Below are 115,343 nucleotides of genomic sequence, written 5' to 3' on the forward strand. Positions count from 1 at the left end.
CAGCGATTTAACCCGGAGGAAGTAATGCTGGTGGAAAAGTTTGATCCTGAAAGAATTATTACAGCTGTATACCTTGATAGCGATAAAGTTCAATATAATGTGAAGCGCTTCCGCATAGAGACAACTACCTTGAGAAGTAAGTTCCTGTTCATTAAGGAAGGAAAGGGCAATGTGCTGGAAGCTGTATCTACAGAAGAAGAGCCTATACTGATCGTTCAAACTGGTAAAGGTGCACAGGTGCGCAAGGCTAAGTTTAAAATTGCAAAAATGGTTGATGTAATGGGCTGGAAGGCTGTAGGAGCAAAATTGGTAGACTTTAACAAGAATATTATGATGGAATGGGAAAGTTCAAACCTGCCTGCTATTTTACCTGGTCAACCTCAAAAAACTACCTTGTTTTAAAAAGTAAGCTCCCCAATTTTTTCAATCCGGAGAGCCTAATTATTAAACACATTTTAAAAAAGGAAGAAGTTATGGCTTCTTCCTTTTTATTTTAACTGCGGCATTCTTTTCAAAATTACTTGAAAGTCGTACTTCGTATCTTTTTTTGCCATCATAGATCAGCATTAGAGCTGTATTAGGAGGAATTGAGCCAAGGTTATTGGCAAACATGGAAAGTGTATTGGCTTCCAGTAAAGGGTCCAAACCAATAGTCATGTGAACTGAACGGGTGCTTAATCTCAGGTTAGCTCCTAATAATTTGTCATTAAAGAATACAGATATGGAATCTCCATCCACCTCACCATTATCATAAAAATCTATTTGTAAAGAATCTGATTCCACCTCGATCTCTCTTTGAACATCAAGAGCTCTTTCCTTGTATTCCGTATTTACTACAATGTTTTGAATTGGTCTTTGCTGTACTGTAACAGCCACCAATGTATCGGTTGCTGATGGTGTCCATACCTGGTAAGTTTCTTTGAAATTTCTAAGAGCTGTTAATATAGAGTCCTGGTTTCCCGCGTCTTTATTTAATTGAAGATCAAAAATTATATTTTGACAGGTATAGCGGTAAGCATCCCGGGCATAGAACTTTCCATTCAGGTTTGACCCGGCCTTTGCTATCCTATGTGTGGCATGAAAATCCATAATACAATCAACAGCCATGTTGGAATTTGAACCAAAATAAGGTACCGGAACATTGAACAGGGACAATTCCCTGGTCTTTGCATTATAAGCACCATTTAATTTCAAACTCCTGAATGTGTTTCTGAAATAATAATTCATGATAGCCTGCACAGAGGTATTGTTCTGCTTCAGTATCAACTCAACCAGATAGTTATTACCTCCACCATTTTCAGCTGTTGCTGTTCCATACCAATATCCTACAACATTCTGGGCCTGGGAAGATATAGTGAGGCCCAATAAAAAACTAAGAAAGATTTTTTTCATGAAGTGGTGGCTTGTTATAGTTTATTTTATGTATCGCTTGATCTCTCTTTCAGTATCTCTTTGTTTAATGGTGTCTCTTTTGTCATGAAGCTTCTTCCCTTTACCAAGGCCGATATCAACTTTTGCCAGGTTTTTTTCATTAAAGAAAAGGCGAAGCGGTACAATTGTATAACCTTTATCCTTTAGTTTGGACTCCATTTTTTTTAACTCACGGCGGTTCAATAGCAATTTCCGTTCCCGAATTGGGTCATGGTTATTTACAGTACCATGAGAGTACTCAGAAATGTGTAAGGACCTTATATAAAGTTCACCCTTAATAAACAGGCAATAACTGTCATTAAAATTAGCCTTGCCCTCCCTGAGGGATTTCACCTCCGTACCAGTCAGTATAATACCAGCTGTGTATTTATCATCTATAAAATACTCGTAATAGGCAGAGCGATTTTTAATTTCCATCTCTAGTTCTTGAAAAGCGTGAGAACCGTAGCTAGCTTTTGTTTGAGATCTTTCCGGTTCACAATAAAATCCAGGAAGCCATGTTCTAAAATAAATTCACTTCGCTGAAAGCCGGGAGGAAGGTCTTTTTTTATTGTTTCTTTGATAACCCTGGGACCAGCAAAACCTATTAAGGCACCTGGTTCTGCTATATTCAGATCTCCAAGCATGCCAAAGGATGCAGATATCCCACCAAAAGTAGGGTCTGTTAATAAAGAGATATAGGGGAGTTGCGCATCTGAAAGCTGAGAAAGCTTGCCACTGGTCTTGGCTAATTGCATAAGCGAAAAGGCACTTTCCATCATCCTTGCCCCACCACTTTTGCTGATGACCATATATGGCATTCTGTGTTCCAGACAATAATCAACAGCCCTGCTGAATTTTTCACCCATTACACTTCCCAATGAGCCACCAATAAATTCGAAGTCCATACATGCAATCACAATTGGATTACCATTTACCTGGCCTGTAACAACACGCATTGAGTCTTTGAGATCTGTTTTTGACCAGGTTTCTTCTAATCTTTTCTGATAAGGCTTTAGATCACTGAAGTTGAGGAAATCCCTGGAAATTATATTATCAAAAAGCTCTTCATATTGGTTGCCATCAAAAAGGATCTCGTAATATTCATTGCTGCCGATCCTATGATGATAATTGCATTTAGGGCAAACAAATAAGGCTTCCCTCAAATCATTAACTGTGCATATGTAATTGCATTCAGGGCACTTTGTCCATAATCCTTCAGGAGTCTCCTTCCTTTCTGAACTGGGAGTTGTGATACCCTTTTTTAATCGTTTGAACCAGGAAGTTTTGGTTTCCTGTGTTTTGCCTTCTTCGCCTGCAAGGTTGGCGTCAAAATCTTCAAACTGTTGGAGCATTTATTCCAATTTGGTTTAGCGCAAATATAGGTCGTTTAGCTTTTACGTCAGGATAGGAGGTTTGTTCTTTAATTGACTACAATAACTGGGGGGATTACAGCTTAAATAAATCTTTGACCGGAAATCAACAGTTAGGTCATTCCATAGCAATAGGTTATGCAAAAGTTGACTATTGAGTCTATTTGAAGCTTTAATAAGTTATCATGATTTACTATTGCAGGTGAACATCACTGATTTTAGTAGCGATCTGAGGCAGCATGATAAAACAAGGGTAGAAATATTTAGACTGCCGGTAGAGTGTGGTAATGGATGTTTGAAGGATAATGAATTTTCAAAAGCCCCGTTTAAGGGGCTTTTCACTATTTGTGTTTACGTTCTTTGTTATTGCGGGTCTCTTTTTGATTATGAGTTACATCCGAACCCTTAGTATCCTGTTCTTCGTTACTCCTACTATCGAGATCATCCCGCACATCTGGCTTAGGTTTGTGACCTGCCATTTGTTTATTCTGTAAATTGTTTTCAGCCCTGCTTCCTTTCATAAAAATCAATTTCTCTTATAAGTGGAAAAATCATACCAATAGCAAATTAAAATGAGACAATCATATTGTGGGCAGTTTCTTTTCCTGAAACAAGGGCAGCCTCCACAGTGCCTATCTCAAGCCCATCAAATAACGCTTCACCGGCAAAATAAATATTATTGGAAACAGGTTCAATTAAAGTTTGTCTTATGAGAGGACCATTAACAACCTCAAATGCATAACCTCCCAGGTTAAATTCATCCACAGCCCAGTTGTAAATTTCCCAGGCTTTAAGTTGTTGTTCGAGGAAGCTTATGCCGATATCAAAAATCTGGTGGAGAGCTAGTAATGATTTATGTAATAATTCTTCATTCGTATTGTTTTTCAGTGCTTCGGCCTTTGGACCGGCTAGCCATCCAGTTAATTGTGGAATTTCAAGCGGAAAGATTGTCCACCATGTTGGTATCTTTTCCCGCGAGAATAAAAAAGACATATTATCTAAATCATGTTTTCCTGTTAATTCCCTCTTCTTCCAGAAAGCCTCCCGGAATTCCAGGATAATCTTTATTACAGGTCCAAAACCCAGTTGCCTGGCTGCATTCATCTTCTGGATAAGTCCTGGATTGAACCTGATCTTTTCTTGCTGAAGCACCCCCAGGGGAACAGTAATGAGGACCTTGCCGGATTGAAAAAGACCAGATGAAGTGATCACTTCTTGTTTATTCCTGCTCCAGTTTATTTGTTCAACAACACTGGAATAATGAAAACTACAACCTCGGTTTAAAGACTCTTCAGCCAGGAATCTCATTAATTGAATATAACCTCCATTTATTCTATATTGCTCATCATCGGAAGTTGTCAACTCTTCACATAGAGCATAGGTGCTTGCCTTGGAAGGATCAGCGGCATAATAACCTTCGACATAATTTTTGAGTGAAAACCGTAGTTCTTCAAATCTATCTTCTTTGAGATATTCCTGAATAAACCTGGATACCGGGATATCATGTTTCAGCTCTTTACATTTCTTTTCCAGATCTGAATAATCTTCAATAAAATCTTCCTGTAAGGTTAATTCATGACCATTTTTTTGCCATAAATCACCTTTGACATCTGTTGTGGAAATTCCAGCCTTTTTCAGAAGCGTTTTTGTGAGCTCCAACTTGCCATGAATAAATTCAGCTCCTAATTCAACCGGCAGTGAAAACCCGTGATTTGTGATGGTGTGTATTCTTCCCCCGAGTCGGTCCCGGGCTTCAATAACTGCAACCTTTTTTCCAGCTAATGTAAGTTCATATGCAGCCATTAAACCAGAGGCGCCGGCTCCAACAACAATAACATCATAAAGGTTAAAATCCATAGGATTTCCTATTCAAATAGCATGCGAATGTCTATAAAAAGAGTACAGGAAACCCCTTAATTGAAGATTAGGTGGGTTGCAGAATTACTTATTTTCTTTAACCCTGTGGCAAAGTATTTCAATAGAAAAGCTAAAGGCCAGGGCAAAGGCAACAGACTCCCAAATTGATTGTTTGCTCAAAGCAATGATCATCATAACCAGGCAAAACAAACTGGTCATTACAGTAAGGGCATTTTTTTCGGAAAAATACTTTTTCATTCTGAAAGGAAGTTTACACGGTTCGAGGTTAACAAATATAATACAGGCCTGCTTTTTAACCATGGTCACCCTCGACCAAACCGATTATTTCCTCGACAAAAAAATGTTAACTATTAAATTATCTTAAGTTGATCTAAAAATATAGATGAGTGATATCATATTGGCAGGCTCATGTAGAAACAGAACCATCGATTATATTTGCGCACAAATAAACGATTGCTATGAATTTTCAGCTAAGTGAAGAACACCTGATGATACAGCAGGCTGCAAGGGATTTCGCCAGGAATGAATGTTTACCCGGCGTAATCGAACGTGATGAAAAAATGCAGTTTCCCAGAGAACAGATTATGAAACTTGCTGACCTGGGTTTTTTGGGGATGATGGTAAGCCAGGAATATGGAGGAGCGGGTTTGGATACTATAAGTTATGTTTTGGCTATGGAAGAGATCAGTAAGATCGACGCCAGTGTTTCTGTTTGTATGAGTGTAAATAATAGCCTGGTATGCTATGGCCTGGAAGCATTTGGCACCGAAGAACAAAAACAAAAATACCTCACGCCACTTGCCCAGGGTAAAAAAGATGGCGAATTGTATACCGGTGCTTTCTTACTTAGTGAGCCGGAAGCTGGAAGTGATGCCACATCTCAAAGAACTACAGCAGAAGAAAAAGATGATCATTACTTACTAAATGGTACTAAAAACTGGATAACAAATGGAGGTACTGCTTCGGTATACCTGGTCATTGCTCAAACGGATGTAGCCAAAGGTTCAAAGGGAATAAATGTTTTCATAGTGGAAAAAAACTGGCCTGGAGTAGTAGTGGCGGCTAAAGAAAATAAGTTGGGCATTCGTGCCAGCGACACGCATACCATACTGTTTAATGATGTAAAGGTTCCGAAAGAAAATCGTATAGGAGAGGATGGCTTTGGGTTTAAATTTGCCATGAAAACTCTTGCTGGTGGTCGTATTGGCATTGCGTCGCAGGCTTTGGGTATAGCTTCGGGAGCTTATGAACTATCGTTGAAATATTCAAAGGAAAGAAAAGCATTTGGAACTGAAATATCCAATCACCAGGCCATTGCGTTTAAGCTAGCCGACATGGCTACGAGAATTGAAGCTTCCAGGCTATTATGTATGCAGGCAGCTTTTGATAAGGACCAAAAAAAGGATTACACTTTAAGTTCTTCAATGGCTAAAGTTTTTGCTTCGGAAACGGCTATGTGGACTACAGTAGAGGCAGTGCAGATACATGGTGGTTATGGTTTTGTAAAAGAATATCATGTTGAACGGTTAATGCGTGATGCAAAGATCACGCAGATATATGAAGGGACAAGTGAAGTACAACGCATAGTGATCAGCAGGTCCATATTGAAATGAAAAGGATAAAGTCGCAGGAGAATGAGTGTGAATAAAGAAAAATATTTGGCCCTTCAACATGAACTTTCTCCAAGGGGTATTGTTCTTGTTGCAGTTTCAAAAACAAAACCCATTGAAGATATCCTTGGCCTCTATGAATTGGGTCATAGAGATTTTGGTGAGAATTATGTTCAGGAGTTATTGGGGAAACAATCTTCTTTGCCAAATGATATCCGCTGGCATTTTATTGGTCATCTGCAATCTAATAAGGTTAAATATATTGCACCATTTGTGCATCTGATTCATGGTATAGATAGCCTGAAATTATTACGGGAAGTAGAAAAACAAGGCCAAAAACTTGAGCGAAAAATAGATGTATTGTTACAGGTTCATATTGCCAGGGAAGAAACAAAATTTGGATTTGATGCTGCAGATTTGAATGAGCTGGTTCAGTGTCTTCCCGGGTTCAATTATATAAATATTAAAGGTTTGATGGGAATGGCATCATTAATTGATGATAGTTCACAAGTAAAAAGTGAATTCCATGAACTTAAGCAACTTTATAAAAAGTATCAGTTACTCATCCCATCCTTTTCTACATTATCTATGGGAATGAGTGGAGACTATAAAATAGCGATTGAGCAAGGAAGTAATATGGTTCGGATAGGCAGTTTGCTTTTTGGTGAAAGGAGTTTAAAAGAGTGATTTATTGGTTTTTTTAAAACACCTGCAGAGGCTGGCATGCTTTTTTTTAGTTATAGATTAAACCCTTAATCATGAAAAAAGTATATTTTTCTTTAGTAGCAGCATTCTTGAGTGTTTTGGCATTTGCCCAGGATACAAAAAAGGTAGATGTAGATATAAATACAAAAGGCGACGGAGGTAACTGGTATGCATCCCCATGGGTTTGGGTTGTTGGTGCAGCAGTATTTATTCTTCTATTAGTGGCACTTACCCGCGGTAGTGGTCGCAGAGCTGATTAATATCAATTAATTGTATTGAAGTTTTAAAATAAAAGATGTCCCTTAAGGACATCTTTTATTTTGATTACTATTTTTTAAACTTTAAAAGTTACACTTAAAGATTATTTGTCTGAAACGTTCTTCATCCAAAAATGTATCTTTCTGAAATTACTTTTACTGATGCTTAATAAAGTTTCTTCTGTTGTACGGGTCAGATATAAAAGGTAACAGATTATAGCCATCAGCACTAAAAAAAACCACACTGGAAACATAATCTCTGATTTGAATTAATAAATCCAAAGACCGTTCCAAACCCCGGGAACACGAATATTACTTACTCAAATCATTATACAAAAGCAAAAACCTTATTTTAAAGCTATATAATTGAGGGCTATTCATTTTTAACCTTCAAATGAGGAACAGATTTCCACAATTTATTTAAAAGAGCTTCTCATGACCTTTAAAAGACCCTCTGCTGACCATTGTGGTGCTACAATGACCCTGCGAACTGTATATAAAGGTTGTAGGGAATCTCTTTTTGTAGCTAGCTGAAACGCCATTTTATATCCTCTTTTTTCAATTTCAGGAATACCAGCCTTGCTCCAGATGCCAAAAGGATAGGCAAAATAATCAATGGGCTTCCCAATTATTCCTTCCAGTTTCGTTTTTGTTTTCACTAATTGCTGATCCCAATCATTTACTACTTTTTTCTTTCCACCTTCTTCTATGGCGTGTTCATAAGTATACCTGTCAACCCTGCTATGGTCCCAGGTGTGAGATGCTACTACATGTCCTTCATCTGATAATTGTTTGATCTGTTCTTTGGTCATATAATTAGGTCTGCCAATAGAAATGGTCATGATAAAGTAAACGCCTTTGAAACCATATTTGTCCATTTCAGGTTTTGCTATTGAAAATTGCTCTTCATCAGTGTCATCATAAGTGATCATAAATGGTTTTTCGGGTAAGCTTCCGCCAAAAACCAGGTAATTATAAAGCTGGTCTGGAGTGACTGATTTATATCCACTATCTGCTAAAGCCTTCAATTGCAATTTAAATTCTGTAGCGCTTACTTCATATTCATTTTTAAGATCCCTGGTGGAGGCAACATTTCGAATATGGTGATAACAAAGAACTGGAACTTCTTTTTTGGCCATGATCTCTGCTGCTGAGGCCCTGGCTTTTGCAGGTTCAGACACATTCGTACTATCTGTTTTGGTCTTGACTACAGTAGGTTCTTTTTCCGAAACTGTGGTCTGATTGCTGCAACTGAAGAAAGCAAATGAAAAAATTGCAGTTAAAAGGAAGAAAAGGGTTTTCATACAATTCAATAAAGGTGAGTTACAAAAATGGTGGTTAGATGATTTAAAAGAAAAACTATTTTAAGCTTTAACAAAAATATCATACATAAAACGAAGTAATGTGGCAATAACGATAAAAAGGAAAAATATGCGGATGAAACGATTCCCTTTTGCAATTGCAAGGTTGGCACCAATGGCACCACCTGCAGCATTACTAAAGGCCATTGGTAGTGCAATAGCCCAAATAATTTTTCCTTTTATTAGAAATAAGGTTATCGATCCCAGGTTAGTTGCCAGGTTTACTAATTTAGCATGGGCAGAGGAATGCAGAAAATCAAATCCTAACAGGCTTACAAAAGCCAATATTAAAAAGCTGCCTGCTCCAGGACCAATAAAGCCATCATAAAACCCAATAATTATGCTTATCAGGACTGCATAAAATAGTTCTTTTTGGTCAGAGTGTTCCTTAGCCTGGTGTTCACCAAAATTCTTTTTGGTAAAGGTGTAAATAGCTACCAGGATCAATATTACCAGCAAAACTGGCTTCATAAATTGATTGCTTACTATTATAAGCAATTGAGACCCTGCGAAAGAGGAAAAAAAAGCAATGGTGCAAATGATGGAGATCAGCCGCCAGTTCAATTTTACCTTTTTCAGATATTGGACCATTGCAAGGCTGGTGCCGCTAAAAGAAGGAATTTTTAAGGAGGCAATTACGGAAGCAACCGGAAAAGAGGGCAAAATTACAAGGGATGCTGGTGTTTGAATTAAACCTCCTCCACCAACGATTGCATCAACAAATCCTGCGCAGAAAGCAATAACACAAAGTAAGACCAAATGATAGACCTCAATATTCATAATTGCCTGCGAAGATAGGATCAGAGATTTGTGAATACGGAGTTACAATTTCCATTATTACCTATGTTATTATTTGAGCTATACATCAACTATTTATTTTAGAAAGGAGATCATCTAAAAGAAATATCTGTCCCGGAATAATTTTAGATTTTGCCTGTTCTAATCCAAACCATCCCGCCTTATCCACCTCTGGAAAGCTTTGCCATTTACCCGACTTATAAGGCCATTCTATTGTAAAATGGTTGGAACTTATCTTTTCAGCAACTATATCTTCCTCTATTGCCCAGGCGTATACCCATTTGCCACCTTTTTGTTGTATTGGTGACAACTCTATTGGAGTGCCCCTGGGTTCATGGCCGGTTTCTTCTCTAAACTCTCTTATTGCAGCTGACAAGGGCTCTTCCTCTTCAGTAAATTCTCCTTTTGGGATAGACCAGGCACCAACATCTTTATTCTTCCAAAATGGGCCTCCAGGATGCACTAAAAAAAACTCAATCTCAATTCCTTTTTTTCGAAAAAGTAAAATTCCAGCGCTTTTTCTCATCGGAATATATTTTTTTATTAAAAAGGAAAAATGACGGAATGATTATATATCCCATCCAAAAGATATACCCTCCAAAATGGAATTTTGAACCCAGGAGTTTGTGTGTAATTGTGTGATGGAAGTCATAATAGGTGAGAATTGCCCCTATAAATCCCATTAACAATACAAGAAATGAAATCTTGTTAAAGATATTGGTTTTCATTCGTTTATATACTAGACCTAATAACATAAAAAGAATCATGTACACTATTAAAATCATGATAATACTCTTCATGGGATCTCTTAAAAATCTGTATTGTTTATAGAACAGATCAATTCCAACTCTACCTGTAAGGGATGCTTTGGATAACAGGTATCCTGAAAATATGGAGCATAAGAATAATGTAAACAGGATAATTGTATTTTTTTTCAGCATCTAATTGTTTTGAAATATTGTCTAAAAGAGCCCTCCTGGGATATACATTTTGATCTTCATTTGTATAACCACAGGCTTTAGCGAATTGGCATTCCTTTTTTAATAATACTTAAAATTTTAAAAAGTATGCAATTCTTAAATCAATGGTGGGGAATTCAGGAAAATATTTCTCCTTTCGAAATTGCAGAGCGCTCAGCCGTTATGTTCCTTATTGCTTTGATTCTTATCAGGATATCAGGAATGAGACCATTTGGAAAAGGTGATGGAATTGATACTATAATCACTTTCCTAATCGGCGCTATTTTAAGCAGGGGTATTGTAGGTGCAACACCTTTTTTTTCTACAGTTATCTCTGTAATTGTAATACTTTTTATACATAAGATAATGACCAAATTATCTGTTTATAATAAGCAATTTGAGATAACTGTTAAGGGCAAGAGTTATCTATTATACGCCGGGGAAAAATTTATTCCCGCCAACTTAAAAAAGGCCAATGTTTCTATCAATGATGTATACGAAGAGTTGAGAATTCAAACAAACACCTCAACTCTAGATAAAATATCAGAAATTTATATGGAAAGGACCGGTGAATTAAGCTTTATAAAAAAAGACTAAACATCAGCTTACCTCTTCACTAATTGCTTCATTAAGAAGGTTTTCATTTCCGGAAACCCAAACTGGCAAACCCTCATCTACAATTTTCCATTGGTTATCCGCTTTTTGCATTTTGAACATGATCCTATTACCCCTGTCATCCGGCACGTCAACATGAAATAACGTGTTTGAAGTTCCCGGTAACATTCGAAAATTGAATTCTCTTAACCTGTTGGCTGCCTTAATAAGCTTTGTGAAATGTATATTTCTTGTGAAGTTGAAGTTCATGGTGCTATTTGGCTGCTATTTAAGCAATTCCCGTGCAACTTTTCACTAAAATATTCATAAGGTTAATAAATGCTTATTATTCATTATTATAAAGTTTAATATGTAAATATCTTTTGTTATTCCATTTATCTAAGTCATAGCCAACTTTAACTAGAGGGGTAAAATACAAATTGTAAATTTGCCACTCAACCAGATCAGAATTTTAAAGGTTCAGGTAAGAAATACGTATGGCAATTCCCAAATTCCCCTCAGTCAAACAATCTTTTCACGTAGAATTAAAAAAAAGGATCAACGACTACTTCGATACATCCGGAAAATCTTTAACCGGGAACAAACAATTGTATATTAAAGCAGGAATTCTATTTATTGCCTTCCTGGGGCTATATATACACCTGGTATTTTTTACTCCCTCGACACTTTGGGCTGTTTTAGAATGTATTTTATTAGGCCTGGTAGTAGCTGGAATAGGATTTAATATAATGCACGATGGTGCTCATGGAAGTTTTAGTAAATATAAATGGGTTAATAATATTGCTGCTTTTTCATTAAATCTTTTAGGAGGCAGCTCATTTATGTGGAATGTCAAGCATAACGTAATACATCATGCCTATACGAATATAGATGGTGTAGATGATGATATTGACATACAACCGTGGATGAGGATGAGTTCAACTCAACCCAAACTTAAAATGCATAAATACCAGCATTTCTATTTTTGGTTTTTATATTCCATGTTGTATATTTTATGGGTATTTGTCCTTGATTATCAAAAATATTTTAAAAGAAAGATAGGGCATATGCCTTTAAAAAAGATGTCAGCATGGGATCATATCATTTTTTGGGGCTTTAAGGCATTGTATCTTTTCCTGTTTTTCCTTATTCCATTTTATACTGTTGGCGTACTTCCTACAATCATAGGATTTTTAATTTTTTCTGTAGTTGCAGGGTTTATTTTGAGTATTGTATTTCAATTAGCTCATACTGTAGAGCATACACATTTTCCTGTTCCTCATGATGAAAGTGGAAAGTTGGATGATGAATGGGCCATTCATCAATTAAAAACTACAGCGAATTTTGCTCCTAAAAATAAATTGATCAGCTGGCTGGTTGGAGGATTAAATTATCAGATCGAGCATCACTTGTTTCCAAAAATTTCCCATGTTCATTACCCCGCAATAAGGAAAATCATTAAGCAGGCCTGCGATGAGTTTAATGTTCCTTATACTGAATATAAAAAAATGAGTCATGCTGTAATTTCCCATGTGCTTTTTTTAAAACAAATGGGCAGGGCATAACCATTTAAGTGCAAATGATTTGATAGTAACTTAACAAATGATTCTTGTCATACAGGAATGATTCTAGTTACATTCTATTATATTTGCACCGTTATTTGAGCATCGCATTTGGTAAGTGTACAATTAATCTGCTATTTTTTCCGCTGTTAGTTAGACCCTTTACTTTCTTGCCTCGTCTCAATCAATTTTAAATTTTTTAAAAGAAAGTATGAACATTTACGTTTCCAACTTAAGCTTCAACGTGCAGGATGAAGACTTAAAAGAATTTTTCACTGAGTACGGTGAAGTGACTTCAGCAAAAGTAATCACAGACAAGTTTACTGGCAAAAGCCGTGGATTTGGATTTGTTGAAATGTCTGATGATGAAGCTGCTAAAAAAGCAATTGCTGAATTAGACCAGGCAACTGTTGAAGGAAGATCCATTCGTGTAATGGAAGCAAAGCCTAAAGAAGATAAACCTGCCCGCACCGGTGGTGGTGGTTTCCGCGGTAACAACGGCGGCGGTGGTTATAACGGCGGTGGCGGTTATAACAAAAGCAGGTATTAATATATTTGCCTTTGTGAGAATTTAAGCTCTGACCTTGTCAGGGCTTTTTTTATGCCCATATAAATGAGAATCAGGAACTCGACCCCATCGTGTGTTATATTAACAATATATACCCTATAAACACTTGTTAAATAAGCTTTTACCTGCAATTTCTGCTCATTCTTTGCAGTTATTATCCATCACATCTAAAAAATCTAAAAACATTATGCAATCTATTAAGCACCGCCTTTTCGTGGTGGCATTGGTAGGTATGGCCTTTTTTTCATCCTGTAAAAAATCGGATGTTTCTTCAGGCAATTTAACCCCACCAGCGCCAACTACAACCACACCTACTGGAACAACCGCAAATGCTTTGAAGGACTCTGCACTTTTGTATTCAAAGGACATATACTTATGGTATAACCAAATACCGTCTGGTTTTGATGCCAGGAGCTATTCTGATATTGATAAATTAATGACAGCCATTCGTCAATACAGTACCGAGCCTGGTTTTTCGGGGCCAGTCGACAAATGGAGCTTTGGTGTAAAACAGGCAGATTGGGATAATGTTAGTACAGGAGTTTCAACCGGGGATTTTGGTTTAAATGTCTTTTTTATGGCAGAAGGTGATCTCCGGGTCAAAATGGTAGAAAAAGAGTCACCTGCAGGTCTTGCGGGAATCAGGAGAGGATGGCGAATAACCTCAATAAATGGAAATACAAATATTACAACCGGTAATGCAACATTTATTGTTCAGAACATTTACCAGAGTAATAATGCAAAAATTACTTTTCAAAAGCCAGATAATACGACAGTTACAGTGGATCTCACTGCTTCAAATTATAATGATCATCCTGTTATTATTGATACTGTTTATTCTATCAACTCAAAGAAGATTGGCTATTTTGCTTTTAATTCTTTTCTGGGTGATACCACTGATATCTATAATCAGTATTCAAGAATATTTGGAAAATTTGCTGCAGCCAATGTTAATGATGTGATCATCGATCTTCGCTACAACGGTGGCGGCTATGTTTCTGTTCAGGAAAAAATGGCTAACTGGCTGGCACCTCAATCTGCTAATGGTCAGCTGATGATGAAGCAGCAATTTAATGATAAGTATACCCAATATAATAGCGAAGACAAGTTCAATAAACTAGGCAATTTAAATCTTAATCGTGTATTCTTTATTGTAAGCAGCAGTACCGCTTCCGCAAGTGAATTACTTATTAACAATTTAAAACCTTATATGGATGTTTTCCTTGTTGGTCCTAGTAAAACTTACGGAAAACCTGTTGGATTTTTCCCGATTCCGGTAGGGGATTGGTATATTTTTCCGGTTTCATTCAGAACGACGAATAAAAACGGTGAAGGAAATTATTTCAATGGCATTTCTGTAAACAGCCAGGTTGCAGATGGTTTGGATAAGGATTGGGGAGATATTCAGGAAAGCAGTTTACATAGTGCTATAAGTTATATTACCTCAGGAACTTTTAGAAGCCAGGCCGCAGGTGCCCGGAATAACGGGGTCATCTATAGTGAACAACCTGAAGTTAAATCAGGCAACATTTTATTAGATGCGCCTTCATTTAAAGGTACAATTGATACCCGGAAATTTAAATAGTACTTCTTATAGAATTTGAAATCCTGCAATTGCAGGATTTTTTATTTTATCAATACTGTCATGCAAGGCGCTGGATAATTAAAAAAGAATATATAAGCTAAGATTGTGAAATCATTGCAATGCTAAATTGGTTTTACCAATTGATCAATGAAGGCTTTAGATGTGAATTAATGGTTCACTAAATATTTTTAACGTAGCATGTTTTTTGAGTTTGATTGAAAAAGGCTTAAATATGAATTGGATTGATGGGGCCTTACTGCTAATTGTTATTATAGCAATGTGGGCGGGATGGCAAAAAGGTTTTATTCTTGGGACAATTGATCTGTTGGTTTGGATAGGTAGCCTATTAGCTGGTTTTTTTTGTTATAAATATTGTGGTTCATACTTCCAGCATTGGTTTCCAGGATTAGGTGTATGGACACTTCCCCTTGCTTTCCTCATTACAATTATACTGTCAAGGATAATCCTGGCATTTATTTTCAACCGGCTGTTGAAAATCACACCTTATGAAGCACATCATCATGAAGTAAATCATGCAATGGGTTTATTACCAGGCTTTGTTAATGGATTATTATATAGCACCATTGCAGCAGCTATATTATTTGCCATACCTGTTTCAACTAAGCTGAGCACTCAAACTAAGAATAGTGAGTTCGCAGGAAGGTTGGCTACAGGTGTGGAATGGCTTGATAATAAACTAACACCCATATTTAAAGATGCCACCAGGCAAACATTGAATAATTTAACTGTTGAGCCTAGATCAGATGAAACTGTTGACCTGCATTTCACTGTATCAAATGCCCGCGAAAGAACAGATCTGGAAATGGAAATGCTTTCTATGTTAAATAAAGAAAGAACAAAACAAGGTTTACAACCATTGAAAGCAGATCCTGAACTAACAATTGTTGCACGTAAACATTCCCGGGATATGTTTGAGCGTGGATACTTTTCTCATTATACACCAGAGGGTAAAGATCCCTTTGATCGTATGAAAGCAGCAAATGTGCAGTTTGTTTCGGCTGGGGAAAACCTTGCATTGGGGCAAACACTTCCAATTTGTCACCAGGGATTAATGAATTCTCCGGGTCATAGGGCTAATATTCTACGGCCCAACTATAATCGTGTAGGTATTGGTATACTTGATGGTGGTTTTCATGGATTAATGGTTTCACAGGAATTTAGAAATTAATATATGCCGGAATAATTGTACTTATTGATTGTTCCGAATTTTTTATTAGCCTATTACGTACAAGGATCTCATGATAAAATACTTGGTGAGCGGTTCAAGCTCTTTTTTCAATATGCCTTGATAACAGGGTGTATTCCTGGTGTTGACCTGGGATTTCGATATTTTTATAACCCTTTAACCCGAGGCGCCTGGCAAAGGCTTGTTGCACCTTGTATTCACCATGAACAAGGTAAATGGAACTTATCAGTTCAGGCTCCTGGCAACTCATAAATTTAACCAGATCATCAGTGTCGCCATGTGCACTCATACCTTTGATCTGCCCTATTTCACAGAGAACGGCACATGGGTCATTAAATATTTCAACTTCTTTGGTTCCATTAAGTAATTGGCCGCCCAAGGAATTCGTGCTACAATAACCTACAAGTAATACTGCACAATTATCTCTGCTGATGCAACTATTTATATGATGACGTACCCTTCCTGCATCTGCAGTTCCACTTGCAGATATGATCACACAAGGCAAAGTGGAGTCAGTTAATTTTTTACTATCCTCTACATTATCAATATACTTTAATCCTGGAAAATCGAAGGGGTCATCATCTATGGATAGTACTTGTTGCAAGTGATCATTGAATTGATCTGTATATTTTTTTATGACACCCGTTGCTTTAGAACTTAAGGGACTATCTACAAAATAGGGTATATCAGGCAATCTTTTCTCAAGACTTAACTGATTCAAAGCATACAAAACTTCCTGTGTTCTACCTACACTAAATGCGGGGATAATTAGCTGCCCTTGTTTTTCAACACAAATTTTTTTGATCCATTTGTGAATGTTCTCAATAGTATTGAATTTAATATTATGATGCTTATCTCCATAGGTACTTTCCAGAATTATATGGTCAGCTTGCGGAAACTCTGCTGGAGGCTGTAATAAAACAGAACGGTATCTTCCAACATCACCCGTATAAAATAAAGTAGTTTCTCTGCCTTGTTCTTTAACTTTTAAATAAATCCCTGCACTTCCTATTAAGTGACCGGTGTTAGTAAATAATATTTCAATTCCATCACTTAAAATTGCCCAATTATTAAAGTCAACAGTTTCAAATAGATCCAGGGCATTTTGAACATGTTCTGTAGCATAAAGCGGTTCAAACGGTTTTAAGTTCCTGGTTGTCCTTTTTTTGTTTTTGTATTCTACCTCATAGTTTTGAATTTCAGCGCTATCATATAATAGTATTTCCGTAAGATCTTTTGTCGCCGGAGTGCAATAAATTTTGCCATTAAATCCTTCCTTTACTAATTTGGGAATGAGCCCTGAGTGATCAATATGAGCATGAGATAAAAGTAGAAATGCAATTGAAGATGGGTCAAATCCGAATTTTTCATTGAGATCATCAGTTTCTGCACCCATTCCCTGAAACATTCCACAGTCCAAAAGTATTTTAAGCCCATTTTCAAGGGTCACTAAATGACAGGAACCTGTTACAGTGCGGGCAGCACCGAGAAATTTGATCTTCATAAAAATGAAAGAGCGAATATTATACCCATTAGATATTAAATAAATTTCAGAAGAACCTGGGAGCTATTTGTAACCATATTTCTACAGTTTAGACATTTAGTTCATGGTTATAAAGGAAAGGAGTATTTATATGTCTGGATGTGATTGGTTAAAGCTGTTAGCGAATAAGTATTAATAATTGAGGTCTTATGAATGTTATGTGGTATTCAAAGTTAATTGTTCCGAAGGTGACAATAGTAAATGGGTAAAGCGAAAATGGGTTCTGTTTAAAACATCTTGGAGGTTTAATTGAAAAAGAGCCTATACAAAAATGGCTGTACCAGTAATTTGATACAGCCATTTTTTATCAATCGGGTTTATTTATTCAACCTTAGTTATCTTGACAATATTGGTAGGCAAATGTAAATGCACAGGCGTGCTTCCTGTATTTACAACGATATCACCACTTTTCAGGAATGCTCTTTCTTTTAAAATATCAATTTGATCGAAAATAATATCATCCAGGCTTTCTTCTTCGCCGTAATGGAATGCCCTCACACCCCAGCTTAGACTTAACTGGTTCACAAGGGAACGTTCCTTGGTAAATATGAACAATGGCGCCTTTGGCCTGTAACTGCTAAGCATAAATGCAGTATAACCACTCTGAGTCATTCCTATCAAGGCATCTGACTGAACATCCTGGGAAAGTTTACAGGCATTGTAACAAATGGCATCACTCAGGAAAGAAGGAGAGTGGGGTTGGGGAGTTAAAACTTCTTCCAGGTTATACCTGTATTCTGTTCTTTCCACCTCCATAATGATCTTCCGCATTGTTTCAACAACAAGTTTAGGATGTTGGCCTGTGGCGGTTTCTCCGCTTAGCATAACAGCATCAGCACCTTCCAGAACAGCATTTGCCACATCGGTAATCTCACTCCTGTTAGGTTTGCTTCTATCAATCATGCTTTCCATCATTTGTGTGGCCACAATTACAGGTTTTGCCCTGTGAAGTGATTTCCTGATGATGTTTCGTTGAATTAGTGGAATTTGTTCAATCGGCAACTCAACACCTAAGTCTCCGCGGGCAATCATAATAGCATCGCTTTCTACAATGATATCTCTTAAATTGTTGAGGGCTTCGGGTTTTTCAATTTTTGCAATAATCTTGGTCTTGCTCTTCTTTTCATCAAGTTTGTAACGGAGCAAGGTTATATCTCTGACACTTCTGACAAATGAAAGGGCTACCCAGTCTAACTGTTGTTCTATAATAAATTCCAGGTCAATAAGGTCTTTATCTGTAAGTGCAGGAAGGGAAATCTTGGTATCAGGAAGATTTACTCCTTTTTTAGAAGATAGCATTCCACCCATAGTAACTTCCACCTGGACGTCATTATTCTTTAGAATCTTTTTAACCTGCACTTCCAACTTTCCATCGTCGATCAATATTTTATTTCCGACCCTTACGTCAGCATGAAGATTTGGATAGGAAACATAAATCCTTTCTTTATTGCCGACTAATTTTTCATTGGTAAAAGTGAGTATATCTCCAGGCTGAACATCAATACCGCCATTCTCCATTTCGCCAACACGCAGTTTTGGCCCCTGCAGGTCTCCTAATATTGCGATATTGTAAGGTTCTCTGTCATTGATTTGCCGAATGTATTCTATTATTTGTTTTTTATCTTCATGAGACCCATGAGAGAAGTTTAATCGAAAAACATTCACACCACATTTTACCAGGTCTAAAAGCTTGTCATAGGTGTCACATGCTGGTCCTACAGTAGCTACAATTTTTGTCCGGTGGTAGGAGTGTTCCAGTCCAGCGGTCTTATCCATTTGCTTATGAAAATACTTGTCGACGTTTTTGCTCATATGTACTTACCCAAAAAGGTAGTTTAGTCGTTATTGAATAGAATTACTCCGAAAATTGTTCTAGGTTGAAACCATGTTCATTTGCTTAAACAACAGAACTTTATAAATCAAATCTAATCAGCTTGCAAGAATCTTAACGATCTTCATCCATTCATCACTAATTGTACTTTTCTTTTTGTGTACTTTATCCAAAGGAACATAGTTCATTTTATTATTCTGAATACCAACGAATACATTATGCCTGCCTTCGATTAATGATTCAACAGCATGGTACCCCATGCGACTTGCTATCAACCGATCCAGGCAGGTGGGAGCACCACCCCTTTGAATATGCCCTAGGATACAAACCCTGGTTTCTGTTTGGGGTAATCGTTCTTTAACGGCTTTTGCTACTTCATTAGCTCCTCCAAACTCATCACCCTCTGCCACTACAATAAGATTCACTAATTTTTTTCTTCTTTCTTTTTCCTGCAGTGAAGCAATCACATCTTCAATGTCTGTTTTTTGTTCAGGTATTAATATATTTTCAGCTCCTGTAGCTATACCGCTATGTAAAGCTATATAACCAGCATCACGACCCATAACTTCAATGATAAAGAGACGGTCATGGGCATCTGCGGTATCTCTTATCTTATCAATTGCTTCAACAGCAGTGTTCACTGCCGTATCAAATCCAATAGTGAAATCCGTACCGGCAATGTCCTTATCAATGGTGCCGGCTATTCCAATACATGGTATATCAAATTCTTTACTAAACTCAACTGCACCACGAAATGAACCATCACCTCCAATGATCACAAGGCCATCAATGCCTCTTCTCTGTAATATTTCGTATGCTTTTTTTCTTCCTTCTGCTGTGTGGAAAATTTTGCAGCGGGCGGTTTTTAAGATCGTACCACCTCTTTGAATGATATTGGCCACCGATCTTCCTTCCATTTTATAAATATCATCTTCAATAAGGCCCTGGTAGCCTCTCATGATACCATATACTTCCAGTCCGTTGTAGATTCCGGTACGAACAACTGCCCTGATAGCTGCATTCATTCCGGGAGAATCGCCGCCTGAGGTTAATACACCTATACGGCTAACTTTTTTTGCCATTTCTTTATCCTTATTTCAATTGAGATTTTTTATTGATAATCTCTTTCAACAAACCTCAAAAATAAGGTTTTGTCTTTAGTGTGTATATGCTACACATTTTTTTAGCTTTCCAGACTTGATCATTAAGGGACAAATATTCAATTCATCGTCTAAAAAAGGAACTTTACCCTTCCTTTTTATTCGTTTACCGCTTTCCTGATTTTTATCAGCTTTACTAATAATTCTTCCAATAGATCCAACCTTAACATATTTGCCCCATCGCTTTTCGCACATGACGGATCAGGATGTGTTTCGATAAACAACCCATCTGCACCGGCAGCGATAGCTGCACTGGCTATGGTCCCAATGAGTTTTGGGTTACCCCCGGTAACTCCTGATACCTGGTTTGGTTGCTGTAAACTATGCGTGCAATCCATAACTACAGGTACTCCAATTTGTTGCATTAATGGTATATTCCTGTAATCCACTACAAGGTCCTGGTAGCCAAAAGTAGTACCTCGTTCGGTAAGCATTACTTTTTCATTACCGTTAGCCTTAATTTTTTCAACAGCAAATTTCATTGATTCGCCACTTACAAACTGGCCTTTTTTCACATTTACGATTTTGCCTGTGTTTCCGGCAGCAAGTAGTAATTCTGTCTGGCGACATAAAAATGCCGGGATCTGGAGCACATCTACGAATTGTGCTGCTAAACTGGCTTCCCGTTCAGTGTGAATATCTGTAGTTGTGGCTAATCCGTATTTTTTTCCAGCTTTCTGAATGATATCTAATCCAATTTCATCCCCTACGCCTGTAAATGAAGATATGCTGGTACGATTGGCTTTTCTATAAGAAGCTTTCAATATTAATGGAATATTATTCCTTTTACATATTCCAGATACCTTCTCAGCCACTTCGAAAACCAAATCCTCACTTTCAACTACACATGGTCCTGCAATGAGAAAAAAGGAATTCTGATCATATTGTTGTGGAGAAAAGATGTCTGCTAAAAACTTTATCATGGGTGCAAAAATAATCCATAGTTATTGTTCGATGGGTAATTCTTTATCAGATGAGATTTCTAAGTTTCATGTTAATTGTTCACAATTTGGTAACCTATATTTGCTCTCAATTTTGTAGCCATGAAACAGGAAAAGATACTTGTAATAGGTGCATCTGGACAGATAGGTGTAGAACTCACTTTGGCATTAAGAAAAATCTATGGGGCTGCAAATGTTGTGGCCTCTGATCTTCGGGAGCAGAATGAATTATTACAGGGCACCGGACCATATGTGAGCCTGGATGTGATGAATAAAGAAATGCTTCATGTACAGGTAATTCGCCAGGGTATAACCCAGATATACTTACTTGCCGCAATTCTTTCTGCTACCGGGGAAAAGAATCCAAACCTTGCCTGGCATCTGAATATGCAGGGTCTTTTAAATGTTTTGGATATAGCACGTGAGGAAAAATTATCCAAGGTTTACTGGCCTAGTTCAATTGCGGTATTTGGACCTACTTCGCCCAAAAACAATTGTCCGCAACAAACTATAATAGAACCGACCACTGTTTATGGTATTTCCAAATATGCAGGTGAATTTTGGTGCAATTACTTCTTTCATAAATATGGCGTGGATGTCAGAAGTATTCGATACCCAGGTTTGATATCATACAAGTCAGCTCCGGGAGGAGGAACCACAGATTATGCAATTGAAATTTTCCATGAGGCACTTGAAAACAAGCATTACGATTGTTTTTTGGAAAAAGATACTTTTTTGCCTATGATGTATATGCCTGATGCTATCAGGGCAACAATTGAGTTAATGGAAGCAACCAGTGATAAAATAACTACCAGGACATCCTATAATATCTCCGGAATGAGTTTTTCGCCAGAAGAAATAGCGCAAGAGATAAAAAAACATATTCCGGAATTTACCATTGACTATGTACCTGATTACAGGCAGACAATTGCCAATAGCTGGCCGGGCAGTATTGATGATAGCGTTGCGAGAAATGACTGGGGTTGGAAACCGCGATATGATCTTTCTGCAATGACTAGCGATATGCTTGATAATCTAAAATCCTTGTAGTCTGTACAAGTTAGAGGGTAGGCTATTTTATGTGCAGCACATCCTGCATAGTAAATATTCCTTTCTTATCATGGATAAACTCAGCTGCCTGAACAGCTCCCTGGGCAAAACCTTCACGATTATGAGCTGTGTGAATGATCTCAATATCATCAATTTTCGAAGTATACTTTACCTGGTGTGTTCCGGGAGCAGGATCAATCCTTTCACTAATGATGGATAATTCCTCTGGTAGATTTGAAATATTGTTAACCCAGCTTTTCTTAGCTTTAAAATTTTTTAGAACCTGTTCGGCCAACGTCACAGCAGTTCCACTAGGAGAATCTTTTTTTTCAGTATGGTGTATTTCTTTTAAAGTAACATCATAAGCATCACTATGCGAAGCCATCAACTTTGCAAGGTATTTATTAACTTCAAAAAATATATTAACTCCAATACTGAAATTACTGGTGTGGAGAAAAGATCCATTTTTTTCTTTACAATAGGCTTTTATAATTTCTATTTTCTCATTCCATCCGGTTGATCCGCTTACAACAGGTATATCAAAGTCGATACATTTTTTAATATTTTCAAAGGCACTTTCCGGTCCTGTAAATTCAATAGCAACATCGGCCATCTGAAGATTAGATTTGGTAAATTCTTCTGTGTTGTCAATATGAATTTTTACAATAATCTCATGTCCTCTTTCAATAGCGATCTTTTCTATTAATTGGCCCATTTTGCCATATCCAATTAGTGCAATGCGCATAAATTAATTATATGATTTTAGAGATAAGTATGCTTCAACGGAATGCCAGTACAAAGCTAACACCTGTAGTGCCAGCGATCTGGCTATGTCCAAATTTCATGTGGAAACTAAGATCAGGGCTCACATCGAATGATTTTAAATGTGCATCAACAGTTGCATCAACTACATTCAAGCCCCATAAAAGGATAAAAACCAGGGCGGAATAATCAATGTTTCGTCTGTATTCATCCCGGTAAGTTCTCAATGCATTAATATCTAGTGGTACTAATTCAGGTTTAATTTTAAAATAGTTTGTGGAGTCTCCAGGAATTGGTTGGCCAGTTGTGCTGCTCTTAGGTTGGGCCTCATATTTTGCCTTATAGGCAAAACGCAGGTCTCTATAATTTTGTAAATTAAACACAAAGACACTTCCTGATAAGCCCAGGGCTCCATAGATGATAGGAATTTTCCAGTATTTCTTATTATATAATTGCCCCCACCCGGGTATGATGGCTGACCGAATAGCCGCCTTTTTGGGAGAATGAAGTTTTAAAATTGAATCAATGGATGGCTTATTAGCAATTACCGGGCTGTCTAATTTTGGCAATGAGTCAACAAGGATTCTGGGTTTTGTTGAATCAAAAGTTGCTGATTTAACAGAATCAACCTGGGAATAACCCAATACAAATTGCAAGAGAAAAATTGCAATAAAAAAGCACCTTATTGTATAATCCTGGTTACTCAATGCTCACGTTCATTTGATCTAATAATTTATTTAATTCCTCCAGCGAGTAATAATCAAAAGTTATTTGTCCGCTGCCATTTTTGCTGTGTTTCATTTTAACACGCGTGCTGAAATGGGACGCAAGTTTATCCTCAACTTTCTTATAGCCTTCAGGAAGCGAATTGACGGTTGGCTTTTTGCCTTCTTTCTCTTTATATAATGCCCTTACCAGGTTTTCTGTTTGTCTTACTGACAGATCTTTAGATTTAATCTCGTCAAATATGTATAATTGTTTATCGATAGTATCGACATTGATTAAAGCCCTTGCATGACCCATACTGATTTCACCATTACGGACAGCGACCTGGATGTCTGGGGGAAGCTTCAATAGGCGTAAATAATTTGTAACTGTGCTTCTGTCTTTTCCCATTCTTTCAGCTACCTGTTCCTGTGTATGGTCCAGTTCTTCCATCATCCTCTTGTAACTCAGGGCAACTTCCATTGCATTAAGGTCTTCCCGTTGAAGATTTTCCAATAAGGCTAACTCAAGCAATTCCTGGTCGTTTGCAAGACGTATATATGCAGGTATATCTTTTAAACCAGCTATTTTTGCGGCTCTGAGCCTTCTTTCTCCTGAAATGAGTCGATATTTATTACCATGTAATTTTGAAACCGTTACTGGTTGAATGATATCATGAAGTTTTATGGATTGAGCCAATTCCTGTAATGCCTGCTCATCAAAATCCTTTCGGGGCTGTTTGGGATTTGTCTCTATATTCTCTAAAGGCAGCCGCATAATTCCGGTTGCGGCTTCTACTGCTTGTGGTTTTAATTGGCCCGAAGTATTCTTGAGGTCAGAATCAATGCTTTGTAAAAGGGAACGAATTCCCTTACCTAATGCATCTTTATTTTGTTTTGGTGCGCTCATGTATTTGTTTGATATTCAAAGTTAATGTTCAAATCCCTTGACATATTGTCAAAGATATTTCCCCGACTGTTAAGGATATTAAAACCCCTAAAATGGAAATACCTGAATCTGGTAATTGGGTATTCGAGGGTGATTTACAATTTATTTCTTACAATTCAAGTGTTCTTTCTTCCTGGGGAATTTTTGTAAGATTATTTTTTTGAAGAATTTCTTTCGCCAGGTTAAGGTAATTCATTGAACCTTTACTATTTGCATCATACAGAATTACAGGTTTTCCTACACTTGGCGCTTCACTTAGTCGTGCATTTCTATGAATAATGGTACTAAACACGAGTTCTTCAAAATGCCTTCTCACTTCAGCAACCACCTGGTTACATAGCCTAAGCCTGCCGTCGTACATAGTCATCAAAATGCCTTCTATTAATAAAGAGGTATTCAAACGACTTTGAACAATCTTTATAGTGTTTAACAGTTTCCCTAATCCCTCGAGAGCGAAAAATTCACATTGGACTGGAACAATAACTGAATCGGCAGCTGTAAGAGCATTAACCGTAATCAATCCAAGAGAAGGAGAACAATCTATAATTATAAAATCATAATTGCTTTTTATTTCATCGATCATGAATTTTAAAACCATTTCCCTGTTAGGGTAATTGATCATTTCAATTTCGGCGCCTACAAGATCTATATGTGAAGGGATGAGGTCCAGGTAAGGAATATCAGTTTTTAATATAACATCCCTGGCTTCAGCATTATTTACCATGCAATCATATAGACTTTGGGTAACATTTTGAAGATCAAATCCCACTCCTGTAGTGCTATTAGCCTGTGGATCTGCATCAACCAATAAGGTCTTGTATTCAAGAACAGCAAATGAGGCAGCTAAGTTTATGGCGGTAGTGGTTTTTCCCACTCCACCTTTTTGATTGGCAACACCAATAATTCTGGCCATTTATCCAACTTATTTTTATAGTTCAATACTTTCTCCAATGGCAGGAAGAAATAATTTCAACCCTGCATTAGCAAAAGAGCTTTTTACTTTTTCACGATCGATTTTAATAAAACCAAAAGTATCGTAGTGCACCCCAACGATATTTTTGCACTGGATCATTTCGGCTGCAATAATAGCATCTTCATAGCCCATAGTGAAATTGTCTCCTATAGGTAGGATTGCAAAGTCTGGTTTTGCCCATCTTTGCACTAACTGCATGTCCATTGTAAGGGATGTGTCACCACTATAGTAAAACGATTTATTATTTGCTGTTATCAAAAAACCCATAGGATTACCTCCATAGCTACCATCCGGCATAGCTGAAGAATGAATAGCACTTGTACATTTTACCCTGCCAAAATCAAAATTCCACTGGCCTCCTATATTCATCGGATGGGTTTTTTCGATTCCATGACTTGAAAACCAATTAATTACTTCAAAAGAACCTATAACAGTTGCATTTGTATGGTTTGCCAAAGAAATTCCATCAGCTATATGATCAGAATGACCGTGAGAAACAAGTATATAATCGGCCTTTACAGTGTTAATATGTATATGTTTTGCCAGTTCATTAGGAGTTATAAAAGGGTCGAAAAGCAGGTATTTCCCTTCTACCTCTACAGTAAAACAAGATTGGCCATAATAAGTCAATTTCATGAAATAATGCTTTTACCCAATGTTAGCAAAAATACGGGTAAAGATGCCAAAAAGAAGTGATGTGAAAGATAATGCATCTGATTTATAAAACTTTAGTTATTTGCATGTTATAAACCTGGATATGCGAAGCTCACCCTTTTGGATCATTTTTGCCGGCCTGATGCTATTACTTGATTTTTATGTATTCCAGATCATTAGGCTTTTATCAAGTAATTCCGGGACAAAAGCAAAAACCATAATATTTGCATCCTATTGGTCAGTCTCGGTTTTAGCCTTACTTATATTATTTCTTTTACCCTTATTTGATAACATCCCCAAGGCAACAAGAAGTACGCTGTTTGCCGTAATTATTGGAATATTTCTGAGCAAATTAATCGCCTCTGTATTTTTTTTATTAGATGACCTGCGTAGAGGTATACAATGGCTGGCGGCAAAATTACTTTTTAGAAATACTGAAGGAGAAGGTATCCAGGAATCTGGTCGCATTTCTCGTTCCGTTTTCTTAAGCTGGTTTGGTTTGGCATTTGGAGGTACTTTGTTTTCAACCCTTGTTTATGGTTTTTCTAATAAATATAATTATGAAATCAAAAGAATAAGACTGGCATTCCCTAACATTCCCGGATCTTTCAAGGGGCTTAGAATCGTGCAAATCTCAGATATTCATAGTGGTAGCTTTACTGATGTGAAAGCTGTAGAAAAAGGCGTAAAGGAAGTATTGTCCTTACATCCGGACTTAATTCTATTCACCGGGGACCTCGTGAATAATACAGCGGATGAAATGGCGTTGTACAAAACTGTATTTAACCAGTTAAATGCCCCAATGGGTATATATTCTATATTGGGAAACCACGATTATGGTGATTATTATAATTGGCCTGATGCTGAGGCGAAAAGAAAAAACCTGGATGCGTTAAAGGCGGTTCATAAGGAGATGGGTTGGACTCTTCTGCTTGATGAACATGTTTTGTTGGAAAAGGAGGAAGAGAAAATAGCGCTTATTGGAATCCAGAATTGGAGTGCTTTGAAACGATTTCCTAAATATGGCAATTTAAAAAAGGCATACCAGGGCACTGAAAATATCTCCTTTAAGATATTAATGAGCCATGATCCTACACACTGGGATGCTGAAGTTAGGCCCGATTATAGTGATATAGATCTTATGTTATCCGGTCATACTCACGGTATGCAGTTTGGAATAGAAATTCCCTGGTTCAAATGGAGTCCTGTACAATATGTTTATAAACAATGGATGGGCCTATATGTAGCTGGGAATCAAAAGCTGTATGTCAACTCGGGATATGGGTTTATAGGTTATCCTGGAAGGGTCGGTATTTTACCGGAAATCACTTTGATTGAGTTAGCCTGATTCAATAATATGATATTTTTATCGTTACAAATTGTTTTAAACTTATATTACTTATAGATGTCTATCGGATACCATTTACTACTGAAGAACCAAAATTTGCTGTAATGCCCAGAAAGGTTTTAATGCTGATTATTTGTAATTTTTGTTTGGTTAGCCTGGCCTTTAGTCAAAAACCTGCCCGGCAGCCTGAAATTGATACTAGTTTTACAGATTATGATGCATTATTTAATGAATTAGATGTTTTCCTGGATTCATTAACAGTTCCCAGGAGCTTTGCACTTGTCAATTTTGGTCTTAGTTCAGGTTATTTCAACTATGCCTCGAAAGAAAGTTATGTTGCTGAACCTATCAAGAAATTCTTATTAACTCCTTCTGTATCATATTTTTCTAAATCAGGATTAGGAATTACAGGTTCCGTAAGTATTATAAATGATGGTCAGAAAGTAAATCCTTATCAATTTAGTATTACAGGTTCTTACGATTATATACAAAACAGAAAATTCATTACAGGGATTGCATTCACACATTTTATTACAAAAGGCAATTTACCTTTTTACACATCACCCCTGCAAAATGGTGCAAATATCTATTTTACATATAGAGATTTGCCAGTCAAGCCTACTATATCAGTGAATTATGGATGGGGAAGCCGGTCAGCATATACTGAAAGAAGAGAATTGATTAATTCTATACGTTTAAAAAGAAGAGGTTATACCAGGGTCAATACACTGGAAAGTATAAATGATCTTAGTGTCACCGCCTCATTCAGACATGATTTTTACTGGTTAAATGTTCTATCAAAAAATGAATATTTCCGCGTTACTCCGCAGTTAACTTTTATCAGTGGAACCCAAAAGTTTGGTATCAATCAAAGCAGCGACACTTATGGAATAGTAAAAGGTACAGGAGCAAATATTTTATTTAATTCAGAAAACTCCTATCTCGACGATAGCCATTATTTTCAACCATTATCCCTGGCAGGGTTTATCAAAACAGAGTATTCAAAAGGTAAGTTTTTTGTCCAACCCCAGTTCATGGTTGATTATTATTTCCCGGCAAAGGATGGAAATTTAGGAACTGCCTTCTTATTAAATGCAGGGGTAATTTTTTAGTTGTTTGATTTTATTTAACATTCACAGATTTTACATGGCATCAATCTTGGCTTCTAACAATCTTATCAAACAATTGTTATGAAAACTAAATTTTTTGTCCTGTCTGCTTGCATTTTTTTTGCACAGGCTGCTTTTGCACAATTTACAGTTGGTATTAAAGGCGGAACAAACATTACTAAAGTAGAAGGCAAAGCCTTTCGGGATGAATTTCGTTATGGATATCATTTAGGTGGATTTGCAGATATTGGATTGGGTGGGAGGTTAGGTATTCAACCTGAAGTTTTATTCAACCAGTATCAAACCCGTGCTGACAGTAGTTTTAAAAACGTCTATCAAAATGCAACCAATTTTAGTAATTATAAAGATGTAAAGTTGAACTACCTGACAATTCCTATTTTATTAAATTATAAGTTAGGAAATATCTTATCCCTACAGGCAGGTCCGCAATTTGGAATCCTGATATCACAGGACAAAAACTTACTGGAAAATGGTAAGGAAGCGTTTAAATCCGGAGATTTTTCTTTGACTGGAGGAGCCCAGATCAATATTAGCAAACTTCGTCTGACAGGCAGGTATTTTGTTGGATTAAATAATATCAGTGATGTCGGAGATCAAAATAAATGGAATAACCAGGGATACCAGCTTTCACTTGGAATAGCCTTATAAATTCATATAAACTTATTTTCTGAAAATCCCTCTTAAAGAGGGATTTTTCGTTTTAACGACTGTGTCCTAAGAGAATGAAGATGTATAATACTTGAACACCATCAATTCCTTATGTAAATTTGCAGTCTTGCCTGGAAAATCAGGAATTGGTCATAATTAATAAATTATCGCGAGTGAACTTTAATTTGAAGTCGGAAGAAGAGATGGATTTTATTCCCATCATACCTCTTAATGAGACAGATGCTGAAGCAAATGAAAAGATTGACATACCCTCAGAATTGAGTTTATTGCCTTTGCGCAATACGGTCTTGTTTCCAGGTGTTGTTTTACCTATCACAGTTGGCAGGGATAAAAGCATAAAAGCTGTTACTGATGCTTATAAAACGCATAAATTGATAGGAGTTGTAGCTCAAAAAGATAGTAGTGTTGAAGATCCAACAGCTAAAGATCTTGAGAATGTTGGAACAGTAGCTAAGATTGTGAAGCAAATAAAAATGCCTGATGGTGGCACAACAATTATCATCCAGGGAAAAAGCCGATTTGCCATTGATTCAGTTATTATGGAAGAACCCTACTTTAAGGCAAATATTAACCTGATATTTGAAGAGGAACCTCCTAAAGATCCAGATTTTGAAGCCTATGTTTCAAATATCAAAGACCTGGCAACAGAAATAATTCAATTATCTCCAAATATTCCTACAGAAGCATCAGTAATATTAAAAAATATAGAAAACCCATCTTTCCTGATTCACTTTGTTTCAAGTAACCTAACAATTGATATTAGGGAAAAGCAAAAAATATTAGAGCTTAATAATATTAGGGAAAGAGCTGATCTTTTAATGCAGTTTTTACAAAAAGAGCTTCAGTTTGCTGAATTAAAGAATAAGGTTACTAATAAAACCAGGGCCGAAATTGATAAGCAGCAAAGAGAGTATTTTCTGCAGCAACAATTAAAAAGTATAAAAGAAGAATTAGGCGGAGATCCCAACGAAAGAGAAATAAAGGAATTACAAAAGAGGGCAGAGGGTAAAAAATGGCCGGATACTGCAAAGGAAACCTTTAGGAAGGGAATAGAGAAGCTTGAAAGAATGCATCCAAGTACGCCCGATTATTCCGTAGTATATAATCATTTAGATCTGTTGCTGGATCTGCCATGGCTGGATTATACGCAGGATGTTTATGATTTGGATAAAGCAAAAGAAATTCTTGATCATGACCATTATGGTATGCAGAAAATTAAAGAACGTATTTTGGAATACCTGGCCGTATTAAAACTAAAAGGCGATATGAAAAGCCCAATTTTATGTTTTTATGGCCCTCCCGGAATTGGAAAAACATCTCTTGGAAGAAGTATTGCCAACGCTATAGGTAGAAAATATGTAAGACTAAGCCTTGGTGGAATTCATGATGAAAGTGAGATCAGGGGTCATAGAAAGACATATATAGGTGCTATGCCAGGTAGGATTGTTCAAAATATCCGTAAAATTCAGTCATCAAACCCAGTAATGATTCTTGATGAAATCGATAAAGTGGGAAGTGATTTTCGTGGAGACCCCAGCAGTGCTCTTTTAGAAGTTTTAGATCCCGAACAAAATCATTCTTTTTATGATAATTATCTCGAACTTGAATATGATTTGAGTAAGGTATTGTTTATTGCCACAGCAAATAATCTGCAAACGATTCAACCTGCTTTACGTGACAGATTGGAAATAATTGAATTGAGTGGTTATGCAGTTGAAGAAAAGATTGAAATTGCTAAACGACACCTTATACCCAAACAAAAGGAAGCGCATGGACTGAAATCAACCAGGTTTAAGATATCTGACAAGGTACTTGAAAAAATTATCCAGGACTATACAAGGGAAAGTGGGGTTAGGGAATTAGATCGGTTGTTGGCAGCCATCATGAGAAACCTCGCCAGGCAATTAGCCATGAAAGGAAAGGTAAAAGCAACACTTGCTATCGAGGATATTGAAAAGATATTGGGACGCTCGAAGTATAACAATGAGATATATAAATCTGCAAATATTCCGGGAGTTGCCGTAGGACTTGCTTACACCTATGTTGGTGGAGATATTCTATTTATAGAAGCCTCTTTAAGTGATGGTAAACCTGAATTAAGATTGACTGGAAACCTGGGAAATGTGATGAAAGAGAGTGCAGCAACAGCTTTATCCTATTTGAGTGCTAATGCAAGAAAGTTTGGTGTTGACCCTGCAATGATAGAAAAGAAAACGGTGCATATTCATGTTCCTGAAGGAGCTGTACCTAAAGATGGGCCGAGTGCGGGGGTGACTATGTTAACAGCTTTGACCTCAGCATTTACAGGGAAAAAAATCAAACCATTTCTTGGCATGACAGGTGAAATTACATTACGTGGACAAGTCTTGCCAGTAGGAGGAATAAAAGAAAAGGTTCTGGCTGCAAAAAGAGCCGGTTTAAAGGATATTATCCTCTGTTCTCAAAATGAAAAGGATGTGCAGGAGATCAATCCTGAATACATTAAGGGCGTTAGATTTCATTATGTTAAGACCATGAGCCAGGTGATTGACCTGGCGTTACAGGAATAATCATATTTGTTACTTCAATTATAATTGTGCCTTTTTGCGCTTTATAGGATTAATAGTACTTATTTTATTCTGGACGCCAGGAAATTCTCAAACCATTGGGGGGAGAGTTGCTTTTAATTTTTTAAAGCTGTCATCAGATCCCGTGCTTACCGGTGCGGGAAGTATAAATGCATCTTATATAACAAACGAAGTAGGTCTTACGGCTAATAATCCGTCTTTACTAAATCCTGCAGTGAACGCCCAGTTGTTAGTAAGTTTCAGTAGTTTTTTAAAAGGCGTTAAATCTTATAGTGCTACCGGGGCATACTATGATCGCAAAACTAATACAACATTTGGCGGGCATATCAACTTTATAAATTATGGCTCTATTATTCAAACTGATGCTTCTGGGATGTCATATGGGCAATTTCGTCCAATAGATTTTGTGATTCAAGTCGAAGCAGCAAGGGCCTACCTGGAAAACTGGAGTTATGGGGTAAGCCTTAAAATAATAAATTCCATATACAATCAATACAAGGCAAGTGGAATCGCTTTCGATGTTGGGGTGTTATATAGAGATTCACTTCATAATTTTTCAGCTTCTCTGCTCGCAAAAAATATGGGTTTTCAGGTTAAAAATTTTGGCGGAGAAAATGAAGACCTGCCATTCGACATCCAGGTTGGGATAACCAAACGACTGCAAAATGCACCGTTGGGGATATCGCTAACAGGATATCACATAAATAAATTTGACCTAACCTACAATGATACTGTATTTAATATCGAAAATGGAAATCCTGAAAACCACACGACCATAAATAATATTCTAAATCATTTCGTTGTAGCCGGTCATATTTATTTAAGTAAGAATTTGGAAGCAATTGTTGGTTATAACCATTTGCGCCGGATGGAATTAAATATGGGATTATCAGGTAATGGTTTAAACGGATTTTCTACTGGATTAAAAATATCATTTCAAAATTTGCAAGTGTTATATGCGAGGTCCGTATATCAAAGAAATGTAACACTAAACCAAATTGGAATAAATCTTGGAATGAATTCTTTTTTTTCGACGGGAAAATTGTAGAAGTCTAATTTACTAAATGATATATTTCAAACGCTTCAGCATACAAAGTGTTTGATTGTATCCCCCTTACAATAGCTAGTGACTTTTGAAAATCAGGATCCATGTATTTACGATGTGCCTGGGATTTATATTCTTTTAAAGCAGATTGTTTTGCTGAAAGCTGATCTTCACTAATTCTTTCAAAATAAATCGGGGAAAATTTAAAATTATTCCACGGTAATTCATAGCCAAAGATATTGGAGTTTTTAAACGCTCGAAATCCTTCAGAATAAATTACCTGGTGATCCTGGTGAATATCATGCTCTGCCGGCAAATAAACAGTATCAGGCTGAAGTTCTGCATTTATTTTTATAAGCTCTTCTAAGATTTCTTGCCTGTTTACTAATAATTTCCTAACCTGGAAGTCAAAAAATCGAACATCCTTAATACCTAGGAAATTTGTCGCTGCGATGCATTCATTTTGAAGCGTATCCGAAGGAAGATTGTCTGGCAAAGATTGAGAACAGGTAGAAAATGCAATATAAGTTACTTTTCTTCCTTCTATGATAAACTTTGCTATGGAGGCTCCGCATCCAAGTTCACCATCATCTGTATGAGGGGCGAGAATTAGTATGTTATGATTTTGCATTAATTGCCATTAATTTATAAAAAAAGTCGTGTCAGATACCAATTTAAAATTTTGATTAAATCCTGAATTCAGTAAGCATCTGAATTCATTGACGTTAGAAATTTCCTCCTTAAAACAGGAATAGTTTTTATTTGGCAAAAGAATAGCATTGAGGTTCATAAAGTAATACTTCCTGAATTCTTCTTTTGAAGAAAATTCTCTAAAACCATGGTCACCCATCAGTAGAATAATAGGAGGCTTAACTGAGTTTAGCAATATATGATCAACCAGCTTAATTAGTTTATCATTACAATATTGTAAGTATCCAAGATAATTTTGTTTAGAAGACCAGTTTTCTTCCGTAATGGAATTATAATAATTGAAATTTCCTGCACTATCCAGATAATAAGGATAATGTGGCATCATTAAGTGTGTGTATATAAATTTCGGTAGGCTTGAATTTGTGTTGGAAATTTCAAGCGTTTCTTGATATAAATGCTCTGTTTTTTGTACTTCTTTTTCTACGACAAACCTCATAGCCCACTCAAATTTATATTTAGTAATGAGGTTGAAAGCAATATCTCTCTTGATTCTTCCCAATAATGTTTGTGAATTTATGATCCCAGGGCCAACTTCAAAAAATTGCGAATTCTCCAAAGGGGGTATGTTGTCAAAACGGAAAATGGAAAAATTGTAAATTTTGTAATTCAATTCCTTGAAAAAATCTATGACTGGATTTGAATTAATGTTTTTAAAACAATAATTAAGGTCTTTCGGATTCTCCTTTATACTGTTTAAATCTAAGTAATTCATTTTTAATGTAGACGCTAATGAATAGGGGGTAAGGTTGTAATTGCTTTTTGAGTTGGAAACAATATGAAATCCTCTTAATCTGAGCTGATTTAAAAATTTTGAATTGTCAAACATCAGGACATCATTCAAAGAATTTTGCCCCGAATAGCCATCTGCTATAATAAAATAAACATCTGGTTTTTGACCACTCTTAGTTATTTGTTTATACTTGATTTGACTGTTTCCATTTTGTTGTCCTATACTTTTCAATACATAGCCAAGTTCTAAAGCAATGAAAATTGCTAGCAATACATTTAAATAAACTAATATTCTATGAAAACTGTAATTTGTTTTTTTGATTACCTTATATACTATAGCTATAAGAATTATTATGAGTGGGAGAAGAATAGAATACCGGGTTATTATAGCATTTTGAAAGTATGTTTTTAGAAAATCATGAGCCCATCCAAAAAAAAAGAAAATAAACATTAAAAATCCTGTAAATACTGATCCTTTTTCTGAGCTTTTTAATGCTTTTGAAACAACTAATAAAATCAATAAGAACCAAATCCAATATTTCAATAATAAAAGTAAAGCGTCTTTTATCAGGACTACCGACGTATTATTATTAAATCCATGAAATACAAAAAAGAGAGGTAAAAGGATTAAATAGTATTCATATCTAAACGACAGCACCCCTGATTTATATTTCATGTTTACGCATTAAATATATTGTCCTTTTTGTATCAGATATATACTCCTTTTTTAAAATAAAGAAATAGTCTCCAAAAGATCTAAGGAATTTATCTTCACTGTATTCATGATATATGCGGACACCACTATTGAGCATCAACTCAACTTTTTCATCTTCTTTTGGAACAAATTCGATAATCAGGTATTTGCCCATCGCTGATAAGATCTTGGCAATTTTTTCAAATGGAATATTTTTCCCTATCGCAAGATGGTGAACCACAGCCAAAGCCATTACTAAATCAACTTTGATTCTTTCCAAAAATGAACTATGCTCTTCGTTATTTAGACCAATACCAGGAGAAGGATTACTGAAATCAATAATTAGTGGGGTGCAGTTTAAAACATTACTTTTCTTAATCTTCCTGTATAGTTGATTAATTGAATAATGATCGAAATCTACGCTTATTGTGGAAATATTATTTTCGGCAAGGAGTAGTGAAAACTCTCCCTCATTCGCTCCAATATCAATGGCAGAATGTATAGATAAGGAGGAAAGCCAGTTTTGAATTATATTCTTCTTTTCTATCAGGTAATCTTCTCTTTCTCTTGCTTCATTATAATACCCCGACCAAACCCCTGAAGTTGCATTTAGCGAAAAAGATTGGATAGTTTGTTCCAGGCTTTTTAATAAGTTTTCCTGTTTGGTTTTAGAAAAAACTATTTTTTTATCAGATTGGGTGGATGGTTTTAAGGAATAAGCTGCATGTAAATGTAAATGCAGGTAAGTATTTAAATTGAACCTGCTTTTGAAAGGAAGTAATTTTTTTACAAGTGATAGAGGAATGCCTTCCGGATACGATAGCAACAGGTTTTGCAGGGGTATTTGGAGATAATGCATTAACGCCAGCGGAGCCAAATAGTGTTCACAAAATTGCCTGTAAGCCACCCAGGGTTTTGTAGCATCCCATTTTTCAAAAGATAAAGTATCTATAAAGATCATTTTACCATCAAACCATTGAACATTATAACCTGAAGCATCTTTAAGCATCATGTTATATTTCATTGCTTCCTTTGCAGCCTGTAAGGTTAACAATGCAGCTTCCTTAAGCATGTCAAAACTCCATTCATACGGATAGCTTATAAAAGGAATTACAATAGGTTTAAGGGTTGTATAGTAATCTTCTGAACCTGTAAGGTTTTCATTGATTTGCTGGTGGGAAATAAGAATTTTATTCGTAACAAGATCATTATAGAGCCCACAAGATGTGAACTCGTCGAAATCAGCCTGGAAGATTTTGTTAACCTGTCGGTATAATATGCCATTACCAGATCTGAAAATGTAACCGGAAGGATCCCTAAAAGAAGCAGGGTGCAGTTTGACACGGGACATTAAGGTGTTTTCGTTTTCTTTCTAAATAATTTATACCACCAGTGCCTGATATATGTCAGTATGTTTTTAAAGAAAAAAGCGACTCCTAAAACTGCAGCTATTATAGCCTGCACAAGGTAACTTCCGCTGCCGGGATCAATATAAAGTAGGTAAAAAAGCATTAGAAATAACTAAGGTTTGTTTTTGGGCCTAAAGATAATGCCGTTTCATACATAAGACGAATTGTTTGTTCTACATCATTTTTATGTAGCATTTCAACAGTTGTATGCATATAACGCAAAGGAATTGATATTAAAACAGAAGGACAGCCATCATTTGCATAGGCAAAAGAATCAGTATCAGTACCTGTGCTCCTTGATACAGCCCTTAGTTGCACCGGGATATCTGCTTTTTGAGCCACACTTTCTACCAGTTGCAATAATTTATTATGCACAGCGGGTCCATAAGACAGCGATGGTCCCTTTCCGCAACTCGTATCACCTTCTACCATTTTATTGATCATAGGCGTTCCGGTGTCATGGGTTACATCCGTAATAATGGCAATATTGGGTTTGATTCGGCGGGCCATCATTTCTGCACCTCTAAGTCCAATTTCTTCCTGTACTGCATTTACTATATATAATCCGAAAGGAAGTTTCTGCTTGTTCTCCTTTAATAAGCGGGCAACTTCAGCTATCATAAAGCCTCCTATACGATTGTCAAATGCACGTCCTATGAAATAATCATAAGCTAATTCGTCAAAACCATCCTGGTAGGTAACTACCGATCCAACATGAATTCCCAGGTCTTCAATTTCTTTCTTATTCCTGGCTCCACAGTCCAGGAAAAGGTTTTCAACTTTTGGCACTGGTTCTTTATCAGAATTACCGATCCTTGTATGTATTGCAGGCCAACCAAATACAGCCTTAACCGGGCCATTTTTACCATGGATCCAAACTCTTTGTCCTGGTGCAATCTGGTGATCCACACCTCCATTTCGCTTAAGGTACATCAGTCCTTCATTGGTTACATAATTTACAAACCAACTTATTTCATCAACGTGAGCTTCTAATACAACTTTAAATGGATTAGCAGGATTGATCACACCTACAGCGGAACCATATGGATCAGTGATTATATCATCAACATAAGGTTTTATATAGTCAATCCAAAGTTTTTGCCCTGTATATTCAAAACCCACAGGGGAGGGGGTATTAATATAATTCCTAAAAAACTGCAGTGATTTTTCTGTGAGAATAGACTTGCTTTTTTTTACAGTTTTTGCCATGCTTAAAATTTATCGGACAAATTTAACTAAAACCACCAAAGGAGCTGATAACATCATAAAACCATCCAAAACAAAATAATATAGGTAATCCGAGGAAGTATTTTTAGACGGATAATACAGAAAACAAAGTAATAGACCAGGTATAGCTAATGCGCCAATGAGACCAATATCCATTAACGGTATTAAAAGTAACAGTGTTATAAAAAACACAGCCATTGTCCCCCAAAATAGTATATCAATACCTTTTTCATTTAACATGGTGATCAACGATCGGATTTGATCCTTTTTATCTGACTCTCTGTCTCTGTAATCAAATAATATGCAAATGGCATAAATAAAAAAGAATCTGTTAACAACAAACCATATTTGCGCATCTGATAAAACAGGGTTATGAATAACCATTGGCAAAAGCGCTGTAACATGTGTCCAGGAAAAAGCTAGAAAAATAGTTTTTCCTACTGCAATTTTTCTGAGGTGGATAAAAAACGGATGAGGAATTTTAGGTGCAGAATATAGAAAAGTTACGAAGGCTGTTACACCCAGCCAGAACCATTGATGTATCAATAAAATAGAGAAGATTGCGGAACCTATCAAACCAATAAAAAAAAGGCCGAGGTGAAGTTGTTTATTCCTGATATTCCACACTACTTTTTCTGTGGGTCCTCCTATATTTGGAGGCGTAAGATACCAGTGAAAATTATAGCTGCAAACCGTTCCTGAGAATACAAAACCCAGGATGCGAATTGATGGTTGTAGGTCAAACAATAGATCAGTTTGATAAACCATGAATATGGCGCAAAAAGCAATAAACAAACTGCTGAAAACAAAGAAATCAAACGCCTTTTTTAATATGCTTATCAATTATTGCCTGATTACTATAACGCTTGTTTGTGCAGTATCGCTTTTATTTCCGGCCTTATCTCTGACTACAAATTTCAGACTTAAAGTGTCTGGCTCTTTTTCAGGAGGGTTACCTGTGCCAGGAATTGGAATTGCCGGAATGCCTGCTATAAGAGCTGTCTGGCTTGTTTGATAGGGCATAAAAACCTGTATCTCTCCTTCTGTAGTATTTGGAAATGAAGGAATAGGGGTTTTGATCATAGCTGGTATAATGGGTGATTTTTGATTGGTCCTTTCCCTGACTACAATAATTGAATCACTAACATCTCCCTCCTTATCCGTAAACTGCAGAATTACACTCAACGTTCCATTCACAGGGACAACATCCGGGGTAACAGTTTTTATTTTTATCTGGGGTTTTGTTTGAAATTTATCTTTGTTGCAGGCAAGTATTACTGCCGCTAATAAGGTAAAAGCAATTATTCTTTTCATATTTTAACTACAAACCAAATTTACAGTATGGATAGTGAAATACCTAAAATGTGTGATTTAGAAAAAATGGTATTTGCTATAAACAACGAAAAGGCCTTTGAAACTATTGCATTGAATCTATACCGTTATCAATTTAATAACAACCAGGTTTACGGGAGATATTGTACTATACTTGGTAAAACCCCTGATGTTGTTACTAACATATCCCAGATACCGTTTCTGCCCATAGGTCTTTTCAAAAGCCATATAATAACAACCACAGTTTTTGAGCCAGAGCTGGTTTTTCAAAGCAGTGGAACCACGGGACTAAATAGCAGCTACCATTATGTAAAAAAACGAGTCATTTACGAAAATAGTTTTAACCGGTGCTTTGAGTTCTTTTATGGAAAAACTCAACAATATGCTATTCTCGGCTTGTTGCCATCATACCTGGAAAAAGGCAATTCTTCATTAGTTTATATGGTTAATAATCTCATTGAACAAAGCAACTATTTAGAAAGTGGATTTTATTTATATGACCTGGCAAGTCTTTTCCAAACATTGGAGGGGTTAAAAAAAGATAAAAAGAAGGCAATTTTGTTTGGTGTAACCTATGCGCTTTTAGAGTTTGCCGAGAAGTATCCTGGCAACTTTGATAATTTAATTATTATAGAAACCGGGGGTATGAAAGGTAGAGGAAGAGAATTGACTAGAGAGGAATTAAATACAGAACTTCGAAAAGCTTTTAAGGTTGCGAATATCCATTCAGAATATGGAATGACAGAATTGCTTTCCCAGGCTTATTCAATCAACGGCATTTTCCAGTCTCCACCATGGATGAAAATCCTTGTCAGGGATGAAACTGATCCTCTTAGTATAAAAGCATCAGGCAAAATAACTTCCGGTGCGATTAACGTTATTGACCTTGCTAATATTTATTCCTGCTGTTTTATTGCCACGGAGGATATAGGCAGACTTTACGCCAATGGAAATTTTGAAGTAATGGGAAGGATGGATAATACTGATATCAGGGGTTGTAGTTTGCTTACCATATAAGATAGCTTAGAATTTCCCAATTTATTAGCTTTTAGGCTAAATAGGTTGGAAATATTACATTTATAGAAGATTTTAATGTAAAGCAACCAATACCCCCTGATTACCGTATTTACCAGTTAATCTATAGAGTTTGGAACCACTGCTCACCATTATACAAGGTTGTAGCCAAAATAATTCAAGAGACCAGAAATGGCTTTATGAAAAATATTTTGGTTATTGCCTGAAGATTGTATTCCGGTATATCTACCGGTATGACAGGGCTGTGGACATTGTAAATGATGGATTTGTAAAGATATTCAGGAGCTTTTCCCGTTTTCAGTATAAATCCAATGAACATGCAGAAATGATGCTTATGGGATGGATGAGGACCATTATGATCAATACCGCCATTGATGAACTGCGAAAAAACAATTTCTTACCCGAAATAGGAGATATCTCAGAAAGCATATGGATGCATGAAGATAAATCCCAGGGGGCCGACCAGGCGTTATTATATAAAGAATTGATCAAACAAATAAAAAAGTTACCCCCTTCATACAGGACTGTTTTTAATATGTATGTTATTGACGGACTTACACACCAGGAGATTGCCAATAGCCTGGGTATTTCTGTAGGCACATCAAAATCCAACCTTTCCAAAGCAAGAGTTATTTTACAAAAGATAATTAAAAACAACGATGAGCAGATTGAAGCATGCAATATGTAAATGACGATATGGATGATCTGTTTCGAAGGGCTGCTGAGAATTATCCTCTTGACACGAAGAGTGCGGATTGGGATAAGATAGCTGCAGAACTTGAAATAAAACCTGGAAAAACTAAAGATAATGTTTTCAGGGACCGTAGGTTTTTATGGCTATTGCTATTACTTCCTTTAAGCTTTGTGTGCAACCACATTTTTAATGCTGGTTCACCAGTATTGTTAAATACTGATCAAAATGGATCAGTTAATATTTCAAAGAACGAAAAAGGATCCGTTGCTACTGCGAATGATTTAAACAGAGATCAAAAAAATGTAAGTAGGATACATCAGGGAAGTATAAATAGTCCAATAGATAATTACATCGATCAGGTCAGATCAATATCTAATTCCAATTACAGTAATATAAAAACAGATAAATTAAGAACGAACACCATTCATGTTTCCAAGCAGATGGGGATAATCCTGGAAAATAATAAACAATCAAATATAGAAGAGAGTGAAATACAGGCAAAAAATCATGAAGAATTGAAGAAAGCAATCGTAAAAGATAATCAGTCTTTTGTATTAGCTAACATTTATCCTTTGCCTGCTGTGAATTTGCCTTCAATATTTCGTGATCCCATTGTTAAAGAAAAAGAGTCTAAGTTATTGGAAAAGCCAAATGAAAAACATACAAAGATCTATGCAGCAATTATGGGTGGCATTGATGCCACAAGTATCAAGTTTCAAAAGGTGAGCAATGCAGGTTATTCTTTTGGACTGCTGCTTGGGTATAAATTAAATGACAAATGGAGTATTGAGTCTGGTTTGTTTCATGATAAAAAATATTATTACAGTGAGGGGCAATATTTAAATACGGCCAAAATGTATATACTTCCGGGAACAAAAATCAATTCCCTGGATGGAAATTGCAGTATGTGGGAAATACCATTGCAGGCACATTATAATTTTAAAAGTTCAAAGAATAAGGTGTGGTTCTCCACGCTGGGTTTATCTTCTTATTTTATGAAAAAGGAGAATTATGATTATACTTACTCTTACATTGCCACAGGTCAGACTTATGATAAATACAGATCTTATAATAATGCATCAAAGCATTTCTTTTCAGTGATAACATTATCTGCCGGGTTCACAAATCCTATCAATAAAACATTAGATCTGAGGGTAGAACCTTATATAAAAATTCCAGTTAAAGGGGTTGGGGTAGGGTCTATTTCATTACAAAGTGCAGGCATACAGATAGGTGTTACTAAATCAATATTTTAATTATCTACCCACCTGGCGTAGATGTACGCTATCGCTTTCGTAGAATTCCTTATTAATATTTGAGTGATTTACGGGTGTTTAAGTAAATACCATAACCAAAAATTAGGGTGAATTTGCAATTGTACAGGTTGCTTTTGCAGGTTACTTTTGTATCAGATAGCGAAAGTTATCCATCCTAAGAAAACCAATTAAAAATCCAGATCCTGAAAAATTACCCAACTTGTTGGGAACCTTAAAAACCAATATCCAATTCGAAAAGCCCGTTTGAAATCCGATCCTATTGAATCCTTCCAATCCTTTGAAAACCGTATAGGCGTCCGTCCAATGAAAAAACGTATTTTTTAAACCTAAACGCCTAACATATTTATCCCCTCATTTGAGGGGATTTTTATTTACCAGCCTTTTTGTCAAATTATGTGCGGTTTAAAATAATAATCTGTGGCGAACTCTGCTGATTATTAAAAAAATTCTTTTATATACAGAAGAGTATCAACCATTAGTGGGCATCAAAGTTGTATTTGGAGAATCGTTCTTATTAGTGCTAACCTTAAAAAAAGCAATTTATGAAAAAGACGATTCTTTCCTTGATTTTGATTGGCGGTAGTTATATGGTATTTGCACAGAACGAAACCCGGGATACTTCAACCCGGACTCCAACAAATACATATGATTCCTCCAGGACTATGAATAGTGCCAATATGAATAATGGTACTCAAACCCAGGTGACTACTAATCCAGTTGATTCTTCAAACAATAACAGTTCAATGTCAAGTAATAATGCATATAATGCATATGGTGCCACATCAGTAAATATCCCTTATCGGGCACAAATGAACCTCCAAAAGGATTACCCAACAGCTAATAATATAACCTGGACTAAATCCGGAGATTGGTATCAGGGTACTTATTTAAATAATGGTAGATATTCACATATCTATTATGATGACAGGGGTAATACTTATAGTGTTTCAATGCCTGTAACTCAAACTTATGTTCCCGATGATATTATGAACAAGGTAACTACCATGTTTGGCCCAATGGTTTATGATGTTACTACCTTAAAAGGTGACAGCGCTCATCATAATATATATCAAATAAGGACCTTGGAAAATGGCCAGGTGAAAACACAATGGATTGGTGATGATGGAAGTTCGATCATGGACCCATTTCGTTCTGAAACAAGTGCAGATGTAAATACGAGTACAAATCCAAATGTACAAAGCGCAAATATGAATAGCAGTACCACTAAAGATTCAACAGCAAATAAATCCACTATTGACTCTACTTCTTCCATGAGTAACAATAGTGAGAATATGAATTCTTCAGGAAATACAATATCATCAGGTAATGTTTCAGTTACCTCTGATAGCACAGTTACCGGTTCAGGTATGAATAATGGTGAGACTATTAAGGTTAAAACAAAAACACCTGATGGAAAGGTATATAAAACAAAAATTAAGAATGGCGAAGTACAAAAGAAGGACCAGTAATTAAAAGAAATATAATTAGTATTAATAAGACAATGCCCGGATAATTCCGGGCATTTCAATTATAAACATTTTCTGCCTAAACTATATATCCGAAGAGATTATCATCTTTATTCAGTTCTGTGAAATTGATATGAAACTTAGTTAAATTATTCAGGAGGCAATCGTAATCTGCTCTTGATTGTAATTCAATACCAACCAGGGCGGGCCCTGTTTCTTTGTTGTGTTTTTGCATATATTCAAAACGGGTGATATCATCATTAGGCCCTAACACAAAATTTACGAACTCTTTTAAAGCGCCAGGCCTCTGTGCAAAACGAATCAAAAAATAATGTTTTAGTCCTTCATATTGCAGGGAACGCTCCTTGATTTCCTGCATCCTGTCAATATCATTATTGCTTCCGCTGATAATGCAAACCACGTTCTTACCCTTGATTTCACCTGCAAAATCATCCAGGGCAGCAATTGATAAAGCTCCTGCGGGTTCTACCACAATGGCGTCTTCATTATATAATTTTAGGATTGTAGAACATACCTTTCCTTCGGCCACAGTATGCATTGTATGTAAAACTTCTTTGCAGATAGCAAAGGTTATGGTGCCTACCCGTTTCACTGCTGCGCCATCAACAAATCTGTCTATATTTTCCAAGGTAACGGGAAAGCCGTTTTCCAAAGCCTGTTTCATAGATGGTGCACCTTCAGGTTCAACACCGATAAGTTTTGTGCCGGGGGAAAATGTTTTAAAATAACTTCCCACACCGGAACATAACCCACCACCTCCAACAGGCACAAATAAGTATTCTATATCTGCCAATTCATCCAAAATTTCAACTCCTACAGTTCCCTGCCCTTCGATGATCTTATAATCATCAAAGGGAGGAATAAAAGTTAATCCATGTGCTTCTGTAAAAGCTTTGGCCGCTGTGGCACAATCATCGAAAGTATCACCGACTAATTTGATATCAATATAACTCTCACCAAAAAACCTTGTTTGTTGAACTTTTTGTAATGGCGTAATTATAGGCATAAATACCACACCTTTTACACCCAATTTTTTACAACTGTACGCAAAACCTTGTGCATGATTTCCTGCACTGGCACAAACAACACCTTTTTCAAGCTGATCTTGTGGCAATGTGCTTAACATATTATAGGCACCCCTAAGCTTATAAGACCTTACAATTTGAAGATCTTCTCTTTTAAGGTAAATGTTTGCTCCGTACTTTTTAGAAAGGCTTCGACTAAAAGCCAGGGGTGTTTTGACAACGACTGGCTTTAATCTTTCTGAAGCTTCTTTAAAGTCGAAATTTGCTTTTGTTGTTTTAGTTTCAATCACGATATAATGGAGATGAGAATTTTACTTTTTGCAATTTTTTTTCAAAATTATCGCCTGCACTGCCCGGAGCAACTGGCTCCTGGTTTTCAGGCCTGAGGCTTCTTACCGTTTTCCCAGCTTGCCAAATCTCGCTTTCCCGCAATTCTTTTAATTCTTCTTCAAGTTTTTCCCGGTAATCCGTTTTGCTGTTACTTTCAATTGATTTGGCAGCTTCTTTTCCTGTGGCTACGCTTTCATATAGTTCATTAAATACAGGCAAGGTTGCATCACGAAATCTTTTCCACCAATCCAGTGCACCCCGTTGGGCTGTTGTAGAACAATTGGCATACATCCAGTCCATACCGTTTTCTGCAACCAGTGGCATTAATGATTGTGTAAGTTCTTCTACCGTTTCATTGAATGCTTCAGAAGGAGAGTGGCCTTTAGAACGCAATACTTCGTATTGGGCAGCAAAAATTCCCTGGATAGCTCCCATTAAAGTTCCACGCTCTCCTGTCAGGTCGCTGTATACTTCTTTACGGAAATCTGTTTCAAACAAATACCCACTTCCAACTGCAATGCCCAGGGCTATTACTCTTTCAAAAGCACGTCCTGTGGCATCCTGGAAAATGGCATAACTACTATTTAAACCCCTGCCCTGTAAGAACATTCTTCTTAAAGATGTGCCGGAACCTTTTGGAGCGACTAAAAAAACATCAACATCAGGCGGAGGAATAATTCCTGTTTGCTCATTATAGGTAATACCAAAGCCGTGTGAAAAATAAAGCGCCTTTCCAGGAGTTAAATGTTTTTTAACCGTTGGCCATAATTGAATTTGGGCGGCATCACTTAACAAATAACATATAATGGTTCCTTTCTGCAAGGCTTCTTCTATATCAAACAAAGTTTCGCCGGGAACAAAACCATCTTTGACTGCTTTATCCCAGGATTTGGAATTGCGTCGCTGACCAACGATCACATTGATTCCGTTATCTTTTTGGTTCAGCGCCTGGCCAGGGCCTTGAACCCCGTAGCCAATAACAGCAACGGTTTCACTGCTCAATACCTGCCTAGCCTTTGAAAGAGGGAATTCCTCTCTTGTTACAACATTTTCTACGACACCCCCAAAATTTAATTTTGCCATTGTTATACGTTTTAAAGTGTTTGTTAGTTTTTAGCTATTAAATGATACTTATAAATGAGCTTAAAGTATTACCAGTTATACATCAAATACTTCTTCCTGGTGTGCCAGGAATTCATTTTCAACTAGTTCTGGCCCTTCAGCCATTGATTCAAATTCTTTCAACTTCTCATGGAAACCACTGCTGGCTTTTATGATCGCCACCCTGGCACTGCGTACAAATTCTATCAATCCGTAGGGCTCCAGCACTTTCACCAATCCATCCGTTTCTTCTCTATGACCTGTTGTTTCAAAAACCGTATAATCCTTCCTGATCACAACTGCCTTTGCACCGTATTGGCGAAGCAAACGTTCAACTTTTACTTTTTCGGTGATCTCGCTCGTGGGTACCTTATATAATGCCAGTTCCTGCCATACAATTTCATCACTTGTATTATAATAGGCTTTTAATACCTCCACTTGTTTTTCTATCTGCCGGACCAGCTTTCTTACAATTTCTTCCGTTTCATGAATAACAATCGTAAACCTATGGATACCTTCAACTTCTGAAGGGGAAGTATTCAGGCTTTCCACATTGATCTTGCGTCGCGAAAATATTATGGCGATGCGGTTTAATAAACCAATCTGGTTTTCAGTGTATACAGTTATTGTATATTCTTCTTTAGCCATTGTTCTTATTTTAAACGTATATCAGAAACGCTGCTGCCAGCTTCAACCATTGGAAATACATTGTTTTCTTTTCCTACCATTACTTCCAGGAGAAAACTTCCTTTATGCTCAAGCATTTCAGTAAGTGATTGTTTTAAATCTTCTCTTTTAGAGATTGATTTTCCTTCAATGCGATACCCCTTCGCTACCTGGACAAAATCCGGGCTTTGAATATTTACAAAAGAGTACCGCTTGCTGTGAAATAATTCCTGCCATTGGCGAACCATTCCTAAAAATTGGTTATTTAAGATCAGGAGCTTTACATCAATGTTACATTGCATGATGGTACCTAATTCCTGGATGGTCATTTGAAAACCACCATCACCAATGATCGCAACTACAGTTCTACGAGGTGCTCCCAATTTAGCACCAATAGCAGCAGGCAAGGCAAATCCCATTGTTCCCAGTCCTCCTGAAGTAATGTTGCTTTTGCTTTCATTGAACTTTGCGTAACGGCAAGCTACCATTTGATGCTGACCCACATCCGTAACGATAATTGCCTGTCCCGCTGTTAATTCATTTAATGTATCTACCACTTCACCCATTGTCATTTGTTCAGAAGTTGGGTGTAGTTCATCATAGATACATGTATCTATTTCATCCTGTTCCAATTCTTTGAACCGTTGCAACCATTGAGGATACATCTTATGCTCTGTCAATTCTGTAAGCAAGGGTAAAGTTTCCTTGCAATCTCCCCACACCGCAACTGTTGTCTTTACATTTTTATCTATCTCAGCCGGATCAATATCCAGGTGTATTACTTTGGCTTGTTTGGCATACTTATCCAGTCTTCCGGTTACACGGTCGTCGAATCTCATGCCTACGGCAATTAAAACATCACACTCATTCGTCAAAACGTTGGGAGCGTAGTTGCCATGCATTCCCAGCATTCCAACGCCTAAGGGATGATCTGATGGCAAAGCACTTAATCCCATTATGGTCCAGGCAGTGGGTATCCCGGTTTTTTCAATAAAAGCTTTAAATTCTTTCTCAGCCTTTCCAAGTATCACTCCCTGGCCAAAAATGACAAATGGCTTTTTTGCTGAGTTGATAATTGAAGCAGCTTCCTCAATAAATTCTTTTCTCACCAGGGGCTTTGGACGGTAACTTCTTATGAAATTGCATTTTTGATAACCATTAAATTGAAATTTTTGTATTTGAGCATTTTTTGTAATGTCTATCAACACAGGGCCGGGGCGTCCACTCCCGGCTATGAAAAATGCTTTTGCTAAAACCGCAGGTATCTCTGCCGCATCAGTTACCTGGTAGTTCCATTTCGTTACCGGGGTAGTTATGTTGATAATATCTGTTTCCTGGAATGCATCAGTACCCAATAAATGTGCAAAAACTTGTCCTGTTATACACACAATCGGTGTACTATCTATCTGGGCATCTGCCAGGCCTGTAACAAGGTTTGTGGCTCCGGGACCGCTGGTGGCGAAAACTACACCTGTTTTGCCTGATGTCCTGGCATATCCCTGCGCTGCGTGAATTGATCCCTGCTCATGTCTTACCAAAATATGTTTCAACTTATTTTCAAAGTCAAATAAGGCATCGTAGATGGGCATGATGGCTCCGCCGGGATAACCAAAAATAGTATCTACGCCTTCCTCTATAAAGGCTTTAAGAACTGCTTCTGAACCACTGATTTCCTCAGTTTCCGTCAGTAACACATCCTTCTGCTGCTGTTGTAACGTGTTTGGCATATTTATAAAGAATTCCTTTTTGTGCTTTTAATGCTGGTTGTTTCCATTCAGATTTCCTTTGTGCGATCTCACTTTCCGCAATAGCAAGGTTAATGGTATTGGTTGCCACATCAATAACTATCCTGTCATCATCTTTAACTAAAGCAATTGTTCCTCCGTCATATGCTTCTGGAGTAATATGCCCTACCACAAATCCATGCGTTCCTCCGCTGAACCGGCCATCAGTAATAAGTGCCACCGACTTTCCTAATCCAGCACCTATAATAGCAGATGTAGGTTTCAGCATCTCCGGCATACCTGGTCCACCTTTCGGCCCAACATACCGGATAACAACAACATCCCCAGGCTGTATTTTTCCTGAATTGATGCCTTTGATCAATTCGAATTCTCCATCAAATACTCTTGCCGGGCCTTCAAACATTACACCTTCTTTTCCGCTTATTTTGGCAACGCTGCCTCCTTCTGCAAGATTGCCATATAATATCTGTAAATGGCCTGTGGCCTTGATAGGGCTACTGGTAGGATGAATAATCTTTTGCGCATCAAAATCCAGGTTGGCAATCCCTGATAAATTTTCTGCAACGGTCTTTCCTGTTACAGTTAAACAATTACCATGTAGAAATCCTACTTCCAGTAGATATTTCATTACTGAAGGAATGCCACCATGCTGATGAAGATCCTGCATCAGGTATTTCCCACTGGGTTTAAAGTCCGCTAATACCGGCACTTTGTTGCTTATTCTTTGAAAATCATCCTGGCTTAAAGCCACATCCACACTTTTAGCCATGGCTATCAAATGCAAAACAGCATTAGTAGAACCCCCTAGTGCTATCACAGTCGTTATGGCATTTTCAAATGCCTCGAAGGTCATTATATCCTTGGGCTTGATGTCTTTTTCGAGCAAGTTTCTTATGGCTTTGCCTGCCTCGATACATTCATTTCTTTTTTCTTCGCTGGTAGCTGGATTGGAGGAAGAAAATGGAAGGCTCATGCCAAGTGCTTCAATAGCAGCTGCCATTGTATTGGCTGTATACATACCTCCGCATGCTCCGGCTCCAGGGCATGAAGCTTTGATCACGCATTTGAAATCATGTTCTGTTATAGTTCCCGCTATTTTTTGCCCCAGGGCTTCGAAAGCAGAAACAATATTCAGGTCCTGGCCATTATAATGACCAGGTGCAATCGTTCCGCCATATACCATGATTGCAGGCCTGTTCAGGCGACCCATGGCAATGATGCTTCCAGGCATGTTTTTATCACATCCCGGCACTGCAATTACTGCATCATAATACTGTGCGCCGCAGACGGCCTCAATGGAATCTGCGATAATATCCCTGCTCACCAGAGAATACCTCATGCCATCTGTTCCATTGCTCATCCCATCGCTAACCCCAATGGTATTAAATATCAATCCTACAAGCTCGTTATCCCAAACACTTTCCTTAATGACCTTGGCAAGGTCATTAAGGTGCATATTGCAGGTATTTCCATCATATCCCATGCTAACTATGCCTACCTGTGCTTTATTAAGATCATCTTCTGTCAGGCCGATACCATACAGCATAGCTTGGGCTGCCGGTTGCGTTTCGTCCTGTGTCAATACCTTGCTATACTTGTTTAATTCTGTCATGCTGAAACTTCTTCCTGTTTAAAATTTTTAGCTAATACCAGGTCTTTATATGCTTTCTGAATTTTAATTCCTAAACTGTCTTTCCAGTCTTTTTTAAAAGGGATAGAATCCAATGATTCAATGCCTATTACTTCTGCAGCGGTACCACAGAAAAAAGCACTATCAGCACCTTTGAATTCTTCTGGCTTGATTTGTTTTTCAATTGCAGTTATTCCAAGCTCATTACAAATTTCTAAAACTGTAGAACGGGTTATTCCTGGGAGAATACTCCCTAACTGAGGTGTATATAAAACATTATCCTGTTCTAAAAATATATTGGCCCCCGGACCCTCTGCAACAAACCCATCTATATCTAATAAAAGGGCTTCATCAAATCCCAGGTCTTTTGCTTCCTGTGTAGCCAAAATAGAATTTACATAGTGACCGCAAACTTTTGCAGCTACCATGAAGCTTGCAGGAGTGATCCTCCTGTAGGAAGAGGTTTTTAAACGTAATAATTTCTCACCCAGGTAAGCTCCCCATTCCCATGCAGCTATGAGTAAATGTGACCCTTTGGCTTTTGTTAAAGACATATTGGGAGTACAACTAACAAGAGGACGCAGGTAAGCATCTTGCAGGTTATTTTGTTTCAGGACCTCGTAAGAAATGTCAATCAGTTCTTCATTATTATATGGATAGGGGATACGCATGACTTCGCATGAATATTCCATTCTTTCGAAATGCTCTTTGGCCTTGAAAATTTGCACTCCATTTTCTGTTGCATACGACCGGATGCCTTCAAACACCCCATATCCATAATGCAATGTTTGATCATAAACATTTCCCCTTGCTTCCGATGCCTTTATAAAAGAGCCATTATAATAAACTATAGTGTTTTCGTTGTAATACATATTATGATTACGATTTTCTGCATAAAAAAACCCGCCTCAGTAAAGAGGCGGGTTTTTTATTTTTAGTTATTTAATTACAAATAAAATCCACCTCCATGCGTAGCAGAAATAATAATGACCACGACTATAATATTATTTATAGTTGTAGTTAAATTATATGTGCCTTTTATTATCATAAAGGATGTATACTACTAATATACACCCCTTTTTTTAAAGAACTGTACCAAAAAGCTTGTTTTTATAAACCGGTTTGGCATTCTGATTTATAGCGGTGCAAATCGTAGAATTGGAAAGTTAAAAAACACATTTATGGCTTTTAAGCCAATTTTTAACCCATTTCCACAATACAAATGAAGGTGTTGGCTCCTGTAATGCTTGCCAGAAGCGGATTTTGTTGATTACTGATTACGGCAACCAAGGAATTTGAGAAGAAGTCATGAGAAGATTTTGGGTCTTTCGGCTTAACCCATAAAAGCTTGTAAACCTAAAATAAAGAGCAGGCCCAGTATTGAGATGAGGCTTTCCATAAGGGTCCAGGTGCGAAATGTATCTTTTAAACTTAGCCCAAAATATTCCTTGAACATCCAGAATCCCGTATCGTTAACATGTGAACACATTAAGCTGCCTGCCCCTACAGATAAAACCATAAGTTCTGCAGAAATGCCTCCCGTAACAAAAGGTGCTACAATTCCAGATGCACTCAGGGCGGCCACGGTAGCAGATCCAATAGTGATGCGAAATAGTGCAGCGATCAGCCAACCCAGGAACAGGGGTGACAATTGCATTGAATCGGTATAATTCTTCAGTATTATCCCAATATTACTATCCAGTAAAATTTGTTTAAAAGCACCTCCTGCAGCTATTATTAAAAGTATCATGGTGATAGCTTTAACTCCATCAACTGCTGAATTCATAAAACGGTTTATCTCCCATTTTAATAAGATAAATGTTAGACCCAGCGAAAGCAATAGAGCGATAGTAGGCTCCTGGATAAAACCAAGGATCTTTAATGTCATAGAATTAGATGTACACAAAACTCCCAGGGTTCCAAGACTTATAAAAAGCACAGGAGCCAATAGTATAAATATACTCTTGCTCAAAGAGGGCAAGCCGCTGGTTTCTTTCAAACTATATTGAATATTGGGTTGAGCTTTGATCTTACCAGCTTTGATAATCTTTGGAAATATTATACCGGCGATCACCGCACTGGGAATAGAAATAAGCAATCCATATAATAATGTTTGACCAACATTAGCATGAAATATCGTAGCAAGTGTCACTGGGCCTGGATGGGGAGGTAAAAAACCATGGGTTATAGATAATGCGGCCGCCATTGGGATACCCAGCATTAATAAGGGATAGTTTAGGGTTGAAGCTATAGCAAAAACCAGGGGTATCAATATAACAAAACCAGCATTATAAAATAAGGGAATTCCTGCAACCAACCCGGTCAACAAAACAGCCCAGGAAATATATTTTCGTCCAAATAATTTTACCAATGCCAATACTAGTTTTTGTCCCGCACCACTTTCTTCTGCAAGCTTGCCAAGCATAGCACCCAGGGCCAGTATCATTACAGTACCGCCAAGTGTATTGCCTATTCCATTATTGATTGAAACTATTACCTTATTTAAGGGCATTTGAAGCAATAAACCTGTTATTAGGGATACAACTAATAATGCCAACATGGGGTTGACCTTTAGAAGAATCAATGCGATCAAAAGAAGAATTCCTGTCAATACAATTATTATGGCCATCAGTTAGTTTATAGTTTCATAAAGTAAATGCATGGATTCCTGAAGGTTAGGATATATTGTTTTGTAAACTTTATAGTATTTGGAATATTTATCAATATATCCTTTATTCGGTCTAAGCACCCTGCTTTTACGTTTTGTTTCATTGAAATCTTCTATTATTCCCAATGACTTAAAGGCCATAATTGCAGCACCAATCGCCGATGCATCATCAGTTTCGATGATAACAATTGTTTTGCCGGTAACATCAGCCAGTAGTTGCATCCATCCTTCAGATTTAATAAATCCTCCGCTGGCATGAATTTCATTTACTTCACATGTTGCAATTTCAATTGATTCTAAAACATTTTTTAAAGCATAACAAATTCCTTCTATAATGGCTCGAATAAAATGTGCTTTAGTATGAATGTTTCTTATTCCCATAAAAACCCCCGTTGATTCTTCATCCCAAATAGGGGCTCGCTCAGCAAAAATGTAAGGAAGGAAAATAAGACCTTCACTGCCTGCTGGAATTTGTTGTATCATATCAAAAATCCTGGAATAAGGGTCAACATTCTTGTCTTCAATGTCCAGGAAATTTCGTATCAGCCATTCCATTATATTCCCCCCATTGTTGATGGGGCCACCGCATATGAAATATTGGCTATCAAGGATATAATTGAAGATCATGGACCTGATATTCCTAATGGGTATTTTGGATGCAATTCGCACAGCCCCGCTAGTTCCTATGGTGATCGCAGCTATGCCAGTTTTTAGTGCATTACTGCCAAGATTCGCCAGGCATCCATCACTGGCACCAATACAAACCGGGATCGAATCGGTAAGTCCTGTAAGTTGACAGGCTTCTTTTGATATGCCTTGTTTGCAATGGTTAGTGGGTACAGGTGTTGATAATTGTTTGGCAGATATATGCGATATCTGCAAAGAATCTGGATTCCAGTCTAGCGTATCTATATTAAATAAACCGGTAGCAGAAGCGATGGAATGATCAATAATGTATTCGTTAAAAAAACGATACCATAAGTATTCTTTGATCGAAATATACTTATGGGCTTTTGTAAAGATTTCGGCATCATTTTCTCGCCACCAGATAATCTTGCAAAGAGGTGACATGGCATGAATCGGAGTTCCCGTTGACAGGTAAATGGATTGGCCAGTCTTATCATTTCGTAATTTTTGAGCTATCTCGCTGCTACGATTGTCTGACCATACAATTAAATTTGTAATGGGTTGCCCATCTTTATCTACTGCCATAATACCATGCATGGCACTGCTTAGGGAAACACACATGGGAAGTTGCTTCAATTGCAAAATCAGGTTCTTTATACAGGAAAAACAAGCGTTTAGTAAAATATCCGGATCTTGTTCTTCCTTAGAGTCAACACTCTGAATGAGTAGATAGGATTGTTGTGTACTTCCGATGACCTTTCCGTTAGTATCTAAAGCCACAGCTTTAGTACTTCCAGTACCAATATCAATCCCAATTATATAGCCATTCATAAAAAATCACCTGAATAGAAGCAGGAAAATACGTATAATCAGCAACTAATTATGCAGGATTGTTGACAAGCCGGATTATTGAAGTTTCCAAACTTTTATTATTGTATATATCTGTCCGTTTGGGTTGGTTACCTGTGTTTGTGTTTTCATGGTATCCGTTGTCAGGTAAACTATTTTTTCAAATTCAAGAGAAGATCCAATAGGCGCCCAGGCTAAAATGGTGGTACCATTTAAATACCAGGTTCCATCCTTTGTAGAACTGCAATCCATTTTATAAACACCAGAATAATTGCTGTTAAATTGGTAAAGGTTATCTTTTTTGCATTGATTCCAGGTGCTATAAATATCACTTTCCGTGGAACCATTGCCATCCCAATCGTAAGCTTTGTCTGAACTTATACCAGTTATTTTCCAGGTGCCTATAATTTGCGAAACGGAAAAACCCTGGGGCAAAGAATTTGCTTCAGTTTCAATTTTGTAGCAGGAAATATTTATAAAAAGTGAGGTAAAAGCTACAAGCAATAATGATGACCAGGGTTTCATATTCACCGTTAAATTAAAAATTAAATATTGCATATTAAAATCCAGTTGTTTGGAATCTTTTAAAACTATTTTATATTGATTGCCAGGTAGTTGTCCGATAGCACACTTCAAATTATATTTGAACATTGAAAAACAGGAATTAGGTCAATGGTTGAAGAAATACAGCACGACTTCCAATTTTATATAAAAGATATTCGCTTTCATTATGGTGGTGTTAGCTTTAAACATTTTGTCCATTCCATTAACAAGCGGTTAGAATTCACAATCATAAATTATAATATCAGGGAAGAATTTGACGCCATTAAAGACTATTTTATAAATATCTTTAAATCAAAGAAAATCGATGTATCAGCCTTGATCACAAATCTTGATCATGGCAATTATATAATTGAAGCTCATTCACCTCAAATAGAAAGTATTGATGAAACAATATTAAGTTCTATCAAACTCGAATGGACCAGGCAAATCATTTCCAGAAGAATTATTCTCCATTCGCATACTTCTATCATGACTATGGAACAATTTTTTGATGGATTGAATGGCGAAGACCTCAGCTTTCCTGTTTTATATAATAAAGAACAGGAATTATTAGACGACATTTTAACCATTTCTCAAAGCAGGCATTATTACCATATCCGGTATCTTTCCGATAAGCACATGCACCATTTAATGAGATTACGCTTTATTATTAAGCCATTTTCGTTTTTATTCTTATTGGAAGGCATTTCCAGGTATTTTCTTGTATGGGAAACACTGGATACTGAGGAAGCTACCTATGTTTGGCCGCTTCAAAAAAATACTCAAACCTTAAAGCATACACTGACCAATTTGCCAGGTCAGCTTTCGTTAATTAAAACACAGGGAAAACAGGCTTACCAGCAGTCTTCTTCAAATGATTTTATCCGGATAGTACATCAGTATAAGCATCCAGCCAAAGGCTTCATTTTGTGGAAGAATGAGCTTGAAACTCATCTTCACTTTTAGAACAATCATGTATTGTTTTTCTGTATAAAAATATAGTAGCTTTATTAAGCATTCCAGATTTCCTCGAATACCTGTTTATCCTCCCTTATTCTATCCTTTCGAAGATGGTGTCCGTTTACTTTACTGTATAAACTATTCCCTTTACTTGTTCATGGGTAGTTTGTTCAATTTAAGCTTATATCATCAAAACTATAAGGAGGAAATTATGTCAAAATCTTCAAAATGCTTAGGAGCCTTTCTTGCATTAGCTCTGTTTGTTGTGTCTTGTCAAAAGCAGGAATCATCAACTGCCGTATCATCCAAAGAAAATGCTGTATCCCTTCGTAAAAGTTCTTTAATGAAAAAACCAGGGACTACGTTACCTGCTAATACGCATATTTATGCTACGGGACTTAGTAACCCCAGGGGTCTGGAATTTGGACCTGATGGCAATTTATATGTTGCAGAAGGGGGAACCGGTGGTGTTAATTCAACTGTTGGTTCCTGCGAGCAGGTTCCATTTCCGGTTGGTCCTTATCTCGGTAGCCCAACCGGAGCAGGTGTTTCTATGCCTTCCAGTTCAGCTAATGAGATCATCGGCGGTGATGTCGAAGGGGTTTCAGATGTGACTTTTATAGGGAATACATTGTACGCACTGATTGCCGGTGCCGGGTGCTCTCACGGAGTAACTTCAATGCCTAATGGTATTGTAAGAAGAAATAGTGATGGGACATGGACAATGATAGCTGATATTAGTAGCTGGTTAATGGCTCACCCGGTAGCTCACCCTGAAGAAGAAGATTTTGAACCTGATGGAACTCCCTACAGTATGGAAGTTGTCAGGGGTGATTTTTATGTCGTTGAACCTAATCATGGAGACTTTCTAAAGGTTACAACAGGCGGAACAATTACAAGGGTGGCTGACATATCAGCAACACAGGGTCATGTGGTTCCTACAGCATTAGCTTATAAAGGGAACTTCTTTATTGGCAATCTTCATCCTTTCCCGATCGTGGATGGAAGTTCCAATATTTATAAGGTCAATCCGGGTGGAGAAGTCAAAATTTGGGCTACAGGACTTACAACTGTGCTGGGATTGGTGATTGATAAGAGAGACCGAATGTATGTTTTGGAAAATACGGTAGGTTCTCCTTCAGGTTTTCCCACACCAGGCTTAGGACAGGTGGTTAGAATTGATCCTTCAGGCAAGAAAGAAACTATTGTTACAGGTTTAAATTTACCAACTGGCATGACAATGGGGCCAGATGGAAACCTGTATGTCTCCAACTGGGGTTTTAGTCCAGTTGCAATTGGAGGAGGTCAGGTAATTAAAATTGATCTGTAGTCTGCCTTAGTTCAATATTCAGAGCTGGGAATATTAATATATTTCCAGCTCTTTTATTTTTTTGTCTTTAATAAATATCAAAATTACAATTGGCTTAAGAATCTCATCAAATTCATTCAACTAACAGAATCTATAGAATCTAGTAAAGGTATTTTTGTCTTAAAAAGAAATATGTCTATATCTAATTTTATATGTACAACATGTGGTGTTCAGTATGAGGCATCAGAAGAACCACCCATATTTTGTCCCATTTGCAATGATGACAGACAATATATAGGACCTGGAGGTCAGAGCTGGACGACCTTAACACAAATAAACCGTAATCATAAAAATATTATAGACAAAATAAGGCCGGATGTTTATGCAATCTATACCACACCTTCATTCGCCATTAATCAGAGAGCACACCTGGTAAGAACACCCGGAGGAAATATATTGTGGGATTGCATTACTAACCTTGATGCTTCAACAATAGAGATCCTTCAAAATTTAGGGGGAGTAAAGGCAATTGCCATTTCTCATCCCCATTATTATTCAACAATAGTAGAATGGGGGCAGGCTTTTAATGCCAAAATCTATATCCATTCCAATGATTCGAACTGGTTAGGCAGGCGTGCAGAGAACATAGAATCATGGGAGGGCGATTCCAAACTTTTATGGGATGGAATCCAGCTTGTATGTTGCGGCGGTCATTTTGCCGGGGCTTCCGTTTTATATGTACCCCACGGTAAAGGATCTCTTTTTTCTGGGGATACCATACAGGTGGCGCCCAATTTAAATACAGTATCATTTATGTATAGTTATCCCAATATGATACCATTACCTGAAAAATCAATTCTGCAAATCAGGGAAAGCATAAAAGATCTTGAGTATGATGCTGTCTTTGGAGCTTTTGGATTATATATTCGGGAAAATGCAAAAGAGGCAGTAAGTTTTTCGATAGACAGGTATCTGAAAATATTGAAAGGTAATTAACCAGTATTGTATCAGTTTATTGTTTTAGGTTTTAATAGCTTTGCACGCAATTCCTGAGCTTGTACTACTAAACCAAAAGGTATGTGTGCTACTAAAAAAGAAGTGAAGCCTAATCTGGTTCTTTCAGTTTTGCAAAATAAATGCCCCCGTTGCAGGAGAGGAAAAATGTACAAAAGCCGGAATCCATATGACCTTCGCTCATTTATGAAAATGTTCGACCGATGCCAGGTTTGTGGTCAGCCACTTGATATGGAACCTGGGTTTTATTACGGTACGAACATGGTAAGTTATACCCTTGCGGTATTGATTTCAATGCTCAGCTTTATACTATGGTGGATTATATTTGGGTTTTCTTTTCATGACAATCGTTTCTTCTGGTGGATGGGCTTAAATGCTTTTTTACTCATTGGGCTGCAACCCCCATTGATGAGGGCTTCCAGAACCATCTGGCTGGCTTTTTTTGTTCCATATAGTCCAAAATGGGATTCTGGAGATATCATTGAACCCGAACGAGCTAATAAAGAACACATGCATAATTGGTAATTTTTGCAATTACCAGGAATTACCACTATTGTAATATACCCCTCTCGTAAACTATTTATTAGAATAATTCAATTTTCTGGTATACCTGTTAAGTCAGTTTTACCGGATATCCACAATCTTTCTGTGAATAATTAATAGCTCACCTTAAATATATTGTTGAAAACATTTTGTAACTTGTTGTTATCCATAACTTAATTATCATCCGAGTCCTATTCTATAAAATCAATTAATCCAGAGACCTTTTGATTGTTAATCCTTTTTACTGGGATTTTGTCATCGTCACATTCAAAAGATATTGTTTTGAAAGTTAACCTGGACCATGAAGAAGATAAGCTTGGAACAGATGAGTTCTCTGGTAGAAGCGTCAGCGTTTTAATACATAACCATTTCTATATTATTGACGGTCAATGGCATTGGGAACTCAACACTAATAAGGTATTTGCAAGTAATGTTATTTTATCGACACCCATTGAATTTGAAGGGACTAAGAGTATAATATTTCCCGGTGATATTGTTGAACTTCAAAACAAATTAAACAATGAAACAGGGTTTGTTGAACATTTATGTTTTCGGATAATAACTACTTACGGCGAGGTCAAAGTTTTAGAAGGAAATAATCTTACCATTGAGAACAACAGCCATGGAATTGAAGAATTAAAGCTGAAGACAGCAGAGCAATCTTTATCTACATTGCATTTAATCAAAGAGCAGGAAGGTCTTCAATTATTAAGAGAACTATATACTAAAACTGAACGGTATACTGGTACGGCTATTTGGTATTTTAACCAATCAACTAATGAAACCTGGTACTCAGACCAAGTATTCCGCATTTTCGAATTGCCCCCACAAAGTTTAAATGCACACCTAAATACTTTTAACCATTTCATTCATGCGGATGATAAGGAAATCGTGCTGGAATACATTAATAGAGCACTCAAGTCACAATGTCCCATTCATATTGAATTCCGAATTCAAACTACAAAAGGAGAGAAACATATTTTATATATAACCAACTGGTCTCATTCCCAAAAAGGTCAAAATATATTGTGCGGTACTTTCCAGGAAATAACTGATTTAAAAATAAAGGAAAGGGAATTATATGAAATAAATGATCAGATTACGGGTTACAGGCAGCAAATAATTTTTGATGAACTGAATGCATCTATAGGTCACTGGCAGATTAACCTGCTAACCCGCAAGGTTGTAGTGTCAGATAATTTATACAGGATCTATGGATTGAAATCACACCTTGCTTCTCCTGGATTAAATAGTTTTATTAATTACATCCACCATGAAGACCAGGAAATGGTAAGCCAGGCCTATAAAAAACTGCTTTCAGATCAACTTGTTCCAAATATTGATTTTCGAATTACAAGATCAGATGGAAGAATCCGCTATCTGTCTCAAAAAGCCAAATTGTTGACATACAGGAATGAGCCAATCATTGCAGCTACAGTGCAGGATGTGACTGTTCAAAAAATGCTTGAAAAGCGGCTGGCGGAAGTTAGTTTCCGGGAAGAAGTTTTAGCCAATACTCAAAAATTTGAAGAAGAAATAGCAGGTTTAGCAACCTGCACTCTTGATCTTCATTCAGGAACATATTCATGGAGTGAACATTTTTATATTATGCTTGGCATAAAGCCGCATTCTGTTGAATTAAATCTTGAGCTATTGATCAATAGTATTCATCCTGATGATCAAAAATTGTTTCGGTCAGAGTGGGAGCGGGCCTTGGGTCTAAAAAATCATTGTTCTGTTGAATTCAGATTGATAAAAAGGGGTGTGGTTCATTACATAAAATCTGAAATTGGCATTCAATACATTCATGATAAACCATTACTGGTGGCGGCTTTACAGGATGTTTCGTCGGGGCAGGATCTGAAATCAAGATTGCAAAAGCAAGTTCAGATGGCCAACATTTTATCTGAAAACATATTAGATCGCATTATTGTCACAGATCTGAATAACAATATTGTTATTTGGAACAACCAATGTGAATTATCATACAAGATTCAAAAGGAAGCCGCTATTGGTAAAAACTTTTTTGATGTTTTTCCATTATTGAGATCAGAAGACCAGGTAGCCCTGTTTGAGAAAGTATTAAAAGGGGAGAAATTATCCTTTTCTGCCGCAAGGTCAATAATGGAAAATGGATATTTTGACCGAAGCATGTTGCCGGTATGGAATGATGATCAAGATGAAGTCATCGGAATTATGCACATCATTCATGATGTAACTAAAGAGGTGTTGTTAAGGCAAAACTTAAATGAACGGCTTAATTTTATAAGTAATTTATTAGATGCTTCAGTTGATAGGGTCATTGCTCTTGACAGCAACATGAACTATGTTTATTGGAATAAAAAAGCAGAGCAGTATTATGGCTTAAAAAGTGAAGATGTAGTAGGAAAGAATATTCTTGAAACCTTTCCTTCCTTTATCAACGATCCTTCCTATGAACAATTCAGAGAGGCATTAAAAGGTAAGACCGTGCATATTCCTGCACAACCTGGTAGCAAAAAGGAATACTTTGAAACATACCTCATTCCTACACATGATGAATCAGGCGAAGTATCTGGTGTGCTTTGGATGGTGCACGATCTTTTAAAAGAATTTGAACTGCAAAAACGTGCTTTAAAGGAAAATGAAGTACTTGATGCGTTAAATGAAAATTATGTAGAACTGGATGACGAGTATAGGGTTTTATTTGTCAACCATGGCGCATTGAAATATTTTAATGTGGAAAAGCAGGATTTATTAGGTAGATCTATTTTGGAGCTCTATCCTGGATTTGTAAATTCTCCTATTCACCATGCGTTGAAAAAGGCAATGGAAGAAGGTATATCTACAATTGATGAATTCATTTCTCCCATAAAGAATATTTGGCTGAATGTTTCAATTGCCCCCACAATAGATGGAGTTGTGGCCGTATTTTATGAAATAGAGAATATTAAAAAAGCCCAAAAGGTCATACAGGAAACCAATGATCTTTTAGAATCTGTTTTCAATACATCCTCTAACGGCCTGATGTTACTAAAAACCATCCGGGATAATGTAGGCGAGATCAATGATTTTGAATATGTAATGGTCAATCAAATGGCCAAAAATTTACTGGATACTGATGTAACAGGTAAAAGTTTTAAGCAAACTTATAATGAAAAGATACTACCTAATTTATTTGATAAGCTTGAAAACGTACTGGTGACAGGAATTCCCTTTACCGAGGAATATTTTTTCTTCAGAAAAGGGGCCCGGATGTGGCACTGTATCAAAGCCCTGAAATTGGGTGACAGTATTGTTATCAGCCTGGAAGATATTACTGAAAGAAAAAATAATGAACAGGAATTACTTAAACATATTCGCATTCTCCAGCAATCTGAACAACTGGCACACATGGGCAGTTGGGAATATGAATTAGCTACCGGTTCGTTTCATTGGTCAGAGGGTATGTATCAATTGTTTGAATTAGAACCATCAAAGGAGGTCTATCCTGAGATTTACCTGGAATATGTCCAGGGTAAGCATACGTCAAAAGTTGAACAGTTGATCAACTTTATAAAAAATGGCAAGGGATCTTTTGAAGAATTGATACAGGTCACTGTAAGTGGCAATACAAAAACTTTAAAAATTAAGGGCTCTGGAATAAATGATCTTTCTGGCAATACTTATAAGGTATTAGGTGTTGGCATTGATATAACTTCACTTCAGTTAGCAGAAGAAAAGATTCAGGAAAGCCAGGATATTTTATTTCAAACTACATTGGCTGTTCCAGATGCTATCAATATATACGATGTGTCCTCCAGGGAAACAGTTCATCTGAATAATTGTCTTGCAGAATGGACAGGCATTTCCAGGGAGGCTATGGTAGAAATGGGTTATGCCGGAAGATTGAAACTGGTTCATATCGAAGACAGGGAAAAACTGGTTGTTTTCAATAATGATATGCATCATGCTACAGACAATGATATAAGGACCATTGAATACCGGCTCATAACTTCCCGTGGTAAAACTATCTGGATTAGAGACCGTTCAAAAGTCTTCAAAAGAGATCAATATAAAGCACCAACGCATATCTTAAGTATTCTGCAGGATATAACCCAGGAAGTTGAACTAAGAAATCAATTGATGGAGCGAACTCAATATGCTGAAGTGATTATTGACTCAAGTGTTGACCGGATTATGTTGTATGACCAGCAATTTACAATTGTTGCATGGAATAGCAGGTCTGCAGAATTGACTGGTGTTTCGAAGAAAGAGGCCATAGGTAAAAATCTATTTGAGCTATTTCCAAAGGTGAGAAAAGATGAACAATTATTCAAAGCTTTTAACCGCGCTTTAGAAGGTCATTACATTCACCTGCCCAATAATAAGAGCACATATACTGATAAATATTATGAACGTTTTTTTATACCGTTAAAAAATGAAAAAAAACAAACTTATGCTGTATTGAACCTTATGCATGATGTTTCGGACACTTTCCTGCAGAAGGAAAAGCTAAGTGAATTGAACATGACATTGGAGAGAAAGAACAAGGAACTGGAAGAAAAAAATGAAGAGATCACTTCCTTTGCGTTTATTGCAAGCCATGATCTGAAAGAGCCATTGAGAAAATTATATACTTTCAGTGACTGGCTTTTGAACAGGGAATTGGCTAATCTTTCTGACACAGGCAAATCTTATATAAAGAAAATGGCAAATTCCGTTCGCCGTATGGATATGTTGATAGAGGATATTCTTGTATTAACAAAGATCGATGCTGATAAAAAAGCGCTTAAATCCATTGATCTGAATGCCATCCTGGAAAGAGTAACAGGTGATATGAAGGATTATATCTCAAAACATGCAGTTGAGATTTTTGCTGATCCATTACCCATAATTAAAGGAAATGATAATCAATTGTATTATTTGTTTAAAAATCTATTGAGTAATGCGATAAAATTCAATAAAGCTGATCGAAACATCTTAATCAAAATAGGTTCTAAGCAGGTAGGGGGTGATGAAATTGAACACGAAAAGAAATATCCAGATATGCGATATCATTGTATTTCTTTTGAGGATAATGGATTAGGTTTTGACCCCAGGTATTCTAAAAAGATCTTCCAGGTCTTTCAGCGTTTGCATGATCCCCAGGTATATGAAGGAACTGGTATGGGACTGGCAATATGTAAAAAGATCATGGATAACCATAATGGATTTATAACTGCGGATAGTGTTATAAACCAAGGTTCTGAATTCTGTTGTTATTTTCCTGTCAGTTAGTTTCCAACTATCATCAAAGCCAATTGCTTATAGCCACCTGGTGGTGGCTTATTTAGATTTGCCCTTTAGTTACAAGCTGAATGGCAAATTATTTGAGGTCTTTTTTGGGGATTAAAACTGACCTATTATGAAATACATATTATATGCTGCTGCATTGTTATTTGCTTTATTAAGCTGTACAAATAATTCAACCAGGCAGAAAGTTCAAAATGATTCATTATATGAACATTCTAATGCAACTACCACTCCCTCACAGGGGGATAGCGTAACATTTAAGAATGATAATACCGGCACATCAGTAGGAGAAGGAACAACCACCAGTGGCACAACCGCAGGCAGTAGCAGTTCTCATAAAGACTCAGTAAAATAGATTAATGTAATGAATAGTTAGGTTTGAGTTTTACTTCTTATTTGCCATCTCAAAAATCACTATTATCAATTGGTTCAACATTAATTAAAATCTGAATTCAAGTACTATTTACAACCCATATCAAATGATTGACCTACAGAATAACTGCATTTAATAGTTCTGTTTGACTTAAAGAACTACAAACTACACACTACAAACTACAAACTTCCTTAAACAGCATGTTTAAGGAGAAAGAAAGGTACCTGGTAGTCTGGTGGAAAATCTCCCTGAAACCTGATGGTCCAGTCATAATCATCCATGTAGAATTGTAAGTACTCGGTGTCTTCTGCACTCAGGGGTGCTTTCACTGTAATTTCCAGCTTGTTCTTCATCTTCTTTTCCTTCTCCCGCTTTGGCTCTTTCAGCCTTCCTGCCAGCTCCTGTTCAAAGGAAGAGAGTAGAAGCGTAAACTGCTCCTGGGTTAGGGAAATACGCTTTTGCTCAGTAAGGAAGGTATACAGGGCTGTGAATGCCGCTGGCTTATCCATTCCCTGTTTTAAACAGACAATGGCTATGGTCCTTACCTGTTTAAACAACTGCCTGTACCTTCTTTTTACCGGTACAAAGCGGTAGATGATCGAAGAGATAATGTTGCCTGTACCAAACCTCTCTGCGCTTCTCCTACTTCCTTCAAAGGCAGGATCACTCCAGAAGCGCTTACTGCTTACACCTGGAAGCATCCTTACCAAAAATCCCCATTCCACATCCTTATAAAAGTTGATGTCACCATCCACGGTTCCTGTTGCTGTAATGTATCCTACTTGCCTGGCCATAACTGGTATTAGATTTTAATAGCTGCAAGTTTTTGAAAATCCCTCTCAGTTCAAAACCCCAATGTCCGTTTTGGCCGCTTTTGACCGATTTGGCCGGTATTGTCCGCTTTTGACCGTATTGACCGGTTTTGTCCGTTTTCCTCTCTAAACCACTAATCCTTACTCCTTTTCCTTCCTTGAACATTGAACATTGAGCATTGCTCATTGAGCATTCTTCATTCTTCAACCTCAGCCAGGACCGCTATAAACAATGCCTCTCCAACCTAACCCCACTTCATCATTCGTTATTCCTTGTTCATCTGTTCGATATTCCCTTCCTTCTTCCTATCTACAGTATACCAGCGCCCTGGCTGCAGTATAGCTGCGGTATAGATACTGCGTGATCACCACGCAGTATCTATACCGTAGGTAGGGTTTTGATTAGGGGCAGCTATACTCCAGGTAGGGAGTGGATATTTTGATGTTTGGGGGGAAGATAACTTTGACTAAGAACAAAGAAGGTTCCTGGAAATAATAAAATGTTTCTGAGCCGAATTTAATCGGCCCTACTTACGGAATAACAATTTAATAATTGGTTCAATATAACTAGGCCACTTTTCTTTTTTCTTTCTTTTCAGCCTTAATATATTGATCTAGTGCTTTATCGAGTGAAGGTAGTAGTTGGCCTTTTTCACTGCCTAGTACACTATAGCCTGGCCGCCTGGCAATATATCCCAGTTCTTCTGCAGGTTTTGAATCAATAAGAGACCGTTCCAGATCAAATTCTTCCGCTATCCGGAATGCAAATTCTGACCAGGTCAGGGAGCCTTTATTGGAAAGATGCCATAATCCTTTTTCATGATCGATCAACAGGTCAAGGGTAGTATTAACCAGGTCTGGCACATAAGTAGGAGATATCACAATATTATCAGCAACCTGCATGGGTTCACCGTTTTGCAATGCTTTCCGGACATAATGGACAAAGTTAAATTCATCCCATGGACTAAAGAAAGCACTGGTTCGGATAACAAGAGAGGAGGGTGCAAATTCCGCTACGAGTTCTTCTGCCCTCAATTTACTTTGCCCGTAAATATTCAATGGATTAGGCTCGTCTGACTCCAGGTATGGAATAGTTTTAAGTCCATCAAAGACAAGATCAGATGAAAAGGTAATGAACTGGATACCTGCTTCGTTACAAGCGATTGCCAGGTTATGTGGACCCTGGGTGTTTTCTAAAAAACACCTGTGCCCATCTAACTGGGCATCATCCACTCTTACATAACCTGCTGCATTGATAACGGCCCATGGCTTGAATAGTCCTATACAATTTTTAACCTGCTGTAAGTTACTGATATCACAATCCTGCCTTCCAACAATTTGGTACGGAATACATCGTTCTTCGCAAACTTTTGCCAACGCTTTTCCCAGTGTTCCATTTTTCCCAATGATCAAAACAGGTGCGCTGTTTCTTCTTGCTTTCATTCGTAATTCTTTAATAACAGGGCCGAATAATATTCGTGAAGAACGCTGCCACCAACCTTTCTCTTCAGAAAGAGGATGCAGGATGCTGTTTTTTTCTGTCAGTTTCTTAATAAATCTTACCAATGCAGTAGCCCGCGGAGTTCCATTACGAACATCAAATGCACCGGGTTCATACTCACCTGCAGGTTCTGTCAGCAATTTATTCCAGCCAAAAGATCCTAATAATGCCCAGGATGTTACGGCTCTGACGTCTATATTTTCATTTTTTAGTTCACAGACAGCATCCCATACATGTTTAAACCAGCGTAATTGTTCTTCACGGTGACAGTGTAAATGGACCTCTGTTATTGCCATAGGACTATGGTACCTGTTCCATGCTTCTTTTAATAATTTTTTTAACCCGGTTTCTTCATCAATTTCTACACGAACCGCTTCCACATCGGCATATTGGTGACGGCCATTTCCTCCCACCAGGTTTTGTGGATATAGATGTACACGGTCATCCAGAAAACGCTCAGAAGTTATGTAATGGTTAAAACCAAATATATCGGGCACGCAGGGGTTATCAATAAAAAATAATAGTTCTTCTTGTGGTATTCCATTTTTTATAAAATAATTCCAAAGAGGGTGATGTTTATCCAACCTACCGCATAAAATATCATAGGTTAGCCAACGGCGCTTATTTTCGAAATTAGCCTGGTATTGTAATTCTGGCGTACTATACGTTTTTCCCAGATCTTCCGTTTGCACCAGGCGCGCCCCTGGATTGATCTTCCTGATTTCCAGCATGGATAGTACAGTACCTTTAAGCTGGTTGATCAGCATTTTCAAAAACACATGAGCAGATCTCTGGTGGGGATACCAAAAACCATATAGCCCACTGAAGCGGGCAGTGGTCAAAGGTTCGTTTACCGGAGTATAGTTATTGATCCAGGGAAATTTTTCTGCTACTTCTCCTGCATAATCGGCTAACAGGTAGGGAAATTGTGGGTCTGAAAGATCGGTATAGGCAGGCCCACTACCATGATGTACAAGACCTGCTATAATTTCAACCTTATTCTCTTTTAATTTAGTAATCCGATCTTCAGTCCATGACCAATCTATTTCTGTATTTTTTACAGGTTGATGTTTTTCCCATAGGATAGGGTACCTGATCTTTGTTATGCCCAGGCTAACAATGGCATCAATATCATTTATGCGGTCATAATGACCGGAATATTCCAACTGGTCGTAGTACTGATTATTTACCCTATTGATTGTACATTCAATTCCGCCCCAAATTTCAGGATTGTAAGATGTTTTGTCCATTGATATAAGTTTCAGGTTGTCCTTGCATAATCTTTTTAAAAGTGGTTAATGCCTGGGCCACTACCTGATCCATATTGTAATATTTATAAGTTGCCAAACGACCAACGAAATAGGTGTTTGTCATTGAAGAAGCCAGTTGTTGGTATTTCTTATATAACTCCGCATTTTCTGGTCTTGGAACCGGATAATATGGATCGCCTTCAGCTTTTGGATATTCGTAAACAACAGCTGTCTTTGTATGTTTTTGGCCTGTGAGGTATTTGAAATCTGTTATCCTGGTGTATAGTTGGTCATTAGGATAATTTACAGTACCTGTTGGCTGGAAAACTTCCTGGTCAATGGTTTCAAACTTAAATTCCAATGACCTGTAAGGAAGCTTTCCATAACAGTAATTGAAATATTCATCCACAGGGCCGGTAAAAATTAAATTATGGTACGGTATAAAATCGATAATTTCTTTGTAATCAGTATTCAGCATCACTTTGATATTTGGATGCGAAAGCATTTTTTGAAACATTTGAGTATACCCATATAGAGGCATTGCCTGGTATGTATCAGTAAAATACCTGTCGTCACGATTGGTACGCGTAGGTACACGTGCAGTAACACTTGCATCTAATTCTGAAGGATCAAGATCCCACATCTTCTTCGTATATCCCCGGAAGAATTTTTCATAGAGTTCACGACCCACCTTGCTCACTACCACATCTTCGGAAGTTTTTACACCCGCTACTTTTTCTGCCCGGGAAGCAAAAAAATCTTCAACTTCTGAACTGTTTAAATTCAATCCATATAACTGATTAATGGTATTCAGGTTTATAGGTATAGGAACCAGTTGTCCATCCACACTTCCCAATACTTTATGTTCATAGGGACGCCAGGGTGTGAACTTTCCCAGGTATTCAAATACTTCTTTGGAATTGGTATGAAAAATATGAGGTCCGTATTTATGAATCAGTATTCCATCATTATTGTAATAGTCATAAGCGTTACCAGCTATATGGTCACGTTTATCAATGATCAGAATTTTTTTATTGCCTTCAGAGGCCAGGCGTTCAGCTAATACACTGCCGGCAAAGCCAGCACCTACTATCAGATAATCAAACATAGATATTCTCCTTCACTTTGGTTTTTACGGATGTTGTTTGCATTAATGTCTCTTCAATATTTCTTACCATCTGGCTCCAGGTACGATCCCATGAATTAAAGGCAAGGAATTCGTCAACTTTTTTCAACCAGGATGACCTTCTTTTTTTGTTTAGTTCTTTTTCAGCAGCAGCTATAAATTCATCTGCATTGCTAACAATGTGAACTAGTTTATTATCTCCATATGGATGAACTACATCAGTGATCGGTGTTGAAATAACAGGCTTGCCTGCTGCCAGGTATTCGGGTGTTTTTGTAGGACTTATAAACTTTGTAGATTCATTCATGGCAAATGGAATGGTAGCTATATCCCAACCTGCAATGTATGCAGGTAGCTCTTCGTATTTTTTACCTCCCAGGTAATGAATGTTTTCATAATGGGGAAGTGATGCCGGATCGATCTTTACAATTGGGCCGAGTATAATAAAATTCCATTCGGATCTTTCCCTGGAAACCTTTTCAAGCATTTCAATGTCAAATCTTTCATCAACAACGCCAAAGAATCCAAATCGTGGATGGGGGATTGCGGCCTGGTCGGCAGGATCTTCTTTAAAAGTTCTTGCTATTCCAAAATGGTGTTTGTCAATACTGCTGGGGAAAGAAAATATATTATGGTGATGATCTTTTTTAGAATTGTAAATGCTGTTGCCACCTGTAAATACTATGTCTGCTTTTTTAAAAAGTTCCTTTTCCCTGATAGTCAACTCGGGAGGGGCAAACTTGAAGGCAGATAATTCATCCATGCAATCATAGATCACCAATTCAGGTGTAAGATGATCGGTGAATGGAAGTGCCATTGGTGTATAGTACCAGCTAAAAAAGCGATTGATCTTCATATTATTGAAGATCTTGGCAATTACTTTTCGCTGCCTGTTATGAATCTCAGTTTCATCCAATCCGTGTTTAATATATGGAGTAATAACAAATAGATTTTCATTGAAGTTTTCAATTTGTATTTTGTCTTCATGATCATGAAAAATAGGTTCTTCAATGAAGAATACACGCTGGTGTTTGGAGAAACGGCTTAACAAATGATTAGGCCTTTGAAAAACAAATCCCCATCTTAAATGGGAAAAGCAAACCAGGTCTATGTTGTGCATGAAGGCACATGATACATCTTCAATATTTTTTATCATGCATCTATTGATGCTATTTACATGCCACACAATTTTTAAATTAAAAATTGTAACTACGTCTAACTGTTTGAAATCAAGTGTAGAAAATAGTCCTCATCATGCTATGAAACTTACTGTTATCGCAGGTTTTGGCACGATAGAATATTAACATTTAAGATTGTTATTGTGCTTGATGAGGTAATTATAAAATAAATTGGAGGATGTAAAACGATTTAAATTCCGATTGGGAAATTTAGAATTTTTAAAGAGTTGTAATTAGATTTTATAACCTCCGGAAATAAAATATATAATAAATCAGGTAATGGAAACAAGTCCAATTTAACTGTTTGTTTCATGATAAAATGCCAACCAAGCTTTTGAAAAAGCAATAAAAAAAGAGTGTTGTCATCAACACTCTTGATTAGAAAATATTTGTACCAGGCTTTTAAGCTACTCTTTGAAATGCTTCTTTTTTAATCCTGGTTATTTCTTTGATGAAAACTACTTCTTCCTGTTTATAAGGTTCTCCGTTTTCACGAAAAATATCATGGAACCATAATTCAGGCTCATTTTCATATTCTGTGCTCCAGGAATCCCATGGACAATGGGTTTGAGTTTTGCCTGCAACTAATCCCCAGTTATATCCCCCTACATTATATTTCTTGAATAATGGCAGTATTTCCTGGAATGTGCTGCCAAAAGGCCTTGCCATATATTCTGTGCAGAGAAGTGGTCTTTTAAAGCGCCTTAAATGTTTGATCTTCTCTTCGGTAAGCTTTACATCGTCATAACAGTGAAAGCTAATAATGTCAGAATGTGTAAACATATAATTGTCTAGGGCGGTCAACTTTGTATCGCAGCTCCAATCCTCTTTCCAGGGAGCCATAGTTATAGGTTGTAAAGGATTGATTTCCCGCACCCAGTTTATGGTCTTTTTCAATAGTTCCATGGAAAGCTCTGCCTTATGTACAGCATAATCATCATCTTTATAACTGGTCAGGTTCATATTGTCGGGCTCGTTAAAAAGATCCCAGATCAACACTCTTTCATCCGAAGCAAAATGGGAGACAATACCACATACGTATTGCTTGAGGCTGTCATATTGAGTAGGGTCGTTCAATACATCGTATCCAGGAGATTGAACCCAGCCGGAATTATGGACATTGTGCCGGGGAACGGGTTGTGTACCCAGTTTTGGAAAAGGGTTCCAGACAGAATCGAATAGTACCAGCATGGACCTGATGCCATTACGATGAGCAATGGTCAGGAAAGTTTCAATACGTGCAATAAAACCCTGGGGGTCCTGTTGCCAGAGCAGGTGATGAAGGAAGACCCTAACAGTATTAAAACCCAGGTCGGAAGCCCAGCTTAATTCCTGGTCAATACGAAATGGGTCAAAAGTCTCAGCCTGCCACATTTCCAGTTGATTGATAGCGTTACTGGGGACATAATTACATCCTACCAACCATCCATTCTTATCAATCCATTCATTTGCTTTTGCTTCAGGCCAGCGATGGGCCAGTTCAGGATCCTGCTCTAAAAAAGGCACGGTAACATTGGTGGCTAACATAAAGTATAGGTTATTAGATTATTCCGGCTTTTATACGTTTCGGAATTAAGACTCAAAATAACTGCAAAGGATAAAAGATGCAAGTTTGAATTCGGCTAAATTTCATATTTATCGATGAAACCCAGAATAAGGCGGGTAAACTCAAAATCATTAAATTTTCTATCTTCCGGCAGGCATGAATTTATTGCAGATATTTGGATTTAATTAAGCTAAAGAAAGGATTATGAACGAAGTAATTATAAAGGAAGTAAGGGAGAAGTTCCGGGCACGTTTTAAGGAAGAACCTACATTATTCAGATCGCCGGGAAGAGTCAATATTATCGGGGAACATACTGATTATAATAACGGCTTTGTTTTGCCAGCAGCTATTGACAAGGCAGTTTATATTGGTGTAACAAAAAGACAGGACAACAGTATAGTATTATATTCGGAAGAATTCAAGGAAGAGCATACTTGTACCTTATCCACAGTAGAAAGGACCGATAAGGGATGGCCAAACTATATTCTTGGAGTAGTGGATCAACTCTTAAAACGAGGCTTTAAAATCGGAGGGTTTAATTTAAATATTGAGGGGGATGTTCCTATTGGCTCAGGACTTTCTTCTTCTGCAGCTGTTGAATGCGCTACCGCTTTTGCTTTAAATGAAATATTTCAACTGGGTATTGGAAAAATGGACCTTGCATTGATTGGTCAGAAGGCAGAGCATGAATTTGCCAGGGTAATGTGCGGTATTATGGACCAGTTTGCAAGTGTATTTGGTAAAAAAGACCATGTGATCAGGCTCGATTGTCAAAGCATGGAATATGAATATGAACCCCTGGTTTTGAAAGGATATAAATTATTATTACTGAATACCAATGTCAAACATTCATTGGCATCTTCAGAATATAATACCCGGCGGAAGCAATGCGAGGAAGGAGTGCAATTGGTGAAGATGCGATACCCGCAGGTACATACACTTCCGGATGTAACCAAGACAATGCTGGAGGAATGTGTTACCGACCCATTGGTATTCAAAAGGTGTAAATATGTAATAGAGGAAAATGAAAGATTACTTGCCGCATGTGAAGATCTTAAAAAAGGAGATATTAAAGCGTTGGGAGAAAAAATGTACAGGACACATGACGGACTTAGTAAAGAGTATGAGGTGAGCTGCAGGGAGCTTGATTTTTTAGTGGATTCGGTCCGTAGCCATCAGGATGTTTTAGGTGCACGGATGATGGGAGGTGGTTTTGGTGGCTGCACAATCAATATTGTAAAAGAGGAGTCTATTAACGGGTTATTTGATGCATTGGCTATTTCATATAAAAAAGAAATGGGACTTGATTTAACGCACTACATCGTCGAAACCGATGATGGTTCCTCAAGCATTATTTAAAACTGATTGTAATAAAATATAGGCCTAATTTGCTATAATGGAAGTGATAAAGTTGGCTATTTTAATGGTCAATCGGTTGATTATTCTGTAATAGGAAATTTATAGATAGTCGTTGATCTGAAGACTTCTCCATGATGATATGCTGTAGATGGAAAATTGGAATGGTGTGGGGAATCAGGATAGTGCTGGGTTTCCAAACAAAATGCTGTGCGGAAATGATCAGGGACATGACCTTTTATTATATTTTCCCCTGACATAAAATTGCCTGTATAAAACTGCATGCCCGGTTGATCTGTGTAAACCTCCATTATTAAACCTGTAGCATCGCCTTTTACTCTGGCTGCAAGTTCATGATTTAATCCTTCTTTATTTAAAACATAGTTATGATCGTAACCATTACCAAATCTTAACTGGATATGATCATCCTTTATATGTCTGCCTATGGCATGTGGTATTTTAAAATCAAATGGTGTTCCTTTGACAGGTTCCAATATCCCATCGGGGATAAGCGATTCATTAACCGGCGTATACCTGTCTGCATTTATATATAATTCATGTCCCAGGATGGTACCGCTGCCCTGGCCATTCAAATTAAAATAAGAATGATTGGTAAGATTGAGAATAGTTGACCTGTCACAAACGGCTTCATAATGTATGATCACTTCATTATCATCTGTTAAAGAATATTTCACGGTTACTTTTAAATTTCCGGGATAACCTTCCTCTCCATCAGGTGATAAATAGGTTAGGGAAATACTTTTTTGTGAACTATCAATAACATCCCATACACGGGAATGAAATCCTTCAGGACCTCCGTGTAAGTGATTGGGAGGATTATTGACGGCTAACTGGTAATCATTCTTATCTAAATGAAATTTGCCATTTGCGATACGATTGGAATACCTGCCAATAGTGGCACCATGGTAAACCTCTGTAGCGTTTAAATAACCATCAATCGTGTCAAAGCCCACCACTACATCAACCATGCTTTTATTAGGCCTGGCTACTAATAGGTTGACAATACGGCAGCCGTAATTAGTAATATTTAGCTCAGTTCCTACACTATTTTTTAGATTATATAAAGAAACTCTTTTACCCTGGATAGTTTGCTCAAATTTTTCATGCCCGGCCATAACTTCAGCTTTATTACTTTTTAAAATTAAGAGATAATCCGTGTCTTATTTACCTGCTGCAGATAAACAGAAAAGATGGGAATCGGTTAACTCTCTATTGTTCTCTACATTTGCTATTCAAATTTAATTGATTGAAGCACCTCAAAGCATTAAATAAATATTTCTGGAAGTATAAGTTAAGGTTGAGTATAGGAATATTCTTTATAGTAATATCGAATTATTTCGGCGTCCTGGCCCCGCAGATCACCGGGTTCATCATTGATTTTTCACAACGTACATTGCCGGGTTATCAGCCAAGAGCAAAAAAGGCTGTATATGATGTGACAGTCACGAGGTTTATTTCATATGTTGAAGGATTGACCTATTCTCCCATACAGATAGTGGTTTTATGTGGGATTATCATATTGGCCCTGGCTTTATTGAGAGGATTTTTTATGTTCCTGATGCGGCAGACCATTATTGTGATGAGCCGCCATATTGAATATGATCAGAAAAATGAAGTATTCGAAAAATATCAGACCCTTGATGCGACATTTTATAAAACGCACAGTACGGGTGACCTGATGAGCAGGATGGCCGAAGATGTAAGCCGTGTCAGGATGTTCACCGGACCAGCTGTTATGTATTTAATTAACCTGGTCACCCTCATTTCCATGAGCGTATTCTTTATGTTTAAGCGCCAGCCAGAACTCACATTATATGTTTTGGCGCCATTACCCATATTAGCCTTCATCATTTATTTTGTCAATACCATCATTCACAGGAAAAGCGAAGCATTGCAGGCAGCACTGGGAAGCCTTACTACAAATGCACAGCAATCATATTCAGGCATCAGGGTCATCAAATCCTTTGTACAGGAAGAATCCATGTTTCATCAATTTGAAGAAAATAGCAACCGGTATAAACAGCAGGCAGTAGGACTGGCAAAAGTTGAAGCTCTTTATTTTCCTTCCATGACCTTACTTATAGGGTTGAGCACCTTGTTAACTATCATGATCGGGGGTATTTATTACATTAATGGAACAAAGGATATTGGTATAGATACAATAGTGGAATTTGTGATCTACATTAATATGCTGACTTTCCCTGTAAGTGCAATTGGATGGACTGCCAGCATGATTCAAAGAGCCTCTGCATCACAAAAACGATTGAACGAGTTTTTACAAACACAACCTTCTGTTCCGATTGAAAATTCAAAGCAAAAATTGTCTTTAACCGGCGATATACAATTCAAGAATGTTGACTTTACCTATGCCCATACAGGTATCAATGCTATCAAACATTTTTCTCTTCATGTTGCAGCAGGACAGCGCATAGCTGTAGTAGGCAGAACGGGGAGTGGTAAAACTACTCTTGCTCAATTGCTCATGCGCATGTTCGATGTTAATTCAGGGAAAATAGTATTGGATGGAGTAGATATTAAAGATATTGACCTGCTGACATTGAGAAAACAAATAAGCTATGTTCCCCAGGATGGTTTTTTATTCAGTGATTCCATAGCAAACAATATAGCTTTTGGAGCTATCAATCAATCACCGGAAATAGTCAGGGAGTCAGCCCGGTTGGCAGTAGTATCACGAGACATCGAAGGATTTCCCAAAGGATATGAGACAGAAATAGGAGAGAGGGGCGTAACGCTGAGTGGTGGCCAGAAGCAAAGAATTTCTATTGCACGTGCTTTAATGAAAGATGCCCCGATATTGATAATGGATGATTGCCTGAGTGCAGTAGATGCCCGGACAGAAAAGGAGATCATTGGAAATTTTAAGGTGTACCTGGAAGGTAAAACATCGATCCTGATCACACACAGGATCTTTAGTCTTTTAAATTTTGATAAGGTGATTGTTTTGGAGGAAGGGGCTATTGTGGAGGAAGGGACACACGAAGAACTTTTAGACAAAAAAGGGGTTTATTACAAAATGTATTTAAGACAATTAAGGGAGGAGGAAAGCTAATTTTGTTGTCCGGGAAACCCAATAAACCGGATTATAAGCTAAAAATTTTTGCTGGCTGCTTCCTAATATAAGGGTAATGTGGCAATAATTAAGCAAATTTGGCTGTTGAAAAAACATAATTATATTTGTGAGCATTAAACCAAAACCTTTTATTTAAACTGTAAAAAATTTACAACTGTGGCGTACGACAACAATGAAAAGAAAATGGAGAGCATTTACAGCAAACGTATCCGTGCCGGAAAACGCAGGACTTACTTTTTTGATGTAAGGGCTACACGTGGTAATGATTATTATTTAACTATTACAGAGAGCCGTAAGCGCTTTAATGATAATGGTTATGACAGGCACAAGATCTTTCTTTACAAAGAAGATTTCAATAAATTTATAAAGGCTTTGACGGAGGCTGTGGATCACGTAAAAACACAGTTAATGCCCGATTTTGATTTTGATGCATACAATCATGAAGATGCTGAAGGAATGGAAGGTGAAACTGACGAAGTAACAGCTGAAGTGGAAATTCCTAATACAAATCCTGCACCTTCTGCAAGCAGTAGTTCTTCTACAGAAGAAGTAGATAAATGGTAATATATTGATATTTAAATATGTAAGCCCTCCTAATGGAGGGCTTTTTTATTACTGTCTATATAAGAATTCAGTCACAGAGTGATTTCCTTTAATTTCTCATCACCTTATAAGCATTGATCAATCCATTGGTTGATGCATCATGAGAATTCACAGGGGTTTCTTTTTCTAGTTCCGGTAATATTTTATTGGCTAGTTGTTTTCCCAATTCCACCCCCCATTGATCGAAACTGAATATATTCCAAATGACTCCCTGTACGAAGATCTTGTGTTCATAAATTGCAATGAGTTCACCCAATGACCTGGGCGTTATCTTTTTCAGGAGAATAGAATTTGTTGGTTTGTTGCCATTGAAAATTTTAAAAGGCGTCAGCCTGGCCACTTCTTCTGCATTTTTTCCAGCCTTTAGCAATTCTTCTTCCACTTCTTTTTCGGTTTTGCCATTCATAAGGGCTTCTGTTTGGGCGAAAAAGTTGGATATCAACTTCTGATGATGGTCGCCAATAGGATTGTGCGATTGAGCGGTAGCTATAAAATCGCAAGGTATCAAAATTGTTCCCTGGTGAATAAGCTGGTAAAAGGCGTGCTGGCCATTTGTGCCAGGTTCCCCCCAAATAATTGGTCCGGTTGCATAACTCACGGGCTCACCATTTCGGTCTATACTTTTACCGTTACTTTCCATGTTACCTTGCTGAAAATAGGCCGCAAACCGATGAAGGTATTGGTCATAAGGAAGTATGGCTTCGGTTTGGGAACCAAAGAAGTTGGTATACCATAGGCCAATAAGGGCCATCAGAACAGGAATGTTCTGATGAAATTCAGTTTTTCGAAAATGCAGGTCTGCATTATAAGCACCTTTGAGCAGCTCTTCAAAATTTCCATAACTAATCGTCAAGGCAATGGATAGCCCAATGGCACTCCAAAGCGAATACCTGCCACCAACCCAATCCCAAAATTCAAACATATTAGCCTTGTCAATTCCGAACTTTACCACTTCCTTTTCGTTCGTTGACAATGCCACGAAATGCCTGGCAATATGAGCTTCGTTTTTCGCGGCATTTAAAAACCATTCCCTGGCTGTATGGGCATTGGTCATTGTTTCCTGCGTAGTAAATGTTTTAGAAGCAATTAGAAATAATGTTTCTTCGGGATCTACTTTCTTTAAAGTTTCTGCGATATGCGTGGCATCGACATTGGAAACAAAGTAAGGTTGTATGCCTTCTATCCAATAAGGCTTTAAAGCTTCTGTTACCATGAATGGTCCAAGATCGCTGCCTCCTATACCTATATTGATAATATATTTTATCTTTTTACCCGTAAAGCCCTTCCACTCCCCGCTATGCACCTTTTCACAAAAAGATCTCATTTGTTCCTGAACTCTCCTGACATCATCCATCACATTATGACCGGCACTATAGACAGGATTGCCGGAAAAATTTCTTAATGCTGTATGTAATACAGATCGCTGTTCTGTTTTATTGATAAAATCACCCTCAAACATTGCTTCGATCGCTGGTTTTAATTTACATTCTTCTGCCAGGTGAAGCAATTCAGTGATCGTTTCCTGAACTATTATATTTTTTGAAAAGTCAAATACCGTTTCATTCAGGCAAAACGAAAACTGTTTAAACCGTTCTGGATCCTGTTGAAACAATTCTTTTATCTGTTGCATTTTCATCTTCGATGCATGCTGCTCAAGTGAGGCCCAGGCTTGTGTATTGGAGGGATTGATTTTTGGAAACATGTTCAGGAATTAAAAGGTTGTAAAGTAGCAATATTATAGTGATTCAATGGCAGCAATAGTTCTTTGCGTCATTTCAGGTGTTATATCCAAATGTGTAACCAGGCGTATTTGGTTTGGAGATATTGCATGTGTAAGTATTTGTAATTCTTTAAAGCGCGCAACAAGATCTTTTGCTGAGCCGGGCTGTTTTAAAGAAAATATAATGATATTAGTTTCCACCGGATAAACCTCCTTCACAAAATCTTTGGCAGCCAATGCATCAGCAATCTGACGGGCATGAACATGATCATCACTTAACCTGTCAATATTATTCTCCAGCGCATAGATTCCGGCTGCGGCCAAATATCCCGCTTGCCTCATTCCACCGCCGAATACTTTTCTATAACGCCTGGCTTTCACAATAAACTCCCTGGTACCTAGTAATAAGCTTCCAACGGGACAGCCAAGACTTTTACTTAAACAAATGGATATACTATGAAAAGCCTGGCCAAATTGATTGGGAGTTTGTTTTTTGGCAACCAGAGCGTTAAACAGCCTGGCCCCATCAAGGTGTAATCTTATATTATTGTGGTCACAAACCTGCCTGATATCTATAATGTCTTCCATCTCGTAACAACTTCCACCTCCACGATTCGATGTGTTTTCCAGGCTGACAAGTGTAGTTGGGGCTTTATGAACATCAGATGGGTTTATATTTTCCAAAACCTTTTCAGCCGTTATCCTGCCTTTATTGCCTTCTATCAATTTCACCGACGCTCCTGAATTAAAAGCTATACCACCACCTTCATATTGATAGATATGTGAGGTGACATCGCAAATCACCTCGTCTCCTGGTTGTGTATGGCATTTTATTGCAATCTGATTGGTCATTGTTCCAGAGGGACAAAATAAAGCAGCTTCCATTCCAAACAGTTTGGCGGCTTTTGACTCTAATTCGTTGATTGTTGGATCTTCCCCAAAGACATCATCGCCCACCGGAGCATTCAACATAGCATCCAGCATTCCCCGGGTGGGTTTTGTAACAGTATCTGACCTGAAATCTATAATCATTCAATTGATTTTGCCGCAATTTAAGTCTGTTTTTTGCCTCAAATTCATCCCTGCAGAAATCTACCAGCACAAAATGACCGCTCTGGAGAAGTTTTGTTAGGATTTGAAAGAGTATCCTAAAACTGAATTTGTTGGTCTCAGGGGTCAGAATGAAATTTTTAAAATTCACACAATCAAGCTGTATAAAGTCTCTACCATTTAAACTATTGTAAGACCGTTGGTCAAGAAAACTCTATTCATTGTAACCGGGGTGAGAAGTCAGCGTCCTATGATTCATTAATAGACTTACCGGCCATCAATAAATAAGGCCGTTTATTTTAAAACATTGTTCTTGGCATTGCATAGTACCTAATTTCGTATTGTAATTATTAACAACCAGTACTAAAAAAATATAAAAATGAAAAAAGCTTTAATCCTTTTAACGGTCTTAGGAGCATCAATAGCAAGTTTTGCTCAAATGGCTGGCAAGGTAAGTGGAACAGTTCAAGACGGGAGTGAGAAAACAATTGAATCTGCAACTATCACATTATTGAAAGCCAACGACTCATCAGTTGCAAAAGTGGCGGCTGCTGATAAATCAGGATCCTTCACTTTTGACAATATTCAGAATGGAAATTACCTGGTATCAATCACCGCAGTTGGACATAATAAAGGTTATTCCCCAATCTTTACTATAAATTCAAATAGCTTATCCATTTCATTAAAAACCATTACGTTAGTTCCAAACGACAAGGCGATGAATACAGTAATTGTAACTGCAAAAAAGCCCTTGGTAGAGCAAAGAATTGATAGAACTATAATAAATGTTGATGCTTCTCCCACCAATGTTGGCAGTAGTGCACTTGAAGTTTTAGAAAAATCTCCCGGAATTTCCGTAGATAAAGATGGCAATATCAGCCTGAAAGGAAAACAGGGAGTAATGGTATTAGTAGATGGAAGGCCTACCCAATTGGGTGGATCTGATCTTGCTAACCTTTTGCGTAGCATGAATGCCAATCAACTTGACCAGGTTGAAATTATGACAAATCCACCTGCTAAATACGATGCAGCAGGAAATGCAGGTGTAATTAATATTAAAACAAAAAAGAATAAGCAATTTGGATATAATGGATCAGTAACCCTTGGTTACGGACAGGGTCGATATCCCAAATTCAACGAAGGTGTCAATTTCAACTACAGGAAAGGCAAGGTGAATCTTTTCACGAACCTTAGTCATAATTATAGAAATGGATATGGTGAATTGGACATTCAAAGGAATTTTGTTGAAGTAGTTTCTAAACAACTCCGTTCTCATTTTGACCAGGAGTCCAGGATGAATAATGAAAACAACTCTTACAATGCCAAGCTGGGCATGGATTATTCAGCTTCAAAAAATACTACGTTAGGTGTGGTTTTCACAGGTTTTACCAGCCCAGGCACTTTTCAAAACAGAAATGTCAATGATATTTATAATGCAGCCGGTCAATTGGCTGAACAAACAAGGGCTTATTCCAGGCAAGATGAGAGATGGAAAAATTTTAGCACTAACCTGAACTTCCGCCAGGTTCTGGATACAAATGGAAAGGAACTTACAGCTGATCTTGATTATATTTCATACAACGGCATGCAAAAACAAATGCTAACCAATTCCTATTATGATGCATCAGGTAATATCAGGAGGAAAGCGGATTCTTTGTATGGTCAATTACCACAAATAATTGATATAAGGAGTGGCAAGATCGATTATGTGCAGCCATTGAAAAAGGGAGCCCGATTTGAAGCAGGTGTTAAAAGCAGTTTTGTAAAAACTGACAATAATGCCATATATGATACCACTAATAACGGGGTATTGGTCAGGGATCAGAACAGAAGCAATTATTTTGTATATGAAGAAAATATCAATGCCGCTTATGCTAATTTAAGTGGTCCCCTGGGAAAAAAGTTGAATGCTCAATTGGGATTACGGGTTGAAAATACAAATGCCAAAGGAAAACAATTGACGACTAATGAAAATTTTGATCGTCACTACACACAGTTATTTCCAACAGCATTTCTTCAATATAAAGCCAGTGAAAAAAACTCTTTTGGAATAAATTATGGAAGAAGGATCCGCCGTCCAAATTATGAAAGCCTGAATCCCTTTATCGAATACCTGGATCGGTATACCTACCAGCAAGGAAATCCAAACTTGAAACCACAGTTTAGCCATAACATTGAGCTTAGTCATACCTATAACAATTTTTTGACAACTACATTGAACTATACACAAACCAATGATATCATTCAACAGGTAATTGAGCAAATAACTGAAGACACACTTACCTATGTTAAGCAAGCAAATATTGCCAATCAAAAACAATATGGTGTAGCAGTTAGCGCTGGCTTCTCGGTGACAAAATGGTGGAGGTCTAATTTATATGCCAATGGGTTTACAAATAAATTTGAAGGTGTGGTAAATGGGGATAATGTATCATTGAGTGCTTCAACCATTATGTTTAACGGGTCACAACAATTTACTTTAAGCAAAACCCTAAGTGCTGAACTAAGCGGATGGTATAGAACAAGTGCGGTAGAAGGGGTTATTATAACAAGACCAATGGGAGCTCTGTCAATTGGTTTGAGCCAACAGGTAATGAAAGGTAACGGTACTGTACGTTTCAATGTAAGAGATGTATTGAATACTCAAAATTTCAAAGCATCTTCCAAATACGGTTCTGTGGATGCCTCATTCCAGGAGAAACATGATTCAAGAGTTGTGAATATTGGGTTTACCTACAGGTTCAATAAAGGAAAATTGAATGGTTCACCAAAAAAGAGAAATAATGGTGGTGCCGGAGATGAACAAAGCAGGGTAGGTGGAGGAAATGGAAACTAGATCTGGTATTGTTAATAAATCAAAAGATCCCGCTTATGTGGGATCTTTTTTATTGTTGGTAGCCTCTTTTCCAATTCATAATCTAAAACGACCGTTTGTGTATCTACATGTCAATATTGCCCTTTGAAACTTGCTATAGCAGTTTGTCATAATTCAATTACCAGGCAATAGTTTTTGATCAATCTTTAATATGGCATACACGAAAACCAAAGGTTATGAGATTAATTATTACCAGCTTTCTAGGCATGATCTTACAATTAGGAGCCTTCTCCCAATCAACATCAATTCTATCTGGAAAAGTATTGGATAAAGATGGCAAAGGAATATCAGCTGCTTCAGTGAGTCTGTTAAAAGGATCTGATTCTTCCTTAATAAAACTGGCTATAACTGACAAAGATGGAAAGTATGCCTATGAATCTGTCAAAGAAGGGAAATACCTTGTTGTAGCCAGCTCGGTAGGGTATAGGAAAAGTTACTCAGGCATAATTACTGTAGGTCAGGATAATATTGAATTGTCCGGAATAACATTATTGGAAAATTCCAGCGACCTTGGAAATATTACAGTATCAGCACAAAGACCTTTCATTGAAACCAAGCTGGATAAAACGGTAGTAAATGTTGAAGCTTCTCCAACAAGTGCCGGATCTACAGCCCTGGATATCCTTGAGAAATCACCTGGCATAATGGTGAATAGCGATGGAGCTATAAGCCTAAGGGGCAAGCAAGGAGTTATTGTATTAATGGATGGCAAGCAAACGTTTTTGTCTCCCAATGACCTTGCGAACCTGCTTAAAAATATGCCTGCTTCTGCACTGGAACAGATCGAGATCATGACAAACCCATCTTCTAAATATGATGCTTCAGGAAATTCAGGTATAATCAATATCAAAACAAAAAAGGGTAAGAACTCAGGGTTAAATGGAAGCATTATGGTGGGTGCAACCAGCAGTATTTATAGATTGAAGGGTAGGACGTATTACCTACCCAAATCTCAAAACAGTATCAATTTTAATTATAAGAAAAATAAGATCAATTTTTTTGGCAGTTATAATCCCAACTTTTTCAAAGGAAGAAATACGATGAATTTTGAGACCCGTTTTTTAGACGACAATAAAAACATTACGGGTTATAATACCACTGAAACCCTTTTTAAGTTTGGGAACAACAATCATACTTTAAAACTTGGCCTTGACTGGTACGCCAATAAAACAAATGTTTTTGGTATTGTTGTTAGTGGATTTACATTCATGGGTCATCCCACGCCCACAACTGTTGCAGATCTTACAGATGTAAACCATGTATTGGAGAGCAGGCTGGTATCCAACACAAAGAATGATATACAGTTTCAAAATGCAAGCCTTAACCTGAATTGGAAACATAATTTCGATACTACAGGAAGGGAGTTGACAGCCGATTTTGATTATGTTGTTTACGCCAACACTTCGGATATGTTACTTACAACTGAATTTTATAACGGGTCATTGCAACAGACGGGTACATCGTATTTAAAAGGCCACCTTCCTTCAAACATAGATATCTATACGTTTAAATCTGATTATACACATCCATTAAAGGGAGGTAAGTTAGAAGCGGGTGTTAAACTTAGTTATGTCAAAAATGATAACCTGGTGGAGTATGAAAAGTTGATCAGTGGAAAATGGGAGACTGACGCTATCAGATCCAATCATTTTATTTACGATGAAAATATCAATGCTGCGTATCTGAATTATAATAAGCAAATTAAAAAGTGGACCCTCCAGGCAGGGTTAAGGGTAGAAAATACTATAGCACATGGAAACCAGGTAATAACAAACCAGAAATTCAAAAGAGATTCTACCAATCTTTTCCCAACTGCTTTTGCCAGCTATGCAATAGATAAGAAGAACAGTTTGACCTTATCTTATGGCCGGCGTATTACACGGCCCAATTACCAGGACCTGAATCCATTTACTTATTTTTTGGATACACTTTCTTACAGGCAGGGTAATATATACTTAAAACCACAGTTCACTCATAATATTGAGCTGACACACTCTTTTTTGAGTAAATACATCACAACCCTGAATTACAATACTACAAATGATGTAATCTCACAGGTCATCAAACCAGAACCGAATAGTAAGATCCGCTATCTGACACCTGACAATGTAGCTAAATTCAATAATGTAGGATTGTCAATAACAACTCCGGTTACGTTTTCTAAATGGTTAAATACCAATGTTTTTACCAATGTTTTTAATAATCATTATAAAGGCGTGTATGATAATGTAAAGATTGATATGTCTTTTACCTCGTTTATGATAAATATTACGAACAATTTTACTATAAGTAAAGGGTTTACAGCGGAATTAAGTGGCTTTTACAGGCATAAGAATATAAATAGCCTGTCTCTGATGGAACCAATTTATCAAATGACTATTGGAGGACAGAAACAAATTTTAAATGGTAAGGGAACAATTCGGTTAAACATAAGAGACCCGTTTGCCTGGCAAAAATTTGAAGGTTTAAATAAATATGGTTTGATCGATGGCGAATTTCATGTGAGACCGGATATACGCCAGGTTACGGGAACTTTTACCTGGAGATTTGGGAATAATGGTCAGAATAACTCACCCAGGCGCCGTAATTCCAGTTCGCAGGACGAACAAAGCAGGGTAGGCCAGGGTGGTCAATAATTAATTATTTCTCATGTGCATATTCGGCCCCTTTTTCTAAAGGGGCCTTTTTTAAACCATTTCTGGATAGCAAATAGGAATTGTATGCCATTCCCTTATTATTTTTAACACCAGAAGCAATCAACAATTTAATTATGCCATCTTTTGATATTGTAAGTAAAGTTGACGCCCAGGCATTGGATAATGCCGTAAATGTTACCTCTAAAGAGATCACTAATAGATTTGACTTTAAAGGGGCACATGTTGTTATTAATCTTGATAAAAAGGAATATAAATTGAATATCGAGACTGATGATGACATGAAAATGCGGCAATTATTAGATGTTCTGATAAATAGGGCACATAAACAAGGTATTTCTCCCGAAGCTTTTGATACATCAAAAGAAGGCTTTCAAAGTGGGAAATCATGGAAAAAAGAAGTCCAGGTTCGAAATGGTTTAAAACAGGAAGACGCCAAGAAAATTGTTAAAAAGATCAAAGATTCCGGGTTAAAGGTACAGGCCTCCATAAATGATGATGTTGTAAGGGTAGTTGGTAAGAAAATAGATGATTTGCAGGAGGTGATCCAGGCATCCAAAACATGGGAACTTGGAATTCCGCTTCAATACGAAAATATGCGTAGTTAAAAAATTAACATCAGTACTATTTGGTTGAAATTAGTTTTAGCCTTACTTTTGCGCCTTCAATTAAGCCAATAATACGTCGTTTATAAACTGAATTATCATGAAAAAAGATCTTCATCCCGCAAATTACCGTTACGTTGTTTTCAAGGATATGAGTAACGGATATAGTTTTTTGAGCCGCTCTACAGCAGCAACAAAAGAAACTGTTAAATGGGAAGATGGGAATGAATATCCATTGATTAAATTAGAGATTTCCAATACTTCACATCCTTTCTTTACAGGTAAAAATGTATTGGTGGATACAGCAGGACGTATTGACAAGTTTAAAAAGAAATACGCCAAGAAGTAACATATACAGCATAAGATATTAAGTCCCCCGGTCTCCCGGGGGATTTTTGTTTTTAATCCTTTCTTTTTCGTCAGATATGGAATAACTTCAAAACTTATGAGAAAAATTGTATTTACGGAGGAATTTTGCCAGCCGGAAAATCTTTTTCCTTTTACACTTACCAGGCAGATCCAGGATATTAGAATCGGGATACTTACGATCAGGGAGAAATGGGAAAAATGGCTGCAACTGCCATCGTTTGACAAATTTGAAGATGATTATAAAGATCTGGACCGGTCTTTAAGAATAGATTCTTCCTTAAACAAGGATGTTGTTTACCTGGTTCATGGAAATGTCTTGCCTTCTTCAAAATTGATCAGGCAGGTAAAAAAAATGAAGCCGGGAGAATTTATATCAGTTGCAGGCAGAGAAAGTTTTATTTATTGCATCTCTAAAAAAGAAATAGAAGGGGAGAATAAGATCAAAATGTCAAAGGCCATAGAAATGGATCTTGATCTTACTGAACTGGCTTTTCCCTGGAATATTTTCCAAATGAACAAATGGGCAATCGATGAAGATTTCGACCTGATCACAAAAGGAAGGAAATCACAGAAGCTTTCATCAGGAAATAAACTACTGGGTTCAAAAATTTTTGTTGAAAAAGGAGCCAGGGTTGAGCATAGCTATTTGAATTCTGAAGAAGGACCAATATATATCGGTAAAGATGCCACAGTTATGGAAGGATCAATGCTGAGAGGACCTATTGCAATTTGTGAGGGTGCTACTGTAAAAATGGGTTCTAAAATTTATGGGGCCACTACTATAGGACCCAACTGTATAGTGGGAGGGGAAATTAAAAATGCAGTATTCTTTGGAAATTCCAACAAAGCACATGATGGTTATATAGGTGACTCTGTAATAGGAGAATGGTGCAATATGGGTGCAGGGACTTCCAATTCAAATATTAAGAACAATGCATCGCCTGTTATGGTGTGGACTCCCGCAGGCCTTCAAAAAGCAGGCTTGAAATGTGGGGTTTTGATGGGAGATTATTCCAGGACGGCCATCAATACATCGATTAACACTGGAACAGTTATAGGTGTAAGTTGCAACATTTTTGGTAATGGATTGACTCCGAAGTATGTTCCAAATTTCTCCTGGGGCAGTGATGGTGTGGAAAGATACAGGTTGGAAAAGGCTTTTGCAGATATACATGCCTGGAAATCATTAAAAGAGGAATCTGTCACTGAAAGCGAAAAAAGTATATTGAAACATATCTTTGAACATTATTGAAATAAATATGAGAAAACAAATAGCAGCCGCTAACTGGAAGATGAATTTAACGTACCAGCAAGGAGAGAAATTATTAAATGAGGTTCTTGAAGCCAATATAAAAGTTTCAGAAGATCAATTGGTGATCTTTGCTGTGCCCTTTCCTTATTTGATCATGGCTAAAAGCACGGTAGCACATGAAAAAGGATATGAGATTGCTGCACAAAATTGCAGTGATAAGCAAAGTGGTGCCTATACAGGTGAAGTATCTGCAGAAATGCTTCATTCCATCGGTATTAAATATGCTGTCATTGGACATAGTGAAAGAAGAGAGTATTTCCTGGAAACAGGTAAAACACTGGCAGACAAACTTAATATCTGTTTGCAAAATGATATCATTCCCATATTTTGCTGTGGTGAAGCCCTATCTATCCGGGAGAAAAATGAGCAAAATGATAATGTTCAAAAACAACTGGAAGAATCCTTGTTTCATCTTGATGAAGAGAAAATAACCGGAGTTATTATAGCCTATGAACCTATTTGGGCAATTGGTACCGGAAAAACTGCCACAACCGGGCAAGCACAAGAAATGCATCAGCATTTGCGTTCTGTTTTAGCTAATAAATATGGACAGGAAGTGGCAAATCAAATCTCAATTTTATATGGTGGTAGTGTGAAATCAAATAATGCTACTGAACTTTTTGCATGTCCTGATGTAGATGGTGGACTTGTTGGAGGTGCTTCCCTTCTTGCCCAGGATTTTATTCAAATTATTAAAGCTTTAAAACAATAAGACCCAATTCGCAATATCAAATTGTAGTAGTTCAAAAGAACCATTTTTTATTGCGTTTTTTGCGGCTTCGCTTGATTGTAAACGGCACTTATATATATGCATTGGTAAAAAACAAACCTATAGTTGTTACCATTCCCACAAATCCTTCCAGGATAGTGGTAACAGACGGATTTCACATTACCAAACCGTTAGAGCTTACTTATTCATATACAAAAACCTATTATTTCAAGGTTGTATGTGGAATAGAAAATGACCAGCTTTTGGTTGGTACAATAATCGGAGTCATAATATATATGATGGGTGTAACTTCTGGATTAATCGTATTACAGATTCTGAGTATTTCTCCTATCATATACTTTTTGTTCCTGTATTATATAAAAAGAAAAGAGTTTATACAAATAAGGCCTGTGTGATGTAACGAAAAATGTAACATCATGTATTTGAGAAATAATTGCAAACATCAATAGTTCATCCACTTAATATAAATGCTAAGATCACTAATAATACGGATGCTATATATGTCCATCATGTTTCTAGCTGGCCTGATATTAAGTAATATAGCTTTACCTGAACGATTTGGAACAATATCACTACTGATTTTAAATGCATCACTTCTAAGTATTGTCACTGGGTTAGGAACTGAAAGTATTGTCTTACATAAAGTAAGTCAGGGTAAATGGAAGATTCTAAAGACCTTACAGTTTGTTTGGTATGGAATACTATTGCAGTTACTGTTGTTCTTACTTCTTGAATTCTCAAGTTTGCATTATTTGAATAGAACTTTGCTGTCCAATGAAAAAATCAATTATTTACCTATAGACATTCTTTATTTTATTGGTTTAATACTTAGTGAAAAATATATGATATTGTTATATTCATTCCAAAGGACACTTTTAGCGAATAAAGCAATGATCATAGTAGCACTTTTATATATTAGTGCTCTTTTTTTGTTGTATTACGTAATGAAGGTAAATTTTGTTACTGCATTATATTGTTTTGCAATACAAAGCTTTATCCAGGGAATTATATTGCTTTTACTTTTTCATTTTATATATAGGTTAAATGATACGGATAAACTTAGGCGAAGTGAATTTTTTTCCGCTATAGGCCTGTCGTTTATTGTCATGGCGACCAATATTATTCAGTTAATGGCCTATAGAGTAGATTTTTGGATATTAAAATATTTGTATGGTAATTATGATGTCGGATTATATGCTCAAGCCAGCAAATTTGCCAACCTGGTCTGGATTGTTCCCAATGTGCTTTCCCAATTACTAATAACAAAATTTTCTTCAATAGAAACTGAGCATATTCCAAAAATTTTCAGTGTGGCTTTTTATATAAATTTAATCGGAGTTTTTATTACGGTCATTTGCGCCAATTTATTTTATTACTACTATCTCGAAAATGAATATAAAACCGGATTACCTGCATTTTATTTAATGTTGCCCGGTTATTTCTTTTGGGCAGGAGTAATATATATTGCAGCCTACTTCTCCTGGGAAGGTAAATTTATTTACAATTTACTTGGTTCATCCATTTGTTTAATTCTAATTTTGATTGCAGATTTAATATTAATTCCTGTTTATGGAATTCAGGGAGCAGCTTGGGGTAACACCATAGTTTATTCTTTTGTTTTCTTTATCTATTTATTGTTTATCAGAAAAAACTTTTCGATAAAATGGAAAGAGTTCTTCCTTTTACAAAGGAAAGAACTGATAAAAATTGTAAAGTTTATATCTGCGTGAAAAGAAAAGAACCTTATATTTTATGGCTGCCCTCATGGTATCCAAATAGATTAGATCCTTACAACGGTGATTTTATTCAAAGGCACTCAAAGGCGGCATCTATTTATAATAATATACACGTAATTTATGTAGTAAAGGATATTTATGGATATGTTACTAAGAGCAATAAAAAAGAAACATATGACCATGGGCAGTTAAAGGAAACAATCATTTATTATTATATAGCTCCCCAAAAATTTAAATTATTGGAAAGGGTTATTTCCTTAAAGAAATACCTGTTTCTCTTTTCCCAGGAAATCAAACTAGCTATTCATAATGATGGGAAACCTGAATTGTTACATTTATACATCACCTTTAAGGCAGGGATATTAGCACTTTGGGTATCAAAAAAGTTTAAAATTCCTTATGTTGTTTCAGAACAATGGACTATTTATTTGAAAGAAGCACAACCTAATTTTTTAAACCTGCCATTTTATACCAGGTATTTGATAAAGAAAATATTTTCAAAAGCTTCCAGTGTTATGGTTGTTTCTGATTATTTAGGTAAAACGTTGCAACATTTGTTTACAATTCAAAGACCAATCTTAATTCCTAATGTATTAGATGACCACATATTTTACTACACCAAACATGAATTCCATACAAATAATCGTTTTGTTCATATTTCTAATTTGGACTATCAAAAAAACCCGGAAGATATTTTAAAGGCATTTGCCATTGTAAAACAAAAAGGTTACGAGTTTAGTTTGGATATTATTGGTCGTGCAACAATTGGATTGAATCAACTTATGATTGATTATAAGTTAACTAATGAAATTCATTTCCACAAAGAGATGCCACAAATTGAACTTGCTAAGTTTATCCAGGGTTCAGAGGCTCTTATTCTCTTTTCACGTTATGAAACTTTTGGTTGTGTATTAATAGAAGCAAATGCCTGTGGTGTGCCTGTGATTGTTAGTGACATCCCAGTCTTACATGAAAATGTTGAGGAGTTCTCTAATGGTTTATTTGCAACTAATTGCGACCCTTTTGATCTATCAGAAAAAATTATTTATTTAATAAATAATAAAAAATTGTTTGATCGTGAAAAGATTTCACGAAAAACCATTGAAAAATTTAGGTATGAAATAGCAGGAATGCAATTTCATACATGGTACAATAAATTTATAAATTAAAGCATTGCTTTATTTTACAAAAATCTATGATTTCATGAATATGGTTAGCAAAATGCAATTTCAAAAAAAAGCCTTATTCTTATTTTTTCTTCCGTTGTTTTTTTTATTACATGCATATAACGAGAACTTCGGTTTATTATCGCCAAAAATTACTTCAGTTCTTTTTCTGCATTACATTTTAATTACACTTGGCGTTCTTGTTCTAAGTTTATTATTATTTAAAAATTATAATAAGGCCGACACATTTTCATTTTTTATTCTTTCTGTATTTTTTCTATTTGGTGCATTTCATGACTTTTTAAAGTCTTCTACCATATTTCAATATATTAGTTCTTACTCTATTTTAATTCCGTTAATTGTAATTGTTACTGTTATATTGTTTTTATATATACGAACACGTGATGATAATAATGCATTTTCCATGCGTTATTTTTATTACCTGGTTACAATATTTTTAATACTTGAGGTAGGAACTTTAGCATATAATATAATTACCGGCCAGTCAGGAAAAAATAATCTGGCTGGCAAAAATTATTTTGAGAAATTTAATAAGACTTGCGTAGGAACAAAAAACCCTGATATATTTTTTATTGTTCTCGATGGGTATGCAAGTTCTAAATGTCTTAAGGAAGAATTTAATTATGACAATTCTGAAATTGATTCATTATTAATTCAAAACCATTTTTACATTTCAAAAGATTCAAAAAGCAATTATAATGTGACCCCTTTTTCATTGTCTTCAACTCTAAATTTAGATTATCTAAAAACAGGTTTGGAAAATAACATGGTTTCAAGCAAGACATTTTTGCAGGGTATGGAAACGTTGAAAAAAAACAAACTTGAAAATTTTTTAGCAGAGCAGGGTTATACTCTTAAAAACTTTGGTTGTTTCGACATGGATTTGGTTTCCACTAAAACAGATCCATATTTTAAAGATTTGTATTATAGCCAGGTTGATAATCAAACATTTTCTTCAAGGCTTTGGGGAGATATTGGCTGGAATTTTACCTTAAAAAATATTTTTACTGGAAAATTTCAGATTCCAGAAACTTATAAAAAAAACAAATCTTATCATTTGTTCAGAAATGATTTTAACATCAAAGGTTTGATTGGTGAATTAGACACACATTCTAATACACCCAAATTTGTTTATGCTCACCTGATTTTGCCCCATGAGCCATATTTTCTTGATTCTGTTGGCAATCTTAACTCTGATACAGCTATATTATTAAATAAAATGAATCTTAAACAGGGCTATGTCGGTCAGGTTGCTTATTGTAATAGGCAAATAAAAAGCATAATTAAGGCTATTTCGAGTAATAATCACGATAAGGTAGTAATTATTGAAGGTGACCATGGGTACAGAAATTATGAACCTGGTGTACCGGAGGAGAAAGTCTTTATGAATTTGAATTCTTATTATTTTTCCGATGGAGATTACAAAGCCCTTTACAATAATATTAGCCCGGTTAATAGTTTTAGGGTCGTTTTGAACAAATATTTTTGTCAATCTTTGCCTTTGCTAAAGGACAGTAGCATATTCCTGGTAAATAATATGCTAAAAACGTATACAGCGAAGCATTAAAATCTTATTATTCACTTATAGTAGAAAATAATTCTTACATTTGCGCCCCGGTTTTTCGGGTATTTCCTAAAGAGGCCCCCTAAGTTTCTCCCGGTGGAGAACGCCTCAAGGGTTTAACATCAATAATTAACCAAATGCCAAAGGTTAAAACGAACTCCAGTGCCAAAAAAAGATTTAAGGTAACTGGAACTGGAAAGATCACACACCAGAAATCTTTCAAACGTCACATTCTGACAAAAAAATCAAAAAAACGTAAACGTGCATTAGGAAAAGACGGCGTTGTTGCAAAAGCCAATATGGACTTTGTAATGCGATTATTAAGATTAAAGTAATCAAAACCTGGGAAGTATAATGCTTCCAACCTGGTTTAACACTCAACTTAAACAATAAACTTCTTAAAATATGCCACGTTCCGTAAATGCAGTTGCTTCCAAAGCACGCAGAAAAAAGATTTTAAAACAAGCCAAAGGCTTTTATGGCAAGCGTAAAAATGTATATACAGTTGCCAAGAATGTTGTAGAAAAAGGTATGACCTATGCTTACGTAGGTCGTAAATTAAAGAAAAGAGAATACCGTCGTTTATGGATAGCCCGTATTAATGCGGCTGTTCGTGAGGAGGGTTTAACTTATTCCCAGTTCATAAACCTGTTAAGCAAAAAGGAAATTAGCCTGGATCGCAAGGTGCTTGCTGATCTTGCCATGAACAATCCTGAAAGCTTTAAAGCACTGGTTGCCCAGGTTAAATAATGATATCTGAAATTAAATTTAAGAGGCCGGATGCTAAATGCATTCGGCTTTCTTTTTGTATTCATCATTCTTTTACATTTGTAACACCTATTGTTCAGGAGTTAACCCATTAAACCCATCAATGAACAACTCTTATTTAGACCTTGTACAACAAACATTTAACTTTCCCCAGGAAGGATTAGAAGTAAAGAACGGTTACCTGCAGTTCAATGGCCTTGACATCAAGGCTTTAATAGATAAATATGGTACGCCAATGAAGCTTACCTATTTACCGAAAATTGGTATGCAGATCAATAAGGCAAAAGACATGTTTGCCAAGGCCATAAAGAAACACAAATACGAAGGGGAGTATTTCTATTGTTATTGCACCAAAAGCTCTCACTTTAGTTTTGTCGTGGAAGAGGCCCTGCAACATAATATCCACCTGGAAACTTCTTATGCCTATGATATTGAGATCATAAAAAAGCTTTACGAAAAAAAGAAGATCACCAAGGATATTTTTATCATTTGCAATGGCTTTAAGCAAAAAGGATATACACGTAGAATAGCCCAATTGATAAATGGGGGATTTAAAAATGTAATTCCCATTTTAGATAATAAAGAAGAACTCCTGGCCTACAGGCGTTCGGTAAAGCATCCATTCAAATTAGGCATTCGTGTAGCGGCGGAGGAAGAGCCTACCTTTCCTTTTTATACATCCCGTCTTGGAATCAGGGCAAAAGATATCCTGGAATTTTACGTAGACAATATTGAAGGTTATGAGGATAAGTTCCAGCTGAAAATGCTTCATATCTTTTTAAATAAAGGCATTAAGGACGACATCTATTACTGGTCAGAGTTAAATAAGATCATCAACCTGTATTGCCAGTTGAAAAAGATCTGCCCTGAACTGGATTCCTTAAATATCGGTGGTGGATTTCCTATAAAACACTCACTTGGTTTCGAATATGACTACCAATTCATGATCAATGAAATTATAGGTAATATCAAGGCAGCTTGTAAAAGGAACAAGGTGCCTATGCCTAATATTTATACTGAGTTTGGAAGTTTTACAGTAGGAGAGAGCATGGCTCATATTTACAGCGTCATTGGTCAAAAGGCGCAAAATGACAGGGAAACATGGTACATGATCGATTCATCGTTCATTACTACCTTACCTGATACCTGGGGAATAGGCGAAAAGTTTCTCATGTTGCCAATTAATAAATGGGACCAGGATTACCAAAGAGTCGTCCTGGGAGGAATTACCTGTGATAGTCATGACTATTATGATTCCGAAGAGCATATAAATGAGGTATTCCTTCCTAAGCCTAATGGTGATGAGCCCTTATATGTAGGCTTTTTCCATACAGGTGCCTACCAGGACCAAATAAGTGGTTATGGTGGCATTAAACACTGCCTTATCCCATCTCCCAAACATATCATTATTGAGCACGATAAAAATGGTAAGTTAATAGACTGGGTATATGCTAAAGAGCAGTCTGCACAAAGTATGCTCAAGATCCTAGGTTATATAAAATAAAGAAAACCCCGCCTGGCGGGGATTTTTCTTATAAATGACTATAAAATTAATTACCTAAAACTTTACTACGGGCATCAGATCTTTTCTTCTCCCAATCCTTTCTTTGCTGCTCTGTAGGTTGTTGATTGGTACTGTTATTTGAAGGATAATTATACCCATAGTTATTCCTGGAATAAACCCTGTTCCTGCTGTAATTTCTGTCATAGCGACTATAATTATTATAACCAGAGGAATAACCATAAGGACTTACCTGGTAATACCTTCCGGTATATGGATCCTTTTGCAGAACAATGGTACCATTATAACCATCATCAACATATATCCTGTTTGGAGTTCTGTCATTTGTTGTATAATATTCATCATCATAACCGTTTTGCAGAGTAGTGCAACTAACACCCGCAACCATTAAAACGATTAGAATGACCGCCGATAAAAAATTGAAACGTTTCATGATGTGTTGTTTTACTTTAATGTTCAATTTTACAGCCAAAAAATGATAAGGAAACCTTATATGAAGTCAATTTATATAGTATTAACATTCTTATTTTTTGTTACGTACTGCCAGGCCCAGGACAACGAAGTTTTAGCTATAAAACATACCATTAACAACCTGTTTGATGGCATGCGCAAATCTGATACTGCATTGCTGCGTTCTGCCTTTGCTGAAAACGCAATTATGCAATCCGTTAACAAAAACCAAGAAGGAAAAATAGCTATTCAGTCAGAGCCTTTAGATTCATTTATTTATTTCATATCGAAACCGCACTCTATGGTATACGATGAGCGTATAACATTTGATTTAATCAAAGTAGACCAGGAATTAGCGATAGCCTGGACACCCTACAAATTTTATTTGGGTGATAAATTTAGTCACTGCGGTGTTGATTCTTACCAGCTGGTAAAGATCAACGGAGCCTGGAAGATCCAGTATTTGATTGATACAAGAAGAAAAGAAAATTGCCTGTAGGCTATCCTTTGAGCCTGTATTTCTTATTAACCTTTGGACTGTTAAAATAACGGTTTAATTCCTCTTCAGTCAGGTCATTGGTTAATTCAATTGGCACATCAATTAATTGCATTTGCACCTGGCGCAATTCTTCTTTTAATTTAGCGGTCTTTTTGGTAAGATCAGGGTCTTTACTACCCAAAGCAATATTATCCTGCTTCATATATTCCAGCCTCTTGATAGAAGCCCGTATCTGGGCTGCCTGGTTCTGGTCAACTACTTTACTTGGTACGGATGCTTCTTTAATAGGAACTAAAGCCAATCCCACGCTGGGAAGCACTTTTCCTGTTTTTTGAGCATTATCATTACTGGAGGTGGAAAGGATGGTTCCTGTCAATGAAGTGGTGGCTGAAGTTAGATCGAAAGTGATTCGGGCAGTTTTAGTTTTCTTTAGCTTTTTGTCCAGTTGCAGAAAAGTGTATTTCAGCTTCATTATATACTGATCAACATTTTTTGCTGTCTGGTTATATTCTTCCAGTGCCAAAGGGTAATTCAAGGCATCTCTGACAATGAACTTAACAACCGCTGTATCTCTCACCTTAAACTTGTTGGAACCTATAAAATACACTAAAACAGTCTTTGATCTTGCGCTATCAGATTCTTTGGCTACATCATAGGAAGGTGTCCATTTGAACTCATCTCCGCAATCCTGGACATTGGTATAATTACTTATAGGAATGCTTGTAAGCGTAATTATATTTTCAATAGGGTAACTTCCCGATTCACAAACTACTTTAAAGCTGGCTGTTTCTCCTTCATCAATCCACACCGGGCCGTTAACTGTCGGTTTGACCTTAGAGGGAATTATTTCAGTATTAAAAAAAACCAGAGTGAAATTTGTGTCTATTTTCTCCTTAGGATCATTCAGGTTTTGTACCCCGATGTTGACTTTATAGTCAATATCATATTTCAGTTTGCCTGAGAGGAAGTAGGATTTATCGGCTTTAAAACTGATTATACCGTTATCTTTTTGAATGCGTAAACCAACAGGTGCATTTTTCAAATACCAGAAGTAATTAGAAGGATTTTTATTTATCTGGAGTTGGTAGTTCAGTGTAGAATCGACATGAATGGTAAAATAGGGATTAAGATCAATGATCCTTAAAGAAGAATCAGGATGAAAGATGCGCATCGAATCAGGGTGAACCAAACTTGAACTATCCTGGGCTTGCGAAATTTGAAATAAGAACAGTGCGTAAATACAAAGGGTCAGTGATTTCTTCATGTCGCTACGAATCTGTTTAAGGTTTGCAATATTAAACAATAAAAGAAAACCCTCCGTTGAAACGGAGGGCGTAAACCAAAACCAACTGCTTATGAGAAAAATCTTTATATGTCTTACTGAATATTTATTTGTTTTACTTCTTCTTTGACTGTTTGCTTTTTCGGTAGGTTTAATACCAAAATACCATTAACATATCTTGCTGATATATTCTCACTGTCAATAGTGTTTTCAACTGTAAAAGAGCGTTCAAAAGCCTGGTGCGCATATTCCTTCCTGATATAATTATCAGCAACAGCATTACCTTCTGTTTTCTTTTCAGTGGAAATGGTCAGGATATTTTTATCGAGGTTGATCTTAAAATCTCCTTTTTCATATCCCGGAGCTATCAATTCCATTTCATAGCCTGTCTCAGTTTCTTTGATGTTGACTGGTGCTTTTTGCTTTGAGGTTAATGGAAAATCTTGTTTATATAAAGACGCAAAAGGAGAAGAAAAGCTTTCCATTAAATTGTTAAAACCGGCAAAGCCTGATTTGCCTTGAACTCTTACTAGTGTCATAAATTATTTGTTTCAGGTTTAATTAATATGTTTTCAGGAGATTGATGTTCAAACTATGTTCCATATCGAAAATTAAGTAAATAGCCTGCCTTTATGGCGCAATACTGATACATAGTCTGACAAAATGTGTAAACTATAACAATATTTGTCGCCTGAACTTGCATAACTTTGCAAAAAAAATTAAACATGTATCCAGTAGAAATAGTGCAACCTATGAAGGAAGAGCTGACTGATAATGGTTTCAAAGAGCTTCTTTCTAAAGATGAAGTCGAAAACCAGTTAAATCAATCTGGTACCACACTAGTAATGATCAACTCTGTTTGTGGATGTTCAGCAGGAACTGCTCGCCCGGGCGTATTGATGGCTGTGGCTAATGCTTCCAAAAGACCGGATTTCCTGGCAACCAGCTTTGCAGGGTTCGATACAGAGGCTGTTCAGACTTTAAGAACGCATATGATGCCTTATCCTCCTTCATCCCCGGCTGTAGCGTTATTTAAAAATGGCCAGTTGGTTCATTTTATTGAGCGCCACCAGATTGAGGGTAGGTCAGCCCAAATGATCGCCAATAATCTTATCAGTGCTTTTGAACAATTCTGCAATTAATTCTTTCTAAAAGTTTGTAATGGCTGCCCTTATTAAGGCAGCCATTTTTTATTCGCTTTCGGCTGAAAACAAAAAGAGCGGTTTCTGTATAGTTTCTTCCGGTTTAAGTCCTGTATACGCCCTGGTTAAGGCATGTATACTATGCATCCTCACGGAGTATCCATACCCTTTCTATATCTTTTCTTTACTTAAGCTTTATATAAAAATGGGTGAAAAGTTGTATTGGATAGGTCAAGTGAATTCAGGATTAATTTTCAATTACGGTCTCTATCCGCAGAATTTGTAATAACCCGCTAAAAAGAATCACAAAGAAGGATTTCAAATAATAGCCTGGGTATACTTGCCTTTTATGTCAGCCTCTTTTTTATTTCTGTCAAATTGCTATAACATTGCGTTTTATTCCCCATCGGCTTATGTATCCCAACCTGTATTACGTTTTTAAGGATTTGTTTGGTATCGAGATCGGCTTTTTACGGTTTATAAACTCCTTTGGATTCTTTGTTGCTATTTCATTTTTGGTGGCAGCAGCTATTCTAACAAGTGAGCTAAAGCGAAAAAGCAAGTTGGGCTTGTTCCATCCCACAGAGTCAAAGATCACAGTTGGGAAACCTGCTACAGTTTTAGATCTCCTGCTCAATTTCGTATTGGGTTTTATATTAGGATTTAAGATAATAGCCCTGTTCTTTTTGGATGCTTCCGAAACCCAGGATACCCAGGCCTATATTTTTTCAGGAAAAGGAAGCATTCCACTTGGTTTATTGGTTGGAGCTTTATTTGCCTGGATCAAATGGAGAGACGCTAAAAAGCAGCAACTGGCGAATCCCGAACAACGCGTTATCAGGGTATGGCCGCATGACAGGGTAGGAGAGATCACAATCATTGCGCTTGTTGTTGGGTTGATAGGGGCTAAAATGTTTGATATTTTTGAGAACTGGTCCGACTTTCTAAAACGTCCCTCTGAATATATATTCTCCGGTGGTGGCCTTACCTTTTATGGTGGATTGATTTGTTCAACGATTGTCATTATCTGGTATGCCAGGAAAAATAAATTTTCAGTCAGGCACCTTGCTGATGCAATAGCACCCCCGTTGATGATTGCTTATGCCATTGGTAGAATTGGCTGCCAGACTGCTGGTGATGGTGATTGGGGTATTTATAACAATGCCTATAAGGTTGATTCAAACAATAAGGTAGCCCTTGCATTGCCCAATGATTTTACAGATTCTGTGAATAAACATGCAAGTTTCTTTTCAACACATTACGAAAATATCCAGGATGTTCATCATGCTGCATTTGCCAGGCCTGGTGCATTAAGCTTTTTACCTAATTGGTTATTTGCCTACAATTATCCTCACAATGTCAATGAAACTGGGATACCCATTGCCGGGTGTGATGGAAAATACTGTAACCAGCTCCCCATTCCTGTCTTTCCTACTCCTTTTTATGAAACCATAGCCTGTACTTTATTATTTTTTCTACTATGGGGATTAAGAAAACGAATACAACCTGCCGGCGGGCTTTTTTGCCTGTATCTTATTTTAAATGGCCTGGAGCGATTCTTTATTGAAAAGATCAGGGTCAACAACAGGCTAGACATTTTTGGATTTCAACCTACCCAGGCTGAAGTAATATCCTCCGGGTTGGTAATTGCAGGCATTGTACTTTGGATTTACTTGCGCAATAAATATCATACCACCTCACAAAAACTGTGAATAACTAAAAATACTTATTAGGTCTATTCTTTTGAAAACCTTAACCAGTCAATATTTCGGGAAAATTAGGTGTAGTATAGTTTTTGTAGATAATAATGTCGTAAAAGGATTATGACATTTAAAATTTGAAACTTACCTTTGCAGATAGTCTCGGACGGATTAACGATTCCTATTGCAACTTTCTGTGAAAATCAAGTGTCAAGTTTATTTATTCATCTTAATAATTAAGGATTTAATTTATGAGGCAGCTCAAAATTGCTACCCAGATAACCAACAGGGATTCCCAGGCGGTAGAGAAGTATCTTCAGGAGATTTCTAAGATTCCAATGATCACTCCGGAAGAGGAAACAACTCTTGCCCAGCGAATCAAGATGGGGGATCAGCGGGCTTTGGACAAATTAGTACAAGCGAATCTCCGTTTTGTGGTTTCTGTAGCAAAACAATATCAACACCAGGGTTTATCATTAAGTGATTTGATCAATGAGGGAAACCTGGGTTTGATCAAGGCCGCCCAAAGATTTGACGAAACAAAGGGTTTTAAGTTCATTTCATACGCAGTTTGGTGGATTCGCCAGTCTATTTTACAGGCTTTAGCTGAACAGGGCCGCCTGGTTCGTTTGCCACAAAATAAGATCGGAACGTATAATAAGGCTAATAAAGCCTATATGGCCTTTGAGCAGGAACACGAAAGAGAACCAAGTACAGAAGAGCTTGCAGATATACTCGAAATGAGTGAGATAGAGATCAATAATATTTTCCAAAGTAATACACGTCACACTTCCCTCGATGCCCCGGTACATGAGGCTGAAGATGTTGCAATGGGTGATCTGTTGGAAGGAAGCGATGATACTGATGATGATGTCATGAAAGACTCATTGAGAAACGAGATCCGCCGTGTTTTAAAATCTTTGTCTCCCCGTGAGGCTGAGATTGTAAATGCGTATTTTGGTCTTGACGGTGAGAATGGCACTACCATTGAACAAATCGGGCAGAAATATGATCTTACTAAAGAAAGAATTCGCCAGATAAAAGAAAGAGCTATCAAACGCTTACAAAAAGCCAGGTATAGCAATGCGCTGAAAGCTTATTTAGGATAATTCCCCAAAGGGATTTAAAATAGCAAATTGATGGGTTTATAACAGCCTTGGTCTTTAACGATCAGGGCTGTTTGTTTTTAATTATTTTTGCCAGTTCATGAAAAGAATAGTTCTATTCTTACTTGTCTTAATATTATTTGGCTGTGAAAAAGATATCAATTTCAAGCTGGACAATGCAGATCCAAAAATTGTAGTGGAAGCTACCATCGAAAACAACGAACCTCCCAGGGTAATTTTGACGAGGTCTATAGGATACTTTGCGCAACTAACCCCGGAGAAACTGACACAAAGCTTTATTCATAATGCTGACATTTGGATATCAGGCAGTAGCAGCACGCATAAATTAAAGGAATATACAATCCCCATAAGCCAGGGTCTTTCGTTCTCTTATTATTCTATCGATTCTTCAAACCTGGCTACGGCTTTTACAGGTGAATTGTATCATACTTACTTTTTAAAAATTGCAAGTGAAGGCCAAACATACACATCCAACACTACTATACCAGGAATTACAAGGATCATAGATTCCATATGGTCCAAGCCAGCACCAGGTAATGACAGTACCAAGGCCATTGTAATGGTAAGGGCCACTGATCCACCTGGATTTGGAGACTACATCCGCTATTTCACGAAGATCAATAAGGGGCCGTTTTTGCCTCCCTACAGTTCAACCTATGATGATCTCTTTATTGATGGAACAACCTATGAATTACAGGTATCGCCGGGCGTAGAGAGGAATACCGGGGGCAGGGATGAAAACCTGTTTAACAGGGGAGATACCGTAGTATTTAAAGTAAGTAATATAGATAAGGCAACTTTTGATTTTTGGCGAACCATGGAGTATTCCTACAATTCAGTAGGCAATCCCTTTTCAACACCAACAAAAGTCATTGGAAATATCAGCAATAATGCTTTGGGTTATTTTGGAGGGTATGCATCCCAATACCATACTTTGATCATCCCTAAGTAAATTATATATAGCATTCGGTACCACCAATTATGGATATGTGAATTTCTTAGGTATTCTGTTAGCACATTTCCATCTAAATTCGCGAACTAAGCACAACAATGAGCATGGAGAACAATCAAACTGAAAAAGTAAATTTATTAATTATAGGATCTGGTCCCGCAGGCTACACAGCTGCTGTTTATGCAGCAAGAGCTAACCTAAAGCCTGTGCTTTACCAGGGTATCCAGCCTGGAGGACAATTAACGATCACCACCGATGTGGAGAACTATCCTGGATTCCCAGATGGCATACAGGGGCCTGAGTTAATGGTGCATTTTGAAAAGCAAGCCCAGAGAATGGGTACTGACATCCGTTATGGATTGGCAACTAAAGTTGATCTTTCGGTGAGGCCCTATAAAGTATGGATAGACGAAGAAAAGATCATTGAAGCAGAATCAATTATAATTTCTACAGGTGCCTCAGCCAAATGGCTAAATATAGAAAGTGAACAAAGACTGAATGGCTATGGCGTCAGTGCTTGTGCAGTTTGTGATGGATTCTTTTTCAGGGGTAAAGAAGTAGCTATTGTAGGCGCTGGAGATACGGCAGCCGAAGAGGCTTTGTATTTATCTAAACTTTGCTCTAATGTGCACATGCTTGTCCGCCGGGACGAAATGCGTGCCAGCAAAGTGATGCAGGATAGGGTAAAAAATACACCTAATATCAAGATATACTGGAATTCAGAGACCGATGAGATACTTGGTGAAAAAACAGTTGAAGCCGTCAGGATAAAGAACAATCAAACTGGAGAAAAGATCGAAGTGCCGGTTAAAGGTTTTTTCGTCGCCATCGGTCATACACCCAACTCAGATATATTCAAAGGATTTATAGATATGGATGAAGCCGGGTATATCAAAACAATACCAGGTTCTTCCAAAACCAATATCGAAGGTGTCTTTGCATCAGGAGATGTGCAGGATAAGATCTACCGTCAGGCTGTCACAGCCGCTGGTAGTGGATGTATGGCTGCCCTTGACGCTGAAAGATACTTATCGGAAAAAGGCATTCATTAAGCCAATCCAATCATAAACTTCAATGCTGCCATGCACGGACAATTTAATATTGAACTAAAAGGTCTTCGTTTTTTTGCCGGGCATGGCATGTATGAGGAAGAATACAAGGTTGGTAATGAGTTTGAAGTCGATATTTCCATAGACACCATCGCCCCGGCATTGCATATCAACTCCCTGTCACAAACAGTTGATTATGTCCAGGTATATCGTATTGTGCAGGAAGAATTCAGGGTCCGTCAATATTATATTGAAACCTGCGCCATGCAAATAGCTGATAAACTGGAACACCAATTCCCACAAATAGAAAAAATAGTCATCTCGATCCGGAAACTAAATGCACCCATTACCAATTTTACAGGTTCAGTAGGAGTGACATATACCCGAATAAGTCGCGGTAAATAATATTGCAGTATTTGTTAAAGAATATCCTGTAAGATTTAAATAACGGTGGCATACCATCTTTTACTCCTGATATACATATAAGAGAGCGTAAATAGAGCCGACCAGTAAAGCAGTTCTGACATCCACCCCCATACTATTGACAATTTGTTCAATTCCAGTACCAGGTAAACATATATACAGTATAGCGATATGGCTATTAGTTCGATAATAAAGGTCATTCGACCATTACCAGTACCCGTAACCGCATTAAGCCAGATGGTGCCAACCGACATGAATAACATGGCAACAGCAACCACACGCAATACCGGGATGCCAAGCGCGATGAATTGCTCATTTTGACCATAAATGGATAAAAAGGCTGCAGGGAATATATTGAGAAATAGAAAAACAAAAAACGCTACAGAACAACTCAATTTCATGATACGGGTTATCAGTCTCATTACCTCTTCCTTTTTTCCCTGTCCAATGATATTGCTAACCATTGAATTGGTGGTGGAAGAAAAAGCCCAGATAAAAGATCCAAAAAAACCAAAGATGTTCCGCATGGTGTTGGATACCGCCAGGCTGGTTTGTCCATGGTGTTCTACCAGTATGTAAAAAAAGAACCAGCTAATAATGCTGATGGCATGCTGAAAGGCCAGTGGCCCTGAAATAGTTACGATCAGTTTCAGGTAGTGTTTGTCTATTGAAAACTTCTGGAACAATGAAAACCTTTGGCTTATGCCCCTTGACCTGATGACCAGGAAGATGACAAACATGCCAATGAATTCAGCAATTACGGAGGCCACTGCAGCGCCGTCAAAACCCATCTTAGGAAGTCCGAAATGCCCGAATATCAGTGCATAATCAAAGATCACATTGGCCAGTGCTTCAGCAAAGGTTCCAATGACCAGTAACCTGCTTTGATTGATGCCGACCAATAAGGCATTACGCATTTGGTAGATATACAGAAAAAGTAAACCGAAGATCCTTATTCGCAGGAAGCGTATCACATCATGAAGTACCTGTTCAGAATGAATCGTTGCCCTGAAGATTAATGGAGCTATAAACCAGGTAAATAAAATACCAAATGAAGCTATAGCCAGGGAGATCAGCACACCCTGGTTGAATATCTTACCTATTTCTTCAGGCCTGTTTTCACCCGCTCTCCTGGAAATGATAGATTGCAGGCCATTATTTAAGCCAAAACCAATACCGGCAAATATCAGGTAATAGACCCCTGTAATGCTTGCAGTAGCTAAAGCTTCCTCACTTAAATGCCCCAGGAAAATATTATTTATAATGAAATTGAACTGTGGCACAAGAAGTGCCAATCCTATAGGGAGTGCGATTTTTAATATTTGCCTGTAAGAAATATCAACTTGCAGCTTTTCGGCCATACTTAAAAAAATCGCAAACTACTGAAACATTTTTCTGTAAATCAGTTTTTAATGAAATACGTACTTTGCAGCAAATAAAAATAGTGAAAACACTTTTCCATATCCGATCTGAACATATGCAGGAAGGTAATGCTGTACTGCTTCTTGAAATAGGGATAGATCACATTAATTATTCATGGTACATGGACGGAAGCAGGGTGTTAACTGAATTGAAATACTGCACCATTGATGAATTTGAATTAAAAACGGCCCTTCAAAATATATTGGACGAGACCAAACAACGGGCTCCCATCAAGGTTTTTATTTGCAGTTCATTTCCCACATCTTTTTTAACTCCCTTAAAATATGCTTCCAATGCAGATGACCTGTTGCAATTAACCTATGACAGGCCAGGTCAGTCCTTTTTCAGGGACAATATCAATGACTGGCAGATGGTGAACAGTTATTCACTGTCTTCAGATGTACATGCCCTTATCAATACCATATATCCGGAAGCACTCTATGTGCATGAATATACACCTGCTTTAAAAAACAGCATTTCATACGATGGTATAGAAAAGATATTTATTCACTTCACTACCCAATTTTTCCGGATACTGGTTAAAAAAGGTGCGCACATTGAGCTGGTTCAAACCTATGCCTATAAAACTCCGCTTGATGTAGTGTACTATTTACTAAAGATCGCATCTGAAATAGGAATAGATCAATCTGAAGCCTCCATTATTTTATCGGGCCTTATTGAAGAATCCTCTGCGCTATATACTGAAATACGTAATTACTTTTTACATATCAGATTTTATAACGACACTTCAGTTTCATTGCCTGGAAATGAACATCCCGGCCATTTCTTTGCTTCTACTTCTAATCTTGCTGTATGCGTATAATAAGTGGTGATTATGGGGGTAGAAGAATAAACCCTCCGGCTAAAATGCCTTATACAAGGCCAACAACCGATATAGCTAAGGAAGGTCTTTTTAATATCCTTCAAAATAACCTGGATTTTTCCGAGTTAAAGACACTTGATCTTTTCGGTGGAACAGGAAGCATCAGTTATGAACTGGCTTCAAGGGGAGCCGCCGATCTGACCATTGTTGAAAAGGATAACCAGATGCACGCCTTTATCAAAAAGACTGCAAAGGGTTTGGGTATCAAAAACATAAAGGTTGTAAAATCAGATGTTTTTCGTTTTATGGAGCAATGCCAGGAAAACTTTGACTTTATTTTCGCCGGACCTCCTTATGCATTGAAAAATATTGATGACTTGCCCCGGTTTGTTTTTGAAAAGAAATTATTAAAAGACAATGGTTGGTTCATTCTTGAACACACACCTGCGAATAACTATGAAAAATTCCCATTCTTTAAAATGGCACGAAATTACGGCACCACTATTTTTTCCATTTTTGAGAATAGGATAAATGATTAAACATGCGGAAAAAGGAGATCAGGAGTTTATTCAGAAAAAAAAGAGAGGCTGTTTCCGTTACTGATAAAATGAAATGGGATGATCTGCTACTGATCCAGTTTCAGACCATTCAATTGCCTTTTTTAGATTACGTTTTTAGTTTTTACCCCGTGCAGGAATATAATGAGATCGATACCTTCCCTATAACGGATTACCTGCATTTTAAAAATCCCAGCCTTCATATTTGTTATCCCCGGACAAACCTTGTGCAGCAGACCATGGAAGCCGTAGTTTGCAATGCTGACAGCATTTTCGAAGCCAATGAATTTAATATTCCGGAGCCACTGGACAATGAGGTGGCACAACCGGATGTATTGGACGTGATATTGGTTCCTATGCTTGCGTTTGACCTTAACGGTTACAGGGTAGGGTATGGAAAAGGATATTATGACCGGTATCTCAAAAATTGCCGGCCTGATGCTCTAAAGATCGGTCTGTGTTATTTTGAACCTGTTGATAGTGTAGAAGACGCCAATGAATTTGACGTACCTTTAGATATTTGTATTACCCCTCACAGGACTTATGTTTTCTAATTGGTTTTTAAAATCGTTCCGCATACTTCTTTTACCCTTTGCTATTCTATATGGATTGGTGATCTGGATCAGGAATTGGCTGTATGATCACAATTTGCTGAAGTCAAATTCTTTTGGGTTGCCATTGATTTGTGTAGGGAATCTTTCAGTTGGAGGCACAGGCAAATCACCGATGGTGGAGTTCTTAGTACAGCACTTAAAGAACCGGTATAAAGTGGCAACGCTGAGCCGGGGCTATAAAAGAAAAACCAAGGGATATGCACTTGCAACTGATGAAACTACCGCATTGGATATTGGGGACGAACCGATGTTATTTCATAGAAAATTTCCTGACATACCCGTAGCGGTGGGTGAGGAAAGAATTGTTGCCATTCCTCAATTGCTGCATGATAATCCTGCAACCCAGGTTATTATTCTTGATGATGCCTTCCAGCACAGGGCTATTAAATCAGGTATCAATATTATTCTGACAGAATATGGCAACCTTTTTACCAGGGATTTCTTTTTGCCTACCGGCGATCTCAGGGATATGCCTTCCAGTTACAAAAGGGCAGATATAATTGTAGTTACAAAATGCAGGGAGGATATATCCCAGCAGGAAAGAATAGATATAATAGAGGAAATACGTCCTTTACCAAATCAAAAGGTATTCTTCAGTACTATTTCTTATGGAACCCCCTATCATATCAGCAACCATAAGTTTAATTTTATAGACGATAAAACTGAGGTGCTTTTGGTTACTGGCATCGCCAATCCAAAACCATTAAAAAAGTTTCTTGAGGATCGTATAGAAACGTATTATATGATGCCGTTCAATGATCATCATATATTTACTATTGATGACTGGCGGGATATCGTTAAACGATTTAACTCTATTGATTCACAGAGAAAGATCATTCTTACCACGGAAAAGGATGCCATGCGGTTTATGAAATTCAGGCAGGAATTGAGTGGCATGCCTTTTTATGTTATTCCCATTGAAAATCAATTCCTTTTTGACCAGGAGAATGAATTTACGAATACAGTAATTTCATTCATAGAAAACTTTAAACAACCCTCTTAATCATAACCATGGGCCGTAAAAATTCAAAAAAATCAGACAGGAAAAAGACAAGGAATTTTGATGAATATAAAGGTGTACTGGAGATCACCCGTTCGGGAATGGGCTTTGTGGTGGTAAGCGGTTTAGAGACAGATATATTGGTAAGGCCAAATGATTTTAATACTGCCCTCCATGGAGATACAGTAAGAGTGCAGGTAGATCCTGATAAAACAGGCAAACGCATGCAGGGTGTGGTGGTGGATGTGCTGGAGCGTAAGCAAATGGAATTTGTTGGTCGTCTTGAAATGAATAAGGGATATGCATTTTTTATTGCTGAAGGAAACAAGAAGATCCCTGATATTTTTATTCCGCAGGGAAGCTTTAATGAAGCACAGGATGGAGACAGGGTGGTTGTAAAAATAAAGGAATGGGAAAAAGATACTAAAAAGCGGCCTGTTGGTGAAGTGATCAGTATCCTGGATGCAGAAGATAGCAACGATGTGGCCATGAAAGAGATCCTGTTGGAAAATGGTTTTCCATTGGGGTTCAGCGATGAAGTGTTAGAAGAGGCAGAACGTATCCCGGATCAGATAGCGCAGGACGAGATCAATAAAAGAAAGGACTTCCGCGAGGTTTTGACATTTACCATAGACCCGGTGGATGCCAAGGACTTTGATGATGCCTTGTCCTTAAGGGTACTGAAAAATGGCAATTACGAGATTGGCGTACACATTGCTGATGTCAGCCATTATGTGCTCCCTGATACAGCGCTGGATGAAATGGCCTATCAAAAGGCTACTTCTGTTTATTTACCTGACAGGGTAAATCCCATGCTTCCGGAACATATTTCAAATGTTTTGTGTTCCCTTCGGCCAAATGAAGATAAACTGACCTTTTCGGCAGTATTCCAGATGACTCCCAAGGGTCAGGTGAAGCAATACTGGATCGGCAAAACAGCCATTCACTCCGATCACCGTTTTACGTATGAAGAAGTACAGGAGATCATTGAAAAGGAAGACGGCTTGTACAGGGACGAGGTATTGCTTTTAAACAGTATCGCCCAGCGTTTGCGTAAGAAAAGGTTTGAAGCAGGCGCTATTAATTTTTCCAGTACGGAAGTGCGTTTCAAGCTGGATGAAAAGGGAAAGCCCATTGGTATAATCGTAAAAGAAAGTAAAGAGGCTCACCAGCTTATCGAAGAGTTCATGCTATTGGCCAATAAATACGTTGCGGAAAATATTTCTAAGATCGAGATCAATAAAAAACCAATACCATTTCCTTACCGGGTGCATGATCTTCCATCAGAAGAGAAATTGTTACCCTTTATGGCCTTTGCCAGGAAATTCGGGCATAAGTTCGATACTTCCACACCCGAAAAAATTGCGGAGTCCTTCAATACCATGCTAAAAGATGTGCAGGGAAAACCTGAACAACATGTGTTGGAACAGTTAGGTATCCGCACTATGGCAAAGGCTGTCTACACTTCAGAGAATATTGGCCATTATGGGCTGGGGTTTGAACATTATTGCCATTTCACATCACCTATCAGGCGTTATCCGGACATCATGGTTCACAGGGTGGTGGAGCAGGTGATCAACAAGACCATCAAGCCCGATAAAAAAATGGAGCAAAAATGCAAGCATAGCAGCGAACGCGAAAGGGCGGCAATGGATGCGGAAAGAGCTGCAAACAAGTATAAACAGGTCGAGTACATGAAGGACTTCCTTGGAGATGAGTTTGAAGGCGTGATCAGCGGAGTGGCAGCCTTTGGCTTTTGGGTTGAGACCATCGAACATAAATGCGAAGGAATGGTCAGTATTACCAGCCTCGCTGAATATGATGAATTCAGGTTGGTAGATACCGATTATAGCCTGGTTGGGATGAGAAGCGGAAGGAAATTCCGCATGGGAGACCGGGTGAGGATCAAGGTCATTGCTGCTAACCTTGAAAAAAGACAACTGGATTATGAATGGGTGCTCACTGCTACGCTTGAAGAGCAGGAGGAAGAAAATAAATCAAAACAAAAACGTAAAAAGAAAAGGATTGGAGAATAATGCACACGTTTGAAGAACTTTCACAGCTTTTTATTGAAAAATTTAATACAGATCATTTCCCAAAAGAACCTGCATCATTATATGAACCCAATCGTTATTTCCTGAAACTGGGAGGTAAAAGAGTCCGGCCTGTTCTATGCCTGATGGGAAATGAACTTTTTGGTGAGTTGTCACCTGATGCTATGCATGCTGCAACTGCTATCGAATTGTTTCACAATTTCACGCTCATTCACGACGATATAATGGATAAAGCGCCTTTGCGGCGGGGCAACGAAACAGTTCATGAAAAATATGGAGAGAGTACGGCATTACTGGCCGGGGATGTCATGTTGGTAGCGGCCTACGAATACCTGAACAGGATATCGCCTAACTATAGTTCGCTTATTATTTCCTTATTCAATAAAACAGCACGTGAAGTATGTGAGGGCCAGCAGTTGGATATGGATTTTGAAAAAAGAAACGATGTAGGGTACGAGGAATACCTGAATATGATCAACCTGAAGACCTCCGTATTGCTGGCTGCCAGTTTGAAAATGGGTACCATATTGGGTGGGGCACTGGAAAGAAACCAGAATCTGATATATGAATTCGGACGAAAGTTGGGACTTGCTTTCCAGGTGCAGGACGATTACCTGGATGCTTTTGGTGACCCCGAAAAATTTGGTAAGCAGGTAGGTGGAGATATCAAAGCCAATAAAAAAACATTCTTATTGATCCATGCTTTTGAAACCGCATCTGAAGTCCAGAAGGAGGAGTTGCATAGTTTATTGAAAGGTAATGAGGACAATAAGGTCATTCGGGTATTATCCATTTTCAAAGACTGTGGCATAGATGAATGGGCCCGGGAACTCAAGGAAAAATATATGCAGCAGGCATTTGAACACCTGGAAGATATTGCGGTGCTTTCAAAAAGAAAAGAGCCATTAAAACAATTGGCTCTTTATCTTACGCAACGACAGCATTAGGGTTTAGATGTAAGTTTTGGCAATGTCTAACCCTATAGCAAAGCAAGAAATCAGTACAGCTATATCAATAAGCACACTTAATACAAAAACAGGGATAGTGATCTTTGTAGGCATGGCTGCCAGGTTTGTTACCAGGGACATACCCATGGCAATAATGCACAGCATAAATAAAAACATATTGGTGCCGGCCAATAATACAGCCATTACCGTCAATGGGGTTAAAATACAACCATGTCCTGCCAGGGCAATGCCGATCCACATAAAGCGATTTTCATCCTGCCCTTTACACCAGGCCATGAATTTAGAAAATAAGCCCGTTTGGCTGGCTTTTTCAGCATAGGTTGTCGAAAAGGAATGGTCCATTGTTGTAGTTGACATATCGTTTCAATTTTGAAGGACAAATTTCAGATCCGGAGATCCTTTTATTATTGATGTTTATAAACTTCAAAACTGATTTTAATCAGCTTTTTATTGCCATTATGGGCAAAAACCTTTCTTTCACTGATGGGCAGAAGCAATTTTTCGATATTTTGAGCCCTTCAAACATTGTATTGGATGACAAATCAATTGCTTAGGAAAAAGTCTATACCTACTATTTTAAGGGAAGCTGAAGAAGGTTTACACGATAGCGAGGGTCATAGCTCTGGATTAAAAAAAGTGCTTGGCGTACGGGATCTCACATTTATGGGCATTGCGGCTGTTATTGGAGCCGGCATTTTCAGTAGCATTGGTAATGCCAGTTACAACGGTGGGCCAGGTGTCATATTCCTTTACATATTTACCGCTATCGCCTGTGGTTTTGCTGCACTGTGCTATGCGGAATTTGCTTCCACGGTACCGGTATCCGGGAGTGCCTATACCTATTCCTATGTTGCCTTTGGTGAGATCTTCGCCTGGATCATTGGATGGGACCTGTTGATGGAATACGCTATTGGTAACGTGGTGGTAGCTATTTCATGGAGTGAATATTTTACTGGCCTGTTGGATAAGGCAGGAATGCACATCCCTGATTGGCTGACCATGGATTATGTTACTGCCCAAAGAGGTTTTGCCGAGGGTACTGAAGCCGCAGTCCGGGCCTGGACAAATGCGCCGCAACTTTTTGGTCTGCGCATATTAATGGATGTTCCTGCATTTTTGATTGTAGCCCTTATCACTTATGTTGTTTTTATCGGTATCAAGGAATCAAGGTCCCTGAGCAACATCATGGTGATCATCAAACTAGCTGTTGTTTTTTTAGTAATAGTTCTTGGAGCTTATTATGTCAACCCTCAAAACTGGTCACCCTTTACACCAAATGGAATCAGTGGCATACTTAAAGGAGTGTCTGCTGTATTCTTTGCATATATAGGCTTTGATGCCATTTCCACTACAGCAGAAGAATGCAAAGATCCCCAACGCGATCTTCCAAAGGGAATGATCTATTCCCTAATCATTTGTACAGTTTTGTATGTCCTGTTGGCATTGGTGCTTACCGGTATGATACCCTATACCAAGTTGAATGTGGGCGATCCCCTGGCAGAAGTGTTTGATCAGCGGGGATTATATTGGGTGTCAGGAATCGTTGCCGTAAGCGCCATCATTGCAACAGCCAGTGTGTTGTTGGTTTTCCAGTTAGGCCAACCGCGCATCTGGATGAGCATGAGCAGGGATGGTCTCCTGCCTAAGATCTTTTCACGTATTCATCCCAAATATCAAACACCTTCCTTTTCTACCATCCTGACAGGACTGGTAGTGGGTATCCCGGCCCTTTTTCTCAATATTGAGGTCTTGCTTGCCTTGACAAGCATCGGAACCCTGTTTGCCTTTGTATTGGTTTGTGCCGGTGTCATTGTTTTGCAGAAGCAGACGAACAGGCCAGAATCTAAATTCAGGGTCCCTCATGTAAGTGGAAAGTACATAATACCTGTTTTATTTATTGCTTCAATAGCCCTTGTGGTGAAATACAACCCGGAGCATTTTCAAAACCTGCTCACAAAGGAAGGATTCCCTATGGGCCTTTTCTGGGTGGTAGCAGCAATCATTGCCGTCCTGACATTTGTAAAGGATTTTTCCCTGATACCAGTTCTGGGTTTTACCAGTTGCTTTTACCTCATGGCCCAGGAAAGCCACACCAACTGGTACCGGTTCCTTATCTGGCTGGCCGTTGGACTGGTAGTGTATTTTACCTATGGTTTTAAAAACAGCAGGTTGGCTAAAGAAACACTGGCAGGTGCAGGGACACCTCTTGGATAGTATTAGCCGGCTGTATGGTTTCAACCTTGTTAATTCTAAAGGGCGCTTCATTGGAGCGCCCTTCTTTGCTTGTTTCGATCGTACCTTTACACGCTGTTTTTTTATGCAGTAATCAGTTAATAATCGTTTTTAAGAACATGAAATACCAGGTAGGCGATAAGATTGTAGTGTTACATTCCAACGAAGAAGGGGAGATCATTGACATTATCAATGAAAAGATGGTAATGATAGAAGTGAGGGGCGTTAAGTTTCCTGCCTACATGGACCAGATAGACTTTCCCTATTTTAAAAGATTTACCGAAAAGAAGCTCTTTCCGCCAAAAAAGGAAAAAAAATATGTGGAGGATGTAAGAAAAGAAAAGGTAATTGTAGAAAGGGTTGCAGATGGGGTTTGGCTTTCTTTTCTTCCCAAATTTGAAACGGATGAATTTGGAGATGATGTAGTGGTTGAATTAAAGGTACACCTGGTTAACAGGACGGAAAAAGCCTACAATTTCAATTATTACCTGCAGTTCTTTGGCAGGTCTGAATTTGAGATAAGAAATGAGATTAATTCATTTGGCGATTTTTACCTGCATGATATCCCTTTCGAGGATATGAATGACAGCCCCAATTTTACCTTTGAATTTTCCTTATTACAACCGGATAAATACAAGGCAGATTATTATGAATCGAGCCTGAAACTAAAGCCCAAACAATTATTTGACAGGATAGAAGTATTAAAGGAAAAAGGTGAAGCGACATTTGCCTATAAATTATTCGATACATATCCAGAAAAACCTAAGGATGAAACCATTGACCTTGAGGCTTCGCCCAAAGGCGTTAAAGTTTATAGTCTTAAGGATATCCGTAAGCACCTGCAGCCTGCCCGCACGGTAGTAGATCTGCATATTGAAAAATTATCCGACAACTGGAAGCATCTTTCCAATGCTGAAATATTGCATATACAGCTAAAGGAATTCGAAAAATGGTACGAACTGGCCCTTGCCCACCACCAATCTCAGTTGATCATCATCCATGGTGTTGGCAGTGGGAAACTAAGGGATGAGATTCATGATATGCTCCGTTTAAAAAGAGAAGTGAAATCTTTTGTTAACCAATACCATCCATCTTTTGGATATGGTGCCACCGAGATATTCTTTAAATAATTACTGGTATAGGTTCAGACAGATCAAAATAGTTGATGGTTATTTACCTGTAACTTTGTTTTACTGCAAGCTTTGCTATCGATCCTGACATTGATTTCATCAACTGGTGAAGGTTGATCGTTAGGGTAGGAAAGTCCGGACAGCGCAGAGCAACGTACCGGTTAACAGCCGGCTCCTGGTTTTCCGGGACGAGAGAGTGCCACAGAAAATTACCGCCGCTTTGGTGTTTACATCAAACCGGTAAGGGTGAAAATGTGGGGTAAAAGCCCACAACTGTTGTTAGTGATAACAATGGGGGGTAAACCTTACGTGCTGAAATGCCATGTATACCAACGCCTGAGGGCTGCTCGCCCGATGTTGGGTGGGTAGGCAGATACATTCCTGTAGTAATGCAGGAAGCAGATAAATGATAGCAGCTTTAGTGTTCGCATTAAAGTACAGAAACCGGCTTACAGGCTTGCAGTATTTTTTATCAGTAGTACATATTTCCAAGGTAACCTCCCAGTTCCATGAGCCAGGCAGTACCCAGGTGAACTATAACACCTCCCCAGATGGTTCTTGTATGGTACGTAATAACGCCCAAAATAATACCTCCAAAAAAAGAGCTGATACATTCTGCCAGGGGCTTGCCAAAATGAATGGCACAATAAAATACCGCCATTGGCAAAATAGATTCCCTACCGGCATATTGAATAAAAGCTAGTATCAAAAAGCCACGAAAGAAAAGTTCGATGGTAATGAAGTCAGAACCATAAGCCAGTTCATAGGCCAGTTTATAGAATCCATTTTCCTGTACAACGGGCAAATGGTGCAGGTTTTTCAATTTTGGATAAACAGCTAGAAAATCAGGCAATGTAGATGCTGCAGCAATCAATGGCACCATGATACAAAGCATTCCCAGGTAGGGTAGAACATCGAA

At 37.5% G+C, this 115,343-nt stretch carries 103 protein-coding genes and 1 other RNA gene (2 of these 104 running past the window's edge); 56 read left to right on the forward strand and 48 right to left on the reverse strand.

Annotated features, from left to right (window positions below; genetic code table 11):
* Positions 1-402, forward strand: the end of a protein-coding gene (locus BP74_RS04275; protein WP_496371408.1) for a DNA gyrase/topoisomerase IV subunit A. The gene continues 2,133 nt to the left of window position 1, outside the view; only the last 402 of its 2,535 coding nucleotides appear in the window; the start codon falls outside the window, past its left edge; the stop codon is at positions 400-402.
* 69 nt (positions 403-471) lie between these two features.
* Here the strand turns inward: BP74_RS04275 and BP74_RS04280 are convergent, their stop codons facing one another.
* The 6 genes from BP74_RS04280 to BP74_RS04305 form a co-directional block, all read right to left on the reverse strand.
* Entirely contained in the window at positions 472-1,392 is a 921-nt protein-coding gene (locus BP74_RS04280) for a hypothetical protein (protein WP_496371410.1), read from the reverse strand.
* 21 nt (positions 1,393-1,413) lie between these two features.
* Positions 1,414-1,848, reverse strand: a complete 435-nt coding sequence (gene smpB / locus BP74_RS04285; RefSeq protein ID WP_496371412.1) for an SsrA-binding protein SmpB — start codon at positions 1,846-1,848, stop codon at positions 1,414-1,416.
* A 2-nt stretch (positions 1,849-1,850) separates the two neighbouring features.
* Positions 1,851-2,765 (reverse strand): acetyl-CoA carboxylase, carboxyltransferase subunit beta, encoded by a 915-nt coding sequence (accD, locus tag BP74_RS04290; protein WP_496371414.1) that lies wholly within the window; start codon positions 2,763-2,765, stop codon positions 1,851-1,853.
* 359 nt (positions 2,766-3,124) lie between these two features.
* Positions 3,125-3,304: a hypothetical protein gene (locus tag BP74_RS04295; protein WP_496371416.1), complete on the reverse strand. Its 180-nt coding sequence runs from the start codon at positions 3,302-3,304 to the stop codon at positions 3,125-3,127.
* A gap of 46 nt (positions 3,305-3,350) precedes the next feature.
* A complete protein-coding gene (locus tag BP74_RS04300) occupies positions 3,351-4,640 on the reverse strand; it encodes a flavin monoamine oxidase family protein (protein ID WP_496371418.1) in 1,290 nt (429 codons plus the stop codon).
* Positions 4,641-4,724: 84 nt separating this feature from the next.
* Positions 4,725-4,898 (reverse strand): hypothetical protein, encoded by a 174-nt coding sequence (locus BP74_RS04305; RefSeq protein ID WP_175546045.1) that lies wholly within the window; start codon positions 4,896-4,898, stop codon positions 4,725-4,727.
* Between the two features lie 221 nt (positions 4,899-5,119).
* Here BP74_RS04305 and BP74_RS04310 point away from each other — a divergent pair, with 221 nt between their 5' ends.
* The 3 genes from BP74_RS04310 to BP74_RS04320 all read left to right on the forward strand — a co-directional run bounded on the left by BP74_RS04310 (position 5,120) and on the right by BP74_RS04320 (position 7,236).
* The gene (locus BP74_RS04310; RefSeq protein ID WP_496371420.1) at positions 5,120-6,274 is read left to right on the forward strand and encodes an acyl-CoA dehydrogenase family protein; all 1,155 of its coding nucleotides are present in this window, start codon (positions 5,120-5,122) and stop codon (positions 6,272-6,274) included.
* Between the two features lie 21 nt (positions 6,275-6,295).
* Positions 6,296-6,958, forward strand: a complete 663-nt coding sequence (locus BP74_RS04315; protein WP_496371422.1) for a YggS family pyridoxal phosphate-dependent enzyme — start codon at positions 6,296-6,298, stop codon at positions 6,956-6,958.
* Positions 6,959-7,029: 71 nt separating this feature from the next.
* On the forward strand, positions 7,030-7,236 hold the full coding sequence (locus tag BP74_RS04320) for a hypothetical protein (RefSeq protein ID WP_496371424.1): 207 nt from the start codon (positions 7,030-7,032) through the stop codon (positions 7,234-7,236).
* 413 nt (positions 7,237-7,649) lie between these two features.
* On the opposite strand, the gene BP74_RS04325 is transcribed toward BP74_RS04320, so the two are convergent.
* The 3 genes from BP74_RS04325 to BP74_RS04335 all read right to left on the reverse strand — a co-directional run bounded on the left by BP74_RS04325 (position 7,650) and on the right by BP74_RS04335 (position 9,918).
* Entirely contained in the window at positions 7,650-8,537 is an 888-nt protein-coding gene (locus tag BP74_RS04325; protein ID WP_496371426.1) for a polysaccharide deacetylase family protein, read from the reverse strand.
* A 60-nt stretch (positions 8,538-8,597) separates the two neighbouring features.
* Complete coding sequence (locus BP74_RS04330; protein WP_496371428.1) at positions 8,598-9,374, reverse strand: TSUP family transporter; 777 nt, start codon at positions 9,372-9,374, stop codon at positions 8,598-8,600.
* A gap of 85 nt (positions 9,375-9,459) precedes the next feature.
* On the reverse strand, positions 9,460-9,918 hold the full coding sequence (locus tag BP74_RS04335) for an NUDIX hydrolase (RefSeq protein ID WP_496371430.1): 459 nt from the start codon (positions 9,916-9,918) through the stop codon (positions 9,460-9,462).
* Between the two features lie 541 nt (positions 9,919-10,459).
* Here BP74_RS04335 and BP74_RS04340 point away from each other — a divergent pair.
* Positions 10,460-10,948, forward strand: coding sequence for a DUF421 domain-containing protein (locus BP74_RS04340; protein WP_496371432.1), 489 nt, complete (start codon positions 10,460-10,462; stop codon positions 10,946-10,948).
* Positions 10,949-10,951: 3 nt separating this feature from the next.
* Here the strand turns inward: BP74_RS04340 and BP74_RS04345 are convergent, their stop codons facing one another.
* Positions 10,952-11,215 (reverse strand): hypothetical protein, encoded by a 264-nt coding sequence (locus tag BP74_RS04345; protein WP_496371434.1) that lies wholly within the window; start codon positions 11,213-11,215, stop codon positions 10,952-10,954.
* Positions 11,216-11,442: 227 nt separating this feature from the next.
* Here BP74_RS04345 and BP74_RS04350 point away from each other — a divergent pair, with 227 nt between their 5' ends.
* The 4 genes from BP74_RS04350 to BP74_RS04365 all read left to right on the forward strand — a co-directional run bounded on the left by BP74_RS04350 (position 11,443) and on the right by BP74_RS04365 (position 15,849).
* Positions 11,443-12,510 carry a fatty acid desaturase family protein gene (locus tag BP74_RS04350; protein ID WP_496371436.1) on the forward strand — a complete coding sequence of 356 codons (1,068 nt, stop codon included), beginning with the start codon at positions 11,443-11,445 and terminating at the stop codon, positions 12,508-12,510.
* A gap of 208 nt (positions 12,511-12,718) precedes the next feature.
* The gene (gene rbp / locus BP74_RS04355) at positions 12,719-13,057 is read left to right on the forward strand and encodes an RNA-binding regulator (protein ID WP_496371438.1); all 339 of its coding nucleotides are present in this window, start codon (positions 12,719-12,721) and stop codon (positions 13,055-13,057) included.
* A gap of 205 nt (positions 13,058-13,262) precedes the next feature.
* Positions 13,263-14,660, forward strand: a complete 1,398-nt coding sequence (locus BP74_RS04360) for a S41 family peptidase (RefSeq protein ID WP_496371440.1) — start codon at positions 13,263-13,265, stop codon at positions 14,658-14,660.
* 232 nt (positions 14,661-14,892) lie between these two features.
* A complete protein-coding gene (locus tag BP74_RS04365; protein ID WP_496371442.1) occupies positions 14,893-15,849 on the forward strand; it encodes a CvpA family protein in 957 nt (318 codons plus the stop codon).
* Positions 15,850-15,943: 94 nt separating this feature from the next.
* Here the strand turns inward: BP74_RS04365 and BP74_RS04370 are convergent, their stop codons facing one another.
* The 4 genes from BP74_RS04370 to kdsA form a co-directional block, all read right to left on the reverse strand.
* On the reverse strand, positions 15,944-17,371 hold the full coding sequence (locus BP74_RS04370; RefSeq protein ID WP_496371444.1) for an MBL fold metallo-hydrolase RNA specificity domain-containing protein: 1,428 nt from the start codon (positions 17,369-17,371) through the stop codon (positions 15,944-15,946).
* A 360-nt stretch (positions 17,372-17,731) separates the two neighbouring features.
* Positions 17,732-19,186, reverse strand: coding sequence for a pyruvate kinase (gene pyk / locus BP74_RS04375; RefSeq protein ID WP_496371446.1), 1,455 nt, complete (start codon positions 19,184-19,186; stop codon positions 17,732-17,734).
* Positions 19,187-19,339: 153 nt separating this feature from the next.
* Complete coding sequence (gene pfkA, locus BP74_RS04380; RefSeq protein ID WP_496371448.1) at positions 19,340-20,323, reverse strand: 6-phosphofructokinase; 984 nt, start codon at positions 20,321-20,323, stop codon at positions 19,340-19,342.
* Between the two features lie 176 nt (positions 20,324-20,499).
* Complete coding sequence (gene kdsA / locus BP74_RS04385) at positions 20,500-21,324, reverse strand: 3-deoxy-8-phosphooctulonate synthase (RefSeq protein ID WP_496371450.1); 825 nt, start codon at positions 21,322-21,324, stop codon at positions 20,500-20,502.
* 120 nt (positions 21,325-21,444) lie between these two features.
* On the opposite strand from kdsA, the gene BP74_RS04390 reads away from it, so the two are divergent.
* Positions 21,445-22,392: an NAD-dependent epimerase/dehydratase family protein gene (locus tag BP74_RS04390; protein WP_496371452.1), complete on the forward strand. Its 948-nt coding sequence runs from the start codon at positions 21,445-21,447 to the stop codon at positions 22,390-22,392.
* 22 nt (positions 22,393-22,414) lie between these two features.
* Here the strand turns inward: BP74_RS04390 and dapB are convergent, their stop codons facing one another.
* From dapB to BP74_RS04415, 5 genes are all read right to left on the reverse strand, one after another.
* Positions 22,415-23,137 (reverse strand): 4-hydroxy-tetrahydrodipicolinate reductase, encoded by a 723-nt coding sequence (dapB, locus tag BP74_RS04395; protein ID WP_496371454.1) that lies wholly within the window; start codon positions 23,135-23,137, stop codon positions 22,415-22,417.
* A 34-nt stretch (positions 23,138-23,171) separates the two neighbouring features.
* The gene (locus BP74_RS04400; RefSeq protein ID WP_496371456.1) at positions 23,172-23,810 is read right to left on the reverse strand and encodes a DUF5683 domain-containing protein; all 639 of its coding nucleotides are present in this window, start codon (positions 23,808-23,810) and stop codon (positions 23,172-23,174) included.
* A 43-nt stretch (positions 23,811-23,853) separates the two neighbouring features.
* Entirely contained in the window at positions 23,854-24,768 is a 915-nt protein-coding gene (locus BP74_RS04405) for a ParB/RepB/Spo0J family partition protein (protein ID WP_496371458.1), read from the reverse strand.
* A gap of 148 nt (positions 24,769-24,916) precedes the next feature.
* Complete coding sequence (locus BP74_RS04410; protein ID WP_496371460.1) at positions 24,917-25,720, reverse strand: ParA family protein; 804 nt, start codon at positions 25,718-25,720, stop codon at positions 24,917-24,919.
* 15 nt (positions 25,721-25,735) lie between these two features.
* Positions 25,736-26,416: a metal-dependent hydrolase gene (locus tag BP74_RS04415; RefSeq protein WP_496371462.1), complete on the reverse strand. Its 681-nt coding sequence runs from the start codon at positions 26,414-26,416 to the stop codon at positions 25,736-25,738.
* Positions 26,417-26,537: 121 nt separating this feature from the next.
* Here BP74_RS04415 and BP74_RS04420 point away from each other — a divergent pair, with 121 nt between their 5' ends.
* From BP74_RS04420 to porQ, 5 genes are all read left to right on the forward strand, one after another.
* On the forward strand, positions 26,538-27,782 hold the full coding sequence (locus tag BP74_RS04420) for a metallophosphoesterase (RefSeq protein WP_496371464.1): 1,245 nt from the start codon (positions 26,538-26,540) through the stop codon (positions 27,780-27,782).
* Between the two features lie 104 nt (positions 27,783-27,886).
* Entirely contained in the window at positions 27,887-28,894 is a 1,008-nt protein-coding gene (locus BP74_RS04425; protein ID WP_496371466.1) for a hypothetical protein, read from the forward strand.
* 78 nt (positions 28,895-28,972) lie between these two features.
* Positions 28,973-29,560 carry a porin family protein gene (locus BP74_RS04430; RefSeq protein WP_496371468.1) on the forward strand — a complete coding sequence of 196 codons (588 nt, stop codon included), beginning with the start codon at positions 28,973-28,975 and terminating at the stop codon, positions 29,558-29,560.
* A gap of 173 nt (positions 29,561-29,733) precedes the next feature.
* A complete protein-coding gene (lon, locus tag BP74_RS04435; RefSeq protein WP_496371470.1) occupies positions 29,734-32,130 on the forward strand; it encodes an endopeptidase La in 2,397 nt (798 codons plus the stop codon).
* A gap of 34 nt (positions 32,131-32,164) precedes the next feature.
* Positions 32,165-33,196 carry a type IX secretion system protein PorQ gene (gene porQ, locus BP74_RS04440; protein WP_496371472.1) on the forward strand — a complete coding sequence of 344 codons (1,032 nt, stop codon included), beginning with the start codon at positions 32,165-32,167 and terminating at the stop codon, positions 33,194-33,196.
* 4 nt (positions 33,197-33,200) lie between these two features.
* Here porQ and BP74_RS04445 read toward each other — a convergent pair whose 3' ends face one another.
* The 6 genes from BP74_RS04445 to BP74_RS04470 form a co-directional block, all read right to left on the reverse strand.
* Positions 33,201-33,824, reverse strand: a complete 624-nt coding sequence (locus BP74_RS04445) for a PIG-L deacetylase family protein (RefSeq protein ID WP_496371474.1) — start codon at positions 33,822-33,824, stop codon at positions 33,201-33,203.
* Between the two features lie 9 nt (positions 33,825-33,833).
* Entirely contained in the window at positions 33,834-35,309 is a 1,476-nt protein-coding gene (locus BP74_RS04450; protein ID WP_496371476.1) for a sulfatase-like hydrolase/transferase, read from the reverse strand.
* The gene (locus tag BP74_RS04455) at positions 35,299-36,678 is read right to left on the reverse strand and encodes a class I SAM-dependent methyltransferase (RefSeq protein WP_496371478.1); all 1,380 of its coding nucleotides are present in this window, start codon (positions 36,676-36,678) and stop codon (positions 35,299-35,301) included. Before BP74_RS04455 ends, BP74_RS04450 begins: the two co-directional genes overlap by 11 nt.
* A gap of 160 nt (positions 36,679-36,838) precedes the next feature.
* Positions 36,839-37,945: a M42 family metallopeptidase gene (locus BP74_RS04460; protein ID WP_496371480.1), complete on the reverse strand. Its 1,107-nt coding sequence runs from the start codon at positions 37,943-37,945 to the stop codon at positions 36,839-36,841.
* Positions 37,946-37,954: 9 nt separating this feature from the next.
* Positions 37,955-38,710, reverse strand: coding sequence for a UbiA prenyltransferase family protein (locus BP74_RS04465; RefSeq protein ID WP_496371482.1), 756 nt, complete (start codon positions 38,708-38,710; stop codon positions 37,955-37,957).
* 96 nt (positions 38,711-38,806) lie between these two features.
* Positions 38,807-39,277 carry a hypothetical protein gene (locus BP74_RS04470; protein WP_496371484.1) on the reverse strand — a complete coding sequence of 157 codons (471 nt, stop codon included), beginning with the start codon at positions 39,275-39,277 and terminating at the stop codon, positions 38,807-38,809.
* A gap of 48 nt (positions 39,278-39,325) precedes the next feature.
* Between BP74_RS04470 and BP74_RS04475 the strand changes: the two genes are divergently transcribed.
* From BP74_RS04475 to BP74_RS04490, 4 genes are all read left to right on the forward strand, one after another.
* Entirely contained in the window at positions 39,326-40,312 is a 987-nt protein-coding gene (locus BP74_RS04475; protein WP_496371486.1) for a LuxE/PaaK family acyltransferase, read from the forward strand.
* Between the two features lie 130 nt (positions 40,313-40,442).
* Complete coding sequence (locus BP74_RS04480; RefSeq protein WP_496371488.1) at positions 40,443-41,018, forward strand: RNA polymerase sigma factor; 576 nt, start codon at positions 40,443-40,445, stop codon at positions 41,016-41,018.
* Positions 41,019-41,026: 8 nt separating this feature from the next.
* Positions 41,027-42,280 carry an outer membrane beta-barrel protein gene (locus BP74_RS04485; RefSeq protein ID WP_496371490.1) on the forward strand — a complete coding sequence of 418 codons (1,254 nt, stop codon included), beginning with the start codon at positions 41,027-41,029 and terminating at the stop codon, positions 42,278-42,280.
* A gap of 563 nt (positions 42,281-42,843) precedes the next feature.
* Positions 42,844-43,770, forward strand: a complete 927-nt coding sequence (locus BP74_RS04490) for a hypothetical protein (RefSeq protein WP_496371492.1) — start codon at positions 42,844-42,846, stop codon at positions 43,768-43,770.
* A 76-nt stretch (positions 43,771-43,846) separates the two neighbouring features.
* Here the strand turns inward: BP74_RS04490 and ilvA are convergent, their stop codons facing one another.
* The 9 genes from ilvA to BP74_RS04535 form a co-directional block, all read right to left on the reverse strand.
* The gene (gene ilvA / locus BP74_RS04495; protein ID WP_496371494.1) at positions 43,847-45,103 is read right to left on the reverse strand and encodes a threonine ammonia-lyase; all 1,257 of its coding nucleotides are present in this window, start codon (positions 45,101-45,103) and stop codon (positions 43,847-43,849) included.
* Complete coding sequence (ilvC, locus tag BP74_RS04500) at positions 45,096-46,226, reverse strand: ketol-acid reductoisomerase (protein ID WP_496371496.1); 1,131 nt, start codon at positions 46,224-46,226, stop codon at positions 45,096-45,098. Before ilvC ends, ilvA begins: the two co-directional genes overlap by 8 nt.
* A gap of 75 nt (positions 46,227-46,301) precedes the next feature.
* The gene (gene ilvN / locus BP74_RS04505) at positions 46,302-46,892 is read right to left on the reverse strand and encodes an acetolactate synthase small subunit (RefSeq protein ID WP_496371498.1); all 591 of its coding nucleotides are present in this window, start codon (positions 46,890-46,892) and stop codon (positions 46,302-46,304) included.
* 5 nt (positions 46,893-46,897) lie between these two features.
* Positions 46,898-48,637, reverse strand: coding sequence for a biosynthetic-type acetolactate synthase large subunit (gene ilvB / locus BP74_RS04510; protein ID WP_496371500.1), 1,740 nt, complete (start codon positions 48,635-48,637; stop codon positions 46,898-46,900).
* A complete protein-coding gene (ilvD, locus tag BP74_RS04515) occupies positions 48,585-50,267 on the reverse strand; it encodes a dihydroxy-acid dehydratase (protein ID WP_496371502.1) in 1,683 nt (560 codons plus the stop codon). Before ilvD ends, ilvB begins: the two co-directional genes overlap by 53 nt.
* Positions 50,264-51,157 carry a branched-chain amino acid transaminase gene (locus tag BP74_RS04520; protein ID WP_496371504.1) on the reverse strand — a complete coding sequence of 298 codons (894 nt, stop codon included), beginning with the start codon at positions 51,155-51,157 and terminating at the stop codon, positions 50,264-50,266. The genes ilvD and BP74_RS04520 overlap by 4 nt, the downstream gene beginning before the upstream one ends.
* Before the next feature lie 461 nt (positions 51,158-51,618).
* Complete coding sequence (locus BP74_RS04525; RefSeq protein ID WP_496371506.1) at positions 51,619-52,914, reverse strand: gluconate:H+ symporter; 1,296 nt, start codon at positions 52,912-52,914, stop codon at positions 51,619-51,621.
* 3 nt (positions 52,915-52,917) lie between these two features.
* Positions 52,918-54,411, reverse strand: a complete 1,494-nt coding sequence (locus tag BP74_RS04530; protein WP_496371508.1) for a gluconokinase — start codon at positions 54,409-54,411, stop codon at positions 52,918-52,920.
* A 75-nt stretch (positions 54,412-54,486) separates the two neighbouring features.
* Positions 54,487-55,080, reverse strand: a complete 594-nt coding sequence (locus BP74_RS04535; RefSeq protein WP_496371510.1) for a DUF5004 domain-containing protein — start codon at positions 55,078-55,080, stop codon at positions 54,487-54,489.
* A 21-nt stretch (positions 55,081-55,101) separates the two neighbouring features.
* Here BP74_RS04535 and BP74_RS04540 point away from each other — a divergent pair, with 21 nt between their 5' ends.
* The 6 genes from BP74_RS04540 to BP74_RS04565 all read left to right on the forward strand — a co-directional run bounded on the left by BP74_RS04540 (position 55,102) and on the right by BP74_RS04565 (position 64,406).
* The gene (locus BP74_RS04540) at positions 55,102-55,938 is read left to right on the forward strand and encodes a hypothetical protein (RefSeq protein ID WP_496371512.1); all 837 of its coding nucleotides are present in this window, start codon (positions 55,102-55,104) and stop codon (positions 55,936-55,938) included.
* A gap of 337 nt (positions 55,939-56,275) precedes the next feature.
* Positions 56,276-57,262, forward strand: coding sequence for a ScyD/ScyE family protein (locus BP74_RS04545; protein WP_496371514.1), 987 nt, complete (start codon positions 56,276-56,278; stop codon positions 57,260-57,262).
* A gap of 171 nt (positions 57,263-57,433) precedes the next feature.
* Positions 57,434-58,237 (forward strand): MBL fold metallo-hydrolase, encoded by an 804-nt coding sequence (locus BP74_RS04550; protein ID WP_496371516.1) that lies wholly within the window; start codon positions 57,434-57,436, stop codon positions 58,235-58,237.
* 81 nt (positions 58,238-58,318) lie between these two features.
* The gene (locus BP74_RS04555; protein WP_496371518.1) at positions 58,319-58,780 is read left to right on the forward strand and encodes a DUF983 domain-containing protein; all 462 of its coding nucleotides are present in this window, start codon (positions 58,319-58,321) and stop codon (positions 58,778-58,780) included.
* 300 nt (positions 58,781-59,080) lie between these two features.
* Entirely contained in the window at positions 59,081-64,036 is a 4,956-nt protein-coding gene (locus tag BP74_RS04560) for a PAS domain S-box protein (protein ID WP_496371520.1), read from the forward strand.
* A 127-nt stretch (positions 64,037-64,163) separates the two neighbouring features.
* Positions 64,164-64,406: a hypothetical protein gene (locus tag BP74_RS04565; protein WP_496371522.1), complete on the forward strand. Its 243-nt coding sequence runs from the start codon at positions 64,164-64,166 to the stop codon at positions 64,404-64,406.
* 209 nt (positions 64,407-64,615) lie between these two features.
* On the opposite strand, the gene BP74_RS04570 is transcribed toward BP74_RS04565, so the two are convergent.
* From BP74_RS04570 to BP74_RS04590, 5 genes are all read right to left on the reverse strand, one after another.
* Positions 64,616-65,218, reverse strand: a complete 603-nt coding sequence (locus tag BP74_RS04570) for a hypothetical protein (protein ID WP_496371524.1) — start codon at positions 65,216-65,218, stop codon at positions 64,616-64,618.
* A gap of 585 nt (positions 65,219-65,803) precedes the next feature.
* On the reverse strand, positions 65,804-67,987 hold the full coding sequence (locus BP74_RS04575) for a sugar nucleotide-binding protein (RefSeq protein WP_496371526.1): 2,184 nt from the start codon (positions 67,985-67,987) through the stop codon (positions 65,804-65,806).
* Positions 67,962-69,095, reverse strand: coding sequence for a UDP-galactopyranose mutase (gene glf, locus BP74_RS04580; protein ID WP_496371528.1), 1,134 nt, complete (start codon positions 69,093-69,095; stop codon positions 67,962-67,964). The genes BP74_RS04575 and glf overlap by 26 nt, the downstream gene beginning before the upstream one ends.
* Positions 69,088-70,269 carry a glycosyltransferase family 1 protein gene (locus BP74_RS04585; protein ID WP_496371530.1) on the reverse strand — a complete coding sequence of 394 codons (1,182 nt, stop codon included), beginning with the start codon at positions 70,267-70,269 and terminating at the stop codon, positions 69,088-69,090. Before BP74_RS04585 ends, glf begins: the two co-directional genes overlap by 8 nt.
* A gap of 424 nt (positions 70,270-70,693) precedes the next feature.
* Positions 70,694-71,818 (reverse strand): cellulase family glycosylhydrolase, encoded by a 1,125-nt coding sequence (locus BP74_RS04590; protein WP_496371532.1) that lies wholly within the window; start codon positions 71,816-71,818, stop codon positions 70,694-70,696.
* A 223-nt stretch (positions 71,819-72,041) separates the two neighbouring features.
* Here BP74_RS04590 and BP74_RS04595 point away from each other — a divergent pair, with 223 nt between their 5' ends.
* A complete protein-coding gene (locus BP74_RS04595) occupies positions 72,042-73,196 on the forward strand; it encodes a galactokinase (protein ID WP_496371534.1) in 1,155 nt (384 codons plus the stop codon).
* A gap of 80 nt (positions 73,197-73,276) precedes the next feature.
* On the opposite strand, the gene BP74_RS04600 is transcribed toward BP74_RS04595, so the two are convergent.
* On the reverse strand, positions 73,277-74,329 hold the full coding sequence (locus BP74_RS04600; protein ID WP_496371536.1) for an aldose epimerase family protein: 1,053 nt from the start codon (positions 74,327-74,329) through the stop codon (positions 73,277-73,279).
* A 131-nt stretch (positions 74,330-74,460) separates the two neighbouring features.
* On the opposite strand from BP74_RS04600, the gene BP74_RS04605 reads away from it, so the two are divergent.
* Positions 74,461-76,284 carry an ABC transporter ATP-binding protein gene (locus tag BP74_RS04605; protein WP_496371538.1) on the forward strand — a complete coding sequence of 608 codons (1,824 nt, stop codon included), beginning with the start codon at positions 74,461-74,463 and terminating at the stop codon, positions 76,282-76,284.
* A gap of 177 nt (positions 76,285-76,461) precedes the next feature.
* The gene (locus BP74_RS04610) at positions 76,462-76,869 is read left to right on the forward strand and encodes a DUF3276 family protein (RefSeq protein WP_496371540.1); all 408 of its coding nucleotides are present in this window, start codon (positions 76,462-76,464) and stop codon (positions 76,867-76,869) included.
* Between the two features lie 88 nt (positions 76,870-76,957).
* Here the strand turns inward: BP74_RS04610 and pgi are convergent, their stop codons facing one another.
* On the reverse strand, positions 76,958-78,610 hold the full coding sequence (gene pgi, locus BP74_RS04615) for a glucose-6-phosphate isomerase (RefSeq protein WP_496371542.1): 1,653 nt from the start codon (positions 78,608-78,610) through the stop codon (positions 76,958-76,960).
* Between the two features lie 33 nt (positions 78,611-78,643).
* Positions 78,644-79,660, reverse strand: a complete 1,017-nt coding sequence (locus tag BP74_RS04620; RefSeq protein WP_496371544.1) for a threonine aldolase family protein — start codon at positions 79,658-79,660, stop codon at positions 78,644-78,646.
* 397 nt (positions 79,661-80,057) lie between these two features.
* Between BP74_RS04620 and BP74_RS04625 the strand changes: the two genes are divergently transcribed.
* The 12 genes from BP74_RS04625 to BP74_RS04680 all read left to right on the forward strand — a co-directional run bounded on the left by BP74_RS04625 (position 80,058) and on the right by BP74_RS04680 (position 94,982).
* Positions 80,058-82,514 (forward strand): TonB-dependent receptor domain-containing protein, encoded by a 2,457-nt coding sequence (locus BP74_RS04625; RefSeq protein WP_496371546.1) that lies wholly within the window; start codon positions 80,058-80,060, stop codon positions 82,512-82,514.
* 215 nt (positions 82,515-82,729) lie between these two features.
* Positions 82,730-85,189 (forward strand): outer membrane beta-barrel protein, encoded by a 2,460-nt coding sequence (locus tag BP74_RS04630; protein WP_496371548.1) that lies wholly within the window; start codon positions 82,730-82,732, stop codon positions 85,187-85,189.
* 134 nt (positions 85,190-85,323) lie between these two features.
* Positions 85,324-85,815, forward strand: a complete 492-nt coding sequence (locus BP74_RS04635; RefSeq protein WP_496371550.1) for a YajQ family cyclic di-GMP-binding protein — start codon at positions 85,324-85,326, stop codon at positions 85,813-85,815.
* A gap of 97 nt (positions 85,816-85,912) precedes the next feature.
* Positions 85,913-86,161 (forward strand): type B 50S ribosomal protein L31, encoded by a 249-nt coding sequence (locus BP74_RS04640; protein WP_072834973.1) that lies wholly within the window; start codon positions 85,913-85,915, stop codon positions 86,159-86,161.
* Positions 86,162-86,257: 96 nt separating this feature from the next.
* Complete coding sequence (locus BP74_RS04645) at positions 86,258-87,433, forward strand: putative sugar nucleotidyl transferase (RefSeq protein ID WP_496371552.1); 1,176 nt, start codon at positions 86,258-86,260, stop codon at positions 87,431-87,433.
* Positions 87,434-87,440: 7 nt separating this feature from the next.
* Complete coding sequence (gene tpiA, locus BP74_RS04650) at positions 87,441-88,205, forward strand: triose-phosphate isomerase (RefSeq protein WP_496371554.1); 765 nt, start codon at positions 87,441-87,443, stop codon at positions 88,203-88,205.
* 527 nt (positions 88,206-88,732) lie between these two features.
* Positions 88,733-89,953, forward strand: a complete 1,221-nt coding sequence (locus BP74_RS04655) for an MATE family efflux transporter (protein ID WP_496371556.1) — start codon at positions 88,733-88,735, stop codon at positions 89,951-89,953.
* The gene (locus BP74_RS04660; RefSeq protein WP_496371558.1) at positions 89,887-91,128 is read left to right on the forward strand and encodes a glycosyltransferase family 4 protein; all 1,242 of its coding nucleotides are present in this window, start codon (positions 89,887-89,889) and stop codon (positions 91,126-91,128) included. Before BP74_RS04655 ends, BP74_RS04660 begins: the two co-directional genes overlap by 67 nt.
* A gap of 34 nt (positions 91,129-91,162) precedes the next feature.
* Positions 91,163-92,713: a sulfatase-like hydrolase/transferase gene (locus BP74_RS04665; RefSeq protein WP_496371560.1), complete on the forward strand. Its 1,551-nt coding sequence runs from the start codon at positions 91,163-91,165 to the stop codon at positions 92,711-92,713.
* 134 nt (positions 92,714-92,847) lie between these two features.
* A complete protein-coding gene (rpmI, locus tag BP74_RS04670) occupies positions 92,848-93,045 on the forward strand; it encodes a 50S ribosomal protein L35 (RefSeq protein ID WP_496371562.1) in 198 nt (65 codons plus the stop codon).
* A gap of 70 nt (positions 93,046-93,115) precedes the next feature.
* Positions 93,116-93,460 carry a 50S ribosomal protein L20 gene (gene rplT / locus BP74_RS04675; protein ID WP_072834965.1) on the forward strand — a complete coding sequence of 115 codons (345 nt, stop codon included), beginning with the start codon at positions 93,116-93,118 and terminating at the stop codon, positions 93,458-93,460.
* A gap of 121 nt (positions 93,461-93,581) precedes the next feature.
* Positions 93,582-94,982: a type III PLP-dependent enzyme domain-containing protein gene (locus BP74_RS04680; protein ID WP_496371564.1), complete on the forward strand. Its 1,401-nt coding sequence runs from the start codon at positions 93,582-93,584 to the stop codon at positions 94,980-94,982.
* 46 nt (positions 94,983-95,028) lie between these two features.
* On the opposite strand, the gene BP74_RS04685 is transcribed toward BP74_RS04680, so the two are convergent.
* Positions 95,029-95,433, reverse strand: a complete 405-nt coding sequence (locus tag BP74_RS04685) for a hypothetical protein (protein ID WP_496371566.1) — start codon at positions 95,431-95,433, stop codon at positions 95,029-95,031.
* 60 nt (positions 95,434-95,493) lie between these two features.
* On the opposite strand from BP74_RS04685, the gene BP74_RS04690 reads away from it, so the two are divergent.
* Positions 95,494-95,949, forward strand: a complete 456-nt coding sequence (locus tag BP74_RS04690; RefSeq protein ID WP_496371568.1) for a nuclear transport factor 2 family protein — start codon at positions 95,494-95,496, stop codon at positions 95,947-95,949.
* Between the two features lies 1 nt (position 95,950).
* On the opposite strand, the gene BP74_RS04695 is transcribed toward BP74_RS04690, so the two are convergent.
* Together BP74_RS04695 and BP74_RS04700 are read right to left on the reverse strand one after the other, a co-directional pair.
* The gene (locus BP74_RS04695; protein ID WP_496371570.1) at positions 95,951-97,213 is read right to left on the reverse strand and encodes a hypothetical protein; all 1,263 of its coding nucleotides are present in this window, start codon (positions 97,211-97,213) and stop codon (positions 95,951-95,953) included.
* 113 nt (positions 97,214-97,326) lie between these two features.
* Positions 97,327-97,770, reverse strand: a complete 444-nt coding sequence (locus tag BP74_RS04700; RefSeq protein ID WP_496371572.1) for an Hsp20/alpha crystallin family protein — start codon at positions 97,768-97,770, stop codon at positions 97,327-97,329.
* A gap of 186 nt (positions 97,771-97,956) precedes the next feature.
* On the opposite strand from BP74_RS04700, the gene BP74_RS04705 reads away from it, so the two are divergent.
* The 6 genes from BP74_RS04705 to folB all read left to right on the forward strand — a co-directional run bounded on the left by BP74_RS04705 (position 97,957) and on the right by folB (position 103,606).
* Positions 97,957-98,373, forward strand: coding sequence for a BrxA/BrxB family bacilliredoxin (locus tag BP74_RS04705; RefSeq protein ID WP_496371574.1), 417 nt, complete (start codon positions 97,957-97,959; stop codon positions 98,371-98,373).
* A gap of 413 nt (positions 98,374-98,786) precedes the next feature.
* A complete protein-coding gene (locus tag BP74_RS04710) occupies positions 98,787-100,085 on the forward strand; it encodes a prolipoprotein diacylglyceryl transferase (protein WP_496371576.1) in 1,299 nt (432 codons plus the stop codon).
* 239 nt (positions 100,086-100,324) lie between these two features.
* The gene (locus BP74_RS04715) at positions 100,325-101,182 is read left to right on the forward strand and encodes a sigma-70 family RNA polymerase sigma factor (protein ID WP_496371578.1); all 858 of its coding nucleotides are present in this window, start codon (positions 100,325-100,327) and stop codon (positions 101,180-101,182) included.
* Positions 101,183-101,279: 97 nt separating this feature from the next.
* On the forward strand, positions 101,280-102,152 hold the full coding sequence (locus tag BP74_RS04720; RefSeq protein ID WP_496371580.1) for a DUF4249 domain-containing protein: 873 nt from the start codon (positions 101,280-101,282) through the stop codon (positions 102,150-102,152).
* 104 nt (positions 102,153-102,256) lie between these two features.
* Positions 102,257-103,204, forward strand: coding sequence for a thioredoxin-disulfide reductase (gene trxB / locus BP74_RS04725; protein WP_496371582.1), 948 nt, complete (start codon positions 102,257-102,259; stop codon positions 103,202-103,204).
* Between the two features lie 30 nt (positions 103,205-103,234).
* Positions 103,235-103,606 (forward strand): dihydroneopterin aldolase, encoded by a 372-nt coding sequence (gene folB / locus BP74_RS04730; RefSeq protein ID WP_496371584.1) that lies wholly within the window; start codon positions 103,235-103,237, stop codon positions 103,604-103,606.
* A 35-nt stretch (positions 103,607-103,641) separates the two neighbouring features.
* Here folB and BP74_RS04735 read toward each other — a convergent pair whose 3' ends face one another.
* Positions 103,642-104,985, reverse strand: coding sequence for an MATE family efflux transporter (locus tag BP74_RS04735; RefSeq protein ID WP_496371586.1), 1,344 nt, complete (start codon positions 104,983-104,985; stop codon positions 103,642-103,644).
* 83 nt (positions 104,986-105,068) lie between these two features.
* Here BP74_RS04735 and BP74_RS04740 point away from each other — a divergent pair, with 83 nt between their 5' ends.
* From BP74_RS04740 to BP74_RS04765, 6 genes are read left to right on the forward strand one after another with little or no spacing between them, the layout of a single operon-like run.
* Entirely contained in the window at positions 105,069-105,869 is an 801-nt protein-coding gene (locus BP74_RS04740) for a DUF3822 family protein (RefSeq protein WP_496371588.1), read from the forward strand.
* Positions 105,860-106,408, forward strand: a complete 549-nt coding sequence (locus BP74_RS04745) for an RsmD family RNA methyltransferase (protein ID WP_496371590.1) — start codon at positions 105,860-105,862, stop codon at positions 106,406-106,408. The genes BP74_RS04740 and BP74_RS04745 overlap by 10 nt, the downstream gene beginning before the upstream one ends.
* Before the next feature lie 2 nt (positions 106,409-106,410).
* Positions 106,411-106,980: a 5-formyltetrahydrofolate cyclo-ligase gene (locus tag BP74_RS04750; protein WP_496371592.1), complete on the forward strand. Its 570-nt coding sequence runs from the start codon at positions 106,411-106,413 to the stop codon at positions 106,978-106,980.
* Complete coding sequence (gene lpxK, locus BP74_RS04755) at positions 106,970-108,043, forward strand: tetraacyldisaccharide 4'-kinase (RefSeq protein WP_496371594.1); 1,074 nt, start codon at positions 106,970-106,972, stop codon at positions 108,041-108,043. The genes BP74_RS04750 and lpxK overlap by 11 nt, the downstream gene beginning before the upstream one ends.
* A gap of 8 nt (positions 108,044-108,051) precedes the next feature.
* A complete protein-coding gene (rnr, locus tag BP74_RS04760) occupies positions 108,052-110,076 on the forward strand; it encodes a ribonuclease R (RefSeq protein ID WP_496371596.1) in 2,025 nt (674 codons plus the stop codon).
* A complete protein-coding gene (locus BP74_RS04765) occupies positions 110,076-111,041 on the forward strand; it encodes a polyprenyl synthetase family protein (RefSeq protein ID WP_496371598.1) in 966 nt (321 codons plus the stop codon). The genes rnr and BP74_RS04765 overlap by 1 nt, the downstream gene beginning before the upstream one ends.
* 3 nt (positions 111,042-111,044) lie before the next feature.
* On the opposite strand, the gene BP74_RS04770 is transcribed toward BP74_RS04765, so the two are convergent.
* Positions 111,045-111,419: a hypothetical protein gene (locus BP74_RS04770; protein WP_496371600.1), complete on the reverse strand. Its 375-nt coding sequence runs from the start codon at positions 111,417-111,419 to the stop codon at positions 111,045-111,047.
* A gap of 177 nt (positions 111,420-111,596) precedes the next feature.
* On the opposite strand from BP74_RS04770, the gene BP74_RS04775 reads away from it, so the two are divergent.
* The 3 genes from BP74_RS04775 (at position 111,597) to rnpB (ending at position 114,892) form a co-directional block, all read left to right on the forward strand.
* The gene (locus tag BP74_RS04775; RefSeq protein ID WP_496371602.1) at positions 111,597-113,276 is read left to right on the forward strand and encodes an amino acid permease; all 1,680 of its coding nucleotides are present in this window, start codon (positions 111,597-111,599) and stop codon (positions 113,274-113,276) included.
* 137 nt (positions 113,277-113,413) lie between these two features.
* The gene (locus BP74_RS04780; RefSeq protein ID WP_496371604.1) at positions 113,414-114,424 is read left to right on the forward strand and encodes a Smr/MutS family protein; all 1,011 of its coding nucleotides are present in this window, start codon (positions 113,414-113,416) and stop codon (positions 114,422-114,424) included.
* Positions 114,425-114,486: 62 nt separating this feature from the next.
* Positions 114,487-114,892: RNase P RNA component class A (gene rnpB / locus BP74_RS04785), an RNA gene on the forward strand.
* A gap of 4 nt (positions 114,893-114,896) precedes the next feature.
* On the opposite strand, the gene BP74_RS04790 is transcribed toward rnpB, so the two are convergent.
* A protein-coding gene (locus tag BP74_RS04790) for a CPBP family intramembrane glutamic endopeptidase (RefSeq protein WP_496371606.1) crosses the window boundary here: on the reverse strand, positions 114,897-115,343 show its 3' end. It continues 462 nt past the right edge of the window; 447 of the gene's 909 nt are visible here — the last part of the coding sequence; its start codon lies off the right edge, out of view; its stop codon occupies positions 114,897-114,899.

The organism is Flavisolibacter ginsengiterrae DSM 18136 (genome assembly GCF_059568575.1).

Excerpts from the sequence above, each read along its gene's own strand:
- BP74_RS04280 (WP_496371410.1), bottom strand. The coding sequence starts at position 1,392 with ATGAAAAAAATCTTTCTTAGTTTTTTATTGGGCCTCACTATATCTTCC.
- smpB (WP_496371412.1), bottom strand. The coding sequence starts at position 1,848 with ATGGAAATTAAAAATCGCTCTGCCTATTACGAGTATTTTATAGATGAT.
- accD (WP_496371414.1), bottom strand. The coding sequence starts at position 2,765 with ATGCTCCAACAGTTTGAAGATTTTGACGCCAACCTTGCAGGCGAAGAA.
- BP74_RS04295 (WP_496371416.1), bottom strand. The coding sequence starts at position 3,304 with ATGAAAGGAAGCAGGGCTGAAAACAATTTACAGAATAAACAAATGGCA.
- BP74_RS04300 (WP_496371418.1), bottom strand. The coding sequence starts at position 4,640 with ATGGATTTTAACCTTTATGATGTTATTGTTGTTGGAGCCGGCGCCTCT.
- BP74_RS04305 (WP_175546045.1), bottom strand. The coding sequence starts at position 4,898 with ATGAAAAAGTATTTTTCCGAAAAAAATGCCCTTACTGTAATGACCAGT.
- BP74_RS04310 (WP_496371420.1), top strand. The coding sequence starts at position 5,120 with ATGAATTTTCAGCTAAGTGAAGAACACCTGATGATACAGCAGGCTGCA.
- BP74_RS04315 (WP_496371422.1), top strand. The coding sequence starts at position 6,296 with ATGAGTGTGAATAAAGAAAAATATTTGGCCCTTCAACATGAACTTTCT.
- BP74_RS04320 (WP_496371424.1), top strand. The coding sequence starts at position 7,030 with ATGAAAAAAGTATATTTTTCTTTAGTAGCAGCATTCTTGAGTGTTTTG.
- BP74_RS04325 (WP_496371426.1), bottom strand. The coding sequence starts at position 8,537 with ATGAAAACCCTTTTCTTCCTTTTAACTGCAATTTTTTCATTTGCTTTC.
- BP74_RS04330 (WP_496371428.1), bottom strand. The coding sequence starts at position 9,374 with ATGAATATTGAGGTCTATCATTTGGTCTTACTTTGTGTTATTGCTTTC.
- BP74_RS04335 (WP_496371430.1), bottom strand. The coding sequence starts at position 9,918 with ATGAGAAAAAGCGCTGGAATTTTACTTTTTCGAAAAAAAGGAATTGAG.
- BP74_RS04340 (WP_496371432.1), top strand. The coding sequence starts at position 10,460 with ATGCAATTCTTAAATCAATGGTGGGGAATTCAGGAAAATATTTCTCCT.
- BP74_RS04345 (WP_496371434.1), bottom strand. The coding sequence starts at position 11,215 with ATGAACTTCAACTTCACAAGAAATATACATTTCACAAAGCTTATTAAG.
- BP74_RS04350 (WP_496371436.1), top strand. The coding sequence starts at position 11,443 with ATGGCAATTCCCAAATTCCCCTCAGTCAAACAATCTTTTCACGTAGAA.
- rbp (WP_496371438.1), top strand. The coding sequence starts at position 12,719 with ATGAACATTTACGTTTCCAACTTAAGCTTCAACGTGCAGGATGAAGAC.
- BP74_RS04360 (WP_496371440.1), top strand. The coding sequence starts at position 13,263 with ATGCAATCTATTAAGCACCGCCTTTTCGTGGTGGCATTGGTAGGTATG.
- BP74_RS04365 (WP_496371442.1), top strand. The coding sequence starts at position 14,893 with ATGAATTGGATTGATGGGGCCTTACTGCTAATTGTTATTATAGCAATG.
- BP74_RS04370 (WP_496371444.1), bottom strand. The coding sequence starts at position 17,371 with ATGAAGATCAAATTTCTCGGTGCTGCCCGCACTGTAACAGGTTCCTGT.
- pyk (WP_496371446.1), bottom strand. The coding sequence starts at position 19,186 with ATGGATAAGACCGCTGGACTGGAACACTCCTACCACCGGACAAAAATT.
- pfkA (WP_496371448.1), bottom strand. The coding sequence starts at position 20,323 with ATGGCAAAAAAAGTTAGCCGTATAGGTGTATTAACCTCAGGCGGCGAT.
- kdsA (WP_496371450.1), bottom strand. The coding sequence starts at position 21,324 with ATGATAAAGTTTTTAGCAGACATCTTTTCTCCACAACAATATGATCAG.
- BP74_RS04390 (WP_496371452.1), top strand. The coding sequence starts at position 21,445 with ATGAAACAGGAAAAGATACTTGTAATAGGTGCATCTGGACAGATAGGT.
- dapB (WP_496371454.1), bottom strand. The coding sequence starts at position 23,137 with ATGCGCATTGCACTAATTGGATATGGCAAAATGGGCCAATTAATAGAA.
- BP74_RS04405 (WP_496371458.1), bottom strand. The coding sequence starts at position 24,768 with ATGAGCGCACCAAAACAAAATAAAGATGCATTAGGTAAGGGAATTCGT.
- BP74_RS04410 (WP_496371460.1), bottom strand. The coding sequence starts at position 25,720 with ATGGCCAGAATTATTGGTGTTGCCAATCAAAAAGGTGGAGTGGGAAAA.
- BP74_RS04415 (WP_496371462.1), bottom strand. The coding sequence starts at position 26,416 with ATGAAATTGACTTATTATGGCCAATCTTGTTTTACTGTAGAGGTAGAA.
- BP74_RS04420 (WP_496371464.1), top strand. The coding sequence starts at position 26,538 with ATGCGAAGCTCACCCTTTTGGATCATTTTTGCCGGCCTGATGCTATTA.
- BP74_RS04425 (WP_496371466.1), top strand. The coding sequence starts at position 27,887 with ATGCCCAGAAAGGTTTTAATGCTGATTATTTGTAATTTTTGTTTGGTT.
- BP74_RS04430 (WP_496371468.1), top strand. The coding sequence starts at position 28,973 with ATGAAAACTAAATTTTTTGTCCTGTCTGCTTGCATTTTTTTTGCACAG.
- BP74_RS04445 (WP_496371474.1), bottom strand. The coding sequence starts at position 33,824 with ATGCAAAATCATAACATACTAATTCTCGCCCCTCATACAGATGATGGT.
- BP74_RS04450 (WP_496371476.1), bottom strand. The coding sequence starts at position 35,309 with ATGAAATATAAATCAGGGGTGCTGTCGTTTAGATATGAATACTATTTA.
- BP74_RS04455 (WP_496371478.1), bottom strand. The coding sequence starts at position 36,678 with ATGTCCCGTGTCAAACTGCACCCTGCTTCTTTTAGGGATCCTTCCGGT.
- BP74_RS04460 (WP_496371480.1), bottom strand. The coding sequence starts at position 37,945 with ATGGCAAAAACTGTAAAAAAAAGCAAGTCTATTCTCACAGAAAAATCA.
- BP74_RS04470 (WP_496371484.1), bottom strand. The coding sequence starts at position 39,277 with ATGAAAAGAATAATTGCTTTTACCTTATTAGCGGCAGTAATACTTGCC.
- BP74_RS04475 (WP_496371486.1), top strand. The coding sequence starts at position 39,326 with ATGTGTGATTTAGAAAAAATGGTATTTGCTATAAACAACGAAAAGGCC.
- BP74_RS04485 (WP_496371490.1), top strand. The coding sequence starts at position 41,027 with ATGGATGATCTGTTTCGAAGGGCTGCTGAGAATTATCCTCTTGACACG.
- BP74_RS04490 (WP_496371492.1), top strand. The coding sequence starts at position 42,844 with ATGAAAAAGACGATTCTTTCCTTGATTTTGATTGGCGGTAGTTATATG.
- ilvC (WP_496371496.1), bottom strand. The coding sequence starts at position 46,226 with ATGGCAAAATTAAATTTTGGGGGTGTCGTAGAAAATGTTGTAACAAGA.
- ilvN (WP_496371498.1), bottom strand. The coding sequence starts at position 46,892 with ATGGCTAAAGAAGAATATACAATAACTGTATACACTGAAAACCAGATT.
- ilvB (WP_496371500.1), bottom strand. The coding sequence starts at position 48,637 with ATGCCAAACACGTTACAACAGCAGCAGAAGGATGTGTTACTGACGGAA.
- ilvD (WP_496371502.1), bottom strand. The coding sequence starts at position 50,267 with ATGACAGAATTAAACAAGTATAGCAAGGTATTGACACAGGACGAAACG.
- BP74_RS04520 (WP_496371504.1), bottom strand. The coding sequence starts at position 51,157 with ATGTATTACAACGAAAACACTATAGTTTATTATAATGGCTCTTTTATA.
- BP74_RS04525 (WP_496371506.1), bottom strand. The coding sequence starts at position 52,914 with ATGGCCATAATAATTGTATTGACAGGAATTCTTCTTTTGATCGCATTG.
- BP74_RS04530 (WP_496371508.1), bottom strand. The coding sequence starts at position 54,411 with ATGAATGGCTATATAATTGGGATTGATATTGGTACTGGAAGTACTAAA.
- BP74_RS04535 (WP_496371510.1), bottom strand. The coding sequence starts at position 55,080 with ATGTTCAAATATAATTTGAAGTGTGCTATCGGACAACTACCTGGCAAT.
- BP74_RS04540 (WP_496371512.1), top strand. The coding sequence starts at position 55,102 with ATGGTTGAAGAAATACAGCACGACTTCCAATTTTATATAAAAGATATT.
- BP74_RS04545 (WP_496371514.1), top strand. The coding sequence starts at position 56,276 with ATGAAAAAACCAGGGACTACGTTACCTGCTAATACGCATATTTATGCT.
- BP74_RS04550 (WP_496371516.1), top strand. The coding sequence starts at position 57,434 with ATGTCTATATCTAATTTTATATGTACAACATGTGGTGTTCAGTATGAG.
- BP74_RS04555 (WP_496371518.1), top strand. The coding sequence starts at position 58,319 with ATGTGTGCTACTAAAAAAGAAGTGAAGCCTAATCTGGTTCTTTCAGTT.
- BP74_RS04565 (WP_496371522.1), top strand. The coding sequence starts at position 64,164 with ATGAAATACATATTATATGCTGCTGCATTGTTATTTGCTTTATTAAGC.
- BP74_RS04570 (WP_496371524.1), bottom strand. The coding sequence starts at position 65,218 with ATGGCCAGGCAAGTAGGATACATTACAGCAACAGGAACCGTGGATGGT.
- BP74_RS04575 (WP_496371526.1), bottom strand. The coding sequence starts at position 67,987 with ATGGACAAAACATCTTACAATCCTGAAATTTGGGGCGGAATTGAATGT.
- glf (WP_496371528.1), bottom strand. The coding sequence starts at position 69,095 with ATGTTTGATTATCTGATAGTAGGTGCTGGCTTTGCCGGCAGTGTATTA.
- BP74_RS04585 (WP_496371530.1), bottom strand. The coding sequence starts at position 70,269 with ATGATAAAAAATATTGAAGATGTATCATGTGCCTTCATGCACAACATA.
- BP74_RS04590 (WP_496371532.1), bottom strand. The coding sequence starts at position 71,818 with ATGTTAGCCACCAATGTTACCGTGCCTTTTTTAGAGCAGGATCCTGAA.
- BP74_RS04595 (WP_496371534.1), top strand. The coding sequence starts at position 72,042 with ATGAACGAAGTAATTATAAAGGAAGTAAGGGAGAAGTTCCGGGCACGT.
- BP74_RS04600 (WP_496371536.1), bottom strand. The coding sequence starts at position 74,329 with ATGGCCGGGCATGAAAAATTTGAGCAAACTATCCAGGGTAAAAGAGTT.
- pgi (WP_496371542.1), bottom strand. The coding sequence starts at position 78,610 with ATGTTTCCAAAAATCAATCCCTCCAATACACAAGCCTGGGCCTCACTT.
- BP74_RS04620 (WP_496371544.1), bottom strand. The coding sequence starts at position 79,660 with ATGATTATAGATTTCAGGTCAGATACTGTTACAAAACCCACCCGGGGA.
- BP74_RS04625 (WP_496371546.1), top strand. The coding sequence starts at position 80,058 with ATGAAAAAAGCTTTAATCCTTTTAACGGTCTTAGGAGCATCAATAGCA.
- BP74_RS04630 (WP_496371548.1), top strand. The coding sequence starts at position 82,730 with ATGAGATTAATTATTACCAGCTTTCTAGGCATGATCTTACAATTAGGA.
- BP74_RS04635 (WP_496371550.1), top strand. The coding sequence starts at position 85,324 with ATGCCATCTTTTGATATTGTAAGTAAAGTTGACGCCCAGGCATTGGAT.
- BP74_RS04640 (WP_072834973.1), top strand. The coding sequence starts at position 85,913 with ATGAAAAAAGATCTTCATCCCGCAAATTACCGTTACGTTGTTTTCAAG.
- BP74_RS04645 (WP_496371552.1), top strand. The coding sequence starts at position 86,258 with ATGAGAAAAATTGTATTTACGGAGGAATTTTGCCAGCCGGAAAATCTT.
- tpiA (WP_496371554.1), top strand. The coding sequence starts at position 87,441 with ATGAGAAAACAAATAGCAGCCGCTAACTGGAAGATGAATTTAACGTAC.
- BP74_RS04655 (WP_496371556.1), top strand. The coding sequence starts at position 88,733 with ATGTTTCTAGCTGGCCTGATATTAAGTAATATAGCTTTACCTGAACGA.
- BP74_RS04660 (WP_496371558.1), top strand. The coding sequence starts at position 89,887 with ATGGAAAGAGTTCTTCCTTTTACAAAGGAAAGAACTGATAAAAATTGT.
- BP74_RS04665 (WP_496371560.1), top strand. The coding sequence starts at position 91,163 with ATGAATATGGTTAGCAAAATGCAATTTCAAAAAAAAGCCTTATTCTTA.
- rpmI (WP_496371562.1), top strand. The coding sequence starts at position 92,848 with ATGCCAAAGGTTAAAACGAACTCCAGTGCCAAAAAAAGATTTAAGGTA.
- rplT (WP_072834965.1), top strand. The coding sequence starts at position 93,116 with ATGCCACGTTCCGTAAATGCAGTTGCTTCCAAAGCACGCAGAAAAAAG.
- BP74_RS04680 (WP_496371564.1), top strand. The coding sequence starts at position 93,582 with ATGAACAACTCTTATTTAGACCTTGTACAACAAACATTTAACTTTCCC.
- BP74_RS04685 (WP_496371566.1), bottom strand. The coding sequence starts at position 95,433 with ATGAAACGTTTCAATTTTTTATCGGCGGTCATTCTAATCGTTTTAATG.
- BP74_RS04690 (WP_496371568.1), top strand. The coding sequence starts at position 95,494 with ATGAAGTCAATTTATATAGTATTAACATTCTTATTTTTTGTTACGTAC.
- BP74_RS04695 (WP_496371570.1), bottom strand. The coding sequence starts at position 97,213 with ATGAAGAAATCACTGACCCTTTGTATTTACGCACTGTTCTTATTTCAA.
- BP74_RS04700 (WP_496371572.1), bottom strand. The coding sequence starts at position 97,770 with ATGACACTAGTAAGAGTTCAAGGCAAATCAGGCTTTGCCGGTTTTAAC.
- BP74_RS04705 (WP_496371574.1), top strand. The coding sequence starts at position 97,957 with ATGTATCCAGTAGAAATAGTGCAACCTATGAAGGAAGAGCTGACTGAT.
- BP74_RS04710 (WP_496371576.1), top strand. The coding sequence starts at position 98,787 with ATGTATCCCAACCTGTATTACGTTTTTAAGGATTTGTTTGGTATCGAG.
- BP74_RS04715 (WP_496371578.1), top strand. The coding sequence starts at position 100,325 with ATGAGGCAGCTCAAAATTGCTACCCAGATAACCAACAGGGATTCCCAG.
- BP74_RS04720 (WP_496371580.1), top strand. The coding sequence starts at position 101,280 with ATGAAAAGAATAGTTCTATTCTTACTTGTCTTAATATTATTTGGCTGT.
- trxB (WP_496371582.1), top strand. The coding sequence starts at position 102,257 with ATGGAGAACAATCAAACTGAAAAAGTAAATTTATTAATTATAGGATCT.
- folB (WP_496371584.1), top strand. The coding sequence starts at position 103,235 with ATGCACGGACAATTTAATATTGAACTAAAAGGTCTTCGTTTTTTTGCC.
- BP74_RS04735 (WP_496371586.1), bottom strand. The coding sequence starts at position 104,985 with ATGGCCGAAAAGCTGCAAGTTGATATTTCTTACAGGCAAATATTAAAA.
- BP74_RS04745 (WP_496371590.1), top strand. The coding sequence starts at position 105,860 with ATGCGTATAATAAGTGGTGATTATGGGGGTAGAAGAATAAACCCTCCG.
- BP74_RS04750 (WP_496371592.1), top strand. The coding sequence starts at position 106,411 with ATGCGGAAAAAGGAGATCAGGAGTTTATTCAGAAAAAAAAGAGAGGCT.
- lpxK (WP_496371594.1), top strand. The coding sequence starts at position 106,970 with ATGTTTTCTAATTGGTTTTTAAAATCGTTCCGCATACTTCTTTTACCC.
- rnr (WP_496371596.1), top strand. The coding sequence starts at position 108,052 with ATGGGCCGTAAAAATTCAAAAAAATCAGACAGGAAAAAGACAAGGAAT.
- BP74_RS04765 (WP_496371598.1), top strand. The coding sequence starts at position 110,076 with ATGCACACGTTTGAAGAACTTTCACAGCTTTTTATTGAAAAATTTAAT.
- BP74_RS04770 (WP_496371600.1), bottom strand. The coding sequence starts at position 111,419 with ATGTCAACTACAACAATGGACCATTCCTTTTCGACAACCTATGCTGAA.
- BP74_RS04775 (WP_496371602.1), top strand. The coding sequence starts at position 111,597 with ATGACAAATCAATTGCTTAGGAAAAAGTCTATACCTACTATTTTAAGG.
- BP74_RS04780 (WP_496371604.1), top strand. The coding sequence starts at position 113,414 with ATGAAATACCAGGTAGGCGATAAGATTGTAGTGTTACATTCCAACGAA.